Genomic DNA, 113,549 nt, shown 5'->3' with positions numbered 1-113,549 from the left:
GGCCTGTCGGTTCGCTCGGCCGACGGCCTTTCGCCGCGTGAGCAGTTGCGGCGCATCAGCGAGCGCACCCAGCAGTTGGCCAGAAGGCACGCCCAGGTGTTCATGGAGTCGGTGCGGCCCGCTTTGGCCGACGAGGGCATCATCGTGGTGACGTGGGCCCAGCTCGACGACGACGAGCGCGCGCGGCTGTCGGTGTACTTCCACGAGCAGGTGTTCCCGGTCCTCACGCCGCTGGCCGTCGACCCCGCCCACCCGTTCCCCTTCGTCAGCGGCTTGAGCTTGAACCTGGCGATCACGGTGCGCCAGCCCGAGGACGGCACACAGCACTTCGCGCGAATCAAGGTTCCCGACAACGTCGACCGCTTCGTCGAACTCGGTCCGCGCGAAGGGGGTGCGGCCATCAGATTCCTCCCCATGGAGGAATTGATCTCGGCGTTCCTCTCGGTGCTGTTTCCGGGCTTGGAGATCGTGGAGCACCACGCCTTCCGCATCACCCGCAACGCGGACTTCGAAGTGGAGGAAGACCGCGACGAGGACCTGTTGCAAGCCCTGGAGCGGGAACTCGCGCGTCGCCGCTTCGGATCTCCGGTGCGACTGGAAGTCGCCGACGACATGACCGAGAACATGCTCGAACTGCTTCTGCGTGAACTCGACGTCCACCCGGGCGACGTCATCGAGGTGCCCGGTCTGCTCGATCTGTCGTCGCTGTGGCAGATCTACGGAGTCGACCGTCCCGCGTTGAAGGATCCGCCGTTCGTGCCCGCGACGCCGCCGGCGTTCGGCGAACGCGAAACACCCAAGAGCATCTTCGCGACGTTGCGCGACGGGGACGTGCTGGTGCATCACCCGTATGACTCGTTCTCCACGACGGTGCAACGTTTCATCGAGCAGGCCGCCGCGGATCCGAACGTGCTGGCCATCAAGCAGACGCTGTACCGCACATCCGGTGACTCGCCCATCGTGAGCGCGCTGATCGACGCCGCCGAGGCCGGCAAGCAGGTCGTGGCACTCGTCGAGATCAAGGCCCGCTTCGACGAGCAGGCCAACATCAAGTGGGCACGCGCCCTCGAGCAGGCCGGCGTGCACGTGGTCTACGGCCTCATCGGTCTCAAGACCCATTGCAAGACATGCCTCGTCGTGCGCCGCGAGGGCTCGACCATTCGGCGCTACTGCCACATCGGCACGGGCAACTACAACCCCAAGACCTCACGTCTCTACGAGGACGTGGGGCTGCTGACCGCCTCTCCCGACATCGGCGCCGACCTGACCGACCTCTTCAATTCCCTTACCGGGTACTCCCGCAAGGTCTCCTACCGCAATCTGCTGGTCGCCCCGTACGGAGTGCGCAGGGGAATCGTCGAGCGCATCGAGCGCGAGATCACGGCCCACCGAGACGGTGGGAACGCACGAATCCGGATGAAGGCCAACGCCCTGGTCGACGAGCAGGTGATCGACGCGCTCTACCGCGCCTCCCAGGCTGGGGTGAAGGTGGAGGTGGTGGTGCGCGGGATCTGCGCGCTGCGCCCGGGAGTGCCCGGCTACTCCGAGAACATCACCGTGCGGTCGATTCTCGGGCGGTTCCTCGAACATTCGCGAATCATTCACTTCCGCGCAATCGACGAGTTCTGGATCGGCAGCGCCGACATGATGCATCGTAATCTGGACCGTCGCGTCGAGGTGATGGCACAGGTGAAGGATCCGCGGTTGGCCGAGCAACTCGACGACGTCTTCGAGTCGGCCATGGACCCCACGACCAGGTGCTGGGAACTAGGGCCCGACGGTCACTGGACCGCGTCGCCGCACGAGGGTCAGACCGTGCGGGACCACCAGGTCTCGCTCATGGAACGCCACCGGCATCCGTGACGCCGGCGGGTGCCGCGGTGGACGTGCACATCGTCACGTTCTCGAATGACCTGCAGGAGTTGAGGTGACGAAGAAGACGCCGTCGTCGACGGCCAAGAGGGTGACGTCAGCCGCCGGCGCGGTGCTGTGGCGGCCCGACGAGGACTCCGGTGACGCCGCACCGCCACTGGTGGCAGTGGTGCACCGGCCGCGGTACGACGACTGGTCGCTGCCCAAGGGCAAGGTGGATCCGGGTGAGACCGAACCGGTGACCGCGGTGCGTGAAGTCCTCGAGGAGACGGGGTACGCCTCGGAATTGGGTCGGCGGTTGGCGGCCGTCAGCTATCCGGTGGACTCGGGCGTCAAACACGTGCGGTATTGGGCTGCACGCGCACTCGGCGGGGAGTTCGCCCCCAACGACGAGGTCGACGAGCTCGTGTGGCTACCCACGGCCGCCGCCCTCAAACGGCTGCAATACCCGCACGATCGGAAGGTGCTGCGCCGCTTCGCCAAGAAGCCCGCCGACACTCGGACGGTGCTCGTCGTGCGGCATGGGACGGCGGGCAGCAAGGCCAGATACAAGGGGGATGACTGCAAGCGTCCGCTGGACAAGCACGGTCGTGCGCAGGCCGAATCCCTGGTGGGCCTACTCCTCGCCTTCGGCGCCACCGAGGTCCACGCCGCGCCAAGGGTGCGGTGTCAGCAGACGGTCGGCCCGCTGGCCGAGGAGCTGGGCGTGCCGATCCAGGACGAGCCCACGCTGACGGAGGAGGCCTATGCCGAGGCCCACGGGCCGGCAAGGCGGCGCCTGCTGGAGATCGCCGCGACCGGCGGCACGCCGGTGATTTGCTCTCAGGGCAAGGTCATTCCGGATCTCATCGCGTGGTGGTGTGACCGGGACGGGGTCCGTCCGGACAAGTCACGCAACCGCAAGGGCAGCACGTGGGTGCTGTCGCTGGCCGACGACACGTTGATCGCAGCCGACCACATCGGCAGCCCCTTGGCCTCCGACGGGTGATACGACGCAGACACGCCGTGGATCTCGATGATCCACGGCGTGCCTGGTGCCGGAACTGACTTCCGGATCTGTTGCTACTTGCGGCCCTTCTTGGCGGGGGCCTTCTTCGCGGGCGCCTTGGTGGCGGTCGTCTTCTTGGCCGGTGCCGCCTTCTTCGCGGGCGCCTTTGCGGCGGTCGTCTTCTTGGCCGGCGCCTTGGTGGCGGCGGTCTTGGCGGGCGCCTTGGTGGCCGTGGTCTTCTTGGCCGGCGTCGCCTTGGTGGCGGTCGTCTTCTTGGCCGGCGCCTTGGTGGCCGTGCTCTTGGTGGCGGCCGTCTTGGCCGGCGCCTTGGTGGCCGTGGTCTTCTTGGCCGGCGCCTTGGTGGCCGTGCTCTTGGTGGCGGCCGTCTTGGCCGGCGCCTTGGTGGCGGTCGTCTTCTTGGCCGGCGCCTTCGTCGCAGCCTTCTTGACTGCCTTCTTGGCGGCGGTCCTCTTGGCGGGTGCGGCGGTGGCACCGCGCTTGACGGCGGGACCTTCCGACGGGAGACGCTGTGCGCCAGACACAACGGCCTTGAACTGAGCCCCGGGACGGAATGCCGGGACGGACGTCGGCTTGACCTTGACGGTCTCGCCGGTGCGCGGGTTGCGCGCAACACGGGCGGCGCGGCGGCGCTGCTCGAACACGCCGAAGCCGGTGATGGTGACGCTGTCGCCCTTGTGGACGGCACGCACGATGGTGTCGACGACGTTCTCCACGGCGGCGGTCGCCTGCCGACGATCGGTGCCCAACTTGTCCGTGAGGACGTCGATGAGCTCTGCCTTGTTCATGCAAAACCTCCGAAGCCAGTGGCCCACCTTGAGCCAACTGAAAGCTACGGTAAACCTTCAGGCCGCTGATTTCCAAGAGCCACGCCCAATTTCAGGAATAGCTGGCGCCAATTTCGGCAATCGGGTTGGCCCACACCACCGGTGGTACGGGGGTCCCAAAATGGGCTTGCTGGGGGTGATTTCAGCCCCGTGCGGGCCCTCGTCAGGCGGAAACCGTGCGCGGCTTCCAGCTCGGCCTGCGTTCCTCGAAGGCCGCGATCTCATCCTGTTTGCGCAGCGTAAGGCCTATATCGTCGAGACCTTCGAGCAGTCGCCAGGCGGTGTAGTCGTCAATCTTGAACGGCACCATGACCGTTCCCGCGTGGATGCTTCGATCCTCCAGATTCACAGTGATTTCCAGACCCGGTTGCTGCTCGATCAACTTCCACAGCAGTTCCACATCGTCTTGGGCGACTTCGGCGGCCAAAAGCCCCGCCTTCCCCGAATTCCCGCGGAAGATGTCGGCGAACCGCGACGAGATCACCACCCGGAACCCGTAGTCCATCAGCGCCCAGACGGCGTGCTCGCGCGACGATCCGGTGCCGAAGTCGGGACCGGCCACCAGAACCGAGCCTCGGTCGAACGGCGGAAGGTTCAAGACGAAGGAGGGGTCGTTGCGCCAGGCGGAGAACAAGCCGTCCTCGAAACCCGTTCGGGTGACCCGCTTCAGATACACCGCCGGGATGATCTGATCGGTGTCGACGTTGGACCGGCGCAACGGGACGCCGATGCCGGTGTGCGTGCGGAAGGCTTCCATGGCTGTCTCCTAGCGATTCTGGGGCAGGTCGGCGGGCGAGGACAGGGTGCCGCGGACGGCCGTCGCCGCCGCCACCGCGGGTGAGACCAAGTGGGTGCGACCGCCCTTGCCTTGGCGCCCCTCGAAGTTTCGGTTCGACGTCGCTGCGCAGCGCTCCCCCGGTGCGAGCTGGTCGGGATTCATGCCCAGGCACATCGAGCAACCGGCCTGGCGCCATTCGGCACCTGCCGCGACGAACACCTCTCCGAGTCCCTCGGATTCGGCCTGAGCGCGGACCTTCATCGACCCCGGCACCACCAGCATCCGCATCCCGTCGGCGATCCTCCTGCCCCGCAGGATGTCTGCCACCACCCGCAGATCCTCGATGCGACCGTTCGTGCACGAGCCGACGAAGACGGTGTCGATCTTGACGTCGCGCATCGCGGTACCCGGCTGAAGGTCCATGTACGCCAACGCCTTCTCGGCCGACTGGCGCTCCCCCTCGTCGAACATCAGTTCTGGGTCCGGGACCGAGGCGCTCAGCGGAACGCCCTGGCCGGGGTTGGTGCCCCACGTCACGAACGGGCTCAGCTCGGCGGCGTCGAGGTAGACCTCGGTGTCGAATTCGGCTCCCTCGTCGGTGCGCAACCGGGTCCACGCCGCCACGGCGGCATCCCACTCCGCACCAGCGGGGGCATGCGGACGGCCCTTCAGGTACGCGAAGGTCGTCTCGTCCGGCGCGACCATGCCGGCGCGGGCACCGGCCTCGATGCTCATGTTGCAGATGGTCATCCGGCCCTCCATCGACAGCGCTTCGATGGCGCTGCCGCGGTATTCGATGACGTAGCCCTGTCCGCCACCGGTGCCGATCTTCGCGATGACGGCCAGGATGACGTCCTTGGCGCTGGTGCCGGCGGGCAGCACCCCGTCGACGTTGACCGCCATGGTCTTGAAGGGGCGCAACGGCAACGTCTGCGTCGCGAGCACGTGTTCGACCTCGGAGGTGCCGATGCCCATCGCCAAGGCGCCGAACGCTCCGTGGGTCGAGGTGTGGCTGTCGCCGCAGACGATCGTCATGCCCGGCTGGGTGAGACCGAGCTGCGGTCCGATGATGTGCACGATGCCCTGCTCGGCGTCGCCCATCGGGTAGAGCCGGACGCCGAATTCGGCACAGTTGCGCCGCAGGGTCTCGACCTGCGTGCGCGAGATGGGATCGGCGATCGGCTTGTCGATGTCCTTGGTGGGCACGTTGTGGTCCTCGGTGGCGATCGTCAGATCGGTACGGCGAACCGGGCGTCCCGCCAACCGAAGTCCGTCGAAGGCCTGCGGGCTGGTGACCTCGTGGATCAGGTGCAGGTCGACGTAGATCAGATCGGGTTCGCGCGCGGCGTCCTGGCCCGCGCCGTGGGCCACGACGTGATCGGCCCACACCTTCTCGGCCATGGTGCGCGGCGCATCTGCGGTTCCAGTCATGACTAGCTCATCCCTTCGGGCGACGAGCAGAGGGCGCTGCCGTCGCACTGGGTCTCGGTACGGGCATCCCATCATCCGGGACGCTAGTATCTCCCTATGGGACACGATAGCGGTATCGGCGTGCTCGACAAAGCGGTGGGCGTCCTGCACGTCGTCGCCGAGTCCCCCTGCGGTCTGGCCGATCTGTGCGAGCGCACGGGTCTGCCGCGTGCCACCGCACACCGGCTGGCTGCAGGTCTGGAAGTTCACCGACTGCTGGCTCGCGACGCCGACGGCAGATGGTGCCTCGGCCCGGCGCTCAACGAACTCGCCGGACGGGTCGACGATCCCCTTCTCGCCGCCAGCGCGGGGGTGCTTCCCAAGCTTCGCGAAATCACCGGCGAGAGCGTGCAACTCTATCGACGGGAGGGCCTGTCCCGGGTCTGCGTGGTCGCCCTCGAGCCGCCGGCCGGGCTGCGCGACACCGTGCCCGTCGGAACCCGGCTGCCGATGACCGCGGGCTCGGGCGCCAAGGTGCTGCTCGCCTACAGCGACCCCGCCACCCAGCAGTCGGTGCTCGCGACGGCAAAGTTCACCGACCGCACCCTGGCCGAGGTGCGCAAGCGGGGGTGGGCACAGAGCGCGGCCGAACGGGAGCCCGGCGTGGCGAGCGTGTCCGCACCGGTGCGTGATGCGCACGGAGTGGTGGTGGCGGCGATCTCGGTGTCCGGGCCCATCGACCGCATGGGCAGGCGGCCCGGCGCCCGGTGGGCGGCCGATCTGCTGGCCGCGGCCGATGCGCTCACCAGGCGGCTGTAGCCGCACCACGACGACGAAAGGCGCCTACCCCGAGAGGTAGGCGCCTTCATTCGTGGTACCCCCGATGGGATTCGAACCCACGCTACCGCCGTGAGAGGGCGGCGTCCTAGGCCGCTAGACGACGGGGGCTAGAACTATTTCCGGTTGGCCAGCATAGCCCAGGGGAACGATGTCGACCTAATCGTTGGACCTGGCGAGCCGCCTATCCGAAATTGGCTGGGGTACCAGGACTCGAACCTAGAATGGCGGTACCAGAAACCGCTGTGTTGCCAATTACACCATACCCCAATCGACGCCATAACCGCAGGTCACGGGCGCCTCGGTGGGACAACACCCGCTGTGGTCTACCAGCGCGTGCAATCACCGACCGACGAGCACACTACCAAAGATTTCGGCGCCGGATTTCACGCCTGGGCCGACGCGTGGTCCCGTCCGCTCCGCAGCCTGGTCAGGCTGCGCTCCCGACCCAGCAGTGCCATCGACTCGAACAGCGGCGGGCTGACCGAGGCACCGGTGACTGCCACCCGAATCGGGCCGAACGCCTTGCGCGGCTTGAGCTGGAGGCCGTCCAGCAGCGCGTCCTTCAGCGCCGCTTCGATTCCCTCGGTGGTCCACTCGGTGACCGCCTCGAGGGCCACGAGGGCGGCGTCCAGCACGGGCACCGCCTCGGCACGCAACTCCTTGGCTGCGGACTTCTCGTCGAGCGCATAGGACGCGTCGTCGAGGAACTTGAGCAGATCCCATGCGTCCCCGAGGACGACGATTCGCGTCTGGACGAGGGCGGCCGCCTCCGCGAAGCCCGCGTCGTCCAAGCCGGTGTCATGACCGTGTGCGACGAAGTAGTCCCGTAGCCGCGCGGTGAAGTCCGCGGTGTCGAGCATGCGGATGTGCTCGGCGTTGATCGCGTCGGCCTTCTTCTGGTCGAAGCGGGCGGGGTTGGAGTTGACGTTCGCGACGTCGAAGGCGGCCACCATCTCGTCGAGGCTGAACAGGTCGTGGTCGTCGGCGATCCCCCAACCCAACAACGCCAGGTAGTTCAACAGCCCCTCCGGGATGAATCCGCGATCGCGATGGAGGAAGAGATTGGACTGCGGATCACGCTTGGACAGCTTCTTGTTGCCGTCACCCAAAACACTTGGCAAGTGCGCGAATTCGGGTACCCGCTCGGCGACGCCGATGCGCACGAGCGCCTGGTAGAGCGCGATCTGGCGCGGGGTCGAGGGCAGGATGTCCTCCCCGCGAAGCACGTGGGTGATCTTCATCATGGCGTCGTCGACGGGGTTGACCAAGGTGTAGAGCGGATCACCGTTGCCGCGGGTGATCGCGAAGTCGGGCACCGTCCCGGCGGCGAACGTGGTGGGCCCGCGGACCAGGTCGACCCAGGTGAGGTCCTCCTCGGGCATCCGCAACCGCAGCACCGGCTTGCGCCCTTCGGCGGTGAACCGGGCGCGGTCGGCGTCGGTCAGAGTGCGGTCGTAGTTGTCGTAGCCGAGCTTGAGATTGCGACCGGCGGCGAGGTGGCGGGCCTCGACCTCCTCGGGCGTCGAATAGGCCTCGTAGACCTCACCGGCGGCAAGCAACCGCGCCACGACGTCGCGGTAGATCTCCCCGCGCTCGGACTGTCGATACGGCGCGTACGGTCCGCCGATCTCCGGCCCCTCGTCCCAATCCAGTCCGAGCCACCGCAACGCGTCGAGGATGGCGGCGTAGCTCTCGGCGCTGTCGCGCGCGGCGTCGGTGTCCTCGATGCGGAACACGAAATCGCCGCCGGTGTGCCGCGCGTAGGCCCAGTTGAACAGCGCCGTGCGGACCAGGCCGACGTGCGGCGTGCCCGTCGGCGACGGGCAGAACCTGACCCTGACGTTACTGGTAACCATCACTTGCCCTTGCGCACAACGGGATTGGTGAGCGTGCCGATACCCTCGACGGTGATGCTGACGGTGTCGCCGTCTTCGATGGGTCCCACGCCCTCCGGCGTCCCGGTGAGGATCAAGTCGCCCGGCAGCAGCGTCATGACGGCCGAGGCCCACTCGATGATGGCGCCGATGTCGTGGATCATCAGCGAGGTGCGACTGTGTTGGCGCACTTCACCGTTGACCTCGGTGCGCAGGTCGAGATCGAAGGGGTTGACGTCGGTGTCGATCCACGGACCGACCGGGCAGAAGGTGTCGTGCCCCTTGGCACGCATCCACTGGCCGTCCTTCTTCTGCTGGTCTCGCGCAGAGACGTCGTTGGCGATGGTGTAGCCGAGGATGTTCTCGGCGGCCTTCGACGCCGGGACGTCCTTGCACGGCCTGCCGATGACGGCGGCCAGCTCACCCTCGTGATGAACCGGATGAGCGTCGGCGGGAAGCTGGATTGGCACGTTGGGCCCGATGATCGACGTGTTGGGCTTGAGGAAGATCACCGGATCCTCCGGCGCCTCGCCACCCATCTCGGCGGCGTGCGCGGCGTAATTCTTGCCCATGCACACCACCTTGCTCGCGAGAATCGGCGCGAGCAGCCGGACGTCGGCCAGCGGCCACGACCGGCCGGTGAACGTGGGAGTGCCGAACGGATGCTCGGCGATTTCGCGAGCCCGTGCCTCGAGGGCACCGTTCGCGACGTCGCCTTCGATGCTCACGAAGGCGACCCCATCTGGACTGGCAATTCGACCGAGGCGCATTGTTCCCACCCTAGGACACCGGCCGCACTCGACGGCATCGTCGCGACCCATCCTTGCCGCCCCTTCCCGCTCGCACATCTGGCCCAGATTTGCTCGTCGAGCCAGATCCATAAATTGTCGTACGCGATATTTCTAGCAAACACGTCACACTTACCGGGCGGTAAGTTGCAGTCTAAATGGATCACCCACGGCCTCGCGATTCGGCGGCAATCGAGTCATCGTTGACAGCATTTGACCACCTTTAGCAGCTAATACTCAAGATCAGCAGCACATCACGAGAAGATCACGTGCGCTCCATTCAGTTTCCAAATTGGTCGGCCCATTTGCCTCCTACTCGTTGATAAGGTCAGCTACTGTCTTGCGCACGGGGGGTCAGTTCAACACCAAGGAGAGAAATGTCAGTGCACGTAGCGGTTCGCTCATACCTGACGGCCGGCGTCGCCACGGTGGGTGCCACCGCCCTCGTGGCCGCGCCGCTCGCGGTGCCGCCTCCACAGATCCACCTGCCCGCGATCCACGCGTCCTCCGCCGTCGTCGACCTCGTGGCGATGGCGAACCCGATCGCCGAATGGGTCACGGTGGTGCAGACGACCTTCGCGAACGTCGCGGCCCTGGGCAGCCAGTTTCAGAACGATCCCGCGCCGATCCTGCAGCAGATCCTCACCAACCAACTGGCCAACGCCGCCACACTGGCGACGGCATTCGAAGGCGCGGCAGGTGGATTCGTCTCTCAGGCCGCCGCGCTGCCTGCGGCCACCCTGCTGGCCGCTCAGCAGCTGGCCGCCGGTCAGTTCAGCGCCGCGGTCGGCACCGTGTTCCAGGCTGGCATCGGGCTCATCCTGGCACCGGCGATCAGTCTCATCAGTGCGACCTCGGTCATCACCGACACCGTCCAGCGCGTCGCGAATGTCGTCGCCGCCATCCCGAACGTGCTGCTGCCCGTTGGCCTTGCCGCGTTGTCGCCCATCGCCGGCGCGGTCTACTCCTTCGGCGATGCCGGCCAGGCCGTCATCGACGCGGCGCGAGCGGGTGACGTGGCAGGTGCGCTCAACGCCCTCGTCAACATTCCTGCCATCGTGACGAACGCCTTCCTCAACGGGTACCCGCCGCAGTCCACCACCGGCGTGTTCAGCCCGCAGGTCGAGGGTGGGTTCGGCTCGGGCTTGATCGCCACCCTGCTCGCCGCTCGCGACACCTTTGCCCAGGCGCTCGGCGCGGCCGCACCACCTACGGCGACGGCGACCGTGGCCGACCTGCCAACCGCGGCCAAGCTCGTCAGCCTGACGGCGGCTCCAACGCAGGAGGCCCAGGTCGGCGAGACGTCGGCCAAGGCCACCGCATCGGCGGCAGCGGCGACCGAGGCAGCCACCGCCGCCAAGACTGCCGAGCCCGCGACGGAACCCGTCACCGCCGAGTCCACCACTGCCGCAACGGAATCGACCACCGTCGCCGCGACCTCCACTCCCCCGGCGGACACCGAGTCGACGACGCCGGCGGCATCCTCGGATGCCGGGTCGACGGGAACCGCCAAGGACGGCCCCTCGTCGAATACCAAGCCCACCGACGAGAGGGACTCCTCGTCGACGGGTTCCGCCGGGTCTGCCGAGGCGTCCTCGACCGGAGGCAGCACCACCGGATCGTCCACCGCCACCAAGCCGGCGTCGACCGCGCCGTCGGCACCATCGGCGGGCGCCAGCAAGACCGCCGAGACGAAGAAGGACACTGCATCGAGCGCGTCGGGCGGTTCGGGTTCGAGCTCGAGCTCGGGCTCGTCCAGCGCGAGCTGACCCGACACCTCACTGGAGATGCCCTCCTCCGCCATCAGCGGAGGGGGGCATCACGCGTTGGGGTCAGTCTCAAATAATGGGATGGCGATTCGGCATGGTGGGAACGTCGTGTCACGATGGGTTCATGTCCGTCCCCACCGTAGGGACCGCGCGTCGTTGGTCGATGCTGGTCATTGCGCTCACCGCCACCCTGTGTGCCAACGTCTTCATCAACGGGGTGGCGTTCCTCATCCCCACCCTGCACGTCCAGCGCGGCCTCGACCTGGCCCACGCGGGGCTGGTCTCTGCGTTGCCCAGCTTCGGGATGGTCGTCACGCTGATCGCCTGGGGGTATTTGGTCGACCGGTTCGGTGAACGCCTGGTGCTGGCCGTCGGGTCCGCACTGACCGCCGCCGCCGCATTCGCCGCGGCCTCGGTCGACTCCTTGGTCGCGGTGGGCGTCTTCCTCTTCCTGGGTGGGATGGCCGCCGCCAGTAGCAATTCCGCCAGCGGACGCCTCGTCGTCGGATGGTTCCCTCCGCACCAGCGCGGACTCGTGATGGGCATCCGCCAGACCGCGCAACCCCTCGGAGTCGGGCTGGGCGCGTTGGTGATTCCACAGCTGGCCCAAGGCAGCGGCGTAGCGGCGGCGCTGACGTTCCCTGCGATTGCCTGCGCCGCGGCCGCGGTGATCAGCGCGATCGGCGTCGTCGACCCACCCCGGCCACCGCGGGCGCACGCCCCCGCCGAGGATTTGGCCAACCCCTATCGCGGATCGTCGACGCTGTGGCGCATCCACGCCGTCTCGGTGCTGCTGGTCGGGCCTCAGTGCGTGGTGTGGACGTTCACGCTGGTGTGGTTGATGGCCGATCGTGGGTGGTCGGCAGCCGCCGCAGGCGCGATGGTGACGTTCGCCCAAATCCTCGGAGCCGCCGGCAGGATCGCCGCCGGCAGGTGGTCGGACAAGGTTGGATCGCGACTCCATCCGATCCGCACGATCGCCATCGGTGCCGCCGTCGCGATGGCCTTGCTGGCCGTCACCGACCTGATCCACTCACCGCTGTCGGTGGCGGTGATGGTCGCCGCGTCGGTCATCACCGTCTCCGACAACGGACTTGCCTTCACCGCGATCGCCGAACTGGCAGGACCGTTTTGGAGTGGCCGCGCACTGGGGACACAGAACACCAGCCAATTGCTCACCGCGGGCATCGTGCCACCGGTGTTCGGTGCGCTGATCACCGTGGCCGGGTACCCGGCGGCCTTCGCGGTGTGCGCGCTGTTCCCGTTGGTGGCGCTGCCCTTGGTGCCGGTGAACGCCGACCCGCTGCGCAATCAGCCACCCGCCACCTGATGCCGGGGTAGCACCAGGAGCGCTGCGGCCAGGAAGCACAGCGCACCGAGGAACGTGCCGAGATTGGCGAGCGCTTCGTCGGCGACCGTGCCGGACGGGTGGACGAACGCTCCGACGGCGCTGCCTGCGAAGGCGACACAGCCGATCACGTTGACCCAGCACGCCTGCCAGTCGCGTGATGTCGGCCGCCAGCGCCCCGTGGTCGCCGACACCGCGAGGACGCCGAACACGGCGCTGACCAGGAAGGCCAGGGATCCGGTGGCATCCGGCGCCCACACCAATCTGCGCTCGGCCACCACCGCGTGCGCCCAGACGGCCGCCCCGGTGCTGACGTTGAACAGCACGGTTCCGCCGGACTGCACGGCGGCCGAACGCCATTGGTCGCTGTCCTCGGGCCCGGCCAGGACGAGCTGAATCCAGGCGGCGCTGGTGAAGAACCACGAACCCACGAAGCACAGCGCATTGGCCGCGCCCGGTCCGGCGGCAGCCGAGAACCCGGGCGCCGTGGCGGCCGCGAAGAATGCCGATCCGACGACGAAGAGCCAACATTGGTGGGTGAGGGTCACCGTCGACGCCAGGCCGGTCCTCGCCATGACTGAAACCTACCCGGCCCCCGGCCGGCCGCTGCCGCGCCGGTCACGCCTTCTTGGGCAGTCCCGGCGGATTGATCTGCGACGCCGCGACCGCCTCGCCGCCAAGCCCCCAGCGGTCCAACGCCCGGCGGTAGGCACCGTTCTGGATCACCTGGTTGAGCGCCTGGTTGACCGCCTCGACCAACCCGTTGCCCTTCTTGGTCAGCACGGCGATCTCACCCTGAAGCGCATCCCCGCCCCCGGAGTAGGTCGCCAAGATCTTGGTCTCCTTGGCGCTGGCGGAGTGGTACACCGCCGACGGGTTCGGACCCAGGTAGCCGTCGATTCGCTTGGAGGCCAATGCCAGGTAGTAGTCGGCGTTGTTTTGGTAGTAGACGATCTCGGCCGGTGTGAGCCCGTCGGCTGCATTCTGGGCGTTCCAGTCGACCAGGAGCTGTTCCTGATTGGTGCCCGAGGAGACGCCGATCCGCTTGCCCGCAATGTCCTTTCGGTCGTGGTAGACCCAGGTCGAGTCGGCGGGCGCCTCCAGCGCGAGGTTGTCCAACCGATACGTCGCGAAGTCGTACTTCTCCTTGCGCTCCTCGGTCACCGTCACATTCGAGATGAACGCGTCGGCCTCCCCGGAGTCGATCCGCACGAAGTTCTGCGCCCAGTCGGCGTTGCTCGTCTCCACCCGTAGCCCGAGGACGTCGCCGATCAGGTGCGAGACGTCGACCTCGCTGCCGATGATGGTGGCGTTGTCGGTGGCGTAGAAGTCCAGCGGCGGCGTCGAACCCACGTTGCCCGTGACCCGCAGCACCCCGCGTTCACGGATCGGCGCAGGGACCAGTGCCGCAATCGCGTCCACCTTGGGGGTCTCGACACGCCCCTTCTGTTCCGCGCTGAGGTCGAAGGTCTGGCCGTCCGCGGCCGTGACGGTGTCGGCGACCGTCGGCTCGCTGCACGACGTCGCCAACGAGGCGGTCACCACGGCGAGGATGGCCATGGCGGTGCGAAATGCGTTCACTGTTGGGATCTCTCGTCGATGGGGCCGGTCAGAGGACGTGGGACAGGAATTCGCGAGTTCTGGCGTGCACCGGGTGGTCGAACACCTCTGCGGGCGCCCCGCGTTCCACGATCACCCCGCCGTCCATGAACACGACCGTGTCGGCCACCTCGCGGGCGAAGCCGACCTCGTGGGTAACGATGACGAGCGTCGCGCCGTCGCGGGCCAGCTGACGGATGACCTCCAGAACTTCGCCCACCAACTCCGGGTCCAAGGCGGAGGTCGGCTCGTCGAACAGGATGACCTTCGGTCGCAACGCGAGTGCGCGGGCGATCGCAACCCGCTGCTGTTGACCACCAGACAGTCGACGCGGGTAGTCCTGGGCCTTGTCGCCGACGCCGACCCGCTCCAGCAATTCGACGGCTTCGGCTTCCACTTCGGCGCGGTTGCGACCCTGCGCCGACACCGGGGCCTCCACGACGTTCTCCAGCACCGTCAGGTGGGGGAAGAGGTTGAAGTTCTGGAAGACGAAGCCAATTCGGCTGCGCTGCCGCAGGATCTCGCGCGAGGTGAGCTCGTGCAGCCGGCGACCCTTGAGCCGGTAGCCAACCAGTTCGCCGTCGACCTTGACCAGCCCTGCGTCGACCTTCTCGAGATGGTTGAGCACCCGAAGCAGCGTCGACTTCCCCGAGCCCGAGGGCCCCAGGATCGCGGTCACCTCACCGGGGCGGACCGTGAGGTCGACCCCCTTGAGCACCTCGAGCGAGCCGTAGGACTTGCGCACGCCGCGAACGTCGATCGCCAGACCGGTCATCGGGTCGCACCCCGCGGCGACAGCGGAAGCGCCTGGAGCTTGTTGCGCAACGTCTGGATGGGAGTCGGCGGGACCGTCCGCAGCGCGCCTCGGGCGTAGTGGCGCTCGACGTAGAACTGCACGACCGACAGCAGCGAGGTCAGCACGATGTACCAGACGGTGGCCACCATCAGCAGTGGCACCACCCGGCCGCTACGGCCGTAGATCACCTGCACCTGGTAGAACAGTTCCGCGATCGCCATCACCGAGACGATCGAGGTGCCCTTGAACAACGAGATCACCTCGTTGGCCGCGTTGGGCAGGATCCCCCGCATCGCCTGTGGGAGGACGATCTTGAAGAATTCGCGACGCTTCGGAATGCCCAGTGCGGCAGCCGCTTCGAGCTGTCCCTGGTCGACGGAGATGATTCCCGCGCGGACGATCTCCGCGGAATACGCGGCCTGGTGCAGGGCCAGACCGATGATCGCGGCCATCGGACCACTGACGACGCCGTTGACGTCGAAGTGCAAGAAGCTGGGGCCGAAGGGAATTCCGACGCTCAGCGTGCGGTACAGGTAGGCGATGTTGAACCAGAAGAGCAATTGGACGATCAGCGGAATGGAGCGAAACGCCCAGACGTAGCACCACGAGATCACCTGCAGCACGGGGTTGTGCGACAACCGGGCGGCGGCGATGGCGATGCCGAGTGCGAACCCGATCAGCGTGCCCCAGAAGGTCAACTGGATCGTCAGCCACAGCGCGGCCATCACCGACTTGGCCGTGAAGTACTGGGCGAACGTGCCCCAGTCCCAGCCGGGGTTGGTGGCCAGCCCGTGCACGAATTGGGCAAGGACCACCAGCGCCGCGGCACCGGTCACCCACCGCCACGGATGCCACGTTCGCGCGACCGTCAGTGAATCCGGGGAGTCGTCGTCGAGCGACGCGCCGGCCGCGTTCGGAACCACGGCGGTCATCGCCGACCGTCCCGCCCCGGCGTGCGCACCGACGTCAGCACCGAGCGTTGCCGCAGCCGAAAGCCCAGCGACTCGTAAAGCCTTATCGCCGAGACGTTGTCGGCCCGAGCGTGCAGGAACGGCGTCTCCGCTCGAGCCCGGATGCCGTGTCCGACCGCCCGGACCAGACGCGTGCTCAGACCACGTCTGCGGTACAGCGGATCGGTGCACACGGCGCTGATCTCCGTCCACCCCTCGGGGTGCATGCGTTCACCAGCCAACGCGACCAGCCTGCCGCCGTCGACGAAGCCGAGATAGGTCCCCATCTCGACGGTGCGCACGCGGAACGGTCCGGGTTCGGTGCGGGCGACCAGGTCCAGCATGCGTGGCACGTCGCCTGCCCCGAGGACGACGGCCTCCGGGTCGGGCGCCACCGCGAGATCGGTTCCGTCGAGCTGCACCGATCCGATCGTACCGAGGACCTCCCAGCCGGCGGGCGGGGTGTGCGCCCCGCGCAACGAGACCTCCGCCGACGGACCGACGAGTGCGGCCAGGTCAGACCAGTCGCGGTCGTCGAGAGTCGGTGGGTGCCCCACGAATCCGGCCACCTGCGGGTCGTAGCGCCCGATGCGGCCGGACCAGGACGCGAACCGTGAGTGGGCCCCGCGCAACGACGACCGGATGGGGTCGTCGAGCGGGTGGGGCCCCGTATCCCGCGTCGTGGGAACGGTTTCGGTGGTCAATCGATACTCCTCGCGTCGGACATCTCGACGCTAGGAGCAGGACGGGGCGGTCTCCACCCTTTGGATCAGGCTGAGTACTGGCGATCAGGTCAGAGCAGACCCACGATGCGGTCACCGATCTCGGAGGTGGAGAGCTTCGCGCCGTCGAGCGTCGCGAGGTGCTCGGCGACGGCCGCGTCGACGCGTGCTGCGGCTGCGTCGTCACCGAGATGGGCCAGCAGCAGAGCCACCGACATGACCGCCGCCGTGGGGTCCGCGATGCCCTTGCCCGCGATGTCCGGGGCGCTGCCGTGCACGGGTTCGAACATCGACGGGTTGGTACGCGTCGCGTCGATGTTGCCGCTGGCGGCCAATCCGATTCCGCCGGACACCGCGGCCGCGAGATCGGTGATGATGTCGCCGAACAGGTTGTCGGTGACGATCACGTCGAAGCGTCCCGGATCGGTCACCATGTGGATGGTGGCCGCGTCGACGTGCTGATAGGCGACCTCGACGTCGGGGAACTCTCGACCCACCTCGGCCACGACCCGCGACCACAACTTGCCTGCGAAGGTCAGCACGTTGGTCTTGTGCACCAGGGTGAGGTGCTTGCGCCGCTTGTCAGCCCGTGCGAAAGCGTCGCGGACCACGCGCTCCACGCCGAAGGCGGTGTTGAGACTGACCTCGGTGGCCACCTCGTGCGGGGTGCCGACGCGGATCGCGCCGCCGGTGCCGGTGTAGGGGCCTTCGGTGCCCTCGCGGACGACGACGAAGTCGACGTCGACCTCGCCGAGCGGGCTGCTCACCCCTCGGTGCAACTTCGACGGGCGCAGGTTGACGTGGTGGTCGAGCTCGAACCGCATCCGCAGCAGCAGGCCCCGTTCGAGCACACCGCTGGGAACCGACGGATCACCGATGGCGCCCAACAGGATTGCGTCGTGGGTGCGCAGTTCGTCGACGAGGCCGTCGGGCATGACCTCCCCGGTGGCGTGGTAGCGCCGAGCGCCCACGTCGTAGGTGGTCTTCTCGGCTCCCGGCGCCACGACGTCGAGCACCTTGAGCGCCTCGTCGACGACTTCGGGCCCGATGCCGTCACCGGCGATCACCGCCAACTTCATGACAGGTCCACCTGTTCCAGGGTCGTGGCGCTCACGTCGGCGCCGAGCGCGGTCAGTACGTCACCGGGGACCTGGCGGTCCAGCCGCAGCATGATCGTCGCGCCGTCGCCGTCGGCGTCCTGGCTCAGTTGGGCGGCAAGGATGTTGACCCCCGCGGCGCCCAGCCTCGTGCCGATCGTGCCGAGTGCCCCCGGGACGTCGCTGTAGTTGATGATTAGGTTGAACCCCTCCGCGCGCAGGTCGAGGTTGCGGCCGTTGACCTGGACGATCTTCTCCACCTGCTGCGGGCCCGACAGCGTGCCGGTCACGTTGACCGTCGAGCCGTCGGCGGCGACGGCGCGCACGTCGACGACGCTGCGGTGGTTCGGGCTCTCGGGCTCGGCGTCGATGCTCGCCTCGACACCGCGTTCGGACGCCAGCGCCGGAGCGTTGACGAACGTCACCTGATCTTCGATGACGGCGGAGAACAAGCCGCGCAGCGCCGAGAGCTTGAGCACCTCGACCTGTTCGGAGGCCAGCTCGCCGCGCACCTGGACGCAGAGGTTGGTCGGCAGCTCGGCCGAGAGCGCACCGACCAGCAGCCCCAGCTTGCGCACCAGGTCCAGCCACGGCGCCACCTCTTCGCCGACGACGCCACCGCCGACGTTGACGGCGTCGGGGACGAACTCGCCCGCCAACGCCAGCCGCACGCTGGCCGCGACGTCGGTGCCGGCACGGTCCTGCGCCTCGGCGGTCGACGCGCCAAGGTGTGGGGTGACGACGACCTCGGGCAGCTCGAACAGTGGGCTGTCGGTGCACGGTTCGGTGGAGAAGACGTCGAGTCCGGCGCCGCGGACGTGACCGCTGGTGATGGCGTCGGCCAACGCCTGCTCGTCGACCAGTCCACCGCGGGCGGCGTTGACGATGATGACGCCGGGCTTGGTCTTGGCCAGGGCGTCGGTGCCGATCAGGCCGGCGGTCTCCTTGGTCTTCGGCAGGTGCACGGAGATGAAGTCGGCCCGCGCCAGCAGCTCGTCGAGTGAGAGCAGCTCGATGCCGAGCTGCGCGGCCCGCGCCTGCGAGACGTAGGGGTCGTAGGCGGTGATGTGGGCGCCGAATGCGGCCAGCCGCTGCGCGACCAGCTGTCCGATGCGACCGAGACCGACCACGCCGACGGTCTTACCGAAGATCTCCACGCCGGAGAACTTCGACCGCTTCCAGGTGTGCTCCCGCAGCGTGGCGTCGGCCGCCGGGATCTGACGGGCCGCGGCCAGCAGCAGTGCAAGCGCGTGCTCGGCGGCGCTGTGGATGTTCGACGTCGGTGCGTTGACGACCAGGACGCCCCGGGCGGTGGCGGCGTCCACGTCGACGTTGTCGAGGCCCACGCCGGCGCGGGCGACGATCTTCAGCTTGGGCGCCGCGTTGATCACCTCGGCGTCCACCGTCGTGGCCGAACGCACCAGCAGGGCGTCGGCGTCGGGGACCGCGGCCAGCAGCTTCTCCCGGTCGGGGCCGTCGACCCAGCGCACCTCGACCTGGTCTCCCAGGGCGGCAACGGTCGACTCGGCGAGTTTGTCGGCGATCAATACAACGGGCAGGCTCACGCGAACAGAGTAGTGGGCTGTAATTGGGGCATGGAGGGCAGGAGCGGAGCGACCGGGGATTTGGTTCCAGAGGGCAGGAGCGGAGCGACCGGGGATTTGGTTCCAGACGTCACGGTGGTCGGCAGCGGACCCAACGGACTGAGCGCGGCCGTCGTGTGCGCCAGGGCCGGGCTGCGCGTGCGCGTGGTGGAGGCCCAACCCACCGCAGGCGGTGGCGCGCGGACCATGCCCGATCCCGAGTACCCCGGCGTCAGCCACGACGTCTGCTCGGCCGTGCACCCCCTGGGCGTGGCGTCGCCGTTCTTCGCGGAGTTCGATCTGGCCGCGCGCGGGGTGGAGCTGACGGCACCGGAGATCTCCTACGCCAATCCGCTGCCGGGTCGAGCGGCGGCCGTGGCCTACCGCTCACTGGAGCAGACGTGCGCCGAGCTCGACCACGGCGCGTCCTGGCGGCGGCTCTTCGGCCCGTTGGTCGACCACGTCGACGGGGTGCTCGGCTTCTTCCTCGGCGACAAGCGGTCGCTGCCACCCGATTTGGTGACGACGGTGCGTGCCGGTCTGCGGGTGCTGGCCCAGGGCAGCCCGGCGTGGGGCGTGCTTCGCGGCGAGGACGCGCGGGCCTTGTTCACCGGCGTTGGCGCGCATGCGATCTCGACGATGCCGTCGCCGGTCAACAGCGGGGCGGGACTGATGCTGGGGACGGTGGCGCACACCGCGGGCTGGCCCGTGCCCGTCGGCGGCACCCAGACGATCGCCGACGCCCTCATCGCCGACCTGCGCTCACATGGCGGGGAGTTGGTCCTCGGCGAACCGGTCACCACTCCCCCGGCGGGTGTGGTGGTCTACGACACCGCGCCCACCGCACTGCTCGACGTCTACGGGGACGCCGTGCCGTCACGCTACGCAAAGGCCTTGCGGCGCTACACCTATGGCCCCGGCGTGTGCAAGGTCGACTTCGTGCTCTCCGGTGAGATCCCATGGCTCGACGAGCGCGTCGGGCGGGCGTCGACCGTGCACATGGGCGGCAGCCGCGCCCAAATGGCCCTGGCCGAACGGGAGGTGAACGCGGGTCGCCATGCCGAGTGGCCGATGACGCTGGCCGCGCTGCCTCACGTCACGGACCCGTCGCGCATCGACGACAAGGGCCGACGGCCGCTGTGGACCTACGCCCACGTCCCTTCCGGGTCGACGGCCAATCTGGTCGAGACGATCACCGCGATGTTCGAGCGGGCCGCACCCGGCTTCCGGGACTTGGTGGTGGCGGCGCGGTGCGTACCCGCGGCCCAGATGGCCGACCACAACGCGAACTACGTCGGCGGTGACATCATCGTCGGCGGCGCAACGCTGTTCGCCGCGATGATCGGCCCCACCCTGCGGCTCGACCCGTGGACGACCCCGATCCCCAAGGCCTACCTCTGCTCGTCGGCCACGCCGCCCGGCACGGGCGTGCACGGCATGGCCGGCTATTTCGCGGCGCGCACCCTGCTGCGCCGCGAGTTCGGGCTCAGAACGCTCCCGAGCCTGGCCCCGTGACGACGTTCCTGCTGGTGCCCGGCGGCGGCTGCGACCCGTCGTCATGGCGTTTCGTGGTCGAGGACTTGGCTCGGCGCGGGCACCGCGGGATCGCCGTCGACCTTCCCTGCGAAGACGGTTCGGCCGATCTGAACGCCTATGCCGATGCCGTGGTCGCCGCTCATCGCGACGACGGTGAGCCGCCGGTCGTCGTCGCCCACTCCTTTGGCGGTTTCACCGGGGCGCTCGCGTGCACCCGGGTGGGAGCGTCGGCCCTGATCTACGCATCGGCCATGATTCCGCGGCCTGGCGAACGGCCCGCCGACTGGTGGACCGCCACCGGCTGCGCCGACGCGCAGCGCACCGCGGCTCAGGCGGGCGGTTACGACCTGGACGACGAGACCGAGCTCTACTACAACGGCGTCGACGCGGCGGTCGTCGCGGCGGAGGTGCCGCGCGGCCAGTCGGAAGCGCCGGCCGTCACGCCGTGGCCGGCGCCGGAGCTGCCTCGGATCCCGACGCGATTCGTCCTGTTCACCGACGACAGGTTCTTTCCCGAGCCCTTCATGCGCAACGTGGTCGCCGACCGGTTGGGCGTCGAGCCCGAGGTCACCCCGGGCGGGCACATGGCCATGCTGTCGCATCCGGTCGAATTGACCAACCGCATCCTGGCCCGAACATGACGTCGGCGCGCCCGACCGGAGTCGAGCGCGCCGAAGTCGTTTGGAGCTAAGCCGTTTCGGTGATGGGCCGGTCGACCCAGCTCATCAGGTCGCGCAGCTTCTTGCCGGTGACCTCGATGGGGTGCTCGGCGTTCTCCTTGCGGAGCTTCTCCAGGCGCTTGTTGCCGCCCTCGACGTTGGCGACGAGTTCCTTGACGAAGGTGCCGTCCTGAATGTCCTTGAGGATGGCGCGCATCCGCTCCTTGGTGTCGGCGTCGATGACGCGCGGACCCGACAGGTAGCCACCGAACTCCGCGGTGTCGGACACCGAGTAGTTCATCCGGGCGATGCCGCCTTCGTACATCAGGTCGACGATGAGCTTGAGCTCGTGCAGCACCTCGAAATACGCCATCTCGGGCGCGTAGCCGGCCTCGACCATGACCTCGAAACCGGTCTTGACCAGTTCCTCGGTGCCACCGCAGAGCACCGCCTGCTCACCGAACAGGTCGGTTTCGGTCTCTTCCTTGAAGGTGGTCTTGATGACGCCGGCCCGGGCGCCGCCGATCGCCGACGCGTAGGACAGTGCCAGCGCCTGACCCTCACCCTTGGGGTCCTGGTCGACCGCGATGAGACACGGCACGCCCTTGCCGTCGACGAACTGACGGCGGACCAGGTGGCCGGGGCCCTTGGGCGCGACCATGCCGACGGTGATGTTGGCCGGCGCCTCGATCAGCTTGAAGTGGATGTTGAGCCCGTGGCCGAAGAACAGCGCGTTGCCCTCTTCGAGATTGGGCTCGATGTCGTTGGTGAAGATCTCGGCCTGGGCGGTGTCCGGTGCCAGCAGCATGATCACGTCGGCCCACTTGGCGACCTCGGCGGGGGTCCCGACCTCGAGGCCCTGCTCGGTGACCTTCTCGCGGGACTTGGAGCCCTCCTTGAGGCCAACCTTGACCTCGACGCCGGAGTCACGCAGCGACAGCGAATGCGCATGCCCCTGGCTGCCGTAGCCGATGACGGCGACCTTGCGTCCCTGGATGATCGACAGGTCTGCGTCGTCGTCGTAGAACATCTCAACTGCCACTGTGGATTCCTTCTCTCTCGTACTGCTGCGTTGAATCGATTACTTGACGCCGGAGATGCCACGCGGTCCGCGGGCGAGCGTCACCATGCCGGACTGTGCGATCTCTCGAATGCCATAGGGCTCGAGGAGCGCCAACAGCGCCTCCAGCTTGCCAGGCGTTCCGGTGGCCTCGACCACCAGCGACTCGGCCGACACGTCGACGACCTTGGCGCGGAACAGGTTCACCGCCTCGATGATCTGTCCGCGGGTTGCCGCATCGGCGCGAACCTTGATCAGCGCCAATTCCCGAGAGACCGAGTTGTCCTCGTCCTGCTCGACGATCTTGATCACGTTGATCAGCTTGTTGAGCTGCTTGGTGATCTGTTCGAGCGGGAAGTCCTCCACCGAGACGACGATCGTCATCCGGGACAGGTTCTTGTGTTCGGTCGCACCGACGGCGAGGCTCTGAATGTTGAAGCCGCGCCGGGAGAACAGCGACGCCACGCGGGCGAGGACGCCGGGTTTGTCCTCGACGAGGACCGACAGGGTGTGGGTCTTGATGGCCATCAGGCGTGCCCCTCGTTGCCCTGGTCGTCGAACAACGGCCGGATGCCCCGGGCCGCCTCGATCTGGTCGTTGCTCATGCCGGCGGCCACCATCGGCCACACCTGCGCGTCGGCGCCGACGATGAAGTCGATCACCACCGGCCGGTCGTTGATCGCGCGCGCCTGGTTGATGACGTCCTCGACGTCTTCGGCTCGCTCGCAACGCAATCCGACGCATCCGAGCGCCTCGGCGAGCTTGACGAAGTCCGGGATGCGGTGGCTGTGCGTGGACAGGTTGGTTTGGCTGTAGCGCTCTTCGTAGAAGAGCGTCTGCCACTGCCGCACCATGCCCAGGTTGCCGTTGTTGATCAGCGCGACCTTGATGGGCGCACCCTCGACGGCACACGTGGCCAGTTCCTGGTTGGTCATCTGGAAGCAACCGTCACCGTCGATGGCCCAGACCTCCGCCTCCGGACGGGCGAACTTGGCGCCCATCGCGGCGGGCACGGCATAGCCCATCGTGCCAAGGCCGCCGGAGTTGAGCCACGTCTTGGGATTCTCGTACTTCACGAACTGCGCGGCCCACATCTGGTGCTGCCCAACGCCGGCGACGTACACCGCGTCCGGACCGGCGATCCGGCCCAGGGACTCGATGACGAACTCCGGGCTCAGGCTGCCGTCGCTCTGCGGTCCGTAGCTCAGCGGGAACGTCTCCTGGACACCCTTCAGGTAGCCCCACCACTCGTCGAGGTCGAGCGTCGTCGAGTCGGTTCCGTCGCGGCGCAGCGCGTCGAGCAGATCCGAGATCACGTTCTTCACGTCACCCACGATCGGCACGTCGGCGTTGCGGTTCTTGCCGATCTCCGCGGGGTCGATGTCGGCGTGGATGACCTTCGCGTCGGGCGCGAACGAATCCAACTTGCCGGTGACGCGGTCGTCGAAACGGGTGCCGAGCGCGATCAGCAGATCGCTCTTCTGCAGCGCGCCGACGGCCGCGACGGTCCCGTGCATGCCGGGCATGCCGAGGTTCTGCCGGTGGCTGTCGGGGAACGCGCCGCGGGCCATCAGCGTGGTGACCACCGGAATCCCGGTCAGTTCTGCCAGCTCGAGCAGTTCCACACTGGCCTCGCCTCGGATGACACCGCCGCCGACGTAGAGCACCGGCTTGCGGGCGGCGGCGATCAGCTTGGCCGCTTCGCGCACCTGTCGGCTGTGCGGCCGGGTGTTGGGCTTGTAGCCGGGCAGGTCGATCTTCGGCGGCCAACTGAAGGTGCACTGCGCCTGCAGCACGTCCTTGGGGATGTCGACGAGCACGGCGCCGGGACGACCGCTTCGGGCGATGTGGAACGCCTCGGCCATCTGCTGGGCGATCTCGTCACCGTGGCGAACGAGGAAGTTGTGCTTGGTGATCGGCATGGTGATGCCGGAGATGTCGGCTTCCTGGAAGGCGTCGGTGCCGATCAGGGAGCGGCCGACCTGTCCGGTGATCGCGACGACGGGGATCGAGTCCATCTGCGCGTCGGCCAGCGGGGTGACCAGGTTGGTCGCACCTGGACCGGAGGTCGCCATCATGACGCCGACCTTCCCGGTGGCGTGGGCGTAGCCGCTGGCGGCGTGGCCGGCGCCCTGCTCGTGGCGGACCAGCACGTGGCGCAGCTTGACCGAGTCGAACAGCGGGTCGTAGACCGGCAGCACGGCGCCACCGGGGATGCCGAAGATGACGTCGACGTCGAGTTCCTCGAGCGAGCGGATGACGGCCTGGGCACCCGTCATCTGTTGCGGCGCAACCTTTCTGGGCTGCGGCGCGGCGGCGGCTTCGCGGGTGGTCGAGCCGGCCGGTGTGCCGTTGGCTCGGGTGCCCGGCTCCGGTGGTCGAGTGGTCGGTGCGCTCACGATGTCCTCTACGTCGTCATGTGGGTGATACGGGTTCTCGGGCAACAAAAAACCCCCGTCAGCGGATGCTGCACGAGGGTTGCGCGTCGGCTCGTAGGCTCTGACTGTCAGGCAGTCGGGTTACGCTCCAACGCGCGAACCAAGTACTACGAGAATCGAGACGGTCTTCATAACCAGCGACGGTAGCCCCCGTACTGCTCAAAGGTCAAATTCCGACGTCACGGGGCGACGGGTACCGGCGCTGCGCTGACTGGGAGGATGGCGGGGTGAGTTCTTCCTCAGCTTCGGCATTGACGACGCCGGTCGTCATCAGGGTCTCGCCCATGGCGCATTTCGCGGTGGCCATCTTCACCCTCGGATTGCTGGCCCTCGTGCTGGCCAATCCGACGTGGTTCACCGCGCTGCTGATCCTGCCGGTCGTCGCGTCGCTGGCGATCGCCCGCTACCGCACCACCGCCGACCGCGAGACCGTCACGGCCCGCACCCTGCTGAGCAGCAAGACGGTGCCGTGGGAGGACGTCGACGGACTCCGGTTCGATCGCAGCGCTTGGGCGTCGGCCCACCTCAAGGACGGGTCCGACGTCCGCCTGCCTGCGGTGACGTTTGCGACGCTGCCGCAGTTGACGGCCGCCACCGACGGCCGGGTGCCCAACCCGTACGCGTAGCGCGTCAGGCGAGCGGGTTGGCGCCGTTGAGCAGCACCCAGACCCCGACGCCTACCCCGACGCCAAGGACCAACGCCACGGCCGATCCGACGAACGGACGGCGGGACCAGCCCCGTCCCGCGTCGAAGCCGTACTTGCCGGGGCCGGTCAGTACCAGCGCGACGGCGACCACCAGCAGCATGACGAGGTACTCGTGCCCGCTGGGGAGGAAGAACAAAGACGACCCGCGGTCGGACTGGCCTGCGACGGCGGCCAGCAGAGCGTTCACCAGGTAGGCGACCGCACCTGCCGCGGCGACGGGGGTGAACAGTCCGAGTACCAAGAGCACGCCCGCGCCGATCTGTCCGGCGACTCCGACGTAGGTCAGCACGTTGGCGTGCTGATATCCGATGTCGACGAGCGACTGCTGAAAGCCGTTGAGGCCCTGGCCGCCCCACAATCCGAAGGCCTTTTGCAGTCCGTGGGCGATCAGCAGCGCGCCCAGCCCCATGCGCAAGATCATCAGACCGAGATCCTGGGTTCCGCGGCGGCCGCGTTCGTCGGACGGGCCGAAGCCCACGTCGGGCTCGATCTCCGTCGGCTCGGCCGCCGAGGTCTGGTACTTGCCCGCCGGCTGGACGTAGGGCAGGGGTTCGGGCTCGTTGAGCAGTCCGTAGCCGGAATGCTCCGACTTGGACGTGTTCGAGTCGTACCGCGGGATCGCGGTGGTCTCGAAGTCGCCCGCGTAGTTCGAGGACGGGAGGTCGTCCTCCGGGTCGACCAGGCGCGCCGACGCAGGGCGCGAGGCGGAGTCTTCAGGTCTCTGCCACGCGCGCGGATCGTGAGAAGTACTGGTCACGTTTCCCAGCGTAAGTGCTAGTTACGTGCGAAACGTGGATTGGCGCGTCGCTTTCGTGCGGTTATTGCCAAGCCGTGACCAAGCGTCGCGAACGACCGACGTGGCGCGCACCGCCCGACGATCCGTAATCTGGCGAGCATGAGTGTGCACCGGCCGTCGCGAGGAGTGCTGGTGCTGCTGTGCGCGGCGTTGCTGGTCGGGTCGGGCTGTGCCCGTTTCGACGACAACCAGTCCCAGCCGTTCACCACCAAGCCCGAGATGGCTCCGCCCCCCAGCGAGGAACCGCCGCCCCCGCCACCGTTGCCCGGCCAACCGTTCCCCAAGGTCTGCGACGCCAAGGGCGTCATGCAGGGTTGCCTGGAGAGCACGAGCGGTCTGATCATGGGCCCGGACAGCAAGTCCGCACTGGTCGCCGAACGCACCACCGGCGCGGTCAAGGAGATCGCCACCAACGCCGAACCCAAGGTCAAGCTGGTGATTCCGGTGGACCCGTCGGCCGACGGCGGTCTGATGGACATCGTCTTGTCCCCCACCTACGCCCAGGACAAGCTGATGTACGCCTACATCAGCACACCCACCGACAACCGCATCGTCCGCATTGCCGACGGTGACGTGCCCAAACCAATCCTGACGGGCATCCCCAAGGGCGCCACGAACAACATGGGCGCGCTGATGTTCACCAGCCCGACCACGCTGGAATTGCTCACCGGCGACGCCGGCGACCCGGCTCAGGCCGGCGATCCAAGTTCGCTGGCCGGCAAGTTGATTCGCATCGAGCAACCGACGACGGTCGACCAGGCTCCCCCGACCACCGCGCTGAGCGGAATCGGCGGCGCGGGCGGACTCTGCGTCGACCGGGCCGACGGTTCCCAGTACGTCACCGATCGGACGCCGACCGGTGACCGATTGCAGCGCATCACGAAGGACTCCGTGGTCTCCACCGTGTGGACGTGGCCGGACAAGCCGGGCATCGCCGGGTGCGCGGTCAGCGACGGCAGCGTCTTGGTCAACATGGTCAACACGAAGCAGACCGTCGCCGTGCGGATGGCCCCCGACACCGGTGCGGTGACCGGTGACCCCGAGGTGGTCCGTCAGGACACCCACGGGCACGCCTGGGCGTTGAAGTCCTCGCCGGACGGCAACATCTGGGGGGCCACGGTCAACCGGACCTCGGGAGACGCCGACAAGGTCGACGACGTGGTGTTCCCGCTGTTCCCGCAGGGTGGCGGCTTCCCCCGCACCAACGCGGAGAACACCTAGCGAGTACGACGCACCGGGTGGCCGATCGGGTCAGCGGTCGACGAGGTAGCGCCGAAGGCCGTGCTTGCGGACCAGGTGCAATGACGCTCTGGCGGATTGCCATGGCCGCGTCCTGCCCCTGACGTGCGCATGATGATGGACCAGCTTGATGCTGGGGTCGAAGTAGCTCGCCACGCCGGCGCGATGCAGTCTGATGGCGAGATCCTGGGTCTCGTGCTCCCGCATCGTGGGGTCGTATCCACCGACGACGCGGAATGTCTCGGCCGAGACGAGCATGTTGCCCTCGTGGACCCAGTAGGTCGGCGTGGCCGTCGGTTCGGTCAGGATTTGCGGCCACTCACGCATGCCGCGGGCACTCAGGGCGGCGAGGGCGCGTGCGACCTGGTCGCGCGTGCGCGCCCGGTCGATCAGCCGTGGAAGACCTGCGGTCAGATGTGACCGCAGCCCGAACACCGGACCGTAGTTGAAGGGCTCCTGCCATCCGTCGCTGCGGCACACGAGGCCGCCGATCACGCCCACGCCGAAGGTCTCGTACTGCGCGGCAAGCTTTCTCGCCGTCTCCGCGACCTCGTCGGTATGCACTTCCATGTCGGAGTCGACGAAGTGAATGAGTGTCTCTCCGGCGACGCACGTCAGGATCTGATTGCGATTCGCCGCGGCTCCCCGGTTGGCCGCGTGGCGCACGACCGTCACGCCGGCGCCGTATTTGGCCGCCACCTCGACGCTGCCGTCGGTCGAGCCGTCGTCCAGGACGAAGACGTGGTCGTACCCCTGGCGCAGGAGCTGCGGGAGCAGCCGGTCGAGGTGTTCGGCCATGTTGTAGTTCGGCACCGCTGCGACCACGGCTCGCTGACTCGCCACTGTGCTCCTCGCATCCCCTGGGTTGCAGGTCGATCGAGGGGATGGCCGTCGTCGGGTGGTCCGACGGGCGAACGCCGCGATCACGTCGTGGCAAAGCATACCCGTCACGAAAGAGGCGCGTGAACACGTCACACCTCGCGAAAGTCCGCTTCTAGCGACATTCGCGTGCCGGCGCCAGTTGCGGGCCCGTGCCAGTTGCGGGCCGGCGCCAGCCGAGCGCCGCGGTCAGCCCGCGACGCCGCAGGCGGCCAGCACCAGTTCCCTGACCCGGGCGGCGTCGGCTTGGCCCTTGGTGGCCTTCATGACGGCGCCGACCACCGCACCGGCGGCCTGCACCTTGCCGCCGCGGATCTTCTCGGCGATGTCGGGTTGGGCGGCGAGCGCGTCGTCGACGGCGGCCTGGATCACCGAGTCGTCGCGCACGACCGCCAGACCACGGTCGGTCATCACCTGCTCGGGTTCGCCTTCTCCGGCCAGCACGCCCTCGATGACCTCGCGGGCGAGCTTGTTGGACAGCTTGCCGTCGTCGACCAGCTTGAGCACGGCGGCGACCTGCGTGGGGGTGATCGCCAATTCGGATGCGGTGACGCCTCGTTCGTTGGCCTTCTGGACCAGGAAGTTGCCCCACAGCGCGCGGGCGCCCTCACTGGAGGCGCCCTCGGCGACGGTGGCGGTCACCAGATCGATGACGCCGTTGTTGACCAGGTCGCGCATGACCTCGTCGGAGATGCCCCACTCCTGCTGAATCCTGTTGCGCTGCAACCACGGAAGCTCGGGGATCGTGGCCCGCAACCGTTCGACGAGGTCGTCGCTCGGCGCGACCGGTTCGAGGTCGGGCTCCGGGAAGTACCGGTAATCCTCGGCAGTCTCCTTGCGGCGGCCTGCGCTGGTGTAGCCGTCCTCGTGGAAGTGTCTGGTCTCCTGGACGATTTCGCCGCCGGCGTCGAGAACGGCGGCCTGCCTACGCATCTCATAGCGAACGGCGACCTCTACGCTCTTGAGCGAGTTGACGTTCTTGGTCTCGGTCCGGGTGCCGAACTCGGCGGCGCCGACGGGCTTGAGCGAGACGTTCGCGTCGCACCGCATCGAGCCCTGATCCATCCGCACGTCCGAGACGTCCAAGCCGCGCAACAGGTCTCGCAGCGCAGTCACGTAGGACCGGGCGATTTCCGGGGCCCGGGCACCGGCACCCTCGATGGGCCGGGTGACGATCTCGACCAGTGGAACCCCGGCCCGGTTGAAGTCGAGCAACGACGTGGTGGCACCGGCGATGCGGCCCGTGGCACTGCCGAGGTGGGTCAGTTTGCCCGTGTCCTCCTCCATGTGGGCGCGTTCGATCTCCACCCGCCAGGTCGTGCCGTCGTCGAGGGGCACGTCGAGGTGGCCGTTGACTGCGATCGGCTCGTCGTACTGGCTGATCTGGTAGTTCTTCGGCTGGTCGGGGTAGAAGTAGTTCTTCCGCGCGAAGCGGCCCCACGGCGCGATGTCGCAGTTGAGTGCGAGTCCGATGCGGATCGCCGACTCGACGGCGGCGGCGTTGACCACCGGAAGCGCGCCGGGCAGCCCAAGACAGACGGGGCACACGTTGGTGTTGGGCTCGGCCCCGAAGTGGTTGGCGCACCCGCAGAACATCTTGGTCGTCGTCGACAGTTCGACGTGGACCTCCATGCCCATGACGGGCTCGTAACGCGAGACGACCTCGTCGTAGTCGACGAGTTCGGTGGAGGCGACAGTCATGATTCGATCCTAGTGAGTGGGTCTCACCCCGCCGTCGAGTGTGCTGCCAGATCGCGATCACGCGCGGATCGGCGATCTCACCGCACACGCGATGGGGAGAGGCGAGGGGTCAGCCGAAGAAGTCGGCGGCGTCGACGTAGCGGCCCTGCGGCACCAGCTTGAGCTGTTTGACCGCCTCGGCCAGCGGCACCCGGCCGATCTCCTGGCCGCGCAGCGACACCATCATCCCGTACTCGCCGGAGTGCGCGGCGTCGGCGGCGTTGACGCCGAATCGGGTGGCCAGCACCCGGTCGTAGGCGGTCGGGGTGCCACCACGCTGGACGTGGCCCAGCACCGTGGTGCGCACTTCCTTCTTGATGCGCTTCTCGATCTCGACGCCGAGCTGGTGAGCCACGCCGGTGAACTTCACGTGGCCGAACTCGTCGATGCCGCCGTCGCGCAGCTGCATGGTGCCCTCGGCGGGTTTCGCGCCCTCGGCGACCACGCAGATGAAGTGCGAATCACCCCGGACGAAGCGCTGCTTGATCAGGCGGCAGACCTCTTCGACGTCGAAGGGCTGCTCGGGGATCAGGGTCAGGTGGGCCCCGGAGGCCAGTCCGGCGTTCAGGGCGATCCAGCCGGCGTGGCGCCCCATCACCTCGACGAGCATCACCCGCTGGTGGGATTCGGCGGTGCTGTGCAGCCGGTCGATGGCGTCGGTGGCGATCTGCAGCGCGGTGTCGTGACCGAAGGTCACGTCGGTGCAGTCGATGTCGTTGTCGATCGTCTTGGGCACGCCGACGACGGGCACGTTCTCCTCGGACAGCCAGTGCGCGGCCGTGAGCGTGCCCTCCCCGCCGATCGGGATCAGCACGTCGATCCCGTTGTCCTCCATGGTCTGCTTGATTTGGTCGAGGCCCGCGCGCAACTTGTCGGGGTTGACCCGCGCAGTGCCCAGGATGGTGCCGCCCTTCCCGAGCAGCCGATCGTTGCGGTCGTCGTTGGCGAGTTGGATGCGGCGGTCCTCCATGAGACCCCGCCAGCCGTCGAGGAACCCGACGACCGAGGACTTGTAGCGGACGTCACACGTCCGCACCACGGCCCGGATGACCGCGTTCAGCCCCGGGCAGTCGCCGCCTCCGGTGAGAACTCCAATGCGCATCTATCTCACTGCTCCTCGCGTCCGCATGCCCCCATCCTCCCCCGTCAGATCGCCGACGGCAGCGCACCGCGGGCGGCCTCGTAGGCGGCACCGACGCGGTAGAGCCTGTCGTCGGCCAGTGCGGGCGCCATGATCTGCAGGCCGACGGGTAGACCGTCGTCGGCGGCCAGCCCCGACGGAACCGACATTCCGCAGTGCCCGGCCAGGTTCAACGGCAGAGTGCACAGGTCGAAGAGGTACATCGCGAGCGGGTCGTCGACCTTCTCACCGAGGGGGAAGGCGGTCGTCGGGGTGGCCGGCGAGACCAGCACGTCGACGCTCTCGTAGGCCCGCTCGAGGTCGCGGGCGATCAACGTCCGCACCTTCTGCGCCTGGTTGTAATAGGCGTCGTAGTAACCCGCCGACAGCGCGTAGGTGCCAATCATGATGCGGCGCTTGACTTCTGGACCGAAGCCGGCCGCCCGAGTCATCGCCATCACCTCTTCGGCGCTGTGCGTACCGTCGTCGCCGACGCGTAGTCCGTAACGCATCGCGTCGAACCTGGCGAGGTTGCTCGACACCTCCGACGGCAGGATCAGGTAGTAGGCCGCCATCGAGTAGTCGAAGTTCGGGCAGTCGACCTCGCTGACGTCCGCACCGAGGGCGGTGAGCTGCTCGACCGCGGCGTTGAACGACTCCAACACCCCCGGCTGGTAACCCTCGCCGCTGCGCAGCTGCTTGACCACGCCGACGCGCACACCCGCCAGATCGCCGGCCGCACCTGCCCTGGCCGCGGCGACCACGTCGGGCACCTCCCTGTCGACAGAGGTCGAGTCGCGTGGATCGTGACCTGCGATGACCTGATGCAGGAGCGCCGTGTCGAGCACGGTGCGCGCGCACGGGCCGCCCTGGTCGAGTGACGAGGCGCACGCGATCAGCCCGTATCGCGACACCGTGCCGTAGGTCGGCTTGACACCGACGGTGGCGGTCAACGCCGCAGGCTGACGAATGGAACCACCGGTGTCTGAGCCGATGGCCAGTGGCGCCTGGAACGCGGCCAGTGCCGCAGCGCTGCCGCCGCCGGAGCCACCGGGCACGCGCTCGACGTTCCACGGGTTGCGGGTCGGCCCGTAGGCGGAATTCTCCGTCGAGCTGCCCATGGCGAACTCGTCCATGTTGGTCTTGCCGAGGATCGGGATGCCCGCCGCCCTCAGCCGCGCGGTGACGGTCGCGTCGTACGGCGAGCGCCAGCCCTCGAGGATCTTCGACCCGCACGTCGTGGGCATGTCGATGGTGGTGAACACGTCCTTGAGCGCCAACGGGACCCCGGCCAGCGATGACGGCAGGGCCTCGCCACCGGCGACGGCGGCGTCGACGCGTGCGGCCTCGGCGAGCGCGGCCTCACCTGCCACGTGCAGGAACGAGTGGTAGTCCCCGTCGGTCGCGGCGATCTGGTCGAGGTGGGCCTGCACGACCTCCGTCGAGCTGACCTCCTTGTCGGCGATCTTCGCGCCGAGGGTCGCCGCATCGAGACGAATGAGCTCGCTCACTATTCCTCCTCCCCCAAGATGCGCGGCACCGCAAACCGACCGTCTACGGCCTTGGGGGCGCCCGAGAGGGCCTCCTCCTGGGTAAGGCTGGGCACGACGTCGTCGGGCCGCGTCACGTTCAGATCCGTCAACGGATTGTCGGTGGCCTCCACGCCGGTCACGTCGACCGCCTGAATGCGGCTGACGTGCTCCAGGATGGCGTCGAGTTGTCCGGCGAAACTCTGCAGTTCGCCGTCGGTCAGGGTGAGCCGGGCCAGACGTGCCAGGTGGGCGACGTCGTCCCGCGAGATCTGCGACACGACATCGAAGCCTAGTCACCGCCGGTTGCGACCCCGCCGGGGCGTCCTTCGAGTCGCTCCGCTCCTACCCTCCATGAAACAGTGTTGCCCGTGCCGTCATATCTGCTGCGCGTCGAACTGGAGGACCGGCCTGGCCGTCTGGGCTCTCTGGCCGTCGCGCTCGGCTCGGTGGGCGCGGACATCCTGTCTCTCGACGTCGTGGAACGTGCGGCCGGCTACGCCGTCGACGACCTGGTCGTCGACCTCCCGCCGGGCGCCATGCCCGACATGCTCATCACCGCCGCCGAAAAGCTGGACGGCGTCTACGTCGACAGCATCCGACCGCACACCGGACTGCTGGAGGCCCACCGCGAGCTGGAGCTCGTCGACCACATCGCCGCCGCACACGGCAAGGCGGCCAGGCTGCAGGTGTTGGTGGACGAGGCGCCCAAGGTGTTGAGGGTGGGCTGGTGCATGGTCATGCGTCGCGACGACACCGGCGTGGCGATGGTCGCCGGCAGCCACGGCGTCCCCGAGACCGCCGCCGAATCGGCTCCCTGGCTTCCGCTCGAGCACGCCGAAATCCTGGACGGCGACGCCGACTGGGTCCCCCAGGTGTGGCGCGACTTCGATACCACACTGGCGGCCGCGCCCCTGGGCGGCGATCACACCGCCGTCGTCCTCGGCCGTCCCGGCGGGCCCGCGTTCCGCCCGTCGGAGGTGGCCCGGCTGGGCTACCTCAGCGGCATCGTCGCGACGATCCTGCGCTGACGGCCTAGCCGCCTGCCGGCACCGGGAACCGGTCGTTGACGTCGGCGTTGCTGTCCTTTCTCGCACAGTGCGCACAGCAGAAGATCGCGTCCTCGGTCTCGACGCCGTGCCCGAGAATCCGGCACCCGCAGTGCGCGCATTCGGGCGCCAGCTGCATCGCGGCGCACTCCACGCTGTCGAACGTGGCGGTGCGGCCGTCGGCCCACGTCACGGTGAACGCCTTGTCGTAGTGGTTGCCGCAGGTCTCGCACGTCGCCGCCATCGTCAGCCTCCTGGAATGTCGTGGTGTCCGACGCATTCCCGCCCGAGCCGGCGACAAACCGGCGATCAGGCCTCCGCGGACGCGTCCTCCGAGGCGTCCTCGGGTCCGTTCTCGAGCAGACGCCGGAAGCCGTCCTCGTCCAGCACGGGGACGCCGAGCTCGATTGCCTTGTCGTACTTCGACCCTGGGGCGTCGCCTGCCACGACGTAGGCGGTCTTCTTCGACACCGAACCGGCTGCCTTGCCGCCGCGGGCCAGGATCGCCTCCTTGGCCTCGTCCCGGGAGAATCCGGGAAGCGAGCCGGTGACGACGACCGAGAGTCCCTCCAGCGTCCGTGCGACGCTCTCGTCGCGCTCGTCCTGCATCCGTACCCCGGCGGCCCGCCACTTCTCGACGATGGCACGGTGCCAGTCGACGGTGAACCAGTCGATCACCGCCGCGGCGATCGTCGGGCCCACGCCCTCGCTCGCGGCCAGCTGCTCCTCGGTCGCGGACTCGATGGCCTCCAGGCTGCCGAACTCCCCGGCCAGCGCACGGGCCGCGGTCGGGCCGACGTGCCGGATGGACAGTGCCACCAGCACGCGCCACAACGGCTGCTGCTTGGCCTTGTCGAGGTTGGCCAGCAGGCGCTTGCCGTTGGCCGACAGTTCGCCCTTCTGGGTGGTGAACAGGTCGGTGCGCAGCAGGGCGTCTTCGGTGAGGTCGAACAGGTCACCCTCGTCGGTGATCACCCCGGATTGCAACAGCGCGATCGCGGCCTCGTAGCCCAGCCCCTCGATGTCGAACGCCCCGCGGCCGGCGACGTGGAACACCCGCTCCCGCAGCTGCGCCGGGCACGTCCTGGAGTTGGGGCAGCGAATGTCGGCGTCACCCTCCTTGGCCGGAGCCAGGGTGGTGCCGCACTCCGGGCATTCCGTCGGCATCTCGAACTCGCGCTCGGTGCCGTCGCGGACGTCGACCACCGGGCCGAGCACCTCGGGGATGACGTCACCGGCCTTGCGGATCACCACCGTGTCGCCGATGCGAACGCCCTTGCGCTTGACCTCGAAGGCGTTGTGCAACGTGGCCAGCCCGACCGTGGACCCGGCGATCTTCACCGGTTCCATGTACGCGAACGGCGTGACCCGTCCGGTGCGACCGACGTTGACGCGGATGTCGAGCAGCTTGGTGGTGGCTTCCTCGGGCGGGTACTTGTAGGCGATCGCCCATCGCGGTGCCCGCGAGGTGGCGCCCAGCCGTCGCTGCAAGGCGACGTCGTCGAGTTTGACCACCAGACCGTCGATTTCGTGTTCGACGTCGTGGCGGTGTTCGCCCCAGTAGGCGACCCGCTCGGCGACGGCGTCGATGCCCGTGACGCGGGTGGTGTGGTCCGACACCGGCAGCCCCCAGGCCTTCAGCGCCAGGTAGGCGTCGTGCAGGGTGGCGGGACTGAAACCCTCGGCTCGTCCGAGGCCATGACAGATCATCCGCAGTGTGCGCCGCGCCGTCACCGCGGGGTTCTTCTGGCGCAGCGACCCGGCGGCGCTGTTGCGCGGATTGGCGAACGGGGCCTTGCCCTCGGCGACCAGTCCGGCGTTGAGCTCCTCGAAGTCGGCCAGCCGGAAGAACACTTCGCCGCGGACCTCGAGGACGGCCGGCGTGGGGTGGTCGTCGCTGTGGGCCAGGCGCTCGGGGATGTCGGAGATGGTGCGTGCGTTGAGCGTGACGTCCTCGCCGGTGCGTCCGTCACCGCGGGTGGCGGCTCGGGTCAGCACGCCGTCGCGGTACACCAGCGCCAACGCCACGCCGTCGATCTTGAGCTCGCACAAGAACTCTGGGTCGGCGCCGATCTCACCGGTCAACCGGGCCGCCCAGGCGGCCAGCTCCTCGGGGTTGAAGACGTTGTCGAGGCTCAGCATTCGTTCGAGGTGGTCGGCCGAGCTGAAGTCGGTCGCAAAACCCGCTCCCCCGACCAGTTGGGTCGGCGAATCCGGCGTCCGCAGTTCGGGGTAGCGCTCCTCGAGGGCGTTCAGCTCACCCAGCAGCCGGTCGAACTCCCCGTCGGAGACGATGGGCGCGTCCTTGACGTAGTAGCGGAACTGGTGACCACGCACGTCGTCGGCCAGCTGCTGCCATTCGCGACGGACGTCGGCGTCGGGTGAGCTCACCCTCGCAGGCTATCGGAGGGCGGGGACATGCCCGCCGAACGACGACCGCCACACAGGAGGTCATGGTTCGATCGGAGGCACGATGAGTTTCTCGAGCCCCTTCCCCCAGGTCCACGTCCCCACCACCAGCCTGTACGACTACCTCTTCGCCGACCTCGACGACCAGGACGCCGAGCGCGTCGCCCTGGTCGACGCCAAGACCGGTGCCGAGACGACCTACCGCGACATGGTCGCCCGCGTCGACGCGTTCGCCGGCGCGCTGGCCGCCCGCGGCATCGGCGTCGGCGACGTCGTCGGCCTGCTCGCCCCCAACAGTTCGGCGTTCGCGATCGCCTTCCACGGCATCCTGCGCGCCGGTGCCACCGCCACCACCATCAACGCGCTCTTCACGGCCAAGGACATCGCCAAGCAGCTGACCGACGCCAAGGCCTCGATGCTGATCACCGTGACGCCGCTGGTGTCTCAGGCCGCCGACGGAGCCGAGTCGATCGGGCTGTCCGCCGACCGCGTCGTGGTGCTCGACGGGCCCGGCCAGGCCGCCGACGGGCACCCCAACGCCGAGGACCTCGTCGGTGCCGGACTGCCCGCCCCGGCGGTGACGTTCGACCCGGCCACCCATCTGGCCGCCCTGCCGTACAGCTCCGGGACGACGGGAAACCCGAAGGGCGTCATGCTCACCCACCGCAACCTGGCGGCCAACGTGGCGCAAATCCGTCCGCTGCAGGGGATGCGAGCCGACGACCGCATTCTGGCGGTGCTGCCGTTCTTCCACATCTACGGCATGACGGTGCTGCTGAACGCCGCAATGCACGCCCGCGCCCGGTTGGTCATCATGCCGAGCTTCGACTTGACGGGGTTCCTCGACCACATTCAGACCTACCGGTGCACCTACGCCTTCATCGCTCCGCCCGTCGCGGTCGCGCTGGCCAAGCATCCCGTCGTCGAGCAGTACGACCTGTCGAGTCTGCGCGGCATCATGTCGGGCGCCGCACCCCTTGACGAGGATCTTGGCAGCGCCGTCAAGCAGCGACTGGGCTGCCAGGTCGTGCAGGGCTACGGCATGAGCGAACTCAGCCCCGTCAGCCACGTCGCCCCCTTCGACGGCGGCCTGGAGCTGGTGGGCACCGTCGCACCGCTGAGCTCGTGCGGCTGGACCTTGCCGAACGCGGTCAGCAAGATAGTCGACGAGTCCGGTGCCGAAATCGACCCTCCCGCTTCGGGTCTCAGCGAGACCGGCGAGCTGTGGTTCAAGGGGCCCAACGTGATGGCCGGGTACCTCAACAATGACGAGGCCACCCGCTCGACCGTCGACCACGACGGGTTCCTGCACACCGGGGACGTCGCCCGGGTCGACTCGTCGGGGTGCGTCTACATCGTCGACCGGCTCAAGGAGCTCATCAAGTACAAGGGCTACCAGGTGCCACCCGCCGAACTCGAAGCCGTGCTGCTGACCCATCCCGCCGTTGCCGACGCCGCCGTCGTCGGCGTGACCGACACGGAGTCGGGCGAAGAGGTGCCAAAGGCGTTCGTGGTCAAGCAACCCGACGCCGAGCTGACCGAGCAGCAGGTGATGGAGTTCGTCGCCGAGCACGTCGCCCCGTACAAGAAGGTGCGGCAGGTGGCCTTCATCGACGCGATCCCCAAGTCGGCGTCGGGGAAGATCCTGCGCAAGGATCTGCGGACGCCCTAGCGGCTGGCGACGAGCTGGGCGGCCGACTTCGACGCGCGGGCCTGACGCCAGCCCAGCCACATTCCGGCGATGGGCGCCAGCAGCAGGCCGGCGATGCCGAAGATCGTGCCGGTGGGCCGGCCCGGCGTCACCGTCGTCCACGGCGGTGGTGCCGGCAGCTCGAACCCGTGGGGTCCCGCGACGACCGTCACCGTCTGCGGAGCGGCCGCGATGCGCGGCACGGTGACTGGCGCCGCGGGCCGGGGTGTGGCTGCGACGGCTCGCGGTGGCGGGGCAGGCGCGGCTGTCACGGCGGGTGTGCGCACCGGGGCCGGGGTGGCCGGGATGCGTCCGTTGCCGACGACGACGCGCGGTGAGGTCACGGCCGGCACCGCGGTCACCGGCTCGTGGCCCCCGCGGCCGGTCCGAAGTGGCCGCGGGGTGGCGGGTGCGGCGAGCTGCGGGCCGACCGGTCCGGCGGCGACGTTCGGCGATGCCAGCGACGGGGTCGCGTGTGGAGCCGCAGCCGACGGCTCGACGACGACCCCCGGGTCACCCCGGCCCGCGACGTCGTGGCCACCCGGACGACCATCGGGCCGGTCCCCTCCACGGGGGCCACGGTCACCTCGCGGTTCGTCGCGGTGACCGCGCGGTCGTCCGGCGTCACGGGAATGACCCTGCACCGAGCCGAACCCCGGTTCGGCGGCCGCTACGGCCGCGACGGGCCCGCCGGCAAAGGTGATCGCCATCGCGGTGGCGACACCGGCCGCGAGGCGGATCGACGACGTGGCCACGGTCCTCCCTGACCGGTTGAGTACTCTGAGCAAACCCTACGCCGCGTCGGGGTCCTGGGCGATCCCAGCGGACACCTTCTGCGCCAACTCGATCGCCGTCCGCGCCCACTCCGGCGTGGCACCCGCCAGGCCGCACGCCGGTGTGACGCCCGTGCGGTCGCGAAGCAGATCGCGGGAGAAGCCGAGCCGGTCGGTGATCGACGCGGCAGCCGCGGCGACCTCCTCCGGTGACGGCGCACGACTTGGCGCCTGTACCGGGATCACCCCGAGCATCACCACCCGGCCCGATTCGACGAACTCGCCGATGCCGTCCAGATCGGCCGCCGACAACGTGGCCACGTCGACTGACACGGCATCGAACATGCTGCGCTGCAACATCTTCCATGGAAGGTCCGGGGCGCAACAGTGCATGGCCACCTCACCACCGATGCGGTCGACGCACCCGTCGAGCAGGCTCTGGGCGACTGCCTCGTCGACCGGGTGCACTGGCGAGAAACTCGTCACCCCGGTCAGGCGACCGGCCAGCGCGGCGGGCAGCGACGGCTCGTCGAGTTGCACCACCACCGGCACGCCAAGCCGCCGGGAGACCTCGGCTCGGTGCAGTGCGACACCCTCGGCGAGACTCTCCGCGAGATCGCGGACGGCCCCGGCGTCGGTGATCGCCCGATGCCCGTTGGGCAGCTCGAGGTGGGCCGCCAGGGTGATCGGCCCCGGCGCCTGAACCTTGACCGTTCGCGAACCTCCCTGCAAACCCGCGCGCTCCCACGCCTCCTCGAGGGCGTCGACGTCCTCGTCTAGCAGGCTCACCGCGCGGCGCAGGACCGAGCTACGGCCCGGAGCCAACCGGTAGCCGCGGGGCACGGTGTCGATGCCGACGTCGACGAGCAGAGCACCCGCCCGGCCGATCAGGTCGGCCCCCACCCCGCGCGCAGGCAGCTCGACGAGGTGCGTCAGATCGTGCAGTTCGCCGACCACGACCTCAGCCGCCTGACGGGCCGTCGTGCCTGGCCAGGATCCGATGCCGGTTGCCGCGGCGAAAACGCTCACGCGGCCAACACTATTCGATGGCGGCCGCGACCAGTTACCGTCGAGCATGCCCGCATCGCGACCGAGGTCACTGCTGGCCGTGTGCACGGCCGCGCTGGCGCTCGGCTGCACCAGCACCGTGACGGGCAACCCGGTCGCATCCGCCCCGGGCCTCGAGGAGTCCCGCTCCCCCGTCGACGCCGACGACGTGCTGCTCGAGCAGTCACGGATGCGCGCGATCACCGGGGGCGGTGACGATCTCACCGTCATCCCCAGCATGGACGGCACGTCACCAGTCGACGTGACCGTGCTCGCCGACCAGGTGCCCCCTTCGTGCGCCTGGCTCTTCGCCGAGACGCAGACCTTCGGCCGCGACGTGGCCGACTTCCACAAGACGACCTACCAGAACCCACCGGTCGGTGCCTTGATCTCGCAGGGCGCCGCGGCCTATCAAGACCGCGCGACGGCCCGCGCGGCGTTCGAGGGCCTGGTCGGACGGGTCGACGCGTGCGGCACGTCCACGTCCGGGTACGTCGGGGAGTGGACGACGGGCCCCGACGCCATCCGGACCCGCACCAGCAGTGAATGCGGCCGGGACTACCGGCTCAAGTCGGTGGTGCTCGTCGAGGTCACGTTCTGCGCCTATCCGTCGTCGGTGCCCGACATCGTGATGACGAACCTGCTGGAACGGGTGCCCGGTTAGCGCTGCCGGTCGGCGACGGCGATGGTGGCGCTGGCCAACACCTCGTCACCGTCGGGGTCGGGCCGGTAGAGCACCATCGTCTGCCCGGGGGCGACGCCGCGCAGCGGGCCCCGGAGATCGGCGACCAGGGTGCCGTCGCGAACCTCCGCCACGGTCGCGGCGATGCCGCCGTGGGCGCGCACCTGCACCTCGCACTCCACGGGGCCGTCGAGCGGGGTGCCCGAGGTGAACACCGGACGCTCCCCGACGAGGTGCCAGACGTCGAGGTCTTGGGCCGCGCCGACGTGGACGGTGCCGCTGTCGGCGTCGATCGCCGTCACGTACCGGGGTTGGCCGTCGGGCCCCGGTCCGGCGATGCCGAGGCCCTTGCGCTGACCGATGGTGAATCCGTGCACGCCGTCGTGCTCGGCCAGCACGGTGCCGCCCGCGTCGACGACGGCGCCGCGACGGACACCGATCCTGGCGCCCAGGAAGGCCTTGGTGTCCCCAGAGGGGATGAAGCAGATGTCGTGGCTGTCCGGCTTGGCCGCGACGGCCAGGCCACGGTCGGCGGCTTCCTCACGGATCCGGGGCTTCGGGGTGTCGCCGATCGGGAAGACGGCGGTCGCGAGCTGTTGGGCGTCGAGTACCCCGAGGACGTAGGACTGGTCCTTGTCGACGTCGACGGCACGGCGCAGGCGGCCGTCGGCGAGGCGGGCGTAGTGACCGGTGGCCAGCGCGTCGAATCCCAGCGCCAGGGCGCGGGCCGACAGCGCGGAGAACTTGACCTTCTCGTTGCATCGCACGCAGGGGTTCGGCGTCTCGCCGCGCGCATAGGACGCGACGAAGTCGTCGATCACGTCCTCCTTGAAGCGGTCGGCGAAGTCCCAGACGTAGAACGGGATGTCGAGGACGTCGGCGACGCGGCGCGCGTCGGACGCGTCCTCCTTCGAGCAGCAGCCGCGCGAGCCGGTGCGCAACGTGCCGGGAGCCGACGACAGCGCGAGGTGGACACCCACCACGTCGTGGCCGGCGTCGACCATTCGGGCGGCGGCCACCGACGAGTCGACGCCGCCACTCATCGCAACCAAGACGCGCATGGCTACTTCTGTCCCGCGCTGGCCAGAGCGGCTTGGCGCGCCCGGTCGACCGCCGCAGGCAGTACGGCCAGCACGGCCTCGACGTCGGCCTCGGTGCTGGTGTGCCCCAGGGAGAACCGCAGGGAACCGCGAGCACTGGCGGGGTCGGCGCCCATGGCGATCAGGACGTGCGATGGTCGCGCCACGCCTGCGGTGCACGCCGAGCCGGTGGAGCATTCGATGCCCTTGGCGTCCAACAACATCAGCAGTGCGTCGCCCTCGCAGCCGCGGAAGGTGAAGTGGGTGTTGCCAGGAAGCCGAGCGTCGCCGCGGGCTCCGTTGAGCTCGACGTCGTCCATCGAGGCGAGCACCCCGTCGACGAGGGTGTCCCGCAGCGCGGAGATGCGAGCCCGGTTGACCTCAAGGCCCTCGACGGCGACGCGCGCCGCCGCGGCCATCGAGACCGCTCCGGCGACGTCCGGAGTGCCCGAACGGACGTCACGCTCTTGGCCGCCGCCGTGCAGCAGCGGCACGCAGGCGGTGTCACGGCGCAGCAGCAGCGCGCCGACGCCGGTGGGGCCGCCGAACTTGTGGGCGGCCACGCTCATGGCCGACAGTCCGCTGGCCGCGAAGTCGACGGGCAGCTGCCCTACCGCCTGGATGGCGTCGCTGTGCATCGGCACCTCGAACTCGGCGGCGACGGCGGCCAGCTCGGCGATCGGCATCACGGTGCCAACCTCGTTGTTGGCCCACATGACCGTGACGAGGGCGACGTCTCCGACGTTCTCCTCGAGCGCCTGTCTCAGGGCGGCCGGGGTGACCGAGCCGTCGGCGCCGACCGGAAGCCAGGTGACCTCGGCGCCTTCGTGTTCGACGAGCCATTCCACCGCGTCGAGGATCGCGTGGTGTTCGACCGGGGTGGTGATGATGCGGCGACGCATGGGATCGGCGTCGCGACGGGCCCAGTAGATGCCCTTGACGGCGAGATTGTCGCTCTCGGTGCCACCGGCGGTGAAGACGATCTCCGAGGGCCGGGCGCCGAGAAGCCCGGCCAGCGACTCGCGCGCCTCCTCCATCCGGCGTCGCGCCGCCCGACCGGCCGTGTGCAGCGACGATGCGTTGCCGACTGTCGCCAGCACCTCGACCATCGCCTCGACGGCGACGGGGTGCATCGGGGTGGTGGCGGCGTGATCCAGGTAGACGGCGGTCATGGCCCGTCAAGGATACCGGCAGGCCGGTATGCCTCAGGCGACCAGCGCACGCCCGTGGGCCGAGTGGTCCTCCAGCACCGTCTTCCCGCGCACCGCGACCTCGCACCGCGCGGCCAGATCGCGGCGGTCCGTCCCCGGCAGCTGAAGGGACTGCACCCGTACCTGACACACGGTCAGACGGGCGGTGACGACGCGCCAGACCGACTCGAGCAGGGAGTCGTCGCCGATGAACGCCGGGATCGTGGACGGTCTTCCGTCACGGTGCTGGTAGGTCAGGCGCAGCGGCTGCACGGGCCGTCCCGCGTCGACCGCGCCCTGGAACATGGCGGGGCGGAAGGTGCCGTGGGCGACGCCACACCACGTGGTGCCCTCGGGGAACGCGACGACGGTCTGACCGGCGGCCAGCCTGTCGGCCACGGTGCCGACCACGTCGGGCAACCTGCGAAGGCTGGCCCGGTCGATGGGGATCACCTTCATGAGACGTGCCAGGACCCCCAGGGCGGGCCAGTCGACCAGATCCGCGCGCGCGACGAACGATCCCGGCAGCACGGCGCCGATCACGAAGACGTCGACCCAGGACACGTGACCGCTGACCACCAGCACGCCGCTAAGGTTGCGAATGGGTCCGCCGGAGGTGACGACCCGCACGCCGAGGCAGCGGAGCATCAGGCGGCAGTACAGGCGCTGGGCCCGCGCCTTGCCGGGTATCGGAAGGGCCAGCAGCACCGCGGTGGGCAGCACCAGCAGCGCGCACACGACGCGAACGGTGGTGCGCACCACCATGGTCACGCGCAGCAGTCCGTGCACGGCCTCGCACCGAACGCAAGATGCGTCGCACGACGCCCTTGGCAGCCAGGGACTGTCGACCACCGCATGGCTGCTCATCGCCGGCTCCCCTCGGACATCTCGCCGGCCTGGGACACCGAGCGCAGGCGCTGCAGATACCGGACGTCGGCGTGGCGCTTGTCGAGCAGTGCGGGGAAGTCGCCGACGCCGAAGTCGGGGTCGTGGGCCGGATCGCCGCACACCTGCGCACCTAGTCGGAGGTAGCCGCGCATCAGCGCCGGCAGAGTGGCCCGCGCCGGGGGCTCGATGTCGTCGAGACCCTTGCCGTCCACGACGACCGGCCGGTACGGGTGGACGGTGAAGGGCGAGGCGTGGCGCTTGCGGACGACGTCGCGGACCGCGCGGATCTGGGCACCGGGCGCCTCGTCGGGCGTTCCCCGAACGGGGACCGACACGCAGCCGGTGACGTAGTCGTAGCCACTGCGGTCCAGGTAGGCCAGGATGCCCGCCCACATCAGCAGCACGACGCCGCCGTTGCGGTGGTCCTCCCGGACCACGGCCCGTCCCATCTCGACCAGCGACGGTCGCAGCGGATCCAGTTCGGTCACGTCGAACTCGGTGGCGCTGTAGAGACCGCCGGCGGCGATCGCGCCGGGCGGCGGCAGCATCCGGTAGCAGCCGACGAGCTCGCCGGACCGGTCCTCACGCACCAGGAGGTGGTCGCAGTACTCGTCGAATCGGTCGGCGTCGCGCCCGTCGAGGCGTCCGGCGAGTTCGAATCCGGGCTCTGAGGTGAACACTTCGTGACGCAGGCGCTGGGCGTCGTCGACGAGCGCGGGATCCGAGGACAGCAGCAGTGTGTAGCGCGGCACCAGCGAGCCGGCGGCGGGTTGATCAGCGGCGATGAGTACGGAGGCAGTGCTCATGGCGGCCACGGTGCTTCAACGGGACAGCGGGTGAGCAATCACCGCGTGACGTGTCAGTGCACGCCAGATGACGAGTTGACCTCGGTGTGGGCGCGGACGGTCGTCCTAGACGGCGGTGTCGAGCACCTGCGTGGCCGCGGACTCGGATCCGACGACACGCAGTGCCGGTCGCCGCTCGATCGTCTGAGTCGCGGTTGGCGCGAGACGCGTTGCGCGCGAACGCAATTCGACCTGTGAGCGGGATCGCACCACGCCGACGGGACCCGACCCGACGAATCGGGCCAGCGCGGTGTCGGGCAGCGACGACGCGGCCTTGGCCTGGCGGTATCCGACGCGGATGCCCGCGGCGCAGGTGGTGAGCAGGCCGAGGATGCCGGGCAACGCGACGGCGGCCAGCGCGGTCAGCGACACCGTCGCGACGACGGCTCCGATGACGTGCTCCACCGTGGACAGGACGTCGCTCTTGGGCGATTCCTCCGGGGCGGCGGCGGGCGCGGGCGCCTCGGTCGCTGGGCTGACGGCGTCGTGCGTCGCGACGTCCAAGGGGAGGACGGGCGCCGCGGGAACGGCCGCGACGGGACCACTTGGTGCGGCGAGCAGAGTCGGGAGATCGGGTGCCGCCGACCACACGGGCGTCGCCGGGTCGGGGGTCACCACCCGCGCACGGGTGAGACCGGTCGCCGCCGCCCCGATGGTCGGTGTCGTCACTCCCGTGCCCACGCCGAGCAGACCCGCGAGGTCCGACGGCACGGTGGCGAGGGAATTGCCCGTCTCGTTTACGGAGGTCAGCACGTTCTGAATGGAGGTCAGCACGTCCGACACCGGCGTCACCGACGTTGGGAGACCGGCCACGACTCCGGGGACCGCGCTGAGCGAGGTGCCCAGCGAGGTGACGGCCTTCGCGACGGGAGCAATCGGGTCCTTGTTCACCGACGGCGACGGCTGCGACGCGGGAGCGGCGACGGGTGCGGTCGACTGCTCGACCGGGGAGGTCGACGGATCCACGGGCGTCGTGGCTGCGTCGGGCGCGGTGGCCACGTCGGGTGCGGTGTCCGTCGCGGGCGCCGTGCTGCCGTAGACGGTGGGACTGCCACCGAAGGTCGTCTTCGGCGACTTGGGGATGTTCGACTGGATCTGACCCGGCTTGGTGAGGGTGTTCAGCGTGCCGGTCACACCTTGGACCGTGCCGTGCAGCGACGTCTCCACGGATTTGCGGACGTTGTCGGCGAAGGTTCCGACGGGTCCGTGGGCGGTGCCGGTGGACGTGCTGGGCGTCGAGGCGTCGGAGTCCGGCTCGGCGGCGGCGACCGCACCGCCGGCGCCGGCGATCATGAAGCCGGTCGACAGCACGCACGCGCCCGCAGCGATGCGCAGATGCGTTGACAAGGCGACCTCCTCGTACCGACTAGCGACCCACACGGCGGGCGGTTACCGACAATCGTCCCACATCATTGGGGCCAGCTACCGAGATTCTGCCGGGAATCAGCCCCGCTGACCAGCGGCGGCGGCGACCGATCTGCATGCGTCGGTTCGAACTCCGTCCGCCCGACCATTCGCCCGATCCGCACGTCAACGGCGTCTTTCGTCGCTGAGCCGTGCTCACCGCACGGAAATACCAGCTCAGCCCCGAGATACCCTCGAGCGCCGACGTGGCTGGCACCAACCAATTTCGTCGCAAACTGCCGAACCACGTTCAGGGCGCGACGGACTCGGATTCGTACCCGCAGATCGCGTCGACCTTCTCGGCCGACGCGCTCGTCGGGTCGAACTCGTATCCGAGCCACTCCCTGGCGAGTCGCCGAGCCAGCTCGAGCCCGATAACGCGTTGACCGAAGCACAGCACCTGCGCATTGTTGGACAGCACCGACCGCTCGACGGAGAACCCGTCGTGAGCGGTCACCGCGCGAATCCCCGGCACCTTGTTGGCGCTGATCGCCACGCCGAGGCCCGTGCCGCACACCAGCAGCGCGCGGTCGGCCTTGCCCTCGGCGACGAGCCGGGCTGCGGCCACGGCCACGTGGGGGTACGCGGTGTGCTCGTCGGTGCCGACGCCGACGTCGGTGACCTCCGAGACGCGGTCGTCGGCCTGCAGGTCCCTCTTGAGGGCTTCCTTGTATTCAGATCCCGCGTCGTCGCAACCGACGACGATCCGAAGTCCAGTCATTTCGTCACTTCCTGAGTGTCGCGTCCAAGGCAATCGGCCACGGTGTGGGCGATCATCGCCAACGACGTCGCGCCGGCGTCGGGCGTCCCGACGCTGCGCTCGGCCAGCGGCCGAGCCCGTCCGACCTTCGGTCGCATGTCGGCCGTTGCGCGGGCGGCGTCGGTGGCGACCTGCGCCGCCTCCCGCCATGACGCCTTCCACGACTCACCCGTGGACACCCGGCGCTCGAGTTCCTCGACGAACGGGAGCATGGCGTCGAGCATCGTCTTGTCGCCCGGAGAAGCACCGCCGAGTGCGATGAGCGAGTCGTAGCCGTCCCGCATCGCCGCCGCGACGGTCTTGGAGTCCGGCCGCCCGGTGTCACCGAGGCGAGCGCCGACGGCGTTCAGCAGCGCTCCCCACAGTACGCCGGACGTGCCGCCCGCCTTCGCGGCCCATTCCCGGCCCGCTGCGCCGAGTACCGAGCCCTGGCCCGCACCGGCCTTGGCCGCAGCGGCCGCGGCGACCCGCGCCGCCGACGACCCCTTCACCATGCCGCGGCCGTGGTCGCCGTCACCGGCGACGGCGTCGATGCGGCCCAGTTCCTCCTCGGCGCCGGCCAGCATGCCGGCGATCGCGTCGAACGCCTTGACGACGAACCGCCCGCCATCGCGTCCGTCGTCATCGGCGAGTTCGGCGACGTCGCGTTCCGGGGCAGCCGCGTCGGCAGCGGCATCGGTGCGTCGCCGACCCGAATCCGACACCGCCGCAACGCCCTTGCGGTAGGCGGGGGTGTCGGCCGGCGCCGTCCAGTACTTCTCGAGTTCGTCGTCGAGCCACATCACCGTCAGCGAGCACCCGGCCATGTCGAGGCTGGTGACCAACTCGCCCACCTCGGGGTCGACCACCTCGTAGCCTCGCTCCCGCAGCAGCCGCGACGCCGTGCCCCACACGACGAACAGCTCTTCGTACTTGGTGCGGCCAAGTCCGTTGAGGATGACGGCGATTCGCCGCGTCTCGGTCGTCGGCTCGTCGGCCAGCACGCCGTCGACGAGGGTCACCGCGAGGTCGGCGGCCGACGGCATCGGCTCGTCACGGACGCCGGGTTCACCGTGGATGCCAAGACCGACGCCCATCTGCTTGTCCGGCACGGTGAACAACGGCGAGTCGGCGCCGGGCAACGTGCACCCGTCGAACGCCACGCCAAGGGTCCTGGTGGCGGCGTTGGCGGCTTCGGCGACGCGGACGACGCCGGTGATGTCGAGGCCGTCCTCCGCGGCGGCCGAGGCGCACTTGAAGACGGTGAAGTCACCGGCGATGCCGCGCCTCTTGGCTTCCTCACCCGGTGGCGCACTGGCGATGTCGTCGGTGACGGCGAAGTAATGCGCGTCGATGCCCTCGTCACGCAACTGGGTCACGGCCAACCCGAAGTTCATCACGTCGCCGGCGTAGTTGCCGGTGGTCAGCAGGACACCCGCGTCACCGTGGGCGGCGCGCGCGACCGACGCGGCTTCCTCGGCCGACGGCGAAGTGAAGATGTTGCCGACCACCGCGCCGTCGGCGAAACCCGGGCCGACGGTCCCGCAGAACGCCGGGTAGTGCCCGGAACCGCCGCCGATGACGACGGCCACCTTGCCCGGTGGCGTCTCGCTGGCGCGCACCACGCCGCCGGGAACGCCGGCGACGTAGGTCGAGTTGGCGTCGAGGAACCCGACGAGCATGTCCTCGGTGAACCTCGCCGGATCGTTGAAGAGCTTCGTCATCTCAGTCGGTCTCCCGTGTCGGTGTCGAAGAGGTATACCCGCTCGGGCGGTGCACCGATGACGACCTTCTGCTCGGGTTCGTAGCTCTCCTGCGCGGGCGTCTGCACGACGATGCCCTCCTGCACCCCGGCGACCGTGGTGGTGGCCAGTCCGAACTCCAGCAGGTGCTCGAAGTACGCCACGGTGGTGCGCAAGCCGGTTGCCTCGGCGGTCGACACGGTGCAGTCCTGCGGACGGATGCCGACGGACACCTCGGTACCGTCGGCCACCCCGGTCACGGTGGTCGGCAACGAGCCTGCGCCCGAACCGATCTCGACCCGGACGGTGCCGCCGTCGGAGCGTGCCACACCGTGGACGACGTTGATCTGTGGTTCACCCACGAACTGGGCGACGAACAAGTTGGCCGGGTCGTCGAACACCTCGTCGGGCGTGCCGAACTGCTGCACCACCCCGGCGTCCATCACCGCGAGACGGTCGGCCAGCGACAGCGCCTCCACCTGGTCGTGGGTCACGACGATCGTGGTGTAGCCGAATTCGCGCTGGAGCACCTTCAGCTCGCGCCGAACCCGTTGCCGGGCCGAGGCGTCCAGGTGGCTCAGCGGCTCGTCGAGCAGCAGCACGGGTGGGTTGCGCACCAACGCGCGCGCCAGTGCGACGCGTTGCTTCTGACCACTGGACAGCCCGGCGGGCCGCAGGTCCATCATGTCGTCCATCTCCAGCCGGGTGCTGATGGACGACACCATCTGCTCGGCGCCCTTGACCTTGCGCGCCTTCAAGCCGTAGAGCAGGTTCTCGCGCACCGACATCGGCGGATACAGCGCGTAGCTCTCGAAGCCGACGCCGATCCCGCGCTTGGACGCGGGCAGCTGCGATATCTCGCGGTCGCCGATCTTGATGGATCCGCTCGTCACCGTCTCCAGCCCAGCGATCATGCGCAGCGTCGTGGTCTTGCCGCAGCCCGACGGCCCCAGTAGGGCGATCAACTCACCCGGGGCGATGTCGAGGTTGATGCCCTTGACCGCGGCGAAGCTCTCCCGGCCCTTGGCCATGTAGGTCTTCACCAAATCGGTCAGGGTCAGGCTTTGGGCGGTGGCGGTCTTGGGTCCCGCCGCCGCGGTCGTCGTGGTGGTCACTGTGCCGCCTCCACTTCCTCTAGTCCTCCTCGCGTGCGGCCGCTCCCGTGGCCCGTGCCCAGTCGTGAGGTGTCACCCTCCCCCGCGGCGAACACGTGGATGTCGTGCTCGGCCACGGTCATCGTGACCTGACCGCCCTCGTCGACGCCTTCGCGTCCGGAGGACAGCACGATCAGCTGCTCGCCGCCCACGCCGACGGTCAACTCGACGTTGCGACCGAGCCGCTCGGCCAGGGTGACGGTGCCCGTCAGCCGTGGCCCCGAGTCGTCGGCCCGCTGCCCGACGACGTGAATGTCGCAGGGCCGCAACCCCACCCGCACGCGGTCTCCCCCGCGCACGTCCACCCCGGCGGGCACGGGCACGTCGAACGCGCCGCCACCGAGGCGGATGCGGCCGTCCTCGACCTCACCGTCGAGCAGGTTGATCTCGGGTTGTCCGAGGGCTCGGGCGACGAAGGTGTCGGCGGGGCGCCGCCAGATGTCCTCCGGGGTGCCGATCTGGACCAGCGCACCCTCCCTCAGCACCGCGATGCGGTCACCGAGGGCCAGCGCCTCCTGATAGTCGTGGGTGACGTAGACCGTGGTGGTCTTCGACATCGCCCCGAGCTGTTTCAACTCGGCCCGCATCGCGGCCCGCAGCTTCGCGTCGAGGTGACTCAGCGGCTCGTCGAGCAGGTAGACGTCGGCGGGCCGTACCAGCACCCGCCCCAGCGCCACCCGTTGCCGCTGACCGTTGGACAGTTCCCGCGGAAATCGCTTGAGCAGGTGGTTGATTCCGAGTGTCGTGGTGACCTGGTCGATGCGCTCCTTCTGTTGCGCGTCGGTGTACTTGCCCGTGCGTCCGGACTTCAGCGGCGACGCCAGGTTTTCGCTGACCGTCTTCTGCGGGTAGAGCGCGTAGCTCTCGAAGGCCATGGCGACGTTGCGGTTGTAGGGCTCGACCAGGGTGACGTCCTTGCCGCCGATGGTCACCGAGCCGCCGTCGACGTCGACGAGGCCGGCCACCGACTTCAGGGTCGTGGTCTTCCCGGCGCCGCTGGGCCCGAGGATGACGAAGAACTCGCCGTCGGCGATGTCGACCGAGAGGTCGCGCACCGCGTGCGTCTTACCGAAGGACTTGGACAGACCCTTGAGGGTGACGGTCGCCATCAGGCCTTCACCGCCCCAAAGGACAGGCCCCGCACCAGATATCTCTGGATGGTCAGCGCCAGTATCAGTGGTGGCAGCGCGGCGATGATCGCCGCGGCCGCGGTCAGGTTGTAGTAGGCCTGCCCGCCGCCGCCGAGGAACTTGGTGATCGCGACGGTCACCGTGCCCGCGTTGCTGTCGGCCAGAATGAGGGGGAACACGTAGTTGTTCCAGGCGAAGATGAAGGCCAGCAGCGCAGCTGCCGCGATGCCCGGTCGCACGATGGGCAGGGCCACCATGACGAATGCGCGGGTGCGGCTGTACCCGTCGAGCAACGCCGCCTGTTCCAGATCCTCCGGAAGGTCCTCGAAGTAGGACCGCAGGATCCACACCACCAGCGGCATGGTCACCAGCTGCAGCACCCAGATCATCCCGACCTTGGTGTCGAACAGCCCGATCTGGTTGTAGATCACGAACAGCGGCACGATCACCATCAGTTCCGGAGCGAAGCGGAACGACAGCATTTGGAACATCAAGTCGTTGCTGCCCTTGTACTTCCAGCGTCCGGCCGCGTACGCCGCCGGGATGCCGATGACCAGCGACACGATGACGGCGCCACCACAGTTGATCAGGCTGGTCAGCATCGCGGACTTGAAGTCCACGCTGGTCATCTGGGTGCCCTTGTCGGAGAGCACCGTGGCGAAGTTCGACCAGCTGGGGCTGAACTGAAAGTAGGTGGTGGTCTGCTCCTCGGCGTTCTTGAGCGCCAGGATCACCATCCACACGATGGGAAACAGCGAGAACACGAACCAGATGATCAGTCCGACGTCGGCCGCGACGGAGCCTGCACCGAGCCGCTTTTGGCCGGGCAGGAGTTCGGTGCGCGTCGGCTTGAACTTCTCGAGTGCCATTAGGACTCCGCTCCCGCAGCACGACGCTGCGCCTTGCCGAGCACGCTGACCAGGTAGCGCGCAGTGATGAACACGATGATCCACAGCAGCAGCATGTAGGTGCTGCCGCGCGAGTAGTCGAGGTTGATGATCGAGTCCTCGAACGCCCCGATCTGCAAGGTCCTCGTCGCGACGCCGGGGCCACCGGCGGTCAGCACGTAGATGTGGTCGAACACCTTGAGGTTGTCCATGAACCGGAAGATGACGGCCACCAGGATGTAGGGCCACAGCATCGGCAGCATGAGCTTGCGGAACATGAAGAACCAACTCGCGCCGTCGACCTCGGACGCCTCGAACGGCTCCTTGGGCAGCGACCGGATGCCGGCCAGCACCAGGATCGCCACGAACGGGGTGAAGATCCACAGGTCGACCAGGATCACCGAGAACAGTGCATTGCTGCTGGAGAGCCAGTCGAACGTGTTGCCAAGTCCCAGAACGTGGTTCAGGACACCGAACTGCGGGTTGAACATGAGCTTCCACATGACGCCCGCGATCACGGGCGCGATCATCAGCGGCAGGATGAGGACCTTCTCGAAGATCTTGCCGATGATGCTCGACCGGTTGAGCAGCAGCGCCAGTCCGACGCCGAGGGCGGTCTCGACGAAGGTCGCCAGCACGGCGAAGATCGCCGTCGTACGCACGCTGTACCAGAACACCTGGTCGCCGAGAACGGACGTGAAGTTGTCGAACCACACGAAGTGCGGGTTCGGGTTCACCGCGGCGTAGTTGAGGAACGCGTAGTAGGCGCCCACCACGAACGGGTAGAGAATTCCGATGACGATGACCAGGGCGGGAATCGACAGCAGGTACGGGCGAAGCTTGCGGCGCCAAGTCGGCACCTCGGGCAGGTTGCTCCGCCGGGTGGCGGTGGGCCGGTCCGGCGATGCGGCCGGGGCCTTGGGGGTCTGAGTCGTCATCGGTTCCAGACTTCCTAGAGGTTGACCTTGGAGGTGTTGGTCTTGGCAAGGCTGCGCAAGCGCGACGCAGCGTCGTCACCGCCGTAGATGTCTTGCAGGGCTACGGCCCAGTTCTGCGTGGTGTCGAAGAACTTCTTCTGGGGGGTGAATTGGATCTTCGACTGTCCGATCACGGTCTCGAACGTCTCGAGGTAGCCGAACTGGTCGGCGGCGACCCTCTTGAAGGTGGTGTCGAACACCGACTTTCGCACCGGGTCGGCGTACGTGCCGCCCTCGACGGCCTTGTTCATCGACTCCTTGCCGGTGGCCCACTGGATGAACAGCCAGGCGGGGAGCTTGTTGCGGGAGTTGGCGCTCATCGCCCAGCTCCACGTCCACAGGTTGGTCTTGTAGTTGCCGTCGGCGCCCGCGGGTCCGGGGTACCAGCCGAGGTTGCCGGCCTCCTTGCTGGCACCCGGCTTGTTCTTCGGGTAGGTGGCGCTGTCGGCGTCGAACACCATCATCGCCTTGCCGTCGCCCAGATCACCGGTCGCATTGGGGTAGTCGTAGGTGGTCCACGAGGTGGGGCCGGCGTCGTGCTGCATCTGAATCCACTTCTTGGTGAAGTCGATCGCCTTGTCGCTGTCCATCTCGGCGATGAGCTCCGAACCGTTGAAGGTGTAGTCGACCGCGCCCGCCCGGCTGTACTGCGTCATGAAGCCGGGGTGAATGGTGGCCCAGGACTTCGAGCCTCGGGTGGCGATGCCGTAGCGGTTCTGCGAGCGGTCGGTCAGGTCGACGGCCAGTTGGATGAAGTCGTCGAACCGGTCGGGCAGCTTGGTGATGCCCTTCTCGTCGAAGATCCGCTTGTTGTAGGCGACGACGTTGTTCTCGAAGCCCCACGGGATGGCCCACTGACCGCCGGTGCCCAACGGGTTTCCGTTGACGAAGTCCCATCGGGTCGAGGTGCGCAGGCCTTCGAAGATGTCCTCGAAGTCGTAGTCGGGGTTGGTCGCCGAACTGTTCTGCAGCCACGGGTTCAGGTCCTCGATCCACCCCGGCGGCCCGTACTGCCAGATGAAGTAGGCGCCGAGCATGAACGCGTCGTGCTTGCCGGAGCCACCCGCGAGTTCGGTGTTCAGCTTGGTGAAGTAGTCGGCCTCGGGCACCAGGTCGACGTTCACCGTGATTCCGGTCAGCTCGCTGAACTCCTTGAGCAGCGGCTGGTAGGACAGCTGGTACGGGTGCGGTGTCTGCAGGATGTTCAGCGTCTGCCCGGAGGCCTTCTTCCAGTCGAAGCCACCGGTGACCGCCGAGGCCCCGTTGGGGGCGCTGGCCTTGCCACCCACCCCACAGGCACTGAGGACGGGCAGGCTGGCGGCGGCTGCTCCGGCAACGCCCAACGCCGCCAACATGTTTCGCCGCGACATCTGAGGTCCACCCGAGTGGGCCCCGAAAGTGCCCGGGTTGCGATCTCGACTCATCTTCATGTCCTTCGTGGGGTTCGGCCGGGGAATGGTGGGCTAGGCCGGGATCAGGGAGACCTTGACCGATTCCTTGCCGCTGCCGACGAGGTCCAGGCCCTTTTGGAAGTCGCTGAGCGGCAGTTGATGGGTGCAGATCTCGTCGAGGGGCAGCACGCCCGACTCGATCATCTTGACGGCGGCCGGCCAGCAGTACGGGCCGAGATGTGCGCCGAGGACGTCGAGCTCCTTGTCGTCGCTGATGATGCTCCAGTCGACGGTCACGTCACTGCCGAAGACGCCATATTCGACGTACCGACCCAGCTTGCGCAGGGCGTTGAGACCCTGCGGCACTGCCGACGGATGTCCGGTGCCCTCGAGGTAGACGTCGGCGCCGTAGCCGCCGGTGAGGTCCTTGACGATCTTCTCGACGTCTTCTTCGGCGATGTTGATCGTGATGTCGGCACCGCACTTCTTGGCCAGGGCCAGCTTCTCGGGGGCCATGTCCAGCGCGATGACGTGCATCGGGTTCTTGGCACGGGCGCCGGCGATCATGCCGAGCCCGATGGGCCCGCAACCCGCCACGACGACGGTGTCCTCGAAGGTGATCTGGGCCCGCTCCACCGCGTGCAGCGAGCACGACAGCGGTTCGACGAAGGCGGCGTGCGCCGGTGGGATGTCACCGGAGATCTTGTGCACCAACGCTTCCACCGGGTAGGTCATGTACCCCGCCATGGCGCCGGGGGTACGACGCTTGAAGCCGTAGAGGTCGTGGGGCTGGCACATGTGGTACTGCCCGCGCTTGCAGAAACGGCACTCCCAGCACGGCACGATCTGCTCAGAGGTGACCCGGTCGCCCACGGCGATGCCCCACCGGCTGGCCGCCTCGTCGTCGAGTTCGACTACCCGGCCGACGAATTCGTGGCCGGGGATCACCATGGTCTCGGCCCAGGCGGGACGGTTCTCGTCGCCCCAGAACTTCGCCGCCCCGTGGTAGCACTTCAAATCGCTGGCGCAGATGCCCACCGCTTCCACGCGGACCAGTGCCTCGCCGGGCTTGCGCTCGGGAACGGCGACCTCCTCGAGCCGGTAGTCGTTGGGTCCGTGACAGACGACGGCCTGCATCTTCTCGGGGATCTGTTCGGGCATTTGGGAGGCTCCTTCGGCTGTGGCTGAGGTCACATTAACCAGCGCGCTGCACATTTGTCCAGAACGATTGTTCAGAAAGATTATTCTCTGAACATATGTGCAGGCGCGTGGGGGCGGTGCCATACTGCGTGCATGGTCAGGTCGGCTCAGCCCACGCCGGCGAATCAGCCAGCAGAGGGTCCACCGCCGGACGGCGAGACCAGCCACTTCGGGGCATCCCTGCTCTACACCGCCGCCCGCCTGTACTACGAGGACGACGCCACCCAGGCCGAGGTGGCCGAACGACTCGGCACCAGCCGCGCCACCGTCAGCCGACTGCTGTCCGAAGCCAAGCGGCAGGGCATCGTCCGCATCGAGGTCGTCCCGCCCGCCGAGGCCCGCACCGGTGATCTGGCCGATCGACTGGCCCGCGCGCTGAACGTCACGTCGGTGTACCTGAGCGCACCGCTGCCGACGACCGGAAGCACGGTGGTCGACGTGATGGGCCGCGTCCTGGCTCCCCCGGTGGCACGCGCACTCGGGGAGGCCGGGTTGCTGCCGGGCGACGTGCTGCTGGTGTCCTCCGGCCGCACCGTCTACGAGGTGGCCCAGTGCGAGCTGACGCCGCTGCCCGGCGTCATCGTCGCCCCCACTGTCGGCGGCCACGACCAGCCCGAGGAGTGGTACCAGACCAACGAGATCACCCGGCTGGTCGCCAATCGCATCGGTGGACGGGCCAACTACCTGTTCGCCCCCGGCCTGCCCGGCGAGGAGCTCTACCAGTCACTGCTCAACGACCCGAGCATCCAACGGGTGCTTCACCTTTGGCCGCACGCGCGATGTGCCCTGATGGGTATCGGCGCTCCCCCGCTGACTCGCTCGGACATCCCCCGATTCGTTCCGACGGCCTCGACGTCGCTGCGATCCGCGGTCGGGGACGTCTGCTCGCGCTTCTACGACCGTGACGGGCGGCCGGTGGACTTCGAGAACGGCGACCGACTGATCGCCGTGGAACTCGAAGTGCTGCGCCACATTCCGGCCACCATCGCCGTGGCCATCGGCAAGGACAAGGTCGAGTCGATCATCGCCGGCGCCCGTGGCGGATACTTCAACCGTCTGGTCACCGATCCGACTACGGCCACCGACCTCCTGGCCAGCTGCACGTCCGGTCCGTGACGCGCCGAGTTCACAGCACGGCGTCGGCGAGCCGGTCGACCTGCTCGGCCGAGGCGACCGCCGGGTGGAAGAGCAACCGGTCGAAACCCAGATCGCGGTAGGCCCGGACCGTGTCGAGCGCATCACGCGGCGACGACACCATGTCGGCGACGTTGAGTGCAGCGTAGTCCGGCTTGTTTCCGTAGTAGGCGGCGAGGTTTCGCCTTCCCTGCGCGACGAGGGAGTCGTCGCCGAGCGCGAAGTTCACCGACGTCTGCATCAGGGGGCGGCCCGTTCGTCCCGCGGCGTGCCATCTGGCGCGGATCTCGTCGGTGAACGACTCTTGGGTCTCGTAGTCCCGCACGGCGCCACCGGCCCATCCGTCTCCGACCGTGGCCACCCTCCGCAGCGTGGGCTTGCCCTTTCCGCCGAACAACACGGGGATGGTGACCGGCGCCGGGCACAGCGCCGTTTCACCGTCGAGGGGCTCCCCCGCCCACACTCGGCGCCAGATGGTCACGGCGTCGTCGAGAAGCTTTCCCCGCGAATCGAATTCGTTGCCAGCACCATGGTAGTCGTCGGGTCGCTGACCCACACCGACGCCGAGCACGAGTCGGCCACCGGACGCGTCCGCCAACGTCGCCAGTTGCTTGGCGAGGATAACCGGCGGGTAGAGCGGAGCCAGCAGCACATTCGTCACGAGGTCGACCGTCGAGGTGGCGCCCGCGGCCACCGCCAAGGTGGTGATCGAGTCGAGGCTGGGATAGATCAGCCGGTCGATCGTGGTGAGGGCGTCGAACCCGCGTTGCTCGGCGCGGCGCGCACAGTCGACGACCACCGTTCCGGCGACACCGGCAACGTGGTTGGGCAATCCGATTCCGATCTTCATGGTCGACCTTTCGGGTCTACGGGGTTGACTGCGTTGAATTGCTGGGTGTACACGCCGCGGCGCTCCGCGAAGCGAAGACGACGAGCAGTCGGGACGACGATCTCGTCGGCCTCGGGGTGCGCCGTCAGCGACGACATCACCTCCTCGACGAACGTGCTGACCGCGATGCCGTGCTCGTCACCTAGTGCGTCCGTCTCAAGGCGGACTCGAGGCGGAGGCACCTCGACGACTCGAACAGTGCTATGGCGCAACTGGAATCGCAACGACTCGGTGTAGGAGTGCATCGCCGCCTTGGTGGCACTGTAGGTGGGCAGTGTGGCCTTGGGCACGAAGGCCAGAGACGAGGTCACGTTCACGATCGCCGCGGACGGTCTGCACCTGAGCACTGGCAGCAGGTGCGTGGTCAACAGAAGCGGCCCAAGCAGATTGGTCGACGTCACCTCCACGACGACGTCGGGGTCCGGTGCGCACAGGTCTTCGGCACGCACGATTCCCGCGTTGTTGACAAGTACGTTCAGCCGAGGATGCCGTCGGACGACCTCCTCGGCGAAGACGCGAACCTCACTCGGGTCGCTCTGGTCGAGCGGCAGGTACGCCATGCCGGGGTGCTGGTGCGCCACTGCCTTCAGCGCCTGCACGCGGCGTCCCGCGATGAGGACCTGGTTGCCCGCGTAATGCATGGCCGCCGCCAGGCCTGCCCCGATACCGCTGCCGCCGCCGGTGATGAGGATCGTGTGTCCTGTCCAGTGCATACGAGAGAGCCTGCCAGCGGGCCGTGCCGATCAGCCACTTCCCGGGCCGAAGTCGCCAACAATCGTCATATGGGTCTTGAGTACGTACATTCATCCTCGTGATCGACGATCTCGACGGCCAAATCATTCACGCGCTGCAGATCTCACCGCGGGCGTCGTTCCGTCTGATCGCCGAGACGGTCGACGCCCCCGAGCAGACCGTCGCCCGCCGCTACCACCGACTGCGTCGCGACGGGACCGTCCGGGTCGTCGGCCTACCCAACCCTCGCGTGCATGGTGACGCGCAGTGGCTGGTCCGGGTCAAGGCGAAGCCCGACGACATGCCCCGCCTGTCCGAGGCCCTGATCCGGCGCCCCGAGGTGACGCACGCCAACATCCTCTCGGGCTGGAGCGAGCTGGTGTGCACCATCCGCGCACCGCTCGCCGAGAGCTCCGACGGTCTGTTGCGGCGACTTCCGCGCACGACGTCGGTGATCGATCTCGACGTCGACCTGATCCTGCGGACGTTCGGCGAGCCGGGCACCGAACCATGGACGGCCTACGGCTCGACCTTGGGCGCCGATCGAGTGAGCCGGCTGGCGTCCCCCGCCGCCGCAGCGATGACGGGCCGACCCACGCCGCCGTCGGCCGATGACGAGCCGCTCTTCGACGCGCTCGCTGCCGACGGGCGGGCATCGCACGCGAGCCTGGCCGAACACACGGGGTGGTCGACCCCGAGGGTGGCCCGTCGGCTCGCCGCGTTGGAGGCCTCGGGCAGCGTGATCTACGACGTCGACGTGCTGCCGCAGCGACTTGGTTTCGACGTCAACGCGATGGTGTGGCTGACGGTGGCGCCGTCAGACCTCGAGACCGCGGGGCGGGAGATCGCCGCGCACGCCGAGATTGCGTCGGTGATCGCGATCAGCGGCCGCCACAATCTGGTGGCGATCGCGATCTGTCGCGACGTCGAACACCTCTACGCCTACCTCGCAGGCAGATTCGCCGCCGTCGGTCAGGTGACGGCGTACGACGTCCGCGTCCGTGCCCAACGCCTGAAGCAAACCGCGTCCCTGGTGTCCCACGGCCGATTAATTGGCCGAGGGTGACCTGTTGGGGTCGTAGGGGTCGTACCACCACCAGTCGGCGCGTTCGCCGAGCGGTCCGGTGCACGGTGGGACTGCGGGTGGCGGGGTGGTGGGCGGCCTTGCCAGGGACGCCCCGGTCAGCGCGGCTCCGTCGGCGTCGGTGACCACCAGCCGGGTGGCGGTGCCGGAGATCGTGATGCCGCCGCTGTGGTGCAACCGGTGATGGAACGGGCACAACAGGACCAGGTTGTCGGGGTCGGTGGGCCCGCCGTCTTCCCAGTGCCGAATGTGGTGGGCGTGCAATCCTCGGGTGGCCCCGCACCCTGGGACCACACAGCACCGGTCGCGGTGCTCCAACACTCGGCGCAGTCGTCGGCTGATGGTGCGGGTGGCCCGCCCCACCCCGATGACCTGACCGTGGCGTTCCAGCCACACTTCGCACGTCGCGTCGCACAACAGGTACCGACGGTCGGCGTCAGTCAAGAACGGGCCGAGATGCAGTTCCGCTGAATGCTTCTCGGGGTCGAGGTGCACCACCACGGTGGTGTGCTGCCCGTGCGGGCGGCGCGCCACATCGGCGTCCCACCCGGCCTCCACCAAGCTGATGAACGCGTCCACGGTCGTCGGGAACGGCGGGGCCTGCTCCGACGGTTGGTCCTCGTCGTGGGCGGTCTTCCAGTCGTTGATCAACGCATCGCGATGTGAGGCCAACCCAGCCTCGACCTTCGCCGCCTCCACCTTGGGCAACCGGATCCGCCACGTGGTGTGGGTGGCGGTCTCGGTCGTGGTGATCGACCGGTCCGGCTCCCAGGACGGTTTGGCGTCGGGGCGGGGTTCGAGCTTGATAGCGGTCCGCAACTGGGTCACCGTGGCCACCGACGCCAACTGGGCGTAGTGCTCGTCGGATCCGTCGCCGGCGCGTTCGGCGATCACCCCGACCTGATCCAGGGACAGGCGGCCCTCCCGCAACGCGCAACTGGGTCACCGTGGCCACCGACGCCAACTGGGCGTAGTGCTCGTCGGATCCGTCGCCGGCGCGTTCGGCGATCACCCCGACCTGATCCAGGGACAGGCGGCCCTCCCGCAACGCCGCGGTGCACGACGGGAACTCGGAGCGTCGTTCGGCGACGGTGGTGATGGTCTGCGCGTTGTGGGGCGAGATTCCGGTGCGCCAGGCCACCAGTGCGGAAATGGACCGGCATCCGGTGTTGCCCCACAGCCCGTCGCCGTCGATTTCGGCGACGATGTCCACGATGCGTCCGTCGATGGCGTTGCGCTGCCCGGTCAACTCGGCCAACTCGTCGAACAACACCTCCAGACGCTCCTTGCCGCTCAGCGGCTCAGACACCAAAGGTGTTGCGGTCGTGGACATGTAAAAATTATAGAAGGGGGGTCTGACATCGAAGATGGACGAGCCTCACCGCGCAGGTCGTGACTCCATGTCTGACTGACATTCTGCTGAGCTGCGGCCGACTACGCCGACTACTACGCGATGACGCCTTTGCAGAAACGGGACCGGCGTTGCCTGACTCAGTCCGGCATCACCGGTCCAGTCGCCCCAGCCCGTGCATCAGATCCCGAGTTGCCGGGTACGACTCGCGCCACATCCCGTACAACTCGTCGTAGAGCGCGCGATGGTCGGGGTTCGGCGTGATCTCATGGGTGATCGTTGCCCAGTCAGTCTGCGGGGCAACGAGTTCCACACCGATGGCGGCCATCAGCGCTCCGCCGTAGCTGGCGCCGATGCCCTGCTCGGCGACCAGCTGTGGACGGCCGGTGATGTCGCTGACCGTTTGTGCCCACAGCGGGCTGCGCAACCCACCGCCGACGGCGACGGTGCGGCGTCCGGTGTGCGCATCGTCGAACATCTCGAGAATCTGGCGAATCCCAAATCCGATGCCCTCGTAAGCTGCTCGGAACAGATGACCCCGGCCGTGACGCAGCGTCAGTCCGGCGAACAGCCCCCTGGCGCCGGGGTCGAACACGGGAGTCCGCTCCCCCGCGAGGTACGGCAAGGCGATCAGCCCTTCGCAACCGGCCGGAACCGCCGACGCCTCGGCGGTCACCTCCTCGAACGTCGCACCGCCGGTGATGGTTCGCAACCAGCCGATCATGGTGCCGGCAGTCGACGTGCCCGCCGCCAAGGCCAGCGACCCGCGCTCGACGCCGGCGGTGGTCCACAGGGCGGGGTCGCTGTGGTACTCCTCGATGATCTGCACCAGGAACATCGTCGACCCGTACATCAGCATCTGGTCGCCGGGAGTGCGCACACCCACCGAGAACGCCTCGGCGTAGGCGTCGACGGTTCCGGCCACCACCGGAGTGCCGAGCGGAACACCGGTCTGCGCGGCCGCCTCGGCGTGCACGTAGCCGACGACGTCCTGAGGCCACACCAGCCGCGGCAGCGGCAGGTGACCGCAGATTCGCTTGGCCCAGTCCTCGTTCCACCCGAACGTACGGGTCCCGTACAGCGGATCGCACTGACTGGCGGTGTGGTGGTCGATGGCGTATTCGCCGGTCAGCTTGGCGGTGATGAACGAGTTCGACCCGTACCACCCCGTCGCACGGCCGAACACCTCCGGCTCGTGCCGCCGCACCCATTCCAACTTGGGGCCGACCGCCTGACTCGACAGCAACGTCCCTGCCCGCTCGAGGATCTCCTCGGCGCCGAATTCCTCGGTCAAATCCCGGATTTCGGCGGTAGCCCGGGTGTCGACGCCGTACAGGATCGCCGGCCGCAGCGGGGTGAGGTCGTCGTCGCAGAGCACGAGGCACGGCCCCACTCCGCTGACGCACATGCCCGCCACGGTCGAGCCGCTCGGCACGTCGCCCACGAGCCGTGTGCTGATCTCGCACACCTCGCGCCACCAGATGCCCTCGGCGTCGACCTCGGCCCAGCCCGGCCGAGGCAGGCTCATCGAGTGCGGGATCGAGGCCGACGCCAGCACGACGCCCGCGGTGTCGACCAGAACGCCCTTGGTGCTTCCGGTGCCCATGTCGATTCCGAGAAGCAGGTCCACGGCGCAACCCTACGTGGGCGCTCCTGCGGTCAGTGCCGCGAGCGGGGCACTCGCCGGCCCTTGCGCCGCTCCAACTCCTCGGGCTCGACGTAGACCAGCATGGGTTGGCCGGGCACGCACAGCATGGTCACCACGAAGCGCAGCGGTCCGTCGGTGCGGTTGTTGGCGTCCGAGTAGTGGATGACCTCGCCGCCGGGCTCCCAGAACGCCTCCCCTGCGGTGATGACTCGCGGCTCTTCGCCCTCGAGCTCGAACAGCATTTCGCCTTCGAGGACGTATCCGAATGCCGGTCCGCCGGGGTGCCGGTGCGGTGGCGCGCCCGGGCTGCCGGCAGGCCATTCGATGACCACCGTCATCACCTCGGCGTCGTGCGGGATGAACGGTGGTGTCACGCTTTGGATCACGGTCAGGGGACTTGTCTCCCCGTCGGCTGTGGCCAGGTCATGCATGGTGGTCTCCTCAGGGAATCAGACGGCAGCGCCGCCGCCGTCGGCGTGCAGCGTGGAACCGGTGACGAAACTCGACCTTGGCGACGCGAGGAACAGCACCGCCTCGGCGATCTCGCGTGGGCTGGCCGTCCGCCCGAGCGGTAGGGCGCGGCCGAGTTCTTCGTTGACGTCACCCCATTCGGCGGCGACGCCCTCGGTGGCGGTCGGTCCGGGCGCGACGCTGTTGACCCGGACGTGCCGGGTACCGAACTCCGCGGCCCACGTTCGCGTGAGCGATTCGAGCGCGGCCTTGGAGGCGCTGTAGGTCGACGCCCCGGGCACCCCCTTGAAGGCCACCATGGACGTGACGTTGACGATGCTGCCGCTGCCGCGGGACAGCATGCCCGGCGCCAGGGCGGCGACCAGGAAGTAGGCGCCCCGGACGTTGGTGTCGAACGTCCGCTCGAAGGAGGCCGGATCTTGCTCGACGGTGGGTGCGCCGGGAAAACTCGCCGCATTGTTGACCAGGACGTCGACGTCGCCGCACTGGCGGGCGAGCGATGCCACCGAGTCGAGGTCGGACAGGTCCGCGGCGACGAAGCGCACGCCGTGGCCGATCTCGGCGATCGCCTTCGCGCCGCGCTCCTCGTCGCGCCCGCTGATCGTCACCGCGGCGCCGGCGGCGGCCAGCAGCCGGGCCGACTCCAAGCCGATGCCCGCGGTGCCGCCGGTGACCAACGCGGTTCGACCGGCGAGCTCACCCCGGCTCATCGGGCGGCGAGCCTGGGCCCGAAGGGGGTGGGGGCCAGCGTGGCCCCCGGGCCGGTGACGAGGCTGCCGTCGTCGACGCGCGTGCCGAAGTAGGTGGCCGAGGGGTCGACGACGACGGGGACGTCGGCCCCCCGGGTGGCGAGCACGATGCGGGCCATGTCGGCGAAGGAGATCTTGTCCGGGCCACCGACGTTCAGGATTCCGTCGAGTGGTTCGGCGACCGCGACCCGCGCGACCTCGGCCGAGACGTCGGCCGCCGCGATCGGCTGGATGAGGGCGTCTGGTGCGCGCACCTCGCCGTCCACCACCAGCGAATCGGTGATGGCTTCGGCGAACTCCTGGAACTGCGTCGCCCGCACGATCGTGTAGGGCACGCCGGAGGCGACGATCGTTCTCTCCTGCACCACCTTTGCGCGCATGTAACCGCTGTCGGGCAGGCCGTCCGCGTTGACGATCGACAGCGCGACGTAGTGCCCGACCCCGGTCTCCTTCGCGGCCGCCACCAGGTTGGCCGAGGACGCGCTGAAGAACGTCAGCACCGGGTCGTCGTCGAAGGACGGCGAGTTGACCACGTCGACCAGGACCTGCGCGCCGGTCAGCGCCTCGGTCAGGCCGGCTCCGGTCAGCACGTCGGCCCCGGTCTCTCGAGACGCCGCGACGACGTCGTGCCCCTCGGCGCGCAGCAGTTCCACGACGTTCGAGCCGATCTTGCCGCTCGCTCCGATGACTGTGATCCTCATTGTCGAACCCCTCTCCCGTGATGTGTCCAGTCGACTGTCGCACCGGGTGGGGGTCGTTCGAACCCTGGAAAGTCCGTAGTCCCGAGAGGGTCAGGGGCCGGACAACGCAAAACCCCGGTGCACCAGAGTGCACCGGGGTTGCGTCGATCGGAGGGGATTAGCCCTTGCGCGTCTTGACCGCGTCGGTCAGCTGCGGGGTCACCTTGAACAGGTCGCCCACGATGCCGTAGTCGGCGATCTCGAAGATTGGAGCTTCCTCGTCCTTGTTCACCGCGACGATGGTCTTCGAGGTCTGCATGCCGGCACGGTGCTGGATGGCACCGGAGATGCCGAGCGCCAGGTACAGCTGCGGCGAGACCGTCTTACCGGTCTGGCCCACCTGAAACTGGCCCTCGTAGAAGCCGGAGTCGACGGCCGCGCGAGAGGCACCGACGGCACCGCCGAAGGCGTCCGCGAGCTCCTCGACGATCCCGAAGTTCTCCTTGCTGCCAACGCCACGACCGCCGGCGACGACGATCTTCGCCTCGCTGAGCTCGGGACGCGCGCTCTTCTGCGCCGGCTGACGCGAGGTGATCTTGGTGGCGTTGTCGGCCGGTGCGGGCACCTCGACGGTGACCACTTCACCGGCTCCGTCTGCGGGCTCGGCCTCGACGGCACCCGGACGCAGGGCGAGGACGGGTCCGTCGCCTTCGGCCTTGGCCTCGGTGGTGTAGGCCCCACCGAAGATGGAGTGGATCCCGATGGGGCCCTCCTTGATGCCGACGACGTCGATGAGCACGCCGGAGCCGGTCTCGGCCGCGACGCGACCGGCGATCTCCTTGCCCTCGGCGCTGGCGACGACCACGACGGCCACCGGCGACGCCGACTCGACCAGTGAGTTGAGCACGTCGACCTTGGGGGTGACGAGGTACTGCTCGACCACGTCGGACTCGGCGACGTAGATCTTCGCCGCACCGAGTGCCTTGAGGCCGTCGGTCAGCTTCTCCGCGGTGCCGGGGGCCCCGATCACCACGGCCGACGGCTCGCCCAGCGCACGCGCTGCGGTGATGAGCTCCCCGGTGACGTTCTTCAGATTTCCTTCAGCGTGCTCGACGAGCACGAGTACTTCAGCCATTGATTCTCGATCGCTCTCTATGGAGTTGGGGTCTGGGACGGGTCGACGACGCTCAGAGGAGCTTCTGAGCAACGAGGTAGTCGGCAATCTGCTTGCCACCCTCGCCCTCGTCGGTGACCTTCTCACCCGCGGTCTTCGGCGGCTTGGGGGTTGCCGAGACGACGGTCGAACCGGCGTACTGGCCGCCGACCTCGTCGGCTTCGACGCCGATGCCGGCCAGCGTCAGGGTCTCGACGGGCTTCTTCTTGGCGGCCATGATCCCCTTGAACGAGGGGAAGCGGGCGTCGTCGACGATCTTCTCGCTGACGCTGACGATCGCGGGCAGCGACGCCTCCAAGCCGAAGACGCCGTCATCGGTCTCACGCTCGCCGGTGACCTTGCCGTCGGCGATCTCGATGCTGCGCATCGTGGTCAGCTGCGGAAGGCCCAGGAACTGGGCGAGGATGGCCGGAACCGCGCCACCGACGCCGTCACTGGTCTCGTTGCCGGCGATGACCACGCCGATGTCCTCGATCTGGCCGAGCGAACGGGCCAGCGCCCAGGACGTCTGCACCATGTCGGAGCCCTTGAGGCCGTCGTCGACGAGGTGGTAGGCCGAATCGGCGCCCATGGACAGCGCCCGGCGGATGGCCGACTCGGCGCTCGCGGGCCCGGCAGTCAGCACGACTACCTTGTAGTCGGCGTCGGCGTGCTTCTCCTTGAGTTGCAGCGCGACCTCGACGGCCTTCTCGTTGATCTCGTCCAGCACCGGATCGCTGCCGGCCCGGTCAAGGGTCCAGTCACCGTCGGTGAGATGGCGATCCTCGTAATCAGGAACCTGTTTGATCAGGACCACGATGTTCGTCATGAGTGTGGTTCGTCCTCCTCGATGAGGCCTCAGCCGGCCTGCCCATATCACGATTGATACAACAGCCATCAGGTTACTAGTCAGTAACTTGGGGCGGTAAGCACCCTCACCATAGCTGGTCTTGTCTAACCTTCTGCCCTTCCCACTGGCTCGTGAACCTTATGAGGCAGTGACAATCGCCATAGCTGGGTTAGCCTGCGTTGGCAATGAGCGCATTTACCCATTCCGATCCGTCCGACGCCGTCCTCAGCAGCACGGACGGCCTTCCCCTGACCGGTGAGCGCACCGTCCCCGGTCTGGACGAGGAGAACTACTGGTTCCGCCGCCACGAGGTGGTCTACGAACGGCTACTGCAGCGCTGCGCGGACCGCGTGGTGCTGGAAGCCGGATCGGGCGAGGGATACGGCGCGGACCTCATCGCCGGAGTGGCCCGGCACGTCATCGGACTGGACTACGACGACTCCGCCGTGGCGCACGTCCGGGCCCGCTACCCCCGCGTCGACATGCGTCAGGGCAACCTGGCCGAGCTGCCCCTCGGAGACGGCGCCGTCGACGTGGTGGTCAACTTCCAGGTCATCGAACACCTGTGGGACCAAGGCCAGTTCGTCGACGAGTGCGCCCGCGTGCTGCGCCCGTCGGGACTCCTGCTGATGTCGACGCCCAACCGCATCACGTTCTCCCCCGGGCGAGACACGCCAATCAACCCGTTCCACACCCGTGAGTTGAACGCCGCCGAGCTCACCGAATTGCTCACCGACTCCGGCTTCCGCGTCGAGGCCATGCTCGGGGTGTTCCACGGGCCCCGTCTCGTCGAACTCGATGCGCGACACGGCGGTTCGATCATCGACGCGCAGATCGCCAGGGCCGTCGCCAACGCGGCATGGTCGGCCGACCTGCTGGCCGACGTGGCCTCGGTGCGCACCGAGGACTTCGACGTGATCGACGCCGGCGAGCGTGACATCGACGAGAGCCTGGACCTGGTGGCCGTCGCGGTGCGGCCGTGAGCGCTCAGCCCCTTCCCGGGTCGCTTCGCTCCTGCCCTCCGGTGCCCGGCCTCTTCACCCTCGTGCTGCACACCCACCTCCCGTGGCTGGCGCACCACGGCCGCTGGCCGGTCGGCGAGGAGTGGCTCTACCAATCGTGGGCCACCGCGTACCTTCCACTGACTCGCCTGTTGCGCCGCCTGTCCGACGAGGGCCGCAGCCATCTGCTCACCCTGGGCGTCACACCGGTGGTGGCCGCCCAGCTCGACGATCCCTACAGCCTCACCGGCATGCACAGCTGGCTGGCGAACTGGCAGCTTCGCGGGCAGGAGGCCGCTGTGCGTCGCACCACCGGTGGCACCGGCTATGCAGCCCCGGATGCATTGCGCGCCTTCGGCATTCGCGAGTACGAGGATGCGGGTCGTGCGCTCGAGGACTTCTCCTCGCACTGGCGCCACGGCGGCAGCCCGGTGTTGCGCCAGCTGATCGACGCCGACGCGATCGAACTGCTGGGCGGTCCGCTCGCCCACCCGTTCCAGCCGCTGCTGCACCCGCGCCTGCGCGAATTCGCCCTGCGGGAGGGGCTCGCTGACGCCGGACAACGCTTCGCCCATGTCCCCCAGGGCATTTGGGCACCCGAGTGTGCGTATGCGCCAGGGCTGGAACGCGACTACGCCGCTGCAGGCGTAAGGCACTTCATGGTCGACGGCCCCACCCTGCACGGCGACACCGCCCTCGGGCGTCCCGTCGCCGACACCGACGTGGTCGCCTTCGGCCGGGACCTGGTGGTGAGCTATCGGGTCTGGTCGCCGAAGTCGGGTTACCCGGGCCACGCCGCGTACCGGGACTTCCACACCTATGACCACCTCACCGGCCTGAAGCCGGCCCGCGTGACGGGGCGGGCGGTGCCGTCGCAGGACAAGGCCGCCTACGAACCCGACCGCGCCGACCATGCCGTCGACGTCCACGTCGCCGACTTCGTCGACGCGGTGCGACGCCGACTCGCCTCGGAGTCCGAGCGCATCGGGCGACCCGCGCACGTCGTGGCGGCCTTCGACACCGAACTCTTCGGGCACTGGTGGCACGAGGGGCCGGTGTGGCTGGAACGGGTGCTGCGCGCCCTGCCCGAGGCCGGGGTGCGCGTGGGCACCCTGTCCGACGCGGTCGAGGGTGGCTTCGTCGGGGCCCCCGTCGACCTGCCACCGAGCTCGTGGGGTTCCGGCAAGGACTGGCAGGTGTGGAACGGCGAGCAGGTGTCGGACCTGGTGCGGCTGAACTCCGAGGTCGTCGACACCGCCCTGGCGGCGGTCGACAAGGCGCTGACCCAGCACGCCGCGGTGGGCGTGCCGACCCCGCGTGACGTCGTCGCCGATCAGATTCTCCGCGAGGCCCTGCTCACCGTCTCCAGCGACTGGCCGTTCATGGTCAGCAAGGACACCGCCGCCGAATACGCCCGCTACCGCGCCCACCTGCACGCCCACGCCACCCGCGAGATCGCCGACGCCCTGGCCGCGGGCCGCCGCGAACACGCCGAACGCCTTGCCGCTGACTGGAATCGCGCCGACGGGCTGTTCGGCGCGCTCGACGCCCGGCGACTCCCTCGGTGAGTGGGCGGCCATGAAGGTCCTGATGCTGTCGTGGGAGTACCCGCCGGTGGTCATCGGCGGGTTGGGCCGCCACGTCCACCACCTGGCCACCGCCCTGGCCGCGGCGGGCCACGAGGTCGTGGTCCTCAGCAGGCGGCCCTTCGGCACCGATCCCAGCACCCATCCCACGGGTGACGAGGTCAGCGAGGGCGTGCGCGTCATCGCCGCGGCGGAGGACCCGCACGAGTTCGACTTCGGCACCGACATGATGGCCTGGACGCTGGCCATGGGGCACGCGATGGTTCGTGCCGGGCTGACGCTGACCTGGCGACCCGACGTCGTGCACGCCCACGACTGGCTGGTCGCTCACCCGGCGATCGCGCTGGCCGCCCACTTCGACGTCCCACTGGTGTCGACCATTCACGCGACCGAGGCGGGCCGGCACTCCGGGTGGGTGTCAGGCCGGATCAGCAGGCAGGTCCACGCGGTGGAGGCGTGGCTGGCACGCGAATCCGATTCACTCATCACGTGTTCGGCGTCGATGGGCGAGGAGATCACCGCGCTGTTCGGTCCGGGACTGTCAGAATCGCGGGTCATCCGCAACGGAATCGACGCCGGTCTGTGGCCCTTCGCCCGGCGTCGACCGCGACGGGGCCCGGCGCGGTTGCTCTACCTCGGCCGCCTGGAGTACGAGAAGGGCGTGCATGACGCCATCGCGGCTCTGCCGCGCATCCGTCGCACCCATCCCGGCACCACGCTCACCGTCGCCGGGGACGGCACGCAGCAGGAGTGGCTCGTCGGGCAGGCGCGAAAGCACAAGGTGCTCAAGGCCGTCGAGTTCGTCGGCCGCGTCGACCACGAGCACCTCGTGGAGCTGCTGCATGCCTGTGACGCGGCCGTGCTGCCCAGCCACTACGAGCCGTTCGGCATCGTCGCCCTGGAGGCCGCCGCGACCGGCGCTCCCCTGGTGACCTCGAACGTCGGCGGGCTCGGCGAGGCGGTGATCGACGGCCAGACCGGACGGTCGTTCCCGCCGCGCGACGTGGCCGCACTGGCCGCCGCGGTGCGCGCGGTGCTCGACGACCCGGCCGCCGCCCAACGGCAGGCGGTGGCGGCGCGCAACCGCTTGGACTCGGCCTTCGACTGGCACACGGTCGCCACCGAGACCGCGCAGGTCTACCTGGCCGCCAAACGCCGTGAGCGAGAACCACATCGGCGGAGCGTCATCGTCGAGCACGCGCTGCCCGACCGGGGGTGACCGGGTCGGTCAGCGGGCCGCCTTCTTGCGTTCGATGTCGGCCAGCGCCGCCGCCAGTTCGGCGCGCTGCGCCGCGGAGGTCTCCCAGGCGAGCTTGCGATTCTTGACCACCTTCGCCGGCGCCCCTACGGCGATCGAGTAGTCCGGGATCTCCCCCTTGACCACGGCGTGTGACCCCAAGACGCACCCTCGGCCGACCGACGTCCCACGCAGCACCGTCACCTTCGTCGCCACCCAGGTGTCGGGTCCGATTCGCACCGGCGCCTTGACGATGCCCTGGTCCTTGATCGGCAGCTCGATGCTGTCCATCCGATGGTCGAAGTCGCAGACGTAGCACCAGTCCGCCATGAGCACCGAGTCGCCCAACTCGATGTCGAGGTAGGTGTTGATCACGTTGTCACGGCCCAGCACGACCTTGTCGCCGATGCGCAGCGAGCCCTCGTGGCACCGAATCGTGTTCTTGTCGCCGATGTGCACCCAGCGGCCGATCTCCATGTAGGAGAGTTCCGGGGTTGCCTGAATCTCCACGCCCTTGCCGAGGAACACCATGCCGCGGGTGACGATGTGGGGGTTGGCGAGCTTGAACTTGAGCAGCCGGAAATAGCGCACCAGGTACCACGGCGAGTAGGCCTTGTTCGCGATGACCCACCGCAGGGACTCCCTGGTGAGGAACTTGGCCTGCCGCGGGTCACGCAGTCGCGAACCCCGCCAGCGCACGTGCATCGGGGCGCCCCACATCGTGGTCATGGCGGCACAGCCTACTTGAGCGTCGCGACGGGTCACCCGGGCTCCGGCTCGCCGCGCCGGTCTGCCGGCTCCGGCTGGCGCGGGCTCTCCGATAGTCTCGGGACTCGATGTCTGCTCCTGGAAAGACCGTGCGCCGGATGGCAGCCGCCGCGGCCGCGGTGCTCGTGACGCTCACGGCGACGTCCTGCGGCAACACCGACTCGTGGGTGCAGGCCCATCCGGCGCAGGGGTGGTCGGCGCAGTACGGCGACGCGGCCAACAGCAGCTTCGCCCCGGTCGAGGGCGCCCGCACCCTGCGCCTGGACTGGATCCGCTCGGTCAAGGGCCAGGTCGAGTCTCAGGTGGCCCTCGGCTCTGGTAGCTACCTCGCAGTGAACGCCCAATCCGCCGGTGGGTGCTCACTGATGGTGTGGGAGAACGACAACAGGGCGCGCCAGCGCTGGTGCAGCAGGCTGTGGCAAGGCGGCGGCATCTCCAGTCCGCTGTTCGACGGATTCGACAACCTCTACGTCGGGCAGCCTGGCGCCATCCTGTCCTTCCCGCCCACGCAGTGGATCCGCTGGCGCAACCCCGTGATCGGTCTGCCACAGACGCCGCGGCTGCTGTCTCCCGGGGAGCTGCTCGTGGTGACGCACCTCGGTCAGGTCCTCGTCTACGACGCCCACCGCGGCAGCGTCGTCGGCACGGCGCTCGACCTCGTGGAGGGCGTGGACCCGACGGACTCCGAGCGCGGCCTCGCCGACTGCCAGCTGGGCCGACCGCGCTGTCCGGTGGCCGCCGCGCCGGCATTCTCCTCGGCGACCGACGTCGTGGTCACATCGCTATGGCAACCCGATGCTCCCGGTCCCGAGCTGGTGGGGCTGCGGTACCGGGAGGGTCAGACCCCGCTGCTGTCTCGGGACTGGACGAGCACGGCGGTGGGCGGCGGTCCGCTGGGCAGCCCGGTGCTCTCGGCCGACGGCGCCACGGTCTACGTCAACGGACGCGACGGGCACCTGTGGGCGCTAAACACCACCGACGGGACGCCAAAGTGGTCGTTCGCCTTGGGCTTTCAGCCCCAGACTCCCCCGTCGGTCTCACCGGAGGGACTGATCGTCTCCGGCGGCGGTCCCGACACCACGCTGGTGGCGGTCAAGGACGCCGGCGACCACGCCGAGCGCTCGTGGCGACGTGACGACGTCGCGCCGTTGTCGACGTCGAGTCTCACCGGGCCGGCCGGCTACACGGTGGCCCGCGCCGCCGACGGCATGGCGCTGGTGGTGTTCGACCCCGCCGACGGGCACACGCTCAACAGCTATCCGCTGCCCGGGGCGACGGGATATCCGGTCGGGGTGTCGATCGGCCACGACCGCCGCATCGTGGCCGCCACCAGTGACGGCCGGGTCTTCGGCTTCGCGCCCGCGTAACCCGGGTCAGGCGATCATGGCGGCGACGGGGCCGCGCGGGATCGCGACCTGGAGCGCCCCGGCAGCCTCGGGTAGCACGTCACCCTGACTGAAGAAGAAGATCAGGGAGTCGTCGGTGACGGCGAAGTTCTCGTACTTCGAGGGGTCCAGGCCGTCACCGGGTGAGATGGTCACCTGCTGGCCGAGTTGCTTGTCCACCTCGGCCTGCACCAGCGGCAGGATCACGGGGAACGGCTTGCTGCCAGGCTTGAAGAGGGTGTCGATGGTGATGGGCCTTCGCTGGTCGAGGTCCCAGCTGAACGACTTGTAGAACGTCGTCGGGTGCGCACCGCCGACGCCCTGATAGGTCTTGAAGACCACGCTTCGGGTCTTGCGGGGCGGGACGGCCGAGGCGTACTGCGTCGAGGTGGTGTCCAGCTCGTAGGGCATCAGCCGCAGGTCCGGCATCTGGGCGACGTTGAGGAACCCGTCGCGCGTCTGCTGAACGTAGTCGAACACCGCCTGGGCGTCGGGGTAGTCGACGGGATAGTCGACGTGCAGGGCGTAGCCCGGGTTGGTGGCCTGAATCTGGCAGATCTGGTTGGCGTCGACGACACCGCTGAGATCGGCGCACGTGGGCGCCGGTGGCGGTGGCGGTGGAGCCGGAGGCGGCGCCGCGAGGGCCAGACCGGTGCCCGACCAGCCGAGCACGGCGACCGCCGAGACTGCCAACGCCAGCGAAGACATGCGCATCTATCGAGAACCCTCCATCGATGTGCGGCACCGGCGCCGCCGACGCCACACTACCCGCGGGGTCAGCGCGACGGTCGGCACAGGTAGACCACGGCCCGGCTCGCGCCACCGGTTCCGATTCTGGTGATCACCAGCGCCAGGCGCTCAGAACCCCGCAGCCGCAACCGGGTCCGCAGCTCGTCGGGGTCGACCGAGACACCTCGGACCAGGATCTCCAAGGCCCCGACGTCGCGGGCCGAGAGTTCCTGGCGCAGCGTGCGTTCGGCGAGACCGAATTCGGCGATCACTTCGAATCCCCGTACACCGGTGGGCAACTCGTCACCGGAGAGGTAGGCGATCGCCGGGTCGAGCTGCCAGAGACCGTGCCGGGCACCATAGTGCCGTACCAATCCCGCCCGCACCACCGCGCCGTCGGGGTCGACGATCCACCGGCCCGGCGCGGCGACGGGACAGTCGTCGGGTGCGGCGTCGGTGATCTCCTCGTCCCGGTCCAGAATGGTGGCCCGTCGCGTCACCCCGGGCGTCGTCAGCCCAGGGGACCACAGGCACGCCTCTCGAACACCGCCACCCAGCGACGTCACCTCGATCTCGCCGGCGAAGCCGAGCCGACCCACCTGGTCGAAATCGATTCCGGGCGCGCACTTCACGACGAGGTCGCGGTCGGCGTAGACGGCCAGCAGCTCGTCGAGCGCCGGGGTGTAGTCGCGTGGGTCGAACGTGCGCCGACCGCCGCGTCGCCGCGCGGGGTCGGCGACGACGGTGGTGCCACGCGTGACGGGGGCGAGCGCGTCGGCACGACACAGCAGTACGTGCGGGTCGTCTCCTCCGACGTTGTGCCGCGCCATGGCGACGCGAACCTCGTCCAGGTCACTGCCGACGACCCGGTCGGCGCGACCGGTCAACGCCGCGAGTTCGGTTCCCACCGAGCAGGTGACGTCGTGGACGGCGCGACCGACGAGCCGCTCGGCCCTGTGTTCGGCGACGGCGGCGGCGGTGGCCTGTTCGAGCGCCTCGGAGGTGAACAGCCACCGGTGCGCGTCGGGAACCTTGGCGGCTGCCTTGCGCCTCAGCAGCGTCGTCTCGATCAGGATCGCGGTGCGATCGCCGAAACGCGCACGGGCCGTGGCGATGTCGGACACCCGGCTGGCGTCGCCCAACGCCAGGGCGTCGACGTCGGCGAGTGCCGCGGTCCCCTCGCCGCCGCGCAAATAGGCGACGTCGTCGAGGGTGAAGCTCAGACCGCCACCCTTCAGGAGGGCTTGACCCCGGTGACCATGACGTTGTAGAACCAGCCCTTGGGGACCACGTGGCGCCAGAGGTTGGAATCGACCCAGCTCAGCGACGTCCAGCTCTTGAAGGCGAATTTGGCCCAGCCCCAACCCAATCGACCGGGCGGCACCGAGGCCTCGAAGGTGCGGATCGGCCAGCCGAGCATGGCGGCGGTGAATTCCTCACTGGCGGTGCGCACCTCGACGGCGCCCGCGTTGGTGGCCATCCGTTCCAGCTCGGCCGGCTCGAAGGTGTGCAGGTCGACGATCGCCTCCAGCGCGGCCGCGCGCGAGGATTCGTCGAGCTCCTCCTGCGGGCGACGCCAGCTCTCGAGGCCCGGCAGCTTCGTGACGGTGGTGGCCACCCGCCAGGTCAGGGTCGACAGGTTGCGTGCGTAGACGTTGCCCGTTGTGGTGGGCTCACCGGCGAAGACGAAGCGACCGCCCGGCTTGAGCACGCGCACCACCTCGCGCAGCGAGAGTTCGACGTCGGGAATGTGGTGGAGCACCGCGTGGCCGACCACCAGGTCGAAGGTGTCGTCGTCGTAGGGAATGCCCTCGGCGTCGGCGACCTTGCCGTCGATGTCGAGCCCCAGACCCTGGCCGTTGCGAACGGCGACCTTCACCATGCCTGGCGACAGATCGGTGACCGAGCCGCGCCGGGCCACGCCGGACTGCACCAGGTTCAGCAGGAAGAAGCCGGTGCCGCAGCCCAGCTCCAGAGCGCGGTCGTACGGCAGTTCGCGTTGCAGCTCGTCGGGCACGATGGCGTCGAACCGGCCGCGGGCGTAGTCGATGCAGCGCTGGTCATAGGAGATGGACCACTTGTCGTCGTAGGTCTCGGCCTCCCAGTCGTGGTACAGCACCTGGGCGAGCTTGGTGTCGTGGCGCGCGGCCTCGACTTCCTCGGCCGTGGCGTGCGGGTTGGGAGCCGGAGCCGCCCCGGCGGCGACATCAGGCCGGGGAGCCGCCCCGGCGGCGACATCAGACCTGGGCTCGCGGTCGGTACTCGTCATGTAGGGCAGCCTAACGGCCGGGTGAGCGCGGGCGAAACGCTGCCTTGGTCGCCGCAAGGGCTCCCGCCGGGACGTCGACGAAGCGCCGAGCCCACGCGACGGCCGAGTCGTACACGTGGTCGGGGGCCACCAGCTCGTCGACCAGGCCCAGTTCCAATGCCTCCTTGGCGTGGGCGAAGCGTCCGCTGAACGCCAGCTCCCTGGCGTGCGCGTCGCCGACGGCCTTGGCGAGCCGATGCGCGTCGTCCGCCGAGGGGGCCAAACCCTCGAGGATCTGCGTGAGGCCCCACTTGGCGTTGTCACCGCCGATGCGCCAGTCCGCGGCCAGCGCCAGCGTCATCCCGCTGCCGAGGGCGTAGCCGGTGACCGCGGCGACCGTCGGCTTGGGGATCTCGACCACGGCGGTGACCGCCCGCAGCGCCACCCCCTCGGCAACCGCGGTGGCGGCGGCGTCGAGCGCACGCGCCTCCGGCACGTCGACCCCGGCGGAGAAGATCTCGTGTCCGCCGAAGACGACGACGGCCGCGACGTCGGCGTCGTCACCGAGTTCGGTTGCCGTCGAGGCGATCTCGCGCCACATCTGCCGCGTCAGGGTGTTCGTCGGCGGCCGCGACAGCAGCAGGGTGCCGATGCCGTCGGTGACGTGCGCGTGGACGAACTCGTTCACGTCTTGTCGTAGCCCTCCGGCGCGCGCTTGTTGCGGGCGGCGTTGTACCGGGCTCCGTCGAAGAACTCGATGTCCCAGTCGCCGGTGCCCTTGTCGGCGCTCAGCTTCGGCTCCATCGCCACGATTCGTCGCTCCTCGGCGAGCACGTCGGCCACGGTGCGCCCGTCGATGGAGTCCAGCTGAGTCCAGGTCGGCGGAAGCAGGAACGACTGGCCCTCTTCGAACTCCACGAGGGCGGCGCGCGGGGTCGTCCAGAAGGCGCGGTCGGATTCGGTGTTCTCGCCGTCGGCGCGCTGTCCTTCGGGTAGTGCGCCCACGAAGAAGTAGGTGTCGTAGCGGCGGGTGCGCTCCTCCTTGGGCGTCACCCAGTTGGCCCACGGCCGCAGCAGGTCGGCACGCAGCACCAGCTTCTCGGCGCGCAGGAAGTCGGCGAAGGAGGTCGTGTTGTTGGCCAACGCCGCGCGTTCCTCGCCGTAACGGGACGTGTCGCCCACAATGCTGTCAGCGCTGTCGGGGTCGTCGGCCGGGCCGGCGAACAGCACGCCGGATTCTTCGAACGTCTCGCGGGCCGCGGCGCACACCAGAGCCTCGGCGAGGTCGGGGTCCACGTCGAGCCGTCGGGCCCACCATTCCTTGGGTGGGCCGTACCACGCGATGTCCGCACCGCGGTCGCGCTCGTCGACGCCGCCACCGGGAAACACCATCACGCCTGCGACGAAGTCCATCTGCGAGTGGCGGCGCATGAGGAACACCTCGATGTCCTCGCGCTGACGCAGCAGCATCACCGTCGACGCCGGCCTCGGAACCAACGGTTCGGTCATGACCGCCTCCTGTGGGCTGCGCGGCTGCGGGTGCGTCGCGCGAAGTAACGGCCGTCGATCACGTCGAGGGCGATGGACTGACCGAAGGCCACCGACAGGTTCTCCGCGGTGAGCACGTCGCCGAGCAGTCCCGCCTCGACGACCTTGCCCTCCGACAGCAGCAGGCAGTGGCTGAATCCGGGCGGGATCTCCTCGACGTGATGGGTCACCAGCACGATCGCCGGGGCGTCGGGGTCGGCGGCGAGGTCGGCGAGTCGGGCCACCAGTTCTTCCCGGCCACCGAGGTCCAGACCGGCTGCCGGTTCGTCGAGCAGCAGCAGCTCGGGGTCGGTCATCAGTGCGCGGGCGATCAACACCCGTTTGCGCTCACCCTCCGACAGGGTGCCGAAGGTGCGGTCGGCGAGGTGTTCTGCGCCAAGGCCTTCCAGCATGTCGACGGCTTGTTCGTAGTCGACGTCCTCATACTTCTCGCGCCACCGCCCGAGCACGGCGTACCCGGCGGACACCACGAGGTCGCGCACCACCTCGTCGTCGGGAACGCGTTGACTCAGAGCCGAACTGCTCAACCCGACGCGGGCACGGAGCTCGGCCATGTCGGTCTTGCCAAGGCGCTCGCCGAGCACGTACGCCGTTCCGGTCGACGGATGCTCCATCGCCGCGGCGATGCGCAGCAGCGAGGTCTTGCCCGCCCCGTTGGGCCCGATGACGACCCAGCGTTCGTCGAGTTCGACTGCCCACGTGACGGGCCCGACCAGGGTCTTGCCGCCGCGTCGGAGCGTGACCTTGGCGAAGTCGATCAGCAGGTCTTGGTCGACGTCTTCGGCTCGGTCGCTGGGATCGGCTGGCACTCGCCCATCGTAGTCAGGCGGGTCTCCTTCTCGGCCCACCCGCTCGCGGCGAGCCACCGCTGCGGGGTCAGGCGCAGCGTCAGCTGAACCAGCGGACCGATGCCGAACGCGTAGACGACCGTGCCGATCCCGACCGTCCCACCCAGCAGCCAGCCGGCCAGGAGCACCGTCGCCTCGATGGCGGTGCGGACCAGCCGGACCGATCGCCCGGTGCGCGCCACCACACCGGTCATCAGACCGTCGCGCGGCCCCGGGCCGAGGCCGGCCGCGATGTAGAGCACCGTACTGACGGCGTTGAGCAGCACCGCACCGAGCATCATGGCGACGCGGACGGGCAGTCCGGTCGGTTCGGGCAGGACGGCCAGTGCGGCGTCGACCGTCACCGCGATGACGACGACGTTGGCGACGGTGCCGATCCCCGGCCGGTTCCGCAGCGGGATCCAGGCGAGCAGCACGAGCACCCCGACCACGGCGGTGACGGTGCCGATGGTCAAGCCGGTCCGGTTGGCCAGACCCTGGTGGAATACGTCCCATGGGTCCAGTCCGAGCCCGGAGCGCACCATCACCGCCATCGAGAACCCGTAGCCGACGAGGCCGACGAGCAGGGCCGCCCCTCTGCCGAGGCCGCGCCTCATGCGTGGTCGGGGAAGCGGGCGCGCATGGCGTCCAGTTCGGCACGGATCCGGCGCGAGTCTCCGTCCCTTCCGTCCTCCGCGACGAAGTCGCCGATGCGGGGTGAGTTGCGGAAGACGCGACCCAGCTCGCTCGCCTTGCGCGTCATACGGGAGGTCCAGTGTTGTGCCATGCACCCATGATCAGCCGCCACTGGCCTTGTCATCAATAGCCAGTTAGGGCAAACTGGCCCCAATGAGCGTGGAACTGGCTGGGCGGCGGCTCGATGTGGATCTTCTGGCTCGTGAGCTGGGCAATTGGCGCACGGCCAGCGCCAGCGGCCCCGCCTATCAGGGCCTCTCCGACGGCCTGCGGATGCTGATCGTCGACGGGCGCCTCCCCGTCGGCGCCCAGGTGCCCAGTGAGCGTGCGCTCGCCGACGCCCTTCGGGTGTCGCGAACCACGGTCACCGCGGCCTACACCCAAATGCGTGAGGACGGCTATCTCAAGGGGCGCCAAGGCGCGCGCAGCACGACGGCACTGCCGGTCTCGGCCGGAGCGCCGGTTCCCACGATCGTCGGGACTGCGTCGGCGAATCTCGCGGCCGCGACCCTGGCCGCGCCCGCCGCCGCGGTGTCCGCGGCGTTCGTTGAGGCCGCCGAACGGGTCACGCCCTACCTGCACGACATCGGCATCGAATTGAAGGGCGTCGCACCCTTGCGCGAGGCCGTCGCCGAAAGATATTGCCGCCGAGGACTTCTCACTGAGCCCGACGAGATCGTGGTGACCACCGGAGCCCTGAACGCCATCGGCCTCATCATGGCGACCTATACCCAACCCGGCGACCGCGTGTTGGTCGAGCAGCCCACCTATCACGGCGTGTTGGCCACGATGGCCAGTAGGAGTTTGCGACCGGTACCGGTCGCGATGACGCCTCAGGGCTGGGAGCTCGACGCGGTCGACGCCGCGGTGCGCCAACTCTCGCCCACACTGGCCTACCTGATTCCGGACAACCACAACCCGACGGGGATGACCCTGCCGCCCGACGGCCGGCGACGCCTGGCCCAGATCATCGCCGAGACGCGCACCCGCACCATCGTCGACGAGACGATCACCGACATGTGGCTCGACGAGGCGGTGCCTCCACCCATGGCCGCCTCCATGACCTCGCGGCGCGATCTGGTGCTGACCGTCGGTTCGATGTCCAAGTCGTGCTGGGGCGGCTTGCGCATCGGCTGGATTCGGGCCGAACGCAGTGTGCTGGCCACCGTCGGCGCCATGCGGCCGTCACTCGACATGGGCACACCGATCGTCGAACAGCTCGCCGCCGCAAGGCTTCTCGGCATGGCCGACGACTTGCTCGTCGAGCGGCGCGAGATCCTGCGCGGTCGACGCGCGCTGCTGGTGGCGCTACTTCAAGAGCAGCTGCCCGACTGGCGGCCCGACCCCAGCCACGGCGGCATGTCGCTGTGGGTGCGGCTGCCCGCGCCGATGAGTTCGGCCCTGTCGGCCGCCGCGTCGCGGATGGGCCTGGAGATTCCGCCCGGCCCACGGTTCGGGGTCGACGGCACCCTCGAGCGCTTCATCCGGGTGCCCTACACGTTGCCCGACGACCAGCTCCGCGAGGCCGTGGCGCTGCTGGCCCAGGCCTGGCGCAGCGTCACCGGTACGGGCCCGGCGGCCCGACACCAGGGCGCCGTCGTCGTCTAGGTCGAGGGGACGCTCAGTCGTCGGGGATGTCGACGCGGCGCAGGGTGCCGTCGACCGCGTCGGCCGCCTCGATCTCTCCGCGGGTGACGCCCAAGATGAACAGCACCGTGTCGAGATAGGGGTGGCTCAGGGATGCATCGGCCACCTCACGCAGGGCGGGCTTGGCGTTGAATGCCACCCCCAGCCCGGCGGTCGAGAGCATATCGATGTCGTTGGCACCGTCGCCCACGGCCACGGTCTGCTCCATTGGAACGCCGACCTGTTGGGCGAAGTCCCTCAGCGCCTTAGCCTTTCCGGGCCGGTCGACGACGTCGCCGACCACGCGACCGGTGAGCTTGCCGTCGACGATCTCGAGTTCGTTGGCGGCCACGAAGTCCATCATCAAATCGTGCGCCAACGGCTCGATGACCTGGCGGAAGCCACCGGAGACGATGCCGCAGTAGTAGCCCAGGCGGCGCAACGTCCGGATCGTCGTCCGCGCTCCCGCGGTCAGCTCGATCTGATCGGCCACCTCGTCGAGCACGCTGGCGGGCAAGCCGGCCAGCGTGGCCACCCGCCGGTGCAACGACTCGGCGAAGTCCAGCTCACCTCGCATCGCGGCCTCGGTCACCTCCGCCACCGCGGCCAGAGCCCCGGCCCGGTCGGCCAGCATCTCGATGACCTCACCCTGGATCAGGGTCGAGTCGACGTCGAACACGATGAGCCGCTTGGCCCGTCGCGACAAGCTGTAATCCTCCAGCGCGATGTCGACGCCCTCGGCGGCGGCCACCCGGGCCAGCGCCGTCTGCAGCTGGCCGTAGGCCGCACCCGGCGGCACGGACACCCTCAGCTCGAGCCCCGTGACGGGATAGTCCGAGACTCCCCGGATGAAGTCGATGTTGACCCCAAGCGCGGCGACCTCACTGGCCACCACCCCGAACGCCTCGGCCGAGATGGGCCGCCCCAGCACCACGATGGTGTGCGTCGAGGGCTCCCCCAGCACCGGAAGGTCGTCACTGCTGTCGATGGTGACGTCCAGGCCGACCGCCCGAATCGCGCCGGTCACCTCGTCGCGCAGCTGCGACCCACCCACGACGTCAGCGGGACCCGCCACCAACACACCGAGGGTCAACCGGTTGCGGATGACGACCTGCTCGACGTTCAGCAGGTCGACCTTGTGCCGTGACAACACCTCGAACAATGCCGAGGTGACACCGGGCTGGTCGACCCCGGTGACCGTGATCAACACCGACACGCTAGACGAACTCATCTCCTGCGTTGGGGTCTACGTCTCGGTCAGCTACGGACCTTGACGTCGTCGGCCTCGGTGACGTCACCACCCTCGGGGTGCGGTCCGCCACCGATGTGAGCCTCGGCGCGCATCCGCTCCACCATGTGCGGATAGTGCAGCTCGAACGCCGGTCGCTCCGAACGGATCCGGGGCAGTTCGGTGAAGTTGTGCCGCGGCGGCGGGCAGCTGGTGGCCCACTCCAGGGAGTTGCCGTAACCCCACGGGTCGTCGACCACGACGGGCTCGCCGTACCGCCAGCTCTTGAAGACGTTCCACACGAACGGGATCGTCGAGATGCCGAGGATGAAGGCACCGATCGTCGAGATCACGTTCAGCGTCGTGAAGCCGTCGCTGGGGAGGTAGTCCGCGTAGCGGCGCGGCATGCCCTCGTCACCCACCCAGTGCTGCACCAGGAACGTGGTGTGGAAGCCGATGAAGGTCAACCAGAAGTGCAGCTTGCCGAGGCGCTCGTCGAGCAGCCGACCGGTCATCTTCGGGAACCAGAAGTAGATGCCCGCGTAGGTGGCGAACACGATGGTGCCGAAGAGCACGTAGTGGAAGTGCGCGATGACGAAGTACGAGTCGGTCACGTGGAAGTCCAGCGGCGGGCTGGCCAGCAGGACGCCGGACAGACCACCCAGCAGGAAGGTGACGAGGAAGCCGACCGAGAACAGCATCGGCGACTCGAAGGTCAACTGGCCCTTCCACATCGTGCCGATCCAGTTGAAGAACTTGATGCCCGTCGGGACGGCGATCAGGAACGTCATGAAACTGAAGAAGGGAAGGAGAACGGCTCCCGTCGCGTACATGTGGTGCGCCCACACCGCGACCGACAGCGCCGCGATGGACAGCGTCGCGTAGATCAGCGTGGTGTACCCGAAGATCGGCTTGCGGCTGAACACCGGGAAGATCTCCGAGACGATGCCGAAGAACGGCAGCGCGATGATGTACACCTCGGGGTGGCCGAAGAACCAGAACAGATGCTGCCACAGCAACACACCGCCGTTGGCCGGGTCGTAGATGTGCGCACCGAGGTGACGGTCGGCGGCCAAGCCGAACAGCGCCGCGGTCAGCAGCGGGAACGCCAACAGCACGAGGATCGACGTCACCAGGATGTTCCAGGTGAAGATCGGCATCCGGAACATCGTCATGCCGGGGGCGCGCATGCAGACCACCGTGGTGACCATGTTGACGCCACCGAGGATGGTGCCAAGACCGCCGACGGCCAGACCCATGATCCAGAGGTCACCACCGGCACCAGGCGAGTGGATCGCGTCGGTCAGCGGCGAGTAGGCGGTCCAGCCGAAGTCGGCGGCGCCACCGGGGGTGATGAAACCGGCGATGGCGATCAGCGCACCGAACAGGAACAGCCAGAACGAGAACGCGTTCAGTCGCGGGAACGCGACGTCGGGCGCGCCGATCTGCAGCGGCAACACCAGGTTGGCGAAACCGAACACGATCGGGGTCGCGTAGAACAGCAGCATCACCGTGCCGTGCATCGTGAACAGCTGGTTGTACTGCTCGTTGCTCAGGAACTGCAGGCCGGGCAGGGCCAGTTCGGCGCGCATGAACAGCGCCATCAGTCCACCAACGAAGAAGAAGACCGTGCCGTGCATCGTGAACAGCTGGTTGTACTGCTCGTTGCTCAGGAACTGCAGGCCGGGCAGGGCCAGTTCGGCGCGCATGAACAGCGCCATCAGTCCACCAACGAAGAAGAAGACGAAGCAGGCGACGCAGTACATGATGCCGATCAGCTTGTGATCGGTGGTGGTCACCAGCTTGTAGATCAGGTTGCCCTTGGGGCCCATCCGTGCCGGGAACGGACGGCGTGCCTCGAGTTCTCCGATTGGGGGCGCTTCGGCTACCAACAGGTCCTCCAAAAATTCGACGGGCGAACCCGTAGGCTCGGGGTCGATCTTATCCCCCGCCGGGCGGTGTGGCGCCATGGGTCCTACAAAGTGTCGTATTCGGTAAGAACTCGCCGGATGACATTGCCTGACCAGGCCCTTACGGTCGGAGGTCCACTGTCGCACGGCGTGCGGCCCGACGCTTGGTAGCGTCTGCGGCGTGGCATGGCGCAGCGTGCGAAGGGGTCCGATCGCGGCCGCCGCAGCCGTCGTCACCGCGGTCGTGGTGACCACCGCCGGCTGTGGTGACTCCCCCGGCGACCCGGGCGCCGCGGCTGCGACCGACGCCCCGCTGACCAGCACCACGAAGATCGCCGGCGCCGGCGTCCTCGGCAACCAGCGTCGGCCGGACGACTCCTGCGCGCCCGACCCCGCTCCCCTCGACGATCCACCCGAGCGCGAGGTACGCCACGCCGCCGGCACCACCGAGGTGGCCGCCGATCCGCAGCGCATCGCCGTGCTCTCCGGTGACCAACTCGACGCCCTGTGCGCCCTGGGCCTGCAATCGCGGGTCGTCGTCGCCGCGGTGCGCGACGGGTCCTCGGGCCAACCGTCCTACCTGGGCAGGGTCATCCACGACGTGCCCGCGGCCGGCGAACGCTCGGCGCCCGACCTCGCGGCGGTCAAGGCCGCCAACCCCGACCTGATCCTCGGGTCGCAGGCCCTGACCCCGGAGGCCTACGGACCGTTGACGGCCATCGCGCCGACGGTCTTCACCGGAGCTCCCGGCCCGGGCTGGCAGGACACGCTGCGCACGGTCGGCGCCGCGACGGGTCGCGCCGGTGCCGCCAACCAGCTCGTCGACGACTTCGAACGGGCGGCCGACAAGGCCAGCGCCGACGAGGATGCCACTCACTACCAGGTGTCGGTGGTGCGGCTGACCGAGAACACGCTGCGCGTCTACGGCCTCGACGACTTCCCGGCCAGCGTGCTGGGGGCCGTCGGTGCCGACCGCCCGGCGACCCAACGGTTCAAGGACAAGCCCTACGAGGAGATCAGCACCTCCGAGGTGTCGCCGTCGTCGGATTTCTCCGCGGCAGAGGGCGACGTCATCTTCCTGTCGTTCGACTCCCCCGCCGCCAAGGCCCGTGCCCCCGAGGTCCTCGAGAGCGAAGCGTGGAAGAAGCTGTCCGCCGTCCGCGACAACCGGGTCTACGTCGTCAACGACGAGGTGTGGCAGACCGGGGAGGGCCTCGTGGCCGCCCGCGGCATCCTCGCCGACCTCACCGTGGTCAACGCGCCGATCAACTAAGACCTGCTCGACTGGTAGTCACGTCCGTCTAGGCCGGCACCGGACCGAACCGCTCGTGGAAGTGGATGGTCATCTCCGGCCACACGTGTGGATCGTGCCCGGGGATCAGGGGATAGCCCTTGCGGGCGGCGAGTTCCTTGAGCCGACGAATCGGCTCGACGGTCTCCGACGGTTCGACGTCGATGAATCCGCCGATGGCGAGTTCCTGCTCGATGTTCTCGGTCAAGTCCGCGGCGTCGAAGGCGAAGATGAACCCGTCCCCACCCACCGACTCGTCGAGTTCGACCATGAAGCTCTGGTGACCCGGGGTGTGCCCGTAGGTGGGTATCGCGGAGATGCCCGGCGCGATCTCGGCCTCCCCGTCGGCCAGCCGCCAGTCGATGGTCGGGTCGTCGAAGTCCACCCGCGCGATCGCATGGCGTTCGGGCTCTGGATGATTCGACAACCCGTACTCGAGTTCACGGCGCTGCGCATGCACCGGCACCTTGCCGGCGAACAGCTTGAGCCCGCCGGCGTGGTCGTGGTGCAGGTGGCTGACGGCCACGGTGTGAATGGACTCGAAGTCCACCCCCACCTCGGCAAGCCGCTGCTCGATCGGCTCGCCGGGTCCGGGCAGCACCGGGCGGTACTCCACGGTCGGGTAGAACCGCCGGTGCAGCGCCGGATCCCGAACCAGGGCGGTGTTGAACCCGGTGTCCAGCAGTACCCAGCCGCCGTCGGTCTGCAACAGCACACCGGGCACGGGCTCACGCATCCGCTCCTCTGGCGGGGCGCCGTACACCGACACCGACTTCGGCAGTTCCTCCCAGCCAAGCGTCAACAGGATGATCCGCCGCACGCCGCCGGGACGTACCAGCGTCGCCATCAGCCGACCGAGAGTGCGGCCAGCCGAAGCGTATTCGGGTCGGTCACCACGTGCGCCTGCTCGACGCCCTTGAGCCAGGGCTGGGCCACCATGAAGTCGTTGACGTCGGCGACGTTCAACCAGCAGCCGGTCTTGACGGCCTCTTCACCGGCGTTCGAGTAGTCCGGGAGCGAGGCGTTGGGCAGGCCTGCGTTGAGTGCCGCGGTGACTGCCGGCGCCGAGCACCCGAAGAAGTTCAGACCACCGTCGGCATCCCAGGAGATGTGACCCCACGTGTACGGCGACGGCGCGTCCGGCCACCCAAGGTAGGTCATGATGTCCGGCGCGGACTGCCCGTCGGAGCCAACCCAGCCATAGATCTCCGAGGTGGGATAGGCCTGCACCTTGGCGTTGAGACCGGCTGCGGCCAGCTGGGTTTGGATTAGATTGCTGATCAACTGGTTGTCCGGGTTGCTCGAGTCGTAGCCGATGGTGACGTTCTTCTGGTCGGCGGGCAGGCCGCCGGCCAGACCCGACAGCACCGACGGGTCGTGCGGCACGGTCTGCTTGCCGTACTGGTCGGCCATCATGTTCGGCGGGTAGATCTGCTCGGCCTTCTGGCCGCGACCGAAGTACGTCTGCTTGACCAACTCGTCGACGTCGATCGCCTGCAGCACCGCGGTGCGGTTCTTCGCGTCGGCCATCATCCCCTTCTTGGGGTTGAGGTAGACGAAGTTCGACATCATGGTCGGCAGCGAGTAATTCGCGAACGACTTGTTGTCTAGATAGGACTGCACCGCCGAGGACGGCAGATCGTGCAGGATGGCGGCGAGCTGGCCGTTGTTGAACTGCAGCTGCTGAGCGGAGACGTCGGTGATCACCGGGAGCTCCACCTTCTCGAAATAGGGCTTGGTGCCCCAATAGTCACCGAAGGCGGTCAGTTCGTACTTCGAGCCCACCTCGGCGGCGGTCAACGTGAACGGTCCCGTGCCAAGGTCGTGGGTGGTCAGGTAGGTCTGCGCGTTGTCGGACCCGCCGTTCTTGGCCAGACCCTCCGGGCTGAGCATCCGCGGACCGTACGCGGCGGTCGAACGAGGCCTTGACCGCCGCGGAGGTGAAGGGCGTCCCGTCGTGGAACTTCACGCCCTCACGGAGCTTGAAGGTGAACACCTTGTTGTCCGGCGACGCCGTCCACTCGGTCGCCAGCAGCGGCTGCAATTCCGCCTTGTCGGTGCCCGCCTTGTACTGAAGCAGTCCCTCGTAGGTGTTGGTGGTCAGCAGCAAGCCCTGGCCGGCGTAGTAGATGTCGGGGTCCGGTGGTTGCCCGGGGTCCTGGAGGAACGACAGGTGCAGCACCTTGTCCGTCGGTGCGGCATTCGGCGTACTGCTCCCGGAATCCGAACCGCCGCAGGCGGTCACGGCGAGAATGGCCGTTGCCGCAAGGGCGGTCAAGGCGCGAAGGGGACGGAATCGGGCGGTCATCGGGTGGCTCCTTCGAGGACGGGAGTGATGGTGGCTGACGGTTCGGTGCGATGCATGCGGGTCACTCGACGCCCGGGAGCGCCTGCTGGCCGAACTGGTTGAGCTTCAGAGATCCCTCCGGCAGCACCAGGTCACCACTGTCGACGCGCTGCCGCAGGTACGCGAAACTCTGTGCGGTCTGAGCGAACAGGTGCTCCCCCGCCTTCAGCGGCGGGCGTTGCGGCAGATCGGCAGAGACGAACTGCGGCAGCGGCTTCACCTCGGTGTCGTAGTCGACGTTGAAGAAGAGTGGGAACGAGTAACGCTCCTCGGCGACCTTCCGAACCCGGTGGCTGGTCGCGACGAACGCGCCGCTGGTCCACAATTCGAGCAGGTCCCCGATGTTGACCACGAACGTGCCCGGCACCGGGGGCACGTCGATCCACTGCCCCGCACCGTTGAGGACTTCGAGGCCCGGTGCGGTCGGCTTCAGCAACGTGAAGCACTCGTAGTCGGTGTGCGCGCCGATGCCCATCGCGTCCTGCGCGTCGGGGTTGAACGGATAGTGCACCAGTCGCAGCTGGCTGGGGGTCTTGGTGGCGTGCCGGGTGAAGGTCTCCGGATCCTCCCCCAGCGCAACGGCGAACGCTCGCAACAACAGGTGACCGACTTCGAGCACCGCCTCGTAGTATTCGGTCACGGCCTCCGCGAACCCCGGCAGGTCCGGCCACGTGTTCGGCCCGAGCATGGGGTTTCCCGACAGGTAGTCGGGATCGTCGGCGGGCAGGTCGAGCGCGGTGTCGAACGCTTCCTTCAAATCCGGCACCCCCTCTGCCACACCTTCTTCACCCACCGGCACGTAGCCGCGATGGCAACGCGACAGCCCGATGTAGCTGCGCATCTTCTCCTCGAGTGGCAACGCGAAGAAGTCCTTGGTGGCCTCGAGCATGCGGTCGAACGTCGACTCGTCGACGCCGGAACCGCTCACGTAGAAGAAGCCGACTTCCCGCGCTGCCCGGCCGATCTCGTTGGACACCCGCTCGCGGTCGGCAGCGTCCGGTGAGCGCAGAGCGCTCACGTCGACGATCGGCACGGAGGTGAATGAGGTCATACCGGTCACGCGATCGACGTCCCTTCGCTTCGTTGCACGCTCCATCGTTCGCCGACGGCGTCGACGTGGTCATCCGATGGCGCGATCTCCAGATCCGCCCACTCCGCCCCGCCGAGCTCGCCGATGACCACCGAACCCGAACCAGCCCAACCAAAGAGGTCTCCGACGCGCATCAGCAGCCCGCTCGACCCGCCGGCGGACCGCAGAAAGGCTGCCGCGCACGGACCCGTCGGTTCCGCATCGCGCACCCAATGTTCGGAGTAGTCCTCGTGCACGCCGGTCTCGATGAGGACGTCACCGTCCCAGGCCATCGACCCGGTGTCGGGAAACGGTCCCGGCGGCTCGAGGTCGACGTCACGGTGCCACTCGAAGACGTTGCCGTGCTGATGAAGTGGGCCGGCGAACCCGCGGGAGTCGACGTAGGCGGTGATGCCCTGCAGCCATCGGACGTCGCCGCTGACGTCCCGCGATCCGTCGGCCCCGACGAGGAGGGCGCGCCGCCACAGCCCGGTGCACTCGGTGATCGTGACGTCCATCTATGCCGGCACCGGCCCGAAGCGCTCGTGGAAGTGGGCGGTCATCTCGGGCCACACGTGAGGATCGTGCCCGGGGATCAGCGGGTACCCCTTCCGTCCCGCCAGCTCCTTGAGCCGCAGGATGGGCTCGACGGTCTCCTCCGGCTCGACGTCGATGTAGCCGCCGATGGCACGCTCGTGCTCGATGTTCTCGGTCAGATCCGCGGCGTCGAAGGCGAAGACGTAACCACCCGGCGTCTGACCATCGGTCACCGATTCGTCGAGTTCGACCATGAAGCTCTGGTGACCCGGGGTGTGCCCGTAGGTGGGTATCGCGGTGATGCCCGGTGCGATCTCGGCCTCACCGTCGGCCAGATGCCAGTCGATGGTCGGATCGTCGAAGTCCACCCGGAAGATCGCATGGCTCTGCGGCACCGGATGATTCGACAACCCGTACTCCAGCTCGCGCCGCTGGGCGTGCACGGGCACCTTGCCCGCGAACAGCTTCAGTCCACCGGCGTGGTCGACGTGGAGGTGCGACAGCGCGACGAGGTGAATGTCGTCGACGTCGACGCCGATCTCGGCAAGCGACTCCTCGATCGGCTCCCCCGGCCCGGGTAGCAGGGGCTCATACTCCGCGGAGGGGAAGTACCGCCGCCGCAACGCCGGATCCCGTATCAGCGCGGTGTTGAACCCGGTGTCGAGCAACACCCAGCCGCCGTCGGTCTGCAGCAGCACACCGGGCACGGGTTCGCGCATCTGCTCCTGCGGTGAGGCGCCGTACACCGACACCGACTTCGGCAGATCCTCCCAGCCGAGGGTGAGCAGGACGATCCGGCGGACACCGCTCTTGCGGGCCAGCCCCGCCATCAGCCGACCGACAGCGCGGCGAGGCGCAGCGAGTTCGGGTTGGTCACGACGTGCGCCTGCTCGACGCCCTTGAGCCACGGCTGGGCGACGACGAAGTCGTCGACGTCGGCGACGTTCAGCCAGCAGCCGGTCTTGACGGCCTCCAGCGCAGCCTGTGAGAACGCATCGGGCGACCCGTCCGGCAGCCCCTTGGCGAGCGCGTCGGTCACCGGCGGCGCGGAGCAGCCCAGATAGTTCAGGCCGCCGTCGGCGTCCCAGGTGATGTGGCCCCACGTGTATGGCGATGGCGCATCCGGCCATGCCAGTGCCACGAAGATCTCCGGTGCGTTCTGGCCGTTGGTTCCGACCCAGGCGAAGGTCTCCGACGTCGGATACGCCTGCACCTTGGCGGTCAAGCCCGCCGCGGCCAGTTGGGTTTGAATCAGGTTGCTGATCAACTGGTTGTCCGGGTTGCTCGAGTCGTAGCCGATGGTGACGTTCTTCTGGTCGGCGGGCAGGCCCCCGGCCAGACCCGACAGCACCGACGGGTCGTGCGGCACCGACTGCTTCGCGTACTGAGGGGCCATCACGTTCGGCGGGTAGGCCTGCGCCGCGACCTTGCCGCGCCCGAAGTACGTCTGCTTGACCAATTCGTCGACGTCGATCGCCTGCAGGGTCGCCATTCGATTCTTGGCGTCGGTCATCATGCCCTTGTGAGGGTTGACGTACAGGTAGTTCGACATCATGGTCGGCAGCGAGTAATTCGCGAACGCCTTGTTGTCGAGGTAGGACTGCACCGCCGAGGACGGCAGATCGTGCAAGATCGCCGCGACCTGGCCGTTGTTGAATTGCAGCTGCTGGGCGGAAACGTCGGTGATCACCGGGATCTCCACCTTCTCGAAGTACGGCTTCGGACCCCAGTAGTCGGGATAGGCCGCGAGCGCATAGCGCGATCCGACCTCGGCGGCGGTCAACGTGAACGGTCCCGTGCCAAGGTCGTGGGTGGTCAGGTAGGTCTGCGCGTTGTCGGACCCGCCGTTCTTGGCCAGACCCTCCGGGCTGAGCATCCGCGGACCGTACGNACCTCGGCGGCGGTCAACGTGAACGGTCCCGTGCCAAGGTCGTGGGTGGTCAGGTAGGTCTGCGCGTTGTCGGACCCGCCGTTCTTGGCCAGACCCTCCGGGCTGAGCATCCGCGGACCGTACGCGCACGCCAGGTAGTCCAGGAACGCCGAGTTCGGCGCCTTGAGGGTGACGGTGACACCGTAATCACCCTGTGTGGTCACCGATTCGACGTCGGAGACCATGTACGCCGGGCCCTGGTTGACCGCGGCGCGGCGGTCGAACGAGGCCTTGACCGCCGCGGAGGTGAAGGGCGTCCCGTCGTGGAACTTCACGCCCTCACGGAGCTTGAAGGTGAACACCTTGTTGTCCGGCGACGCCGTCCACTCGGTCGCCAGCAGCGGTCGAACGAGGCCTTGACCGCCGCGGAGGTGAAGGGCGTCCCGTCGTGGAACTTCACGCCCTCACGGAGCTTGAAGGTGAACACCTTGTTGTCCGGCGACGCCGTCCACTCGGTCGCCAGTAGCGGCTCCAGTTCCGGCTTGTCCGTCCCGCCCTTGTACTGAAGCAGTCCCTCATAGGTGTTCGTGGTCAACAACAGACCCTGGCCGGCGTAGAAGATGTCGGGGTCCGGTGGTTGCCCCGGGTCCTGGAGGAACGACAGGTGAAGCACCTTGTCCGTCGGTGCGGCATTCGGCGTGCTGCTCCCGGAATCCGAACCGCCGCAACCACTGAGAGTCAGAACGCCGACCACGGCGACGGCCGCCATGGCGCGCAGTCTGGTGATCACGTGGCGGCGCCTTCGAGGAGGGGGGCCCGCTCGGCGAACGCGGCGAGGATCTCGTCGCTGGTGCGTAGCGCTCCGGTTTGCAGATACTCCATCGCGTCGAGTGCCGCGTCGTGCCGGTATCGAGAGGACCCGCCGACGCAGTCGGTGACGACGCGTACGTAGTAGTCACGCTGGTGCGCGTCGGCGAAGGTGTAGTGCACGCAGACGTCGGTGAGACCGCCGACGAGGATCAGCGTGTCGGCCTTGAGACCGCGGAGCACGATGTCGAATTCGGTGCCGATGAAACCGGAGTAGCGCCGCTTGACGAGGTGGAACTCGTTGCGCGATCCATCGAGTATGGGACGCAGGGTCGGTTCGAGGTCGGTGCCGCGCTGCCCTTCCACGCAGTGCACCCCCTCGGTGCCGTCGAGTTCGCGGCCGAAGTCGACTCCGTTGGGCCGGTGCACCTCTTGGAAGAACACCACCGGGATGTCCGCGGCGCGCGCCGCGGCGAGCAGTCGCTCGGCGATCGCGACGCGCTCGGCGTTGCCGGGCATGACGGCAATCCCCATCTCGTCGGCGGGTAGACCGCCGCCCTCCTGCATGTCGACGACGACGAACACCGGGTTTCCCACGATGAGCGGTTGTTTCGGCACTTAACCTCCTGTTGTGGCGATACGTGGATCAGCCGCGGCCTGCATGAGGTCCACTGCCGTGTTGATGAAGACGTAGAGCGCGCCGAGCATCAGCGTGACCCCGGCGATGGCCGGGAAGTCTGCGACGGGGATGCTCTGGGCGATGTACTGTCCGATGCCCGGCCAGCCGAACACTTGCTCGACGACCAGCACGCCCGAGAACATCAGTCCCACTTGAAGACCCGTCATCGACAGTGCCGAACCGACGGAGTTCCGCAGCACGTGGCGGGCCAGGATCTTGCCTTCCGGCAAGCCCTTCGCGCGTGCCGTCCTGGCGTAGTCGCTGTCGATGTCGCCGATCAGGCTGCTGCGCAGGACTCGTCCAATGGCGACGGCGGGCCCGATCGCGATGACCAGTGCCGGGAGAATCAGGTGGTGCAAGGCGTCGGCGGTGACGTCGAATCGCCCGTTGAGCAGACCGTCGACGGTGAGTAGCCCCGTCGGACCGGTGGGCGGGTTGGGGATGGCAATCCGACCGTTGGCCGGTACCCAGCCCAGCTCCTTGTAGAACACGATCAACCCGAGGATCCCGAGCAGGAACATCGGCGCCGAGGAACCGGTGAACAGGATGGCGCGCAGGATGCCGGCGCCGCGCCACTTCAACGTCGTGCTGAAGGCCAGCAGAACCGCGAGCACCAACGCGAAGATCAGGCCGTAGAGCGCCAGCTCGAGAGTGGCCGGAAAGAACGTGCCGAGATCTGACGCGACCCCGTGCCGGGTGCGAAACGACGTGCCGAGGTCACCGGTCACCGCACCGGTCAGATAATGCCAGAACTGCACCAGCACAGGATCGTTGAGCCCCAAGGCCTCCCGTCGCGCGGCTACGGCCTGCGCCGAGGCCTGGGCCCCCAGTTGAGCCTTGACCGGATCCATCGGAGAGATGTGCTGTAGCAAGAACATCACACCGGTCAGGGCGACCAGGATCGCCACCGTGGCGGCCAGTCGTGTCGCAATGAAGGACTTCATGTCTCTACCTAGCTCGTCTTCATCAGGTTGCGCAGGCTGTCGCCCGCGATGTTTCCGATCAGCGCCAGCACCAGGACGCCCAGCCCGGGCATCACCGGAATCCACCACTGCTGCAGGAAGTAGCTCAGGTTGCGCGCGGAGTCCGCACCGAGCTCGGCCGCGGGGGCGGACTGTCCGAGGCCGAGGAACGACAGTGCGGCGAGGGTGAGGATCAGCGTGCCGACGTCGAGGCTGGCGGCTACCACCGCATTGGGTACCGCACCGGGAAGCAGATGGCGCCTGGCGAGCCGAAACCGGTTGACGCCAGCCAGGCGTGCCGCTTCGACGTGCGGCCTGGCTGCCAGCCGCGCCACCTCACCGCGGACCAGTCGCGCGTAGAACGGCCACCACACGATGGACACCGCTACCAGGGTGTGCACGAAACTCGGCCCGAGCGCGGCGACCACGGCGATGGCGAGCACCGGGGCCGGCAGAGACAGGAACCCGTCGGTGATGCGCATCAGCAGCGAGTCGACCCAACCCCCCGTCGCGCCGGCGATCAGACCGACCAGGCCGCCGAACGACAGCCCGACGGCCACCACGACCAACGCCGCGAACCAACTCGAGCGGACGCCGTACAGCACCCTGGAGAGGATGTCGCGACCGATGCTGTCGCTGCCGAGCAGGAACCCGTGTTCACCGGGTGCCTGCAGCGGCATGCCGACCGGAACCAGCGGGTCGTGCGGGGCCAGCAGCGGCACGGCGATCGCGACGAGCGTGACCACGAAGATCAGGGAGAAGCCCGCCCAGTTCAGTACCGTCGAGCGGGACTGCAGGGACAGGATCCGGCGCTGGCGCCCACGCACCAGCGACACAGCCGGCGGAGCCGCCGTTGCGATTGCCATCAGACCGCTCGCCTTTCGATGCACGCCACTTGGTGTGGGTTGCCGGGGATGCCCTCGAGCCGGACGTCGAGTTCGGTTCCGCTGCAGGCGTCGACCGCGATCGAGCATCGGGGGTGGAACGCGCATCCGGTCGGCGGCGACAGCGGACTGGCGGGTTCGCCTGGCAGGATGGTCGATTCGCGGCCCAGGTCGGGGATCGAGCCGACCAGCGCCTGGGTGTAGGGGTGCGCGGGATCGCCGATGACCCGCTCAGCGGGCCCGATCTCGACGATCCTGCCGAGGTACATGACCGCGATCCGGTCGGCGACGACGCGGGCCACCGACAGGTCGTGGGTCACGAAGACCACCGACATGTCGAGGCTGCGCCGCAGATCCCCGATCAGGTTCAGCACCGACGCCGCCAGCGACACGTCGAGCGCGCTGGTCGGTTCGTCACACAGCAGCACCGACGGCGGTACGACGGTGGCCCGCGCCAGGGAGACTCGTTGCCGTTGACCACCGGAGAGTTGTCCTGCCCTGGACTTGGCGACCTCGGCGGGGAGTCCGACCCGCTCGAGCACCTCGACGACGGCATCCTTGCGTTGCGCCCGCGACATCCCGCTGCCGCTGAGCCGTTCCGAGATCAGCTCTCCGACCGACAGCCAGGGCGTCAACGAGGCGCCCGCGTCTTGGAACACCATCTGCGGCCGCTGGCCCTCGACCAGTTCCACCTGACCGGTGGTCGGCTTCTCGAGGCCGGCGATCGCCCGCAGCAGGGTCGACTTTCCCGAGCCGCTCTCGCCGACCAGGGCCACCGACTCACCGTGCGCGACGCGCAGTGAAACCCCCCGCAGCGCTTGGAGTTTGCCCCCGCCTGCGGAGCGGTCCAGCCAGCGCTTGGTCACCGTGAACGTCTTGGTGACGTCGCGCAGCACGACCGAGGGGGGCATCTCCTCGTGCTTCTCGACCTCGGGAAAGGGTTCGTTGGTCGTGGTCGACGCGGCGCCCAGGTCTGCCGCGATTTCCTCCAACGGGAGGATGCAGGCGCTGGTGCGGTCGTCTGCCACCGCGACGGGGTCGGGGGGTGCGGTGGTGCACTCCTCGCGCGAGATCGCGCACCGCGGTTCGAACGCGCATCCGGGCAGCGGGGACACCGCGCTCGGCACCGAACCGGCGAGTGCGGCCAGCTTGCGGTCGCGGGCCGTGTCCAGGGTCAGGCGCGACCGAAGGAGTCCGTGCGTGTACGGATGTGCCGGTGCGCCGAGAACCTCTGCAGTGGGCCCGATCTCGGCGATGCGGCCCGCATACAGCACGGCGATGCGGTCGGAGATCTGCGCCGCGACGCCGAGGTCGTGGGTGATGAAGACGATGCTGCAGCCGATGTCGTCACGAAGCCGCGCCAGCAGCCGCAGCACCTGCGCCTGCACCGTGACGTCCAGGGCCGTGGTGGGTTCGTCGGCGATGATCAAGTCGGGGTCGCCCGCGATGGCGATCGCGATCATCACCCGCTGACGCAAACCGCCGGAGAGTTCGTGCGGGAAGGCACGCATCCGTCGAGCCGGTTCCGGGATGCCCACGGCGGTGAGCAGTCGCAGTGCCTCGTCGTCACTGCCCGCCGCCTCGGCGACCTGCTTGCCGATCCGCATGGTCGGGTTCAGCGACGTCATCGGGTCCTGGAACACCGCGCCCAGATCCAGGCGTCGAACCTTGCGGATGTCCTTGTCGTCACCGTGGACCATGTCGGATCCGGTGACGGTGACGGTGCCGTCGATGCGGGTGTGCTCGGGGAGCAGACCCAGCATGCTGAACCCGAGAACGCTCTTGCCCGAGCCCGATTCACCGACCAGGCCGAGGATCTCCCCCGGTGCGATCGCCACGGACACGCCGCGTAACGCGTGCACGTCGCGGCCGTTGCGGCGGAAGGTCACGTGGAGGTCGTCGACGGACGCGACGGCATCGGAGATCGTGGGCACCGTGGATGTGGCGACGTCGGTGATGGCAGCCCCTTCGGAAACAGCGATGCCCATGTGAGAACGCTCCAGTAGGTGTCGAGGTCGGCGGGCAGCGGCACGTCCATGGGCCACCCACCTGTCGACTGACAGTTTTCCGGCCGGGCCAGCCCCGTGGGTGTCGCTGTTGTAACCAAACCGCGGCGTAGGTAACCGATGGGTGTCGCGCGTTTCTGTCGTGTGACAGAAACCAGGGGACATGACCACTTTCGGTGTTCCATGGTCCACGATGAGGTCATGCCGCTCGCCAGGGCTGGTCGCCCTCGCCACCACGATCAGAAGCGTCCCGGTGTCACCGCACGTGACGAGATCCTCGACGCCGCAGGCGAACTCTTCACCACACTCGGCTACACCGCGACCTCGACGAGGTCCATCGCGGAATCGGTCGGCATCCGCCAGGCCTCTCTCTACCACTACTTCAAGACCAAGGACGACATCCTCTGCGCGCTCCTTGGCCAAACCGTCAGTCCGACCTTGGCGTTCATCCCCAGCCTTCTCGGCGCCGAACCGGCCCTGAGCGCCGCGGAGCACCTGCATGCGCTGGCCGCCTTCGACGGTGACCAGTTGCTCGCCGGTCGATGGAACCTCGGCGCGCTGTACTTGCTTCCGGAGTTGCGGGGCGTCGGGCTCGAGTCGTTCTGGTCGGACCGCGAACGCCTTCGTCTGCACTACCTGGCGCTGAGCCAGGCCGTCATCGGCGTGACCGGTGTGCATGGCGCCGCCGCGGATCTGCCGTTCCGGCTGGTCGAGTCGCTGGTGAACATGTGGTCGGTGCCGCCGGGGGCCGAACGCGACGAGCTCCCGCTCCACGTGGCCGACGCCTGCCTGCGCGTGCTCGGGGAATCCGACGCCGACCCGGGTGTGCTTCGGCAACGCACCCGCGCCCTGATCGAGGGCTACGCCGTCGCGGAGCCGGTCGACACACTCGCCAGGTAGGTCGGCCAGTCGCCGTGGTGCGTGATGTCATCCCCGGCCCGAAACGCCTCGAGCGCACACCCGAAGCCCACCACCTCGGTACCGTCGGCCAAGGTGACCCGGCCCAGCGACATCGGCGCCGGCAACGCGGCGAGGAAGTCGCCGAGCATCGCCGTACCCACCAGCCAGAGCTCCCCGCCGACGGCGGCGCCCTCGTCGGGGCCCACCCGCATCAAACCGGGTTTCGGCGGGGTGGTGTCCAGCCGCGCCAACCGGTACACCGGCGCGGTCGACGCCGGCCCCAGCCACCGGGCGCCGCGCTCTTCGAGCTGAAATGCCAACGGCTGCCCTCGAAGATGAGCCCCGACCACCATCAGCGTGGTGGCCTCAGCACCGGCGAACGTCGGCCATGGACGATCGGCCGGCCCGGCAACGGCCGGCGCGGCCCCGGGCAGCGCGACCGAGGCCGTCGGCGACACGACGAGACGGGCGACGTCGACGGCGAGCGCGTCGGCCCCCGTTCTGGCGATCACCGAGACGCCGAACTGGTCCTCGCCCGCGGTACCCGACGGCACTGCGACGGCGCACATGTCCATCAGGTTGCAGAAGTTCGTGTACGTCCCCAGCCGCGAGTTCACGCCGACCGGATCGGCGCCGACTTCCGCGATCGTGGGATGCTCGGTCGTGGTGGGGACGAGCAGCGCGTCGCAGTCCCCCAGTGCGGCCGTCGCGACCTCGGTCAGCTCGGCGAGCAACCGGCGGTCGCGCAACAGCTCGGTGGCCGACACGTGCCCGGCTGCGGAGATGATCGCCCCGACGGTCGGATCGACGTCGTCACGGTGGGCGTCGACGAATTCGCCGACGGCGTCATGGCGTTCGGCGACCAGCCCACCGTCGTAGAGCAGTCTCGCGGCCGCGAGGAAGGCCGAGAGGTCGACCTCCCGGATGAGCACGCCACGCTGCTCGAGCCGGGTGCGCGCCGCCGCGAACGCCGCCTGCCACGGAGCCGACAATCCGGGCAACTCGCGGGGCACGGCGACGGTGGGAACCTCGGGTGCCGCCAGCGGCGCGTCGGGTGGGAACGGGCGCGCCTCGCCAGCCATGACGCCCATCGCGAGGTCGGCGGTGTCGAGGTCGCGCGCGAACACGGTCACGCAGTCATACGATCGGCAGGCTGGGACGACGCCGTCGGTCGGCACGACGCCGTAGGTCGGCTTGATGCCGACGATGCCCTGCAGCGCGGCGGGCACACGGCCAGATCCGGCCGTGTCGGTACCCAGTGCCACGTCGACGAGGCCAAGTGCGACCGCGACGGCCGATCCCGAACTCGAACCACCCGAGATGTACTCCGGGCGCCGCGAATCCCGCACGGCGCCATGCGGACTGCGCGTGCCGACCAGACCGGTGGCGAACTGGTCGAGGTTCGTCACGCCGATCACCACCGCACCGGCGGCCCTCAAACGGGCCACGACGACGGCGTCCTGCGCGGCCGGCGCCGTCGCGAAGGCAGGACACCCGGCCGTGGTGACCAGGCCTGCCACGTCGACGTTGTTCTTGACCGCGGCCACCAGACCGGCGAGCGGAAGGTCGGCGCCGGAGCGGATCGCCGCGTCGACCACCTCGGCGTCGGCAAGGGCATCGGCCATGCTGCGCAGGCTGATCCACACCTCGGGTCTCGCGGCGGCGTCGACGGCGGCGTAGGCCGCGCGCACCCGTTGGACGGACGTCACCGCGCGATACCGCTTCGCTTCTCGCTGGGCCGTCACGCGCCCACCACCACGAGGGGGGTGCCCGGGTCGACCTGGTGGCCCGCCTGCACGAGGACGCGGGTGACGACGCCGTCGGTCGGTGCGGTGAGCACGGTCTCCATCTTCATCGCCTCCAATGCAAGGAGCGCCTGCCCGGCCACCACGTGGTCGCCGACGGCGACGTCGACCTTCCACACGTTGGAGGAGAACGGCGCGTCCACCCGTCGTTCGTCGTCGTCGAGGACGAGGTCGGCCGTAGTCACCGCGACGCGGGACTCGGCGCGTTCGGCTCGGTCGAACTCCCCCGCCGCGGTCCACGCGGCCCGCTCGGCAGCGAAAGCCGTTGCCTGCTGGGCACGGAACTGCGCGATCGAGTCGGCGTTGTCGGCGAGGAATCGTTCGTGCTCGGCGAGGGAGAAGGTGCCGTCGGTGATCTCGACCGACCCACGGCCCGCGGCCATGTCCGCCCGCAGGTCGAGGAGTTCCTCGGCGCTGACTGGGTACCAGGAGATCCGGTCGAAGAAGCGCAGCAGCCACGGGCTGCCCGGCTCGAACGGTGGCGTGTCCCGGTAACGGCTCCACACCTGCGTGGTCCGGCCGACGAACTGGTAGCCACCCGGACCCTCCATGCCGTAGATGCACAGGTAGGCGCCGCCGATCCCGACGGAGTTCTCCGCGGTCCAGGTGCGCGCCGGGTTGTACTTGGTGGTGACGAGCCGGTGGCGCGGATCCAGCGGGGTGGCTACGGGCGCCCCGAGGTAGACGTCGCCGAGGCCCAGGGTCAGGTACTCCGCCGCGAACACCGTCGCCATGACGTCGTCCTGAGACGCCAATCCGTTGATCCTGCGGATGAATTCGATGTTGGACGGGCACCACGGGGCGTCGTCGCGCACGCCGGAGGTGTAGCGCGCGATGGCCTCGCGGGTGGCGGGGTCGTCCCAGCTGAGCGGCAGCCGCACCGAGCGGCTCGGCACGACCAGTTCGGACGTGGCGGGCAGATCGTCCTCCAGCTCGCCGAGCAGGTCCATCAGCCGGTGCACGGGCAGCACGTCCGGATCCAGGTGCACCTGAAGGGATCTGATACCCGGCGTGAGGTCGACGATGCCTGTCACCGCGCTGGCGGCAAGGCGCTCCTCGAGTGCGTGCACCCTGGCCCGCAACGCGAGGTCGAGCACCATGTCCCCGTACTCGACGAGCACGTTGTCGTCACCGCTGCGTCGGTAGGTGACCGACGGCGCGTCCCCTCCTTCGCGACGGAGCAACACGCCGTCGTCGCCGTCGCGCGGGGTGCGACGTACCTCGGCGGTCGCGGCCCCGCGGTCGACGCCCACCTCCGATCGCGACGGCGCGTCGGCCGCCCGGACCGGGACGAATCTGACGGTGTCACCCGGCCGCAGCTGGCCGAGTTTCCACCGGTCGCCGGTGACGACCGTGACCGGGCAGACGAAGCCGCCGAGGCTGGGGCCGTCGGGGCCCAGCAGGATCGGGGTGTCACCGGTGAAGTCCAGCGCACCCACCGAGTACGGCGTGTCGTGGATGTTGGACGGGTGCAGTCCCGCCTCACCGCCGTCGGGGCGCGCCCACGTGGGCCGTGGCCCCTCCAAGCGGATGCCCGTGCGGGCCGAGTTGAAGTGCACGACGTAGTCGGCCTGCACGAGCGTGTCCATGTCATCGCGGGTGAAGAACTCCGGGGCACCATGCGGGCCTTCGGTGACGGCGAGTTCCCACCGCGACGGCATGGCCGGTCGGAGATGGTCGGGGACGGCGGACGGCGGTCCGACGGGTGCGACCGTGGCGGCCCGCAGCACGTCGCCGACGACCAGGTGACGGCCACCGTGGCCGCCGAAGCGACCGAGGGTGAAGGTCGAGGCACTGCCGAGGTAGGCCGGTACGTCGAACCCGCCGCCGACGAGTACATAGGTGCGCAGTCCCGCGGTCCCCGCCGCACCGACGGCCAGGACGCCGCCGGCGGGCACCTCGATCGGCTCCCACATCGGCGCGGGCTCGCCGTCGACCGTGACGGGGCAGTCGGCACCGGTGACGCAGAAGGTGGTCGGATGGGTCACGCGAAGTGCGGGCCCGGTTGCCGTGCACTCCAGACCCGGTGCGCCCTCGGCATTTCCGAGCGCCCGATTGCCCAACCGGAACGAGAGGTCGTCCATCGGCCCGCTCGGCGGCACGCCGACGTTCCACAGGCCGACCCGCCCGGGCAGGTCTTGCACGGTGGTCGACAGGCCGGGGGTCTCGACGGTGATGCGGGGCCGGGGGTCGACGACGCCGGCGAGAGTGCCGGTGTGGTGCCGGGCCGCTCGGACGTCGTCGAGGGTCAGCGCCGCACGCAGCAGTCCGATGTTGACCTCGATGCCGTGCAGCACGGTGGCGTTCAGTGCCCTGCCGAGCCGGTCGAGGGCCTCGTCGCGGTCGTCGGCGACGGTCACGACCTTGGCCAGCAGCGGATCATAGGACGCCGTGACCTCGGTGCCCGGTTCCACCCAGGTGTCGACCCGCGGTGCGGGATCCCCGGCGACGTCTTCCGGAAAGCTCACGGCGACAACGGTTCCGGTGCTGGGACGGTAGTCCCGGGAGGGGTCCTCGGCGTACACGCGCGCCTCCACCGCATGCCCACGCACCGGAACCGCACCCTCCCGAGTGCCCGGCTCCAGGTATGGGGCCAGCACGTCGTCTTCGCCGCGGGCGAGCCGGAACATCCACGCCGCCAGGTCGACCCCGGTGACACCCTCGGTCACCGGATGTTCGACCTGCAGACGCGCGTTGACCTCTAGGAAGGACGCCTCTTCGCGCCGCGGGTCGTAGACGAACTCCACCGTGCCCGCCGAGCGGTAGGCGACCGACGCGGCCAGCGCGCGGGACGACGAATGAAGTTGTTGCCGAACCGCTTCGGGCAGTGCGGGCGCGGGCGCCTCCTCGATCACCTTCTGGTTGCGTCGCTGAAGGGAGCAGTCCCGGTCACCAAGGGACACCACGCTCCCGGTGCCGTCGCCGAAGATCTGCACCTCGACGTGGCGGGCGTCGTCGACGAAGCGTTCGACGAAGACACCCGCGGAGCCGAAGCTGCGGGCGGCCAGACGTGACACGCGGTCGAAGGCGGCCTTGAGCTCGGCGTCGTCGCGGCACACCTGCATGCCGATGCCGCCGCCACCGCCGGTTGCCTTGAGCATCACGGGGTAGCCGACGTCGGCGGCAGCCGCGCGGGCGGCCGCGGCGTCGTCGAGCAGTTCCGAGCCGGGGAACACGGGCACCCCGGCGGCCCGGGCCGCCGCGCGGGCGGTGTGCTTCGTCCCGAAGATGCGGAGTTGCTGCGGTGTCGGGCCGACGAACGCCATGCCGGCGGCTTCGACCGCGGTGGCGAAATCGGCGTCCTCGGACAGGAATCCGTAGCCCGGATGGATCATGTCTGCGCCGGTCGCCGTCGCCGCGGCGACGAGCGCGTCCACGCGCAGGTAACTCTCGCTGGGCGCAGAGGGCCCCAGCCGGACGGCGTCGTCGGCGAGGCGCACGTGAGGCGCGCCCCGGTCGGCGTCGGAGAACACCGCGACGGTGCGAAGGCCGAGCAGCTTCGCGGAGCGCACCAGGCGGACGGCGATCTCGCCGCGGTTGGCGATCAGGACGCTGTCGGTCACGCCGCCTGCCCCGGCCGGGTGACGATCATGCGGACCGGCGTCGGATCGAACGCGTTGCAGGGGTTGTTGATCTGCGGGCAATTCGAGACGAGCACCAGCACGTCGACCTCGGCGCGCAAGGCCACGCGCTTGCCCGGTGCGGACAACCCGTCGACGATGCCCAGGGCGCCGTCGGGGTCCACCGGCACGTTCATGAACCAGTTGATGTTGCTGGCAAGGTCTTTGGCGCCGAGCCCATGCCGGGAGCCTTCGAGCAGGAAGTTCTCCATGCAGCCGTGCTGGGCGCGCGTGTGCTGCCCGTAGCGCAGCGTGTTGGACTCCTTGGAGCACGCACCGCCGAGGGTGTCGTGCACGCCGACCTCGTCGCCCACCACCGTCATCAAGGCGGCGCCGGTGTCGGCCCGCAGGATCGACCCGGTGGTCAGCACGATCCCGCCCTGGCGCGCGACGGTCTCCGAGGCGCTGTAGCGCACGCTGGTGTCGGCCGCGGAGTAGAGCAGGCAGTCCACCGCCTGGTTGCCCGCGAGGTCGACGATCGTCAGCACGTCACCCGCGGCGACCACGGCCGACCAGGCGGCGCGCGCGTCGACGTGTTCGTCCAAGATCGGGGCGCCGGGCACCAGCGCGGCGTGGTCGGCGGCGGTCGGGGCGTTCACAGCACTCCTCGGGCGAGCAGGTCGGCGTCGGTGTTGGCAGCGGCTTGCCGGTGCTCGGGGCGCAGTGGTCCCACGAGGTCCCCGGCCAGCAGGTGGTGCAGGTCGTCGACGGCGGGCCAGGCGTGCATCCGCAGCGCCGAGCACGTGAAGGCCGGTCGTGGATCCAGCGGGTGGGCGGTGTTGGCCAAGGACACGATCGCGTCGACGTGCAACAGCAGGTCGACGTGGGTGCCGGGGCCGGCAGAGCCCTGCCAGTCGAACGTGCCGTCCGCGTCGACCCGCACCCCCTTGAAGAACGACACCGACGGCACCACGTCGCGTGGCCCGAGACCGTTCTTCAGCGCCGCGAGCAGCAGCAGTTCCCGGCCCGCCGGTGACGCCGATTCCGGTGCTCCTGCGCCGAAACGCTCGTCGTTGCCGTGACGGGTGGTGGTGCCCGCGAGCGCGTCGTGCCTGCCCGAGGTGTCGGCCACGACGGTGGCCAACACCCGGCCGAACCCGCTGAGCACGGGATGTCCGGTTCCGAGGTAGGCCTGCCACGGCACCTTGACGGTGTCGGCCACGTTGAGGCGCTCGTGCGGACCGTCGGCCCGGTGGATCAGCACGTGTGCACACGCGTCACCCTCGAGGTCGGTCAACCTGATGCGGGTGCCGCGTGCGAGAACGGCGGTCGTATATCCGCCCGGTGCAACGGTTTCCGACCACGTCAAGCAGTCGGCCGGCACTCCGTCAGGGGGCGTCGGGCTGCTGGTCGCGGGTACGTGGCGCATGGCGTCGGCGGTGCGGCCGTGCTGCGCCCTCGCGTGCGCCTTGGCGCCCGCGGTGGTGGCGGTATCCGGGTTGTCGGCGGGAGGTGAATCACGCACGTCGCTGGTCACGGTTGCTCCAGGGGCTCTCGACGTCGGTCCTCGACCGACATATCTGTCAGATGACAGTTTTCTCGCCCGGCCGCCGTCGATGGTTGCCGCGGTGTAACCGATGGCGGTCGGCGGGTTAACAACACGCTTCGCGCGTGTCCGCCGTGTGACGGGTGCGAGGTCACCCCGGTGGGCTGGTTAGATCGCGGGATCGGGGATTAATTCACCGCCAGCCCGGGTTGGGATTCCTCGGGGGCGCAATGGCGCGCCCATTTTTCGTGCCGCCGTACGTGTGGCGGCGGCGACAGCTTCGACAAGACGACAAGAGGGTACGAAGAGAACATGACCACGACCGTTAAAGCCATCGCAGCCACCTCGGCGACCGAACCGCTCACCCCGACCACCATCGAGCGCCGCGACGTCGGTCCGCACGACGTGGCATTCGACATCAAGTTCGCCGGCATTTGCCACAGTGACATCCACACAGTGAAGGGCGAGTGGGGACAGCCCAACTACCCCGTCGTGGCCGGGCACGAACTCGCCGGCGTCGTCACCGAGGTGGGTTCCGAGGTCACCAAGTTCAAGGTGGGCGACCACGTCGGCGTCGGCTGCTTCGTCGACTCCTGCCGTGAGTGCGAGAACTGCAAGAAGGGCCTTCAGCAGTACTGCACCGGTGGCGGCATGGTCGGCACCTACAACGCCATCGGCAAGGACGGCACCCCCACCTACGGCGGTTACAGCCAGGCGACCGTCGTCGACGAGAACTACGTGCTGAACATCCCCGACGGAATGCCGCTCGACCAGGCGGCTCCGCTGCTCTGTGCGGGTATCACCCTGTTCTCCCCGCTGCACCACTGGGGCGCGGGCCCCGGCAAGAAGGTCGCCATCATCGGGCTCGGTGGGCTCGGCCACGTCGGCGTCAAGCTCGCGCACGCGATGGGCGCCGAGGTCACGGTTCTGAGCCAGTCGCTGAAGAAGATGGAGGACGGGCTGCGCCTCGGCGCGAACGAGTACTACGCGACCAGCGACCCGGACACCTTCACCAAGCTGGCGGGCAAGTTCGACCTGATCCTCAACACCGTGTCCGCCAACCTGGACTTGGGCGCCTACCTCGGCCTGCTCGCGGTCGACGGCACGCTCGTCGAACTCGGCATGCCCGAGCACGCCATGGAGGTGCCCCCCTTCCCGCTCGCCGGAATGCGGCGCAGCCTGGCGGGTTCCATGATCGGTGGCATTCCGGAGACCCAGCAGATGCTGGACTTCTGCGCCGAACACGACGTTCTGCCCGAGATCGAGGTCATCGGTGCCGACTACGTCAACGAGGCCTACGAGCGCGTCCTCGCCAGCGACGTGCGGTACCGCTTCGTGATCGACACCGCGACGCTGTAGCAAACACACGACGGCCCAGACCCATCACGGGTCTGGGCCGTTTTGCGTCTCCGACCAGGTACGGGGCGCGCAGACCGACGGCGGGACGCCCCAAACGCGAATCGACGCGAATGTTGCCGTTCGACTTGTCGGATGCAGGTGTTGGTGCGACGCTCTGGAACAGACCGCAGACCCGCGGACCCGATTTCGCACTGAATCCGAAGCTGGAGGCCCACATGGGTGCCGATTCCGCAACTACCGACGACCCGGCAGCAGCCCGGGCCAACGGCCTGAAGAAGGGATCCATCGGCATCGTCGCGGTCATCTTCATGGCCGTGGCCAACGCCGCCCCGATCACCGCCATGACCGGCAACGTGCCCATTGCCGTCGGATTCGGCAACGGGCTCGGCGCCCCGGCCGGCTTCCTGTTCGCGACGATCATCCTGACGCTGTTCGCGCTCGGGTACGTCGCGATGGCCCGGCACATCACCACCACCGGAGCCTTCTACGGCTTCATCTCCCACGGCCTCGGCCAGACCTGGGGCATGGCCAGTGGCATGCTCGCCACGTTTGCCTACGTCGTGTTCGAGGGTTCGTTGATCGGTGGCTGTGCGTACTTCGCCAACGACGCCCTCAAGACGATCTTCAACGTCGACGTGCCGTGGCTCCTGATCGCCGTCGTCGCGATCGTCGCCATCGCCGTCCTGTGCTACTTCGACATCAGTTTGACCGCAGCCATTCTCGGCGTCACGCTCACCGCCGAGGTGCTCATCCTGCTGGCGCTCGCGTTCTCGGTGATCTTCTCCGGCGGCGGTCCCGACGGTCTGATGCTCGACCAGACGGTATTGCTGAACAACGCCTTCGAGAGTTTGCCGGCGGGCGCGTTCGGCACCGCAGCCGCAGCGGGGTCGATGGCCATCGGATTGTTCTTCGCGTTCTGGTCGTGGGTTGGCTTCGAGACCACCGCGGTCTACGGCGAGGAGTCGCGCAATCCCAAGAAGATCATCCCGAGGGCGACCATCATCGCCGTCGTCGGCCTCGGCCTGTTCTACACGTTCATCTCGGCCATGGTGATCGCCGGCAACGGCGCGAAGACCTCCGTCGAGACCTCCATCAGCGCATCGCCTCTCGACCTGTTCTTCAATCTGGTGCAGGCCAATCTGGGCGGCGTGCTGCTCGACGTCTACAAGGCGCTCCTGGTCATCGGATCCTTCGCCTGCGCGCTGGCCTTCCACAACGCGGCGTCGCGCTACCTCTACGCACTGGGCCGTGAGATGCCGTCGGAGAAGATCAAGTCGACCGTCGGCGGCACGCACCCCACGCACGGTTCGCCGTACATCGCCTCGACCATCCAGAGCGTGATCACGCTGCTGATCGTGCTGGCATTCGCGTTCTTCACCGCGGTCCAGGTGCCCGACGCCGACGGCACGCCGGTCGACACGCCCGCCCTGGTGCCCTACGTCAACGTCTACGGCCTGCTGGCGTTGATCGGCACCGCGGCGATCCTGCTGGTTCAGGCGATCTGTTCGGCGGCGGTCATCTGGTTCTTCTGGGTCAAGAAGACCCACCGGGGCAACGTGGTCACCACGCTGCTGTGCCCGCTCGTCGGCGGTGTGGCGATGCTGTACGTGGTCTGGTTGCTGTGGGACAACCGCGAATTCGCGGCCGGGCTCGCGGCGAAGTCCGACGTCTTCAAGGCGGCTCCGTACATGATCCTGGCGGTATTCCTGATCGGTCTCGCCTACGCGGTGTGGTTGCGCACCGCCAAGCCGACCGTATACGCGGAGATTGGTCGCACCGTCATGGAGGACGCGCACGAGCGCACCGACGCCTGACACGACGCCCGTCGAGGTCCCCGCACGTCATGCGTGCGGGGACGTTTGCGTTCAGCACAATTGGCGCCGGCGTCAAATGTCGTGCGCCACTATGTGTTTCGATCCGGGCGACACCGGTTACAGAGGGTCAGGCGCGACGACGCGTCGCTTCCAGCGCTCGTTATCGTGACTCACGCCACTGCGTGCCCGCACGTCTTTACGAAGAGGACACCATGGCAAGCAAGGCGTTTCCGGCCGATGACACGACGAGGAACTTCTTCGCCGTCAGTCTCGCCGTGGTGGCCGGCGTCGCCGACACCATCGGTTTCCTGGAGTACGGCCAGTTGTTCATGTCGTTCATGAGCGGCAACACCACCCGCTTCGGCGAGGCCGCCAGCTCCTTGGACTGGGTCGGCGTGGCCCGCTTCGGCTCGGTCATCGCGGTGTTCTGCTTGGGGGCCTTCCTCGGCACCCTGGTCGCGGCGTGGTCGGGCCGGTGGCGACTGTCCACCTTGCTGGTCATCACCGCGCTGCTGCTCACCCTCGGTCTGCTCATGCCGCAGGGACCGGACGCGGTGCCGCTGCACGCCTATCCCGTCGTCCTGGCCCTCGGCCTGCAGAACGCCACCCTGCAGGACGACGCTGGGCGCAGCATGGCGCTGACCTACGTGACGGGCACGGTGATCCGGTTCGGTGCCGGGTTGGCCAACATCCTGCTCCACAAGCCTGCGCCGTCGTTCTGGATTCAGGGTCCGCTGTGGGCGGGTCTCACCGCGGGTGCCATCTTCGGCGGGGTTCTCCAACACACATATGGCGAGCAGGCATTCTTGGCTCCCGCCGCGCTGGCCGGAGCCCTGGCCGCAGTCGCGCTCGTGATGACGCTGCTGAGGCCGACCAGCCCGCTGGTGCTGAATGACGCTGCGCCGCAACCGGACGCCGCTCCCGACGCTCCGCCCACAGTGGTGATCCCGGCCGGGCAACCACGCCGCTAGGCTCCCATCATGAGCCCGTCCGCGGATCGTAGGTCGCGTGGTCGGGTGGTCTTGGTGGCGATGCTGTGCGCCGCGGCCCTGGTCGGATGCGGCGCCACGACGCCCGGCCAGCCGGCCGCCACGTCCAGCACTACCGTGGCCCCACCACGGGATCCAGACGCTACTTTGCGCGACCGCCCGCCGTTCGAGGCGGCCCAGCAGCAGTACCTGGCCGCCGTGACCGACGCGGCCAATCGCATCGCCGCCCTCGTCCCCGGGCTGACGTGGCACGTGGAGGAGAACAGCTGGCGAGGCTGTGGCGGAGAGTTCCTCCACACCAAGGGCGTTCAGGCGTACGTATTCGCGGTGTTCAGCGGTCGCACTCCCGATGCCGTGTGGCCGAGAACGGTCCGGATCGTGGTGGACGCCGCCGCCGGGGTTGGTGCCACCACGGTGCGGCCGCTCGCCGACCGGCCCGCTGATCACGAGCTCGTCGTCACCGGACCCGAGGGCGTCGAGGTGCGATTTGGGACGGCCGCGGCGACGGTGCTGTCGATGAAGTCCGACTGCCGGCTGCGCCAGCAGACGCCGCCGCGCTGACGCGGTCGATCAGCGCACTCCGACCGCGAACACGACGACCGCCACGAAGCCGAACAATGCCGCCGCGAAGGCACCCTCGGCCACCGGCCAGACCCGGCCCCTGACGGCCGCCACTACGCTGAGCACACCGGCCAGGATCAGCGCGGCCACCGGCGCGAAGAACCAGTAGTAGAGCACCGCCCAGGGCGACATCGCGAGCAGGCCGAGTACGAATCCCAAGAGCACGCAGGGTGATCCAGGTTCACGGATGCGGCGCGTCATGACGCGGTCGACCTCGGAGGACATCAGCTCATCCCCCAGCGGTACCACTGGGTCTGCAGGACCAACGATCCGAGGACCAGCCAACCGCCCGTCGGCCCGACCACCAGCGTCAGGCCGACGGTGCGCAGATGGCGGTAGCCGCCAAATCTGGCCAGCGCGACACCCACCGCAGCCAGGACAAGCCAGACCACCGCGGCCAGCATCAGGCGGTGCGTGTCGGCGGCGGCATGGGACGTTGCGTCGCCGGGCGCTCCGATCGTCAGCGCCGCGACGAGGCCCCAGAACAGCCCGCCGACCAGCGCGCCGCCGACGACGCCGGCGCGCCAAGCTAGATCACCGTTCGAGGACGACGTCGTCGTGGAGGTCACCGTTCTCATCCTCCACCATCTCGACGACCAGTCGCACCGCAGGTTTGGCGATGCCGCGGGCGTGCCGACGCGCAACGCCGGGCGAATTTGCTCTTCCCCGTCGGTCATCGGGTATGAGTGAGCACCGATCGGGTCGGACTACGAATGGAACGCCGCCTACGACCCCAATCTCGAGGGCACCGATGGCGGGTTCTACTTCGGCGGCGTCAATGCCGTTGCGGCATATTGGGGGTCTGGTCCCGCTGTACACACCGGGCCCGTGGCAGCAGGGCAGCTCGATGTCTCACCTCGACGACGACACGTTCATCGGGGCGGATCAGCAGATGATGAACGCGAGGACCGATTCGGGTCTCGGCGTACGGGTGCTCAGCCCCATCGAACTGGGCATCCTGAAGGACATCGGCTACACCGTGGTGATTCCGAGCGTCGTCAATCCCAGCATCGCGGTCTAGGTCGTGGTCTCGCGGGACTCGATTCCGGGAGCCTGAGCGCTGGGCACCACCGGCAGGTCCACTCGCTCGGTGACGGTGTTCGCGGCGTCGGCACTGTCCTAGGCTCGTCCCGTGCTGATCGACGAACACGTGATCACGGTCCCGTTGGACCACCAGAATCCGGACGGGCGCACCGTCGAGATCTACGCCCGCGAGATCTCCGCCCGCGGTGGAAAGCACCTGCCCTACCTGCTCTTCCTGCAGGGCGGGCCCGGTAACGAGGCGCCCCGGCCCACCGCGGGCCCGCCGTCGCCGTCGTGGCTCGAGCGTGCGTTGCAGGACTACCGCGTGATCATGCTCGACCAGCGGGGCACCGGCCGGTCGACGCCGTACGGGACGCCGGGACCCGGGGACGCCGAACGGCTGACGCATTACCGCGCCGATGCGATCGTTCAAGACGCAGAAGCCCTGCGGCAGCATCTCGGCGCCCGGACGTGGAGTCTGTTGGGTCAGTCCTTCGGTGGGTTCTGCTCGCTGCACTACCTCACCGTCGCGCCGGACAGCCTCGACGAGGTCTACTTCACCGGTGGTCTGCCGCCGGTCGGGCGTGCCGTCGACGACGTCTACTCGGGCGCCTACGACATGATGCGCGTGCTGAACCGGCGCTATCACGAGCGATTCCCGCACGACGGGGCGCGGTTGCGCGACCTGCTGGACCGCTGTGACGCGGGCGAGGTGAAAACCCCTGCGGGTGAGCCCATTTCACGACGGCTGATGCGTACCATCGGTCACCGGCTGGGCATGGACGGCGGCGCGGAGAGCGTGCACCACCTGCTCGAGCTCGACTCCGCCTCGCCCGCGTTCCGGCACGACGCGGCCGAGATGCTGCCCTTCGGTTCCCGTAATCCGCTATATGCGATCTTGCACGAGTCGAGCTACGCCGACGGCGGGGCCACGCGATGGTCGGCCGACCGCGTTGCGCCCGGTGACTTCCTCGGCGAGTCGCTCCTTCTCACCGCGGAGCACATCTTTCCGTGGCACTTCGAGGAGACGGCCGGTCTGCGGCCGTACGCGGACGTCGCGCGCACACTCGCCGAGCACGACTGGCCCCGCCTGTACGACGCCGAGGTGCTGGCGCAGGTGGACGTCCCGTGCGCTGCCGTGATCTACGCCGACGACCCATACGTGCTGCGAGGGTTCTCCGAGGAAACCGCCGACCTGCTACCGGGCATGCGGCGTTGGCTCACCAACGAATATCTGCACAACGGCCTGCGCATGGACGGCAGACGCGTACTCGACCGCCTGATCTCGCTCGCGCGTGGCTGAGTCGGTTTAGAAGTCCCAGTCGTCGTCGGTGGTGTTGACGGCCTTGCCGATGACGTAGCTCGACCCGGAGCCGGAGAAGAAGTCGTGGTTCTCGTCGGCATTGGGGCTCAGCGCCGACAGGATCGCCGGGTTGACGTCGGTCTCGTCCTTGGGGAACAGCGCCTCGTAGCCGAGGTTCATCAGCGCCTTGTTGGCGTTGTAGCGCAGGAACTTCTTGACGTCCTCGGTGAGCCCGACCCCGTCGTAGAGGTCCTGGGTGTACTCGACCTCGTTGTCGTAGAGCTCGAAGAGCAGCTCGTAGGTGTAGTCCTTCAGCTCGGCCTTGCGGGCCTCATCCGCCTGAGCCAAGCCCTTCTGGAACTTGTAGCCGATGTAGTAGCCGTGCACCGCCTCGTCACGGATGATCAACCGGATCATGTCGGCGGTGTTGGTGAGCTTGGCGCGACTGCTCCAGTACATCGGCAGGTAGAAGCCGGAGTAGAACAGGAAGCTCTCCAGCAGCGTCGAGGCCACCTTGCGCTTGAGCGGATCGTCGCCCTTGTAGAAGTTCATCACGATCTCGGCCTTGCGCTGCAGGTTCGGGTTCTCCTCCGACCAGCGGAACGCCTCGTCGATGTCCACCGTCGAGCACAGGGTGGAGAAGATGTTGCTGTAGCTCTTGGCGTGCACCGACTCCATGAACGCGATGTTGGTGTAGACGGCCTCTTCGTGCGGGGTGATCGCATCGGGGATCAGGCTCACCGCGCCGACGGTGCCCTGGATGGTGTCGAGCAGCGTCAGGCCGGTGAAGACCCGCATCGTGAGCTGCTTCTCGTGATCGTTGAGCGTGCCCCAGGACGGGATGTCGTTGGACACGGGCACCTTCTCGGGCAACCAGAAGTTGCCAGTCAAGCGCTCCCAGACCTCGGCATCCTTCTCGTCGTGAACGCGGTTCCAGTTGATGGCCGAGACCCGGTCGATCAACTTGATTCCATCAGACACTGTGAACCCCAATTCGATGCGTGGCGAGTAGCTCCCACGACACTACAACTGGGGTGTGACAACGCGCGCGAACACAACCACTTGTGTTCGCGTGTCGTCATCAGCGACCGATGAACCGGTACTCGTCACGCTTGAAACGCCTGGTCGCCAGCCAGTACTGCCACGTCATGCCACTCCAGAGCACCCGGTTGACGCCGTGGGAGTCCAGGTACCAACTGCGGCACCCCCCGGTGTTCCACACCGTCTTGGACAGACCGTCCTGCAAATCGGCGTTGAACGCGTCCTGCGCGTCGCGCGTGGGCGCCGCCGCCTGGGCACCCGCCCGGTCGACCGCGGCGATCGCCTTGGCGACGTAGCGGATCTGCGCCTCGATCATGAACACCACCGAGTTGTGCCCGAGCCCTGTGTTCGGGCCGAGCAGGAAGAACAGGTTGGGCATGTCGGCGACGGCGACGCCGCGATGCGCCTCGACGCCCTCGCGGTCCCACCGCCGAACCAGGTCCTCACCACCCGGACCGGTGACGTCGACGTAGGAGTACGAGTCGGTGACGTGGAAGCCGGTGGCGAACACCACCACGTCGACGGGGTGTTCGACGCCGTCGGCGGTGACGATGCCGTCGCGGGTCATCCGCTCGATGCCCTCGGTGATCACCTGGGTCTTGGGGTTGGCGATGCCGCGATAGTAGGTGTCGGAGTTGAGGATTCGCTTGCACCCGGTGCGATAGTTCGGAGTCAGCTTGCGCCGCAGCGCCTTGTCCTTCACCGCGCGCCGGATGTTCCACTTACCCAGCAGGGCGCCCACCTTCAGCAGCCAGGGTTGTTTGGTCATGCCGAAGCCGACCACCTCGTGCATCCAGTAGATCAGCACGCGCGCCAAGGCTCGCGCGCCCGGGACGTTCGTGAACATCTGGCGAACCCACTGCGGGAGGGCATTGTTGGGCCGCGGCATCACCCAGGGTGGCGTGCGCTGGTAGACCTGCAGTTCGGCGACGTCCTCGACGATGACGGGCACCAATTGAATCGCGCTGGCTCCGGTGCCGATGACGGCGACGCGCTTGCCGGTGATGTCGACCGAGTGGTCCCACTGCGCGGAATGGAATACGGCACCGGTGAATTGGTCGTCGCCCGGGATGTCGGGGGTCAGCGGGATGTGCAGCGCCCCGGCGGCCGAGACGAGGAACTGGGTGACGTACTCAGCCCCGTCGGCGGTGTACACGTGCCATCGCATCTCGGCGTCGTCCCACCGGGCCCGCTCGACGCGGGATCCGAAGCGGATGTAGCGGCGTAGGCCGTACTTCTCGGTGACACCCTTGAGGTAGTCGAAGATCTCGGGCTGAAGGGACCACATGTGGGTCCAGTCCGGCTTGGGCTCGAAGGAGAACGAATACATGTGTGACGGAATGTCGCAGGCACAGCCGGGATAGGTGTTGTCCCGCCAGGTGCCGCCGATGTCGTCGGCCTTCTCGAGGATGACGAAGTCCTCGGCGCCGAAGCCTTGCTTCTGCAGGGCGATGGCCATGCCAAGACCGGAGAAACCGCTGCCGATGATGACGGCGCGGGTGCGGACGGGGCTCTGCTGCGCCGTGACGGCGTCTGCCTCTTCGGCGATGGTCATGCCGCCACGATACTTGGGAACGCGGGTACCGGGTATCAGGCCACGGATTCGCGTCTGCGGACACCCTCGTGCAGTGGCAGATCGGGGTCGATCTTGATGCCGAGCAGCTCGCACGTGCCGTAGATGGCGGCCAGCATCAACGTCGTCATGTGCGCGACGAACTGCTCCGGGGGCATGCGCCGGGGACTGTCGGGTCCGGGTCCGAGCCACCACTCCGTCGCCGCGGCGGCCGAACCAAACGTCGTGAACGCCGCCAGTTCCATGGCCGTCGCGTCGAGTTCCATCTCGCGCAATTCGTCGTTGAAGATGGCCGCCATCGCCAAGGTGACGTCACGACCCTCGTTGAGCGCACGCATCGTCTCGCTCTGCTCGGCGAAGCGTCCCTGGATCAAGAACCGGCACACGTTGGGATGCTCGTCGACGAGGTGGACGTACTTCTCCACGCTGCGGAGGATGACGTCGCGGGCCGGGTCGGTGCCCACGTTGATCGACGGAATGATGGCTCCCCACAACATGTCTCGGAGCCGCTCACCGATTGCTTGGAAGAGGTCCGACTTGTCGGTGAAGTGCCGGTAGATCTTCGGCTTGGCGGTGCCGGCCTCCTCGGCGATCTCGCGCAACGAGAGTTCGGGACCGAGTTTGTCGATCGCGCGGAAGGCGGCGTCGACGATTTCGGCCCTGACCTTCTTGCGATGTTCGCGCCACCGCTCGCTCCTGGCGTCGACCTTGACCCCCGGCGGGGTGCCCGGTTGGGGGCGAGAGGGTCTGCGCACGGACTCACTGTACCGGCTGAACGCGGCTGACCTGCCAAGA

Annotated in this window: 106 protein-coding genes, 2 tRNA genes and 2 pseudogenes (1 of these 110 cut by a window edge); 27 read left to right on the top strand and 83 right to left on the bottom strand. The window is 68.5% G+C overall.

From position 1 onward, the window contains the following. Both H7K45_RS31035 and mutT1 read left to right on the top strand, forming a co-directional pair. Nucleotides 1-1,863, top strand: the 3' portion of a protein-coding gene (locus H7K45_RS31035) for an RNA degradosome polyphosphate kinase (RefSeq protein WP_264000050.1). 312 nt of this gene lie to the left of the window's left edge; the window shows 1,863 of its 2,175 coding nt (coding positions 313-2,175); the start codon falls outside the window, past its left edge; its stop codon occupies nt 1,861-1,863. A gap of 64 nt (nt 1,864-1,927) precedes the next feature. After that, on the top strand, nt 1,928-2,860 hold the full coding sequence (mutT1, locus tag H7K45_RS31030; protein WP_264000048.1) for an 8-oxo-(d)GTP phosphatase MutT1: 933 nt from the start codon (nt 1,928-1,930) through the stop codon (nt 2,858-2,860). A 74-nt stretch (nt 2,861-2,934) separates the two neighbouring features. Here mutT1 and H7K45_RS31025 read toward each other — a convergent pair whose 3' ends face one another. From H7K45_RS31025 to leuC, 3 genes are all read right to left on the bottom strand, one after another. Further along, nucleotides 2,935-3,666: an HU family DNA-binding protein gene (locus H7K45_RS31025; RefSeq protein ID WP_264000046.1), complete on the bottom strand. Its 732-nt coding sequence runs from the start codon at nt 3,664-3,666 to the stop codon at nt 2,935-2,937. 202 nt (nt 3,667-3,868) lie between these two features. Beyond that, nucleotides 3,869-4,462: a 3-isopropylmalate dehydratase small subunit gene (leuD, locus tag H7K45_RS31020; RefSeq protein ID WP_264000045.1), complete on the bottom strand. Its 594-nt coding sequence runs from the start codon at nt 4,460-4,462 to the stop codon at nt 3,869-3,871. 9 nt (nt 4,463-4,471) lie between these two features. Next, entirely contained in the window at nt 4,472-5,914 is a 1,443-nt protein-coding gene (gene leuC, locus H7K45_RS31015) for a 3-isopropylmalate dehydratase large subunit (RefSeq protein ID WP_264000044.1), read from the bottom strand. A 96-nt stretch (nt 5,915-6,010) separates the two neighbouring features. On the opposite strand from leuC, the gene H7K45_RS31010 reads away from it, so the two are divergent. Continuing rightward, a complete protein-coding gene (locus tag H7K45_RS31010) occupies nt 6,011-6,712 on the top strand; it encodes an IclR family transcriptional regulator (protein ID WP_264000043.1) in 702 nt (233 codons plus the stop codon). A 53-nt stretch (nt 6,713-6,765) separates the two neighbouring features. On the opposite strand, the gene H7K45_RS31005 is transcribed toward H7K45_RS31010, so the two are convergent. From H7K45_RS31005 to H7K45_RS30990, 4 genes are all read right to left on the bottom strand, one after another. Beyond that, nucleotides 6,766-6,841: transfer RNA gene (locus H7K45_RS31005), tRNA-Glu, on the bottom strand. An 84-nt stretch (nt 6,842-6,925) separates the two neighbouring features. Then, nucleotides 6,926-7,000, bottom strand: a tRNA-Gln gene (locus H7K45_RS31000). A 116-nt stretch (nt 7,001-7,116) separates the two neighbouring features. Beyond that, nucleotides 7,117-8,589 carry a glutamate--tRNA ligase gene (gltX, locus tag H7K45_RS30995; protein ID WP_264000042.1) on the bottom strand — a complete coding sequence of 491 codons (1,473 nt, stop codon included), beginning with the start codon at nt 8,587-8,589 and terminating at the stop codon, nt 7,117-7,119. Continuing rightward, entirely contained in the window at nt 8,589-9,377 is a 789-nt protein-coding gene (locus H7K45_RS30990) for a fumarylacetoacetate hydrolase family protein (RefSeq protein WP_264000041.1), read from the bottom strand. The genes gltX and H7K45_RS30990 overlap by 1 nt, the downstream gene beginning before the upstream one ends. Before the next feature lie 395 nt (nt 9,378-9,772). Here H7K45_RS30990 and H7K45_RS30985 point away from each other — a divergent pair, with 395 nt between their 5' ends. After that, a complete protein-coding gene (locus H7K45_RS30985) occupies nt 9,773-11,164 on the top strand; it encodes a hypothetical protein (RefSeq protein ID WP_264000039.1) in 1,392 nt (463 codons plus the stop codon). A 124-nt stretch (nt 11,165-11,288) separates the two neighbouring features. After that, the gene (locus H7K45_RS30980) at nt 11,289-12,494 is read left to right on the top strand and encodes an MFS transporter (protein ID WP_264000038.1); all 1,206 of its coding nucleotides are present in this window, start codon (nt 11,289-11,291) and stop codon (nt 12,492-12,494) included. Here H7K45_RS30980 and H7K45_RS30975 read toward each other — a convergent pair. The 7 genes from H7K45_RS30975 to serA form a co-directional block, all read right to left on the bottom strand. Next, nucleotides 12,476-13,087, bottom strand: a complete 612-nt coding sequence (locus H7K45_RS30975; RefSeq protein WP_264000037.1) for a hypothetical protein — start codon at nt 13,085-13,087, stop codon at nt 12,476-12,478. The two genes, H7K45_RS30980 and H7K45_RS30975, sit on opposite strands and share 19 nt — an antisense overlap. 43 nt (nt 13,088-13,130) lie before the next feature. Then, nucleotides 13,131-14,072: a transporter substrate-binding domain-containing protein gene (locus tag H7K45_RS30970; protein WP_264000085.1), complete on the bottom strand. Its 942-nt coding sequence runs from the start codon at nt 14,070-14,072 to the stop codon at nt 13,131-13,133. 49 nt (nt 14,073-14,121) lie between these two features. After that, on the bottom strand, nt 14,122-14,886 hold the full coding sequence (locus tag H7K45_RS30965; RefSeq protein WP_264000035.1) for an amino acid ABC transporter ATP-binding protein: 765 nt from the start codon (nt 14,884-14,886) through the stop codon (nt 14,122-14,124). Continuing rightward, on the bottom strand, nt 14,883-15,839 hold the full coding sequence (locus H7K45_RS30960) for an amino acid ABC transporter permease (protein WP_264000033.1): 957 nt from the start codon (nt 15,837-15,839) through the stop codon (nt 14,883-14,885). The genes H7K45_RS30965 and H7K45_RS30960 overlap by 4 nt, the downstream gene beginning before the upstream one ends. Further along, complete coding sequence (locus H7K45_RS30955) at nt 15,836-16,561, bottom strand: GNAT family N-acetyltransferase (RefSeq protein WP_264000031.1); 726 nt, start codon at nt 16,559-16,561, stop codon at nt 15,836-15,838. Before H7K45_RS30955 ends, H7K45_RS30960 begins: the two co-directional genes overlap by 4 nt. 89 nt (nt 16,562-16,650) lie before the next feature. Further along, on the bottom strand, nt 16,651-17,658 hold the full coding sequence (locus tag H7K45_RS30950) for a 3-isopropylmalate dehydrogenase (protein ID WP_264000030.1): 1,008 nt from the start codon (nt 17,656-17,658) through the stop codon (nt 16,651-16,653). After that, entirely contained in the window at nt 17,655-19,241 is a 1,587-nt protein-coding gene (serA, locus tag H7K45_RS30945; RefSeq protein ID WP_264000029.1) for a phosphoglycerate dehydrogenase, read from the bottom strand. The genes H7K45_RS30950 and serA overlap by 4 nt, the downstream gene beginning before the upstream one ends. A 30-nt stretch (nt 19,242-19,271) precedes the next feature. Between serA and H7K45_RS30940 the strand changes: the two genes are divergently transcribed. Further along, a complete protein-coding gene (locus tag H7K45_RS30940) occupies nt 19,272-20,774 on the top strand; it encodes a phytoene desaturase family protein (protein ID WP_264000028.1) in 1,503 nt (500 codons plus the stop codon). Further along, entirely contained in the window at nt 20,771-21,436 is a 666-nt protein-coding gene (locus H7K45_RS30935) for an alpha/beta fold hydrolase (protein ID WP_264000027.1), read from the top strand. The genes H7K45_RS30940 and H7K45_RS30935 overlap by 4 nt, the downstream gene beginning before the upstream one ends. Before the next feature lie 46 nt (nt 21,437-21,482). Here the strand turns inward: H7K45_RS30935 and ilvC are convergent, their stop codons facing one another. From ilvC to H7K45_RS30920, 3 genes are read right to left on the bottom strand one after another with little or no spacing between them, the layout of a single operon-like run. Continuing rightward, nucleotides 21,483-22,484: a ketol-acid reductoisomerase gene (gene ilvC, locus H7K45_RS30930; protein ID WP_264000084.1), complete on the bottom strand. Its 1,002-nt coding sequence runs from the start codon at nt 22,482-22,484 to the stop codon at nt 21,483-21,485. A gap of 51 nt (nt 22,485-22,535) precedes the next feature. Beyond that, nucleotides 22,536-23,042, bottom strand: coding sequence for an acetolactate synthase small subunit (gene ilvN, locus H7K45_RS30925; protein ID WP_264000026.1), 507 nt, complete (start codon nt 23,040-23,042; stop codon nt 22,536-22,538). Further along, nucleotides 23,042-24,913, bottom strand: coding sequence for an acetolactate synthase large subunit (locus H7K45_RS30920; RefSeq protein WP_264000025.1), 1,872 nt, complete (start codon nt 24,911-24,913; stop codon nt 23,042-23,044). The genes ilvN and H7K45_RS30920 overlap by 1 nt, the downstream gene beginning before the upstream one ends. Before the next feature lie 323 nt (nt 24,914-25,236). Between H7K45_RS30920 and H7K45_RS30915 the strand changes: the two genes are divergently transcribed. Beyond that, nucleotides 25,237-25,578: a PH domain-containing protein gene (locus H7K45_RS30915; RefSeq protein WP_264000083.1), complete on the top strand. Its 342-nt coding sequence runs from the start codon at nt 25,237-25,239 to the stop codon at nt 25,576-25,578. A 4-nt stretch (nt 25,579-25,582) separates the two neighbouring features. On the opposite strand, the gene H7K45_RS30910 is transcribed toward H7K45_RS30915, so the two are convergent. Next, nucleotides 25,583-26,416 carry a DoxX family protein gene (locus H7K45_RS30910; RefSeq protein ID WP_264000024.1) on the bottom strand — a complete coding sequence of 278 codons (834 nt, stop codon included), beginning with the start codon at nt 26,414-26,416 and terminating at the stop codon, nt 25,583-25,585. A 138-nt stretch (nt 26,417-26,554) separates the two neighbouring features. Here H7K45_RS30910 and H7K45_RS30905 point away from each other — a divergent pair, with 138 nt between their 5' ends. Beyond that, nucleotides 26,555-27,676 (top strand): PQQ-dependent sugar dehydrogenase, encoded by a 1,122-nt coding sequence (locus H7K45_RS30905; protein ID WP_264000023.1) that lies wholly within the window; start codon nt 26,555-26,557, stop codon nt 27,674-27,676. A 30-nt stretch (nt 27,677-27,706) separates the two neighbouring features. Here the strand turns inward: H7K45_RS30905 and H7K45_RS30900 are convergent, their stop codons facing one another. The 5 genes from H7K45_RS30900 to gatC form a co-directional block, all read right to left on the bottom strand. Beyond that, on the bottom strand, nt 27,707-28,537 hold the full coding sequence (locus H7K45_RS30900) for a glycosyltransferase family 2 protein (RefSeq protein WP_264000022.1): 831 nt from the start codon (nt 28,535-28,537) through the stop codon (nt 27,707-27,709). 225 nt (nt 28,538-28,762) lie between these two features. Beyond that, complete coding sequence (gatB, locus tag H7K45_RS30895; RefSeq protein WP_264000020.1) at nt 28,763-30,274, bottom strand: Asp-tRNA(Asn)/Glu-tRNA(Gln) amidotransferase subunit GatB; 1,512 nt, start codon at nt 30,272-30,274, stop codon at nt 28,763-28,765. A gap of 109 nt (nt 30,275-30,383) precedes the next feature. Then, a complete protein-coding gene (locus H7K45_RS30890; RefSeq protein ID WP_264000018.1) occupies nt 30,384-31,415 on the bottom strand; it encodes an ATP-dependent 6-phosphofructokinase in 1,032 nt (343 codons plus the stop codon). A 44-nt stretch (nt 31,416-31,459) separates the two neighbouring features. Next, nucleotides 31,460-32,944 (bottom strand): Asp-tRNA(Asn)/Glu-tRNA(Gln) amidotransferase subunit GatA, encoded by a 1,485-nt coding sequence (gene gatA / locus H7K45_RS30885; RefSeq protein WP_264000017.1) that lies wholly within the window; start codon nt 32,942-32,944, stop codon nt 31,460-31,462. Continuing rightward, nucleotides 32,944-33,243, bottom strand: a complete 300-nt coding sequence (gene gatC / locus H7K45_RS30880; protein WP_264000016.1) for an Asp-tRNA(Asn)/Glu-tRNA(Gln) amidotransferase subunit GatC — start codon at nt 33,241-33,243, stop codon at nt 32,944-32,946. Before gatC ends, gatA begins: the two co-directional genes overlap by 1 nt. Nucleotides 33,244-33,333: 90 nt before the next feature. Between gatC and H7K45_RS30875 the strand changes: the two genes are divergently transcribed. Further along, on the top strand, nt 33,334-33,993 hold the full coding sequence (locus H7K45_RS30875; protein WP_264000015.1) for an ACT domain-containing protein: 660 nt from the start codon (nt 33,334-33,336) through the stop codon (nt 33,991-33,993). 4 nt (nt 33,994-33,997) lie between these two features. On the opposite strand, the gene H7K45_RS30870 is transcribed toward H7K45_RS30875, so the two are convergent. Both H7K45_RS30870 and ligA read right to left on the bottom strand, forming a co-directional pair. Beyond that, nucleotides 33,998-34,255 (bottom strand): metallothionein, encoded by a 258-nt coding sequence (locus H7K45_RS30870; protein WP_264000014.1) that lies wholly within the window; start codon nt 34,253-34,255, stop codon nt 33,998-34,000. A 65-nt stretch (nt 34,256-34,320) separates the two neighbouring features. Further along, nucleotides 34,321-36,402, bottom strand: a complete 2,082-nt coding sequence (gene ligA, locus H7K45_RS30865; RefSeq protein ID WP_264000013.1) for an NAD-dependent DNA ligase LigA — start codon at nt 36,400-36,402, stop codon at nt 34,321-34,323. 82 nt (nt 36,403-36,484) lie between these two features. On the opposite strand from ligA, the gene H7K45_RS30860 reads away from it, so the two are divergent. Then, complete coding sequence (locus H7K45_RS30860) at nt 36,485-38,092, top strand: 4-coumarate--CoA ligase family protein (protein ID WP_264000012.1); 1,608 nt, start codon at nt 36,485-36,487, stop codon at nt 38,090-38,092. Here H7K45_RS30860 and H7K45_RS30855 read toward each other — a convergent pair. Beyond that, the gene (locus H7K45_RS30855) at nt 38,089-38,865 is read right to left on the bottom strand and encodes a hypothetical protein (RefSeq protein ID WP_264000011.1); all 777 of its coding nucleotides are present in this window, start codon (nt 38,863-38,865) and stop codon (nt 38,089-38,091) included. The two genes, H7K45_RS30860 and H7K45_RS30855, sit on opposite strands and share 4 nt — an antisense overlap. A gap of 36 nt (nt 38,866-38,901) precedes the next feature. After that, nucleotides 38,902-39,912 carry a uroporphyrinogen decarboxylase/cobalamine-independent methonine synthase family protein gene (locus tag H7K45_RS30850; RefSeq protein WP_264000010.1) on the bottom strand — a complete coding sequence of 337 codons (1,011 nt, stop codon included), beginning with the start codon at nt 39,910-39,912 and terminating at the stop codon, nt 38,902-38,904. A gap of 46 nt (nt 39,913-39,958) precedes the next feature. On the opposite strand from H7K45_RS30850, the gene H7K45_RS30845 reads away from it, so the two are divergent. Beyond that, nucleotides 39,959-40,594: a sensor domain-containing protein gene (locus H7K45_RS30845; protein ID WP_264000009.1), complete on the top strand. Its 636-nt coding sequence runs from the start codon at nt 39,959-39,961 to the stop codon at nt 40,592-40,594. On the opposite strand, the gene mnmA is transcribed toward H7K45_RS30845, so the two are convergent. The 13 genes from mnmA to eltD form a co-directional block, all read right to left on the bottom strand. After that, nucleotides 40,591-41,673 carry a tRNA 2-thiouridine(34) synthase MnmA gene (gene mnmA / locus H7K45_RS30840; RefSeq protein ID WP_264000008.1) on the bottom strand — a complete coding sequence of 361 codons (1,083 nt, stop codon included), beginning with the start codon at nt 41,671-41,673 and terminating at the stop codon, nt 40,591-40,593. The two genes, H7K45_RS30845 and mnmA, sit on opposite strands and share 4 nt — an antisense overlap. 2 nt (nt 41,674-41,675) lie before the next feature. Further along, nucleotides 41,676-42,863, bottom strand: coding sequence for a cysteine desulfurase family protein (locus H7K45_RS30835; RefSeq protein ID WP_264000007.1), 1,188 nt, complete (start codon nt 42,861-42,863; stop codon nt 41,676-41,678). 33 nt (nt 42,864-42,896) lie between these two features. After that, nucleotides 42,897-43,748: a lysophospholipid acyltransferase family protein gene (locus tag H7K45_RS30830; protein WP_264000006.1), complete on the bottom strand. Its 852-nt coding sequence runs from the start codon at nt 43,746-43,748 to the stop codon at nt 42,897-42,899. After that, nucleotides 43,745-44,575 carry a GNAT family N-acetyltransferase gene (locus H7K45_RS30825; RefSeq protein ID WP_264000005.1) on the bottom strand — a complete coding sequence of 277 codons (831 nt, stop codon included), beginning with the start codon at nt 44,573-44,575 and terminating at the stop codon, nt 43,745-43,747. The genes H7K45_RS30830 and H7K45_RS30825 overlap by 4 nt, the downstream gene beginning before the upstream one ends. Before the next feature lie 105 nt (nt 44,576-44,680). Then, nucleotides 44,681-45,961: a hypothetical protein gene (locus H7K45_RS30820; RefSeq protein WP_264000004.1), complete on the bottom strand. Its 1,281-nt coding sequence runs from the start codon at nt 45,959-45,961 to the stop codon at nt 44,681-44,683. A gap of 307 nt (nt 45,962-46,268) precedes the next feature. Continuing rightward, entirely contained in the window at nt 46,269-46,739 is a 471-nt protein-coding gene (gene derI1, locus H7K45_RS30815) for a D-erythrulose 4-phosphate isomerase DerI1 (RefSeq protein WP_264000002.1), read from the bottom strand. Continuing rightward, nucleotides 46,736-48,481: a D-erythrulose 4-kinase gene (gene derK, locus H7K45_RS30810; protein ID WP_264000001.1), complete on the bottom strand. Its 1,746-nt coding sequence runs from the start codon at nt 48,479-48,481 to the stop codon at nt 46,736-46,738. The genes derI1 and derK overlap by 4 nt, the downstream gene beginning before the upstream one ends. Then, on the bottom strand, nt 48,478-49,614 hold the full coding sequence (locus H7K45_RS30805) for an ABC transporter ATP-binding protein (RefSeq protein WP_264000000.1): 1,137 nt from the start codon (nt 49,612-49,614) through the stop codon (nt 48,478-48,480). The genes derK and H7K45_RS30805 overlap by 4 nt, the downstream gene beginning before the upstream one ends. After that, entirely contained in the window at nt 49,611-50,762 is a 1,152-nt protein-coding gene (locus H7K45_RS30800) for an ABC transporter ATP-binding protein (RefSeq protein ID WP_263999998.1), read from the bottom strand. Before H7K45_RS30800 ends, H7K45_RS30805 begins: the two co-directional genes overlap by 4 nt. Continuing rightward, a complete protein-coding gene (locus H7K45_RS30795) occupies nt 50,762-51,652 on the bottom strand; it encodes a carbohydrate ABC transporter permease (protein WP_263999996.1) in 891 nt (296 codons plus the stop codon). The genes H7K45_RS30800 and H7K45_RS30795 overlap by 1 nt, the downstream gene beginning before the upstream one ends. Then, nucleotides 51,652-52,608 carry a carbohydrate ABC transporter permease gene (locus tag H7K45_RS30790; protein ID WP_263999995.1) on the bottom strand — a complete coding sequence of 319 codons (957 nt, stop codon included), beginning with the start codon at nt 52,606-52,608 and terminating at the stop codon, nt 51,652-51,654. Before H7K45_RS30790 ends, H7K45_RS30795 begins: the two co-directional genes overlap by 1 nt. 14 nt (nt 52,609-52,622) lie before the next feature. Continuing rightward, a complete protein-coding gene (locus H7K45_RS30785; RefSeq protein WP_372512701.1) occupies nt 52,623-54,071 on the bottom strand; it encodes an extracellular solute-binding protein in 1,449 nt (482 codons plus the stop codon). A gap of 39 nt (nt 54,072-54,110) precedes the next feature. Beyond that, on the bottom strand, nt 54,111-55,199 hold the full coding sequence (eltD, locus tag H7K45_RS30780; protein WP_263999994.1) for an erythritol/L-threitol dehyrogenase: 1,089 nt from the start codon (nt 55,197-55,199) through the stop codon (nt 54,111-54,113). A 132-nt stretch (nt 55,200-55,331) separates the two neighbouring features. On the opposite strand from eltD, the gene H7K45_RS30775 reads away from it, so the two are divergent. After that, nucleotides 55,332-56,354 carry a sugar-binding transcriptional regulator gene (locus H7K45_RS30775; protein ID WP_263999993.1) on the top strand — a complete coding sequence of 341 codons (1,023 nt, stop codon included), beginning with the start codon at nt 55,332-55,334 and terminating at the stop codon, nt 56,352-56,354. Nucleotides 56,355-56,364: 10 nt separating this feature from the next. Here H7K45_RS30775 and H7K45_RS30770 read toward each other — a convergent pair whose 3' ends face one another. Next, nucleotides 56,365-57,222 (bottom strand): LLM class flavin-dependent oxidoreductase, encoded by an 858-nt coding sequence (locus tag H7K45_RS30770; protein ID WP_263999992.1) that lies wholly within the window; start codon nt 57,220-57,222, stop codon nt 56,365-56,367. Next, nucleotides 57,219-57,974, bottom strand: a complete 756-nt coding sequence (locus tag H7K45_RS30765) for an SDR family NAD(P)-dependent oxidoreductase (protein WP_263999991.1) — start codon at nt 57,972-57,974, stop codon at nt 57,219-57,221. The genes H7K45_RS30770 and H7K45_RS30765 overlap by 4 nt, the downstream gene beginning before the upstream one ends. Before the next feature lie 98 nt (nt 57,975-58,072). On the opposite strand from H7K45_RS30765, the gene H7K45_RS31635 reads away from it, so the two are divergent. Next, nucleotides 58,073-59,059, top strand: a complete 987-nt coding sequence (locus H7K45_RS31635) for an Lrp/AsnC family transcriptional regulator (RefSeq protein WP_263999989.1) — start codon at nt 58,073-58,075, stop codon at nt 59,057-59,059. Here the strand turns inward: H7K45_RS31635 and H7K45_RS30755 are convergent. The 8 genes and pseudogenes from H7K45_RS30755 to H7K45_RS30720 form a co-directional block, all read right to left on the bottom strand. After that, nucleotides 59,042-60,019 (bottom strand): annotated as a pseudogene (locus H7K45_RS30755) (HNH endonuclease signature motif containing protein); the annotation flags it as partial. The gene H7K45_RS31635 and the pseudogene H7K45_RS30755 overlap by 18 nt on opposite strands. A gap of 109 nt (nt 60,020-60,128) precedes the next feature. Continuing rightward, a pseudogene (locus H7K45_RS31770) lies at nt 60,129-60,410 on the bottom strand (DUF222 domain-containing protein); the annotation flags it as partial. A gap of 169 nt (nt 60,411-60,579) precedes the next feature. Further along, on the bottom strand, nt 60,580-62,058 hold the full coding sequence (locus H7K45_RS30745; protein WP_263999987.1) for an FGGY-family carbohydrate kinase: 1,479 nt from the start codon (nt 62,056-62,058) through the stop codon (nt 60,580-60,582). A gap of 29 nt (nt 62,059-62,087) precedes the next feature. After that, nucleotides 62,088-62,507 (bottom strand): cupin domain-containing protein, encoded by a 420-nt coding sequence (locus tag H7K45_RS30740; RefSeq protein WP_263999985.1) that lies wholly within the window; start codon nt 62,505-62,507, stop codon nt 62,088-62,090. Nucleotides 62,508-62,525: 18 nt separating this feature from the next. Beyond that, nucleotides 62,526-63,257, bottom strand: a complete 732-nt coding sequence (locus H7K45_RS30735; RefSeq protein ID WP_263999984.1) for an SDR family NAD(P)-dependent oxidoreductase — start codon at nt 63,255-63,257, stop codon at nt 62,526-62,528. Next, entirely contained in the window at nt 63,254-63,997 is a 744-nt protein-coding gene (locus H7K45_RS30730; RefSeq protein WP_263999982.1) for an SDR family oxidoreductase, read from the bottom strand. The genes H7K45_RS30735 and H7K45_RS30730 overlap by 4 nt, the downstream gene beginning before the upstream one ends. Nucleotides 63,998-64,154: 157 nt before the next feature. Then, nucleotides 64,155-65,111, bottom strand: a complete 957-nt coding sequence (locus H7K45_RS30725; protein WP_263999981.1) for an electron transfer flavoprotein subunit alpha/FixB family protein — start codon at nt 65,109-65,111, stop codon at nt 64,155-64,157. Between the two features lie 52 nt (nt 65,112-65,163). Then, nucleotides 65,164-65,958 carry an electron transfer flavoprotein subunit beta/FixA family protein gene (locus H7K45_RS30720; RefSeq protein WP_263999980.1) on the bottom strand — a complete coding sequence of 265 codons (795 nt, stop codon included), beginning with the start codon at nt 65,956-65,958 and terminating at the stop codon, nt 65,164-65,166. A gap of 206 nt (nt 65,959-66,164) precedes the next feature. Here H7K45_RS30720 and H7K45_RS30715 point away from each other — a divergent pair, with 206 nt between their 5' ends. The 3 genes from H7K45_RS30715 to H7K45_RS30705 are packed head-to-tail and all read left to right on the top strand — an operon-like array spanning nt 66,165 to nt 69,785. Then, the gene (locus H7K45_RS30715) at nt 66,165-66,962 is read left to right on the top strand and encodes a class I SAM-dependent methyltransferase (protein WP_263999978.1); all 798 of its coding nucleotides are present in this window, start codon (nt 66,165-66,167) and stop codon (nt 66,960-66,962) included. Then, the gene (locus tag H7K45_RS30710; RefSeq protein WP_263999977.1) at nt 66,959-68,548 is read left to right on the top strand and encodes a 1,4-alpha-glucan branching protein domain-containing protein; all 1,590 of its coding nucleotides are present in this window, start codon (nt 66,959-66,961) and stop codon (nt 68,546-68,548) included. Before H7K45_RS30715 ends, H7K45_RS30710 begins: the two co-directional genes overlap by 4 nt. Before the next feature lie 10 nt (nt 68,549-68,558). After that, nucleotides 68,559-69,785 (top strand): glycosyltransferase family 4 protein, encoded by a 1,227-nt coding sequence (locus H7K45_RS30705; protein WP_263999976.1) that lies wholly within the window; start codon nt 68,559-68,561, stop codon nt 69,783-69,785. Nucleotides 69,786-69,794: 9 nt separating this feature from the next. On the opposite strand, the gene H7K45_RS30700 is transcribed toward H7K45_RS30705, so the two are convergent. Then, a complete protein-coding gene (locus H7K45_RS30700; RefSeq protein ID WP_263999975.1) occupies nt 69,795-70,532 on the bottom strand; it encodes an acyltransferase in 738 nt (245 codons plus the stop codon). A gap of 137 nt (nt 70,533-70,669) precedes the next feature. Between H7K45_RS30700 and H7K45_RS30695 the strand changes: the two genes are divergently transcribed. Next, nucleotides 70,670-71,938, top strand: coding sequence for an outer membrane protein assembly factor BamB family protein (locus tag H7K45_RS30695; RefSeq protein ID WP_264000081.1), 1,269 nt, complete (start codon nt 70,670-70,672; stop codon nt 71,936-71,938). Between the two features lie 6 nt (nt 71,939-71,944). On the opposite strand, the gene H7K45_RS30690 is transcribed toward H7K45_RS30695, so the two are convergent. The 8 genes from H7K45_RS30690 to H7K45_RS30655 all read right to left on the bottom strand — a co-directional run bounded on the left by H7K45_RS30690 (nt 71,945) and on the right by H7K45_RS30655 (nt 78,095). After that, on the bottom strand, nt 71,945-72,670 hold the full coding sequence (locus H7K45_RS30690) for an esterase (RefSeq protein ID WP_263999974.1): 726 nt from the start codon (nt 72,668-72,670) through the stop codon (nt 71,945-71,947). A 62-nt stretch (nt 72,671-72,732) separates the two neighbouring features. Further along, on the bottom strand, nt 72,733-73,962 hold the full coding sequence (locus H7K45_RS30685) for a THUMP-like domain-containing protein (protein ID WP_443677458.1): 1,230 nt from the start codon (nt 73,960-73,962) through the stop codon (nt 72,733-72,735). Continuing rightward, complete coding sequence (locus tag H7K45_RS30680; protein WP_263999973.1) at nt 73,920-74,954, bottom strand: class I SAM-dependent methyltransferase; 1,035 nt, start codon at nt 74,952-74,954, stop codon at nt 73,920-73,922. The genes H7K45_RS30685 and H7K45_RS30680 overlap by 43 nt, the downstream gene beginning before the upstream one ends. 10 nt (nt 74,955-74,964) lie before the next feature. Then, nucleotides 74,965-75,621, bottom strand: coding sequence for an enoyl-CoA hydratase-related protein (locus tag H7K45_RS30675; RefSeq protein WP_263999972.1), 657 nt, complete (start codon nt 75,619-75,621; stop codon nt 74,965-74,967). Beyond that, entirely contained in the window at nt 75,618-76,442 is an 825-nt protein-coding gene (locus H7K45_RS30670) for an NUDIX hydrolase (RefSeq protein WP_263999971.1), read from the bottom strand. The genes H7K45_RS30675 and H7K45_RS30670 overlap by 4 nt, the downstream gene beginning before the upstream one ends. Further along, nucleotides 76,439-77,290: an ABC transporter ATP-binding protein gene (locus tag H7K45_RS30665; RefSeq protein ID WP_263999970.1), complete on the bottom strand. Its 852-nt coding sequence runs from the start codon at nt 77,288-77,290 to the stop codon at nt 76,439-76,441. The genes H7K45_RS30670 and H7K45_RS30665 overlap by 4 nt, the downstream gene beginning before the upstream one ends. Further along, nucleotides 77,239-77,925 carry a membrane protein YczE gene (gene yczE / locus H7K45_RS30660; protein WP_263999969.1) on the bottom strand — a complete coding sequence of 229 codons (687 nt, stop codon included), beginning with the start codon at nt 77,923-77,925 and terminating at the stop codon, nt 77,239-77,241. Before yczE ends, H7K45_RS30665 begins: the two co-directional genes overlap by 52 nt. Next, nucleotides 77,922-78,095 carry a hypothetical protein gene (locus tag H7K45_RS30655; protein ID WP_263999968.1) on the bottom strand — a complete coding sequence of 58 codons (174 nt, stop codon included), beginning with the start codon at nt 78,093-78,095 and terminating at the stop codon, nt 77,922-77,924. The genes yczE and H7K45_RS30655 overlap by 4 nt, the downstream gene beginning before the upstream one ends. A gap of 62 nt (nt 78,096-78,157) precedes the next feature. Here H7K45_RS30655 and yczR point away from each other — a divergent pair, with 62 nt between their 5' ends. Continuing rightward, a complete protein-coding gene (gene yczR, locus H7K45_RS30650) occupies nt 78,158-79,612 on the top strand; it encodes a MocR-like transcription factor YczR (RefSeq protein WP_263999967.1) in 1,455 nt (484 codons plus the stop codon). Between the two features lie 13 nt (nt 79,613-79,625). On the opposite strand, the gene serB is transcribed toward yczR, so the two are convergent. Further along, nucleotides 79,626-80,861, bottom strand: coding sequence for a phosphoserine phosphatase SerB (gene serB, locus H7K45_RS30645; protein WP_263999966.1), 1,236 nt, complete (start codon nt 80,859-80,861; stop codon nt 79,626-79,628). Nucleotides 80,862-80,887: 26 nt separating this feature from the next. Beyond that, nucleotides 80,888-82,750, bottom strand: coding sequence for an aa3-type cytochrome oxidase subunit I (gene ctaD, locus H7K45_RS30640; protein ID WP_372512700.1), 1,863 nt, complete (start codon nt 82,748-82,750; stop codon nt 80,888-80,890). A gap of 199 nt (nt 82,751-82,949) precedes the next feature. Between ctaD and H7K45_RS30630 the strand changes: the two genes are divergently transcribed. Continuing rightward, a complete protein-coding gene (locus H7K45_RS30630) occupies nt 82,950-84,041 on the top strand; it encodes an iron-siderophore ABC transporter substrate-binding protein (protein ID WP_263999965.1) in 1,092 nt (363 codons plus the stop codon). Between the two features lie 28 nt (nt 84,042-84,069). Here H7K45_RS30630 and H7K45_RS30625 read toward each other — a convergent pair whose 3' ends face one another. The 13 genes from H7K45_RS30625 to H7K45_RS30565 all read right to left on the bottom strand — a co-directional run bounded on the left by H7K45_RS30625 (nt 84,070) and on the right by H7K45_RS30565 (nt 95,202). After that, nucleotides 84,070-84,906: an N-acyl homoserine lactonase family protein gene (locus tag H7K45_RS30625; protein WP_263999964.1), complete on the bottom strand. Its 837-nt coding sequence runs from the start codon at nt 84,904-84,906 to the stop codon at nt 84,070-84,072. Further along, nucleotides 84,906-85,859, bottom strand: coding sequence for an ABC transporter substrate-binding protein (locus H7K45_RS30620; protein WP_372512709.1), 954 nt, complete (start codon nt 85,857-85,859; stop codon nt 84,906-84,908). Before H7K45_RS30620 ends, H7K45_RS30625 begins: the two co-directional genes overlap by 1 nt. Beyond that, on the bottom strand, nt 85,810-86,367 hold the full coding sequence (locus H7K45_RS30615) for an ABC transporter substrate-binding protein (protein WP_263999963.1): 558 nt from the start codon (nt 86,365-86,367) through the stop codon (nt 85,810-85,812). The genes H7K45_RS30620 and H7K45_RS30615 overlap by 50 nt, the downstream gene beginning before the upstream one ends. A gap of 61 nt (nt 86,368-86,428) precedes the next feature. Next, nucleotides 86,429-87,466, bottom strand: coding sequence for an isopenicillin N synthase family dioxygenase (locus tag H7K45_RS30610; protein ID WP_263999962.1), 1,038 nt, complete (start codon nt 87,464-87,466; stop codon nt 86,429-86,431). Then, the gene (locus H7K45_RS30605) at nt 87,463-87,993 is read right to left on the bottom strand and encodes a hypothetical protein (protein WP_263999961.1); all 531 of its coding nucleotides are present in this window, start codon (nt 87,991-87,993) and stop codon (nt 87,463-87,465) included. The genes H7K45_RS30610 and H7K45_RS30605 overlap by 4 nt, the downstream gene beginning before the upstream one ends. Beyond that, the gene (locus H7K45_RS30600) at nt 87,994-88,842 is read right to left on the bottom strand and encodes an N-acyl homoserine lactonase family protein (RefSeq protein WP_263999960.1); all 849 of its coding nucleotides are present in this window, start codon (nt 88,840-88,842) and stop codon (nt 87,994-87,996) included. It abuts the gene before it with no gap. Then, the gene (locus H7K45_RS30595; protein ID WP_263999959.1) at nt 88,842-89,888 is read right to left on the bottom strand and encodes an ABC transporter substrate-binding protein; all 1,047 of its coding nucleotides are present in this window, start codon (nt 89,886-89,888) and stop codon (nt 88,842-88,844) included. Before H7K45_RS30595 ends, H7K45_RS30600 begins: the two co-directional genes overlap by 1 nt. After that, nucleotides 89,828-90,244: an ABC transporter substrate-binding protein gene (locus H7K45_RS30590; RefSeq protein ID WP_263999958.1), complete on the bottom strand. Its 417-nt coding sequence runs from the start codon at nt 90,242-90,244 to the stop codon at nt 89,828-89,830. Before H7K45_RS30590 ends, H7K45_RS30595 begins: the two co-directional genes overlap by 61 nt. Beyond that, the gene (locus tag H7K45_RS30585) at nt 90,214-90,672 is read right to left on the bottom strand and encodes an ABC transporter substrate-binding protein (protein WP_263999957.1); all 459 of its coding nucleotides are present in this window, start codon (nt 90,670-90,672) and stop codon (nt 90,214-90,216) included. The genes H7K45_RS30590 and H7K45_RS30585 overlap by 31 nt, the downstream gene beginning before the upstream one ends. Beyond that, complete coding sequence (locus tag H7K45_RS30580; protein ID WP_263999956.1) at nt 90,669-91,307, bottom strand: cysteine hydrolase family protein; 639 nt, start codon at nt 91,305-91,307, stop codon at nt 90,669-90,671. The genes H7K45_RS30585 and H7K45_RS30580 overlap by 4 nt, the downstream gene beginning before the upstream one ends. Next, the gene (locus H7K45_RS30575; protein ID WP_263999955.1) at nt 91,308-92,312 is read right to left on the bottom strand and encodes an ABC transporter permease; all 1,005 of its coding nucleotides are present in this window, start codon (nt 92,310-92,312) and stop codon (nt 91,308-91,310) included. Between the two features lie 8 nt (nt 92,313-92,320). Further along, nucleotides 92,321-93,196 carry an ABC transporter permease gene (locus H7K45_RS30570; RefSeq protein ID WP_263999954.1) on the bottom strand — a complete coding sequence of 292 codons (876 nt, stop codon included), beginning with the start codon at nt 93,194-93,196 and terminating at the stop codon, nt 92,321-92,323. Beyond that, nucleotides 93,196-95,202 carry a dipeptide ABC transporter ATP-binding protein gene (locus H7K45_RS30565; RefSeq protein WP_263999953.1) on the bottom strand — a complete coding sequence of 669 codons (2,007 nt, stop codon included), beginning with the start codon at nt 95,200-95,202 and terminating at the stop codon, nt 93,196-93,198. The genes H7K45_RS30570 and H7K45_RS30565 overlap by 1 nt, the downstream gene beginning before the upstream one ends. 219 nt (nt 95,203-95,421) lie before the next feature. Here H7K45_RS30565 and H7K45_RS30560 point away from each other — a divergent pair, with 219 nt between their 5' ends. Then, complete coding sequence (locus H7K45_RS30560; RefSeq protein ID WP_263999952.1) at nt 95,422-96,120, top strand: TetR/AcrR family transcriptional regulator; 699 nt, start codon at nt 95,422-95,424, stop codon at nt 96,118-96,120. On the opposite strand, the gene atzF is transcribed toward H7K45_RS30560, so the two are convergent. The 4 genes from atzF to H7K45_RS30540 are packed head-to-tail and all read right to left on the bottom strand — an operon-like array spanning nt 96,081 to nt 103,022. Continuing rightward, nucleotides 96,081-97,829 carry an allophanate hydrolase gene (gene atzF, locus H7K45_RS30555; RefSeq protein ID WP_264000078.1) on the bottom strand — a complete coding sequence of 583 codons (1,749 nt, stop codon included), beginning with the start codon at nt 97,827-97,829 and terminating at the stop codon, nt 96,081-96,083. The two genes, H7K45_RS30560 and atzF, sit on opposite strands and share 40 nt — an antisense overlap. 32 nt (nt 97,830-97,861) lie before the next feature. Beyond that, nucleotides 97,862-101,488, bottom strand: coding sequence for an urea carboxylase (gene uca, locus H7K45_RS30550; RefSeq protein WP_263999951.1), 3,627 nt, complete (start codon nt 101,486-101,488; stop codon nt 97,862-97,864). Then, nucleotides 101,485-102,144, bottom strand: coding sequence for an urea amidolyase associated protein UAAP2 (locus H7K45_RS30545; protein WP_263999950.1), 660 nt, complete (start codon nt 102,142-102,144; stop codon nt 101,485-101,487). Before H7K45_RS30545 ends, uca begins: the two co-directional genes overlap by 4 nt. After that, on the bottom strand, nt 102,141-103,022 hold the full coding sequence (locus H7K45_RS30540; RefSeq protein ID WP_263999949.1) for an urea amidolyase associated protein UAAP1: 882 nt from the start codon (nt 103,020-103,022) through the stop codon (nt 102,141-102,143). The genes H7K45_RS30545 and H7K45_RS30540 overlap by 4 nt, the downstream gene beginning before the upstream one ends. A gap of 321 nt (nt 103,023-103,343) precedes the next feature. Here H7K45_RS30540 and H7K45_RS30535 point away from each other — a divergent pair, with 321 nt between their 5' ends. The 4 genes from H7K45_RS30535 (at nt 103,344) to H7K45_RS30520 (ending at nt 107,754) form a co-directional block, all read left to right on the top strand. After that, on the top strand, nt 103,344-104,390 hold the full coding sequence (locus H7K45_RS30535; protein ID WP_263999948.1) for an NAD(P)-dependent alcohol dehydrogenase: 1,047 nt from the start codon (nt 103,344-103,346) through the stop codon (nt 104,388-104,390). Nucleotides 104,391-104,605: 215 nt separating this feature from the next. Continuing rightward, nucleotides 104,606-106,204 (top strand): APC family permease, encoded by a 1,599-nt coding sequence (locus tag H7K45_RS30530; protein ID WP_263999947.1) that lies wholly within the window; start codon nt 104,606-104,608, stop codon nt 106,202-106,204. 212 nt (nt 106,205-106,416) lie between these two features. Next, on the top strand, nt 106,417-107,175 hold the full coding sequence (locus H7K45_RS30525) for a YoaK family protein (protein WP_263999946.1): 759 nt from the start codon (nt 106,417-106,419) through the stop codon (nt 107,173-107,175). A 9-nt stretch (nt 107,176-107,184) separates the two neighbouring features. Beyond that, a complete protein-coding gene (locus tag H7K45_RS30520; protein ID WP_263999945.1) occupies nt 107,185-107,754 on the top strand; it encodes an LppA family lipoprotein in 570 nt (189 codons plus the stop codon). A 9-nt stretch (nt 107,755-107,763) separates the two neighbouring features. Here H7K45_RS30520 and H7K45_RS30515 read toward each other — a convergent pair whose 3' ends face one another. Together H7K45_RS30515 and H7K45_RS30510 are read right to left on the bottom strand one after the other, a co-directional pair. Continuing rightward, entirely contained in the window at nt 107,764-108,039 is a 276-nt protein-coding gene (locus tag H7K45_RS30515; RefSeq protein ID WP_263999944.1) for a hypothetical protein, read from the bottom strand. Then, complete coding sequence (locus tag H7K45_RS30510) at nt 108,039-108,383, bottom strand: hypothetical protein (protein ID WP_263999943.1); 345 nt, start codon at nt 108,381-108,383, stop codon at nt 108,039-108,041. The genes H7K45_RS30515 and H7K45_RS30510 overlap by 1 nt, the downstream gene beginning before the upstream one ends. A gap of 209 nt (nt 108,384-108,592) precedes the next feature. Between H7K45_RS30510 and H7K45_RS30505 the strand changes: the two genes are divergently transcribed. Beyond that, on the top strand, nt 108,593-108,835 hold the full coding sequence (locus H7K45_RS30505) for a hypothetical protein (protein WP_263999942.1): 243 nt from the start codon (nt 108,593-108,595) through the stop codon (nt 108,833-108,835). 111 nt (nt 108,836-108,946) lie between these two features. Next, complete coding sequence (locus tag H7K45_RS30500; RefSeq protein ID WP_263999941.1) at nt 108,947-110,140, top strand: alpha/beta fold hydrolase; 1,194 nt, start codon at nt 108,947-108,949, stop codon at nt 110,138-110,140. A 6-nt stretch (nt 110,141-110,146) separates the two neighbouring features. Here the strand turns inward: H7K45_RS30500 and nrdF are convergent, their stop codons facing one another. The 3 genes from nrdF to H7K45_RS30485 form a co-directional block, all read right to left on the bottom strand. Further along, nucleotides 110,147-111,109: a class 1b ribonucleoside-diphosphate reductase subunit beta gene (nrdF, locus tag H7K45_RS30495; protein ID WP_372512708.1), complete on the bottom strand. Its 963-nt coding sequence runs from the start codon at nt 111,107-111,109 to the stop codon at nt 110,147-110,149. A 112-nt stretch (nt 111,110-111,221) separates the two neighbouring features. After that, nucleotides 111,222-112,736, bottom strand: a complete 1,515-nt coding sequence (locus H7K45_RS30490; protein ID WP_263999939.1) for a flavin-containing monooxygenase — start codon at nt 112,734-112,736, stop codon at nt 111,222-111,224. A 35-nt stretch (nt 112,737-112,771) separates the two neighbouring features. Continuing rightward, a complete protein-coding gene (locus H7K45_RS30485; protein WP_263999938.1) occupies nt 112,772-113,509 on the bottom strand; it encodes a TetR/AcrR family transcriptional regulator in 738 nt (245 codons plus the stop codon). Nucleotides 113,510-113,549 lie beyond the last annotated feature (40 nt).

The organism is Mycobacterium yunnanensis, from assembly GCF_025823185.1.
GTDB lineage: Bacteria > Actinomycetota > Actinomycetes > Mycobacteriales > Mycobacteriaceae > Mycobacterium > Mycobacterium yunnanensis.
Note: the sequence above shows the minus strand (reverse complement) of the source record. Positions and strands in the feature narration are given on the sequence as shown.

What these genes read in the sequence shown, in the direction of transcription:
- H7K45_RS31025 (WP_264000046.1), bottom strand. Translation starts at nt 3,666, where the DNA reads ATGAACAAGGCAGAGCTCATCGACGTCCTCACGGACAAGTTGGGCACC.
- leuD (WP_264000045.1), bottom strand. Translation starts at nt 4,462, where the DNA reads ATGGAAGCCTTCCGCACGCACACCGGCATCGGCGTCCCGTTGCGCCGG.
- leuC (WP_264000044.1), bottom strand. Translation starts at nt 5,914, where the DNA reads ATGACTGGAACCGCAGATGCGCCGCGCACCATGGCCGAGAAGGTGTGG.
- H7K45_RS31010 (WP_264000043.1), top strand. Translation starts at nt 6,011, where the DNA reads ATGGGACACGATAGCGGTATCGGCGTGCTCGACAAAGCGGTGGGCGTC.
- gltX (WP_264000042.1), bottom strand. Translation starts at nt 8,589, where the DNA reads ATGGTTACCAGTAACGTCAGGGTCAGGTTCTGCCCGTCGCCGACGGGC.
- H7K45_RS30990 (WP_264000041.1), bottom strand. Translation starts at nt 9,377, where the DNA reads ATGCGCCTCGGTCGAATTGCCAGTCCAGATGGGGTCGCCTTCGTGAGC.
- H7K45_RS30985 (WP_264000039.1), top strand. Translation starts at nt 9,773, where the DNA reads ATGTCAGTGCACGTAGCGGTTCGCTCATACCTGACGGCCGGCGTCGCC.
- H7K45_RS30980 (WP_264000038.1), top strand. Translation starts at nt 11,289, where the DNA reads ATGTCCGTCCCCACCGTAGGGACCGCGCGTCGTTGGTCGATGCTGGTC.
- H7K45_RS30975 (WP_264000037.1), bottom strand. Translation starts at nt 13,087, where the DNA reads ATGGCGAGGACCGGCCTGGCGTCGACGGTGACCCTCACCCACCAATGT.
- H7K45_RS30970 (WP_264000085.1), bottom strand. Translation starts at nt 14,072, where the DNA reads ATGGCCATCCTCGCCGTGGTGACCGCCTCGTTGGCGACGTCGTGCAGC.
- H7K45_RS30965 (WP_264000035.1), bottom strand. Translation starts at nt 14,886, where the DNA reads ATGACCGGTCTGGCGATCGACGTTCGCGGCGTGCGCAAGTCCTACGGC.
- H7K45_RS30960 (WP_264000033.1), bottom strand. Translation starts at nt 15,839, where the DNA reads ATGACCGCCGTGGTTCCGAACGCGGCCGGCGCGTCGCTCGACGACGAC.
- H7K45_RS30950 (WP_264000030.1), bottom strand. Translation starts at nt 17,658, where the DNA reads ATGAAGTTGGCGGTGATCGCCGGTGACGGCATCGGGCCCGAAGTCGTC.
- H7K45_RS30940 (WP_264000028.1), top strand. Translation starts at nt 19,272, where the DNA reads ATGGAGGGCAGGAGCGGAGCGACCGGGGATTTGGTTCCAGAGGGCAGG.
- ilvC (WP_264000084.1), bottom strand. Translation starts at nt 22,484, where the DNA reads ATGTTCTACGACGACGACGCAGACCTGTCGATCATCCAGGGACGCAAG.
- ilvN (WP_264000026.1), bottom strand. Translation starts at nt 23,042, where the DNA reads ATGGCCATCAAGACCCACACCCTGTCGGTCCTCGTCGAGGACAAACCC.
- H7K45_RS30915 (WP_264000083.1), top strand. Translation starts at nt 25,237, where the DNA reads ATGGCGCATTTCGCGGTGGCCATCTTCACCCTCGGATTGCTGGCCCTC.
- H7K45_RS30905 (WP_264000023.1), top strand. Translation starts at nt 26,555, where the DNA reads ATGAGTGTGCACCGGCCGTCGCGAGGAGTGCTGGTGCTGCTGTGCGCG.
- gatB (WP_264000020.1), bottom strand. Translation starts at nt 30,274, where the DNA reads ATGACTGTCGCCTCCACCGAACTCGTCGACTACGACGAGGTCGTCTCG.
- H7K45_RS30890 (WP_264000018.1), bottom strand. Translation starts at nt 31,415, where the DNA reads ATGCGCATTGGAGTTCTCACCGGAGGCGGCGACTGCCCGGGGCTGAAC.
- H7K45_RS30870 (WP_264000014.1), bottom strand. Translation starts at nt 34,255, where the DNA reads ATGGCGGCGACGTGCGAGACCTGCGGCAACCACTACGACAAGGCGTTC.
- H7K45_RS30860 (WP_264000012.1), top strand. Translation starts at nt 36,485, where the DNA reads ATGAGTTTCTCGAGCCCCTTCCCCCAGGTCCACGTCCCCACCACCAGC.
- H7K45_RS30845 (WP_264000009.1), top strand. Translation starts at nt 39,959, where the DNA reads ATGCCCGCATCGCGACCGAGGTCACTGCTGGCCGTGTGCACGGCCGCG.
- mnmA (WP_264000008.1), bottom strand. Translation starts at nt 41,673, where the DNA reads ATGCGCGTCTTGGTTGCGATGAGTGGCGGCGTCGACTCGTCGGTGGCC.
- H7K45_RS30835 (WP_264000007.1), bottom strand. Translation starts at nt 42,863, where the DNA reads ATGACCGCCGTCTACCTGGATCACGCCGCCACCACCCCGATGCACCCC.
- H7K45_RS30830 (WP_264000006.1), bottom strand. Translation starts at nt 43,748, where the DNA reads ATGAGCAGCCATGCGGTGGTCGACAGTCCCTGGCTGCCAAGGGCGTCG.
- H7K45_RS30825 (WP_264000005.1), bottom strand. Translation starts at nt 44,575, where the DNA reads ATGAGCACTGCCTCCGTACTCATCGCCGCTGATCAACCCGCCGCCGGC.
- derI1 (WP_264000002.1), bottom strand. Translation starts at nt 46,739, where the DNA reads ATGACTGGACTTCGGATCGTCGTCGGTTGCGACGACGCGGGATCTGAA.
- derK (WP_264000001.1), bottom strand. Translation starts at nt 48,481, where the DNA reads ATGACGAAGCTCTTCAACGATCCGGCGAGGTTCACCGAGGACATGCTC.
- H7K45_RS30800 (WP_263999998.1), bottom strand. Translation starts at nt 50,762, where the DNA reads ATGGCGACCGTCACCCTCAAGGGTCTGTCCAAGTCCTTCGGTAAGACG.
- H7K45_RS30795 (WP_263999996.1), bottom strand. Translation starts at nt 51,652, where the DNA reads ATGGCACTCGAGAAGTTCAAGCCGACGCGCACCGAACTCCTGCCCGGC.
- H7K45_RS30790 (WP_263999995.1), bottom strand. Translation starts at nt 52,608, where the DNA reads ATGACGACTCAGACCCCCAAGGCCCCGGCCGCATCGCCGGACCGGCCC.
- H7K45_RS30785 (WP_372512701.1), bottom strand. Translation starts at nt 54,071, where the DNA reads ATGAGTCGAGATCGCAACCCGGGCACTTTCGGGGCCCACTCGGGTGGA.
- eltD (WP_263999994.1), bottom strand. Translation starts at nt 55,199, where the DNA reads ATGCCCGAACAGATCCCCGAGAAGATGCAGGCCGTCGTCTGTCACGGA.
- H7K45_RS30775 (WP_263999993.1), top strand. Translation starts at nt 55,332, where the DNA reads ATGGTCAGGTCGGCTCAGCCCACGCCGGCGAATCAGCCAGCAGAGGGT.
- H7K45_RS30770 (WP_263999992.1), bottom strand. Translation starts at nt 57,222, where the DNA reads ATGAAGATCGGAATCGGATTGCCCAACCACGTTGCCGGTGTCGCCGGA.
- H7K45_RS30765 (WP_263999991.1), bottom strand. Translation starts at nt 57,974, where the DNA reads ATGCACTGGACAGGACACACGATCCTCATCACCGGCGGCGGCAGCGGT.
- H7K45_RS30740 (WP_263999985.1), bottom strand. Translation starts at nt 62,507, where the DNA reads ATGCATGACCTGGCCACAGCCGACGGGGAGACAAGTCCCCTGACCGTG.
- H7K45_RS30735 (WP_263999984.1), bottom strand. Translation starts at nt 63,257, where the DNA reads ATGAGCCGGGGTGAGCTCGCCGGTCGAACCGCGTTGGTCACCGGCGGC.
- H7K45_RS30730 (WP_263999982.1), bottom strand. Translation starts at nt 63,997, where the DNA reads ATGAGGATCACAGTCATCGGAGCGAGCGGCAAGATCGGCTCGAACGTC.
- H7K45_RS30725 (WP_263999981.1), bottom strand. Translation starts at nt 65,111, where the DNA reads ATGGCTGAAGTACTCGTGCTCGTCGAGCACGCTGAAGGAAATCTGAAG.
- H7K45_RS30720 (WP_263999980.1), bottom strand. Translation starts at nt 65,958, where the DNA reads ATGACGAACATCGTGGTCCTGATCAAACAGGTTCCTGATTACGAGGAT.
- H7K45_RS30715 (WP_263999978.1), top strand. Translation starts at nt 66,165, where the DNA reads ATGAGCGCATTTACCCATTCCGATCCGTCCGACGCCGTCCTCAGCAGC.
- H7K45_RS30705 (WP_263999976.1), top strand. Translation starts at nt 68,559, where the DNA reads ATGAAGGTCCTGATGCTGTCGTGGGAGTACCCGCCGGTGGTCATCGGC.
- H7K45_RS30700 (WP_263999975.1), bottom strand. Translation starts at nt 70,532, where the DNA reads ATGACCACGATGTGGGGCGCCCCGATGCACGTGCGCTGGCGGGGTTCG.
- H7K45_RS30695 (WP_264000081.1), top strand. Translation starts at nt 70,670, where the DNA reads ATGGCAGCCGCCGCGGCCGCGGTGCTCGTGACGCTCACGGCGACGTCC.
- H7K45_RS30690 (WP_263999974.1), bottom strand. Translation starts at nt 72,670, where the DNA reads ATGCGCATGTCTTCGCTGGCGTTGGCAGTCTCGGCGGTCGCCGTGCTC.
- H7K45_RS30680 (WP_263999973.1), bottom strand. Translation starts at nt 74,954, where the DNA reads ATGACGAGTACCGACCGCGAGCCCAGGTCTGATGTCGCCGCCGGGGCG.
- H7K45_RS30670 (WP_263999971.1), bottom strand. Translation starts at nt 76,442, where the DNA reads ATGACCGAACCGTTGGTTCCGAGGCCGGCGTCGACGGTGATGCTGCTG.
- yczE (WP_263999969.1), bottom strand. Translation starts at nt 77,925, where the DNA reads ATGAGGCGCGGCCTCGGCAGAGGGGCGGCCCTGCTCGTCGGCCTCGTC.
- H7K45_RS30655 (WP_263999968.1), bottom strand. Translation starts at nt 78,095, where the DNA reads ATGGCACAACACTGGACCTCCCGTATGACGCGCAAGGCGAGCGAGCTG.
- yczR (WP_263999967.1), top strand. Translation starts at nt 78,158, where the DNA reads ATGAGCGTGGAACTGGCTGGGCGGCGGCTCGATGTGGATCTTCTGGCT.
- serB (WP_263999966.1), bottom strand. Translation starts at nt 80,861, where the DNA reads ATGAGTTCGTCTAGCGTGTCGGTGTTGATCACGGTCACCGGGGTCGAC.
- H7K45_RS30625 (WP_263999964.1), bottom strand. Translation starts at nt 84,906, where the DNA reads ATGGCGACGCTGGTACGTCCCGGCGGCGTGCGGCGGATCATCCTGTTG.
- H7K45_RS30615 (WP_263999963.1), bottom strand. Translation starts at nt 86,367, where the DNA reads ATGACCGCCCGATTCCGTCCCCTTCGCGCCTTGACCGCCCTTGCGGCA.
- H7K45_RS30605 (WP_263999961.1), bottom strand. Translation starts at nt 87,993, where the DNA reads ATGGACGTCACGATCACCGAGTGCACCGGGCTGTGGCGGCGCGCCCTC.
- H7K45_RS30600 (WP_263999960.1), bottom strand. Translation starts at nt 88,842, where the DNA reads ATGGCGGGGCTGGCCCGCAAGAGCGGTGTCCGCCGGATCGTCCTGCTC.
- H7K45_RS30595 (WP_263999959.1), bottom strand. Translation starts at nt 89,888, where the DNA reads ATGCTCAGCCCGGAGGGTCTGGCCAAGAACGGCGGGTCCGACAACGCG.
- H7K45_RS30575 (WP_263999955.1), bottom strand. Translation starts at nt 92,312, where the DNA reads ATGAAGTCCTTCATTGCGACACGACTGGCCGCCACGGTGGCGATCCTG.
- H7K45_RS30570 (WP_263999954.1), bottom strand. Translation starts at nt 93,196, where the DNA reads ATGGCAATCGCAACGGCGGCTCCGCCGGCTGTGTCGCTGGTGCGTGGG.
- H7K45_RS30565 (WP_263999953.1), bottom strand. Translation starts at nt 95,202, where the DNA reads ATGGGCATCGCTGTTTCCGAAGGGGCTGCCATCACCGACGTCGCCACA.
- H7K45_RS30560 (WP_263999952.1), top strand. Translation starts at nt 95,422, where the DNA reads ATGCCGCTCGCCAGGGCTGGTCGCCCTCGCCACCACGATCAGAAGCGT.
- H7K45_RS30535 (WP_263999948.1), top strand. Translation starts at nt 103,344, where the DNA reads ATGACCACGACCGTTAAAGCCATCGCAGCCACCTCGGCGACCGAACCG.
- H7K45_RS30530 (WP_263999947.1), top strand. Translation starts at nt 104,606, where the DNA reads ATGGGTGCCGATTCCGCAACTACCGACGACCCGGCAGCAGCCCGGGCC.
- H7K45_RS30525 (WP_263999946.1), top strand. Translation starts at nt 106,417, where the DNA reads ATGGCAAGCAAGGCGTTTCCGGCCGATGACACGACGAGGAACTTCTTC.
- H7K45_RS30520 (WP_263999945.1), top strand. Translation starts at nt 107,185, where the DNA reads ATGAGCCCGTCCGCGGATCGTAGGTCGCGTGGTCGGGTGGTCTTGGTG.
- H7K45_RS30515 (WP_263999944.1), bottom strand. Translation starts at nt 108,039, where the DNA reads ATGTCCTCCGAGGTCGACCGCGTCATGACGCGCCGCATCCGTGAACCT.
- H7K45_RS30505 (WP_263999942.1), top strand. Translation starts at nt 108,593, where the DNA reads ATGCCGTTGCGGCATATTGGGGGTCTGGTCCCGCTGTACACACCGGGC.
- H7K45_RS30490 (WP_263999939.1), bottom strand. Translation starts at nt 112,736, where the DNA reads ATGACCATCGCCGAAGAGGCAGACGCCGTCACGGCGCAGCAGAGCCCC.